Consider the following 91,381-nt stretch of genomic DNA (forward strand, 5'->3'; position numbering starts at 1 on the left):
TAAAGAACCCAGCATATGCTGGGTTTTTTTATACCAGTCCGCAAAGATAATGACCCACTCAGCGAGACTTAACATGTTCGTCATCGCGGCGTGTTACCGCAGGTAGCTTGATTCTCCATCAAGGCTACACAACAAAGAGTACGGACATGTTAAACTCGCCCGCGCCTTCTGAGAGGGCAATTATCTATGGGGGGTGGTATTATCCCGCGATCGAACTTTTGTCTATGTTACAAACAATAAGTTAACTACTACACTACAACTGTGTATGATTGTTCTCTCAACATGCCAATAGAAAAACAATACATAAGGTAGTTTGGCCGCGATATGATCTCCCGCTTTTTCACGCTTGACGAACACGCTTCCTTACTTGAAGGCGCGTATCATTTTCCTTTGGTCGTCCTATCACTTCTAGTTGCAATATTTGCATCGTTCATGGCATTTAATGTTGCAGGTCAAGCGGCTGTGACAACGGATAGCCTACGACGGAACACGCTTTTATGTACAGGAAGTGTGGCGCTTGGAGGTGGTATATGGTCTATGCATTTTTTAGGTATGACTGCCTTTGAATTGTGTACGCCGGTAAGCTATAACCCTCTTTTAACAGGATTTTCAGCGATACCAGGTATTGCCGCCGCGTGGGTAGCGCTTCATCTTTTGACCAAGTCGCGTATCAGTTCGGCAGAGGTGTTACTTGGTGGCGTATTGGTTGGCTCCGGTATCGGCACCATGCATTATAGCGGCATGGCGGCGATGGAAATGGCGCCATTGTTGCGGTATGACCTCACCATGTTTACTGTTTCAATTGTTGTAGCTGTGCTGCTCGCTATGCTGGCCCTCTGGATAAAATTCGGTATTACAAAAGCAACAAAGTCGACTGACTTTCTTGGTAGGCAGGTTCTACTGGCCAGTGTGGTTATGGGCGGAGCGATATCAGGCATGCATTATACTGGCATGGCCGCAGCTCGATTTGTTTTACCGCCAGGTATCGAAACGTCTGCTCAATCATCTGGCATTGCCTTTTTTCTTGCTATCTCGATCGCTGTAGTCACGCTCGTGCTTATTACGATGGTTTTAGGCGTGAGCCTATTGTTCAAGTATCGCGATGTGATGGTAAGGGCCATAGAAAGTGAGCGCATTCAAAGAGCAATCACAGATACTGCAGTTGATGCAATCCTCACGGTCGATGACAAAGGCATAATCAAAACTGCTAATCCCGCTGTAGAAGAAATTTATGGCTACACGCCCGACGAGCTAGTGGGACAGCATGCATCTATCGTTATACCTCATGAAAGGCGATATCTCTATGGCGATGATTTTTTCAGTCAACGGGTTGTGCCTACTGAGCAAATTATAGGGACAGGACGAGAAGTAGCAATATTAAGGAAAAATGGTGAGAAGATACCTGCCCGTGTAGGTGTTGGGTATACCAAGTTAGATGGAAAAGCCGTGTTTGTTTCTTTTGCTTCTGATTTGCGCAAAAGAAAAGAGATGGAAGACGCGCTTCGCGAGAGTGAAGCCAAGTTTAGAAGTTTAATTTCCAATATTCCCGGTGTGGCTTACCGCTGTCTTGTTACGCCAAGCTGGCCGATGGTTTTTATCAGTGATGCAGTAGCAGAAATTACAGGCTATCCACCGGAGGATTTCGTATTACCAAACCCCAAACGTTCGTTTTCAGAGCTTTATCACCCCGATGATGTGGACATGTTTTCAAATATCGATAGCGACGCTGGCGCGTTTTCATTCGAATATCGCATTATTTCAAAGTCTGGCGAAGTGAAATGGGTAACAGAACATGGCGTTCATGTGAAAGACGGTGATGGAAACGTACTATATATGGATGGCTTTATCTCGGATATAACGCATAGGCGCGTTATGGAAAACGAGCTTAAAGCAGCAAAGGAAAAAGCAGAGCTCGCTGCAGCGACGCGCGCAGCATTTCTTGCAAATATGAGCCACGAAATTCGTACCCCTATGAATGCTATTATTGGGTTCAGTGATCTTATGCTGGGTGAGGAATTACTTGATGAGCAAAAATCACATCTGACTACCATAAATCGTTCCGCGCGTTCACTTCTTCACTTACTCAACGACATTCTTGATAGCGCTAAATTAGACAAAGGAAAACTCGACTTGGATTATCGGGATTTTCTTATTCGCGAAGAGCTTGACTTAGTCGTATCAACGTTCTGGCTGGAAGCCAAGCGTAAAAAGGTTGAACTTGTTCTGAACGTGGATGAAGCCGTTGCGAGGGCTTACCGAGGTGTGCCTGAACGTATTCGGCAAGTTCTCAATAACTTAATTGGAAATGCGGTGAAATTTACCCATCAAGGTCAGGTGGTCATCAATGTGAAAAGCGACGAAAAGTTTGTTTGTTTTGATGTCTCAGATACCGGTATTGGCATGACGAGTGAGCAACTCGAAAAGGTGTTTGACCCATTTTCACAAGCCGACGCGTCGATGAGCAGAAAGTACGGTGGCACAGGGTTGGGAACGACCATTTCCAAGCAGTTAGTGGAATTAATGGGGGGAACAATCCACGCAAGCAGTGAGGAAAATAAAGGGTCGACATTCTCTTTTAGGCTTCCGCTGGAAATTGCGGAGCAGGTTGAAAGTGATGTAAACCCCATTGATGAAAAATCATCGTATTTTGACGTTACTTTGAAAGTACTCGTGGTCGATGATGTTTCGCAAAATATTGAGTTGCTCTCGCTGTTGCTTAAGCGCGCAGGCCATTCGGTAGAAACAGCAACAGATGGCGCTCAGGCATTGGAGAAAATGCGAGAACAAGCCTTTGATATTGTATTAATGGATTTGCAAATGCCGAAAATGGATGGTCTAGAGGCAGCAAAACAACGACGAATGTTCGAAAAAGCGCAGGGGTTACCAGCTACCCCAATTATTGCTTTGACGGCTAGCGTACTTGTTCAAGACAAACACGCGGCTCAGCAAGCGGGCATGGAAGGCTTCGCGAATAAGCCTGTTGATTTTACTTCATTGATGCAGGAAATCGCGCGCGTTCTCAATATTGAAAGTCACACGGCGCCTGTCAACAATCTAAGGTCGTCACAACCCGACACAACCTCTGCACTCGTAGTTGAAAAACACGTCATAGACTTAAATAAAGCGATTGAGTTATGGGGTAGTGAAGAGGTTGTGCTTCATGAGGTAGATAAATTTGCTTCTTCTTGCCGTGATCAGATAAACGAGATGATGAATACAGCGATAAGAGACGACTTTAGTTCCCTCGCAGCACTCGCGCATCGACTCAAAGGCGTGTCAGGCAACTTAGCGTTAACAACATTTTCGAACATCACACGCGATATCGAGTCCCAAGCACTGAAGTCATCGGTGGACATCGATAAGATAAACGCATTAAGAGACGCGTTAGATAAAATTGAATTAATGTTAAGTGAGTCTCCACTCTATGCTGAGGATGCTATAAATAAAAGTATCGACAATGCTCTCTTACTTGAACACTTGAAAACACTATTAAACAGTGTTGCACAAAACATGGTGAATGAAGACGAATTGGTTTTTCTGCGCGAGGCCGAGCAGACAATGTATAAAGATGAGATCATTCAGATACGCCTTGATATAGATGATTTTGAGTTTGAATCAGCGCAACAAAGTATTAGTGCGCTTATCGAAAAACTAGAGTAGCCAAGAGATACGGCATGTTAGAAATTGAAATCGCGAAACCAACGCTTTTACTTGTTGATGACGAACCCGTTAATTTACGAGTTTTAAAACGGCTTCTTGAATCTGAATGCCAGTTGATATTTGCAAAAAATGGTGAAGAGGCGATAAAGCTTGCCGAGGCTAGGCAGCCCAATTTGATTCTTCTTGACGTGATGATGCCTGGATTAACAGGGTTCGAAGTATGCCGTCATTTAAAAAAGCAAAGTAAAACCAAGCATATTCCGGTGATTTTTGTTACCGCATTGAATGATGAGCACGATGAAACTGAGGGCTTTGATGCGGGTGCAGTTGATTATATCACTAAGCCAATTTCCCCCGCGATTGTAAAAGCGCGTGTAAAAACTCATCTTAGTCTCGTACAAGCTGATGAATTGCTTAACAGTCGTTTGCAGGTTGTGCAGCGATTAGGCAAAGCTGCTGAATACAAAGACAATGAAACCGGCATGCACGTCATGCGCATGAGCCATTTCGCCAAAGAATTGGCTCTCGCCTACGGGCTAACAGAACAGCAGGCAGAGATATTGCTCCATGCTGCACCAATGCATGACATAGGAAAAATAGGGATTGCCGACAGTATTATGCTAAAGCCTGGAAAGCTCACAGACGAAGAATTTTCTACTATGCAAAAGCATCCAGAGATTGGCGCAGAAATTATTGGTGATTGTGGTGATTCTATTTTACTGAATGTGGCAAAATCCGTATCGTTGACTCACCATGAAAAGTGGGATGGCACTGGCTATCCGAAAGGGTTAGCCGGCGAAGACATTCCTATTGAGGGGCGTATTTGTGCTATCGCCGATGTGTTTGATGCATTAACAAGCAAGCGTCCGTATAAGGATGCATGGAGTATTGAAGATACTGTAGCTTTCCTCAAGGATCAAAAAGGTAAGCATTTTGAGCCTAAGCTAGTTGATTTAATGATCGAGATTTTGCCCAAAATTTTGGACATTAAGGCAACCTTCAAGGATGAAGACTAAGTATTGGCTGTTGCTTAATGTGTCACCTATACGTATAATACTTCCATCGAGTGATGAGAGCGGGCTCCCTCAAGTTAGGAAAGTAACGCTCTTATCCATAGCAAGCTATCACCTAACGGTGGTTTTACCCATAGGTTTGCAACTGCCCGTGTTGGCAGGTATGGGTTCAGAATTTTAATTAAAGCCCCGCTAGTCCGGGGCTTTTTGTTGTATTAAAACCTGGAGTCAGCCTCGCTGAGCCGGGTGATGACAGGTGGGCTTTAGGCCCTTTTTTCGTTTTTGGAGGTTTGCATTGGCAAAACTTGAAGAGAAGCTAACCGAAATGCTAGAGCCGGGTGTAGAAGCGCTTGGTTTTGAGCTGGTTGGTATCGAGTTTGTACGAGCGGGGAAGCATTCGATTCTTCGTGTTTTTATTGATCATGAAAACGGTATTACCGTAGATGATTGTGCAGATGTGAGTCATCAGGTTAGTGCAATATTGGACGTAGAAGATCCAATTAGCACTGAGTACAACTTGGAAGTGTCATCACCGGGTATGGACAGACCGCTTTTCAAAGAAAAGCATTATATAGAGTCTGTGGGTGAAGTGGTTCAAGTTCGTTTGTCAATGCCGATGGGCGACAAACGTAATTTTAAAGGCAAAGTACTTGCGTGCGAAGATGGCATGGTAAGTATTGAAGTGGACGGCCAGCAGTTCCAGTTAGCTGTGGCGAATATCGAAAAAGGTAACGTTGTTCCCACGTTCGATTAACGGAACAGCTCTGCTTTCATCGATGAAAGCAAAAGTGAGGCGAAAATGAATAAAGAAATTTTGTTAGTGGCGGAAGCCGTTTCAAATGAAAAACAAGTGCCTAGAGAGAAAATTTTTGAAGCGCTAGAGTTTGCAATTGCTAGTGCGACGAAAAAGAAAAACGAAGGCGAAATTGAAGTTCGTGTCAGCATTGACAGATCGTCTGGTGATTTTGATACATTCCGTCGCTGGCTGGTTATTCCTGATGATCAAGAACAGGAAAATCCCTTTGCCGAAATTACGATTTCTGCTGCGCAAATTGACGAACCAGAAATACAACTTGGCGACTATGTAGAAGAACAGATTGAATCTATCAAGTTTGACCGTATAACTACACAAACTGCTAAGCAAGTTATTGTACAAAAAGTACGTGAAGCTGAGCGTCAGCAAATGATTGCTGAGTACGAAGATAAAGTGGGTGAGTTAGTTACGGGTACAGTTAAGAAAGTTAACCGTGACAACATCATCATCGACTTGGGTAACAATGCAGAAGGTGTTATCTATCGCGATGACATGCTTCCTCGTGAGACTTTCCGTCCGGGGGATCGTGTACGCGGTCTTCTATACGTTATCCGTCCAGAAGCGCGTGGCGCACAGCTGTTTATTAGCCGTACGCACCCAGACATGCTAGTTGAACTTTTCCGCTTAGAAGTGCCAGAAATTGCGGAAGAAACACTAGAAATTAAATCTGCGGCTCGCGACCCGGGTTCTCGTGCAAAAATTGCTGTGAAGACTAATGACAAACGCTTAGACCCAGTCGGCGCGTGTGTTGGTATGCGCGGCTCACGTGTGCAGGCAGTATCAGGTGAACTTGGCGGTGAGCGTGTTGATATCGTGCTGTGGGATGAAAACCCTGCGCAATTCGTTATCAACGCAATGGCACCTGCTGAAGTTGCGTCTATTGTTGTTGATGAAGACAGCAACACGATGGACGTCGCTGTTGAAGCTGACAACTTAGCACAAGCAATTGGCCGTAGTGGTCAGAATGTACGCCTAGCTAGCCAACTGACTGGCTGGGAACTTAACGTGATGACGGTTGATGATCTCAACAAGAAACACGAAGAAGAAAACGCGAAGGTACTTAATCTATTTACTGCTGGTTTGGACATTGACGAAGAGTTTGCGTCTGTCCTAGTAGATGAAGGCTTTACAACGTTAGAAGAAGTGGCATACGTGCCTGCAAGTGAGCTTCTAGCGGTTGAAGGGTTAGATGAAGAAATGGTTGAAGAGCTGCGCAACAGAGCGCGTGCTTTCTTAACCACGCGTGCACTGGCGAACGAAGAGTCGCTTGACGGTGCAGAACCTACCGAAGCCTTATTAAATCTTGAGGGTATGAGTAAACACGTGGCTTATGTGTTGGCCAGCCGCGGTGTTACTGACCTAGAAGAATTAGCAGAACAAGGTACCGATGATATCAGTGATATCGATGAACTAGACGAAGAAAAAGCCGGAGCATTAATCATGGCGGCTCGTAATATCGTATGGTTCAGTGAAGAAGAGTAAGGTCAACAGGGGGAAAATTACGTAATGGCAGATGTATCTATTGAAAAGCTCGCCAGCGACATTGGTACGACCGTTGACCGATTGGTTGGCCAGTTTAAAGACGCGGGTATCTCTAAGAGTGCCGGCGCTCAGGTAAACGAAGACGAGAAACAAAAACTATTGGATCATTTAAGTAAGCAACACGGCAGCGCGGCTGAACCAACGCGCATGACACTGAAACGTAAGACAACGAGCACACTCAGTGTTGGTAAGTCTAAAGAAGTGAAAGTTGAAGTACGTAAGAAACGCACATACGTTAAGCGTAGCGACATTGAAGAGCAGCAACGCCAAGCTGAAGAAGAGGCGAAGCGCCTTGAAGAAGAAGCACGTCTGAAGCGCGAAGCGGAAGAAAAAGCAGCGGCAGAAGCGAAAAAAGCGGCCGAAGAGAAAGCGCGTAAAGCACAAGAAGCTAAAAAGGCCGCTGAAGAAGAGCGTGCTCGTCGTGCTGAGCAGGCTAAGAAAGACGCTGAGGCACGTAAGAAAGACGAGCCTGAACTAAGTGAAGCTGAAAAGGCTGAAGCGGAAGCAGCGCGTCAAGAAGAAGAACGTTTACGTAAAGCGCAAGAAGAAGAAGCGCAGAAAAAGCTTGAAGAAGACGCTAAGAAAGCGGCTGAAGAAGCGCGTAAGCTTGCTGAAGAAAACGAGCGTCGCTGGAAAGAAGAAGAAGAGCGTCGTAAGAAAGCGGAAGCAGAAGAAGTTCACTTGCACTCTAACCGTTATGCTCAAGAAGCGGAAGACGAAGAAGACATGCAAGTTGAGCGTTCATCGCGTCGTCGTCGTAAGTCGAAGAAAAACGCGGGTGAGCATCTTAAGCAAGGCTTTAATAAGCCTGCAGCACCGGTAGAGCGCGTTGTTAAACTTGGCGCAACCATCACCGTTGGTGAATTGGCAAGTAAGCTTGCGATTAAGTCTAACGAAGTTATCAAGACGATGATGAAGATGGGCGAAATGGCCACTATCAATCAAGTACTAGACCAAGATACTGCGGTTTTAGTGATTGAAGAGATGGGTCATAAATATGAGCTTGTTAACGACAACGCACTAGAAGATGAATTGTTGGCTGAGGGCACTGATGGGGTTAAAACCAGCCGTGCACCAGTAGTAACAATTATGGGTCACGTTGACCACGGTAAAACATCATTACTTGACTACATTCGTCGCGCGAAAGTTGCAGACGGTGAAGCGGGTGGTATTACTCAGCACATCGGTGCATATAAGGTAGAAACAGACAACGGTGAAATTACGTTCCTAGACACACCTGGACACGCGGCGTTTACCGCCATGCGTGCACGTGGTGCTACGGCAACAGACATCGTTATCTTGGTAGTTGCTGCAGATGATGGTGTAATGCCGCAAACGAAAGAGGCGGTACAGCACGCTCGCGCTGCGGGTGTTCCCCTTATCGTTGCAGTAAACAAGATGGATAAAGAAACCGCAGATCCAGATCGCGTGAAAACTGAGCTTTCTCAGCTAGAAGTTATCTCAGAAGAGTGGGGCGGCGAGCATCAGTTCTGTAACGTTTCTGCCAAAACCGGTATGGGCGTTGATGGGCTATTAGAAGCTATCGTTCTTCAAGCGGAACTACTTGATTTGCAAGCGGTTGCTGAAGGCCCTGGTCGCGGTATCGTTATCGAGTCTCGTCTTGATAAAGGTCGTGGTCCTGTCGCATCTGTATTGGTTCAGGAAGGTCAATTACGTCCTGGCGATATCCTTCTGTGTGGTGAAGAGTACGGCCGCGTTCGTGCTATGCGCGACGAAAATGGTCAGGACATAAAGGTCGCAGGCCCTTCTACACCAGTAGAAGTACTTGGTTTGTCAGGTGTACCTGTTGCAGGTGAAGATGCCGCTGTTGTTAAAGATGAGCGTAAAGCGCGTGAAGTCGCAGCGAAGCGTCATCAGAAGAAGCGTGAGCTAAAACTTGCTCGTCAGCAAAAAGCCAAACTTGAGAACATGTTTGCTAACATGGAATCAGGTGATGTTAGCGACCTTAACATCGTGCTTAAAGCCGACGTACAGGGCTCTGTAGAAGCGATCTCTGAATCACTTGTTAAACTTTCTACTTCTGAAGTTAAAGTGAACATTGTAGGTAGCGGTGTTGGTGGTATCACTGAAACTGACGCAACCCTTGCGGCTGCATCAGGCGCTATCGTACTAGGCTTTAACGTGCGTGCCGATGCTACAGCGCGTCGCGTATTGGAAGCTGAAGAAATTGACTTACGTTACTACAGCGTAATCTACAACCTAATTGATGAAGTGAAAGCGGCCATGAGTGGTATGCTTGCACCTGAATTCAGACAGGAAATTATTGGTCTTGCAGAAGTTCGTGACGTGTTCAAGTCACCGAAACTCGGTGCAATTGCGGGCTGTATGGTTACTGAAGGTAACGTTAAGCGTAGTAATCCAATCCGTGTTCTTCGCGACAACGTAGTAATTTACGAAGGTGAGCTAGAATCACTGCGTCGCTTTAAAGACGACGTGCAAGAAGTACGTAACGGTATGGAATGTGGTATCGGCGTTAAGAACTACAACGATGTGAAAGTAGGCGACCAAATCGAGGTCTTCGAAATCGTTGAGGTTAAGCGCGAAATTTAATTGCCTTAGTTAATTCGGCATGTGAAAGACGGGGGCCGAGTGCTCCCGTTTTTGTCTGTGTGTTGTAAACAGACAACTCGCCTGCTCGATACTTAAATAAGGAAAGGAGAATGCAATGGCTCGTGAATTTTCACGTACCGACAGAGTGGCTCAGCAAGTTCATAAAGAAGTGGCGAGCATTCTGCAAAATGAATACAAGCACCGCGTTGGCGACATGCCTTTGATCACGGTTTCTGACGTAGATGTGTCGCGCGACTTAGCGCATGCAAAAATTTTCGTGACTATCTACAACAGCACTGAAGAAGAAGGGAAAGCCCAAATTAAGCAGCTTGTTGAATACAAAAAATTTATTCGCAGCATCTTAGCTAAACGCCTCCGCATGCGTTCAGTACCCGATCTTCATTTTTTTGAAGACAGGTCAATTATTGAAGGTATGCGTATTTCTAATCTTGTGTCACAGACCATCGCTAAAGATGAGTCAAAGCGCGATAAAGACGATTCACAAGAGCAGGAGTAGATGGCAAGACGTCGTAAAGGCCGTGAGATTAACGGCATAGTATTGCTTGATAAACCACTAGGTGGGTCATCCAATCAACTGCTACAGAAAGTGCGCTGGCTATATAAAGCGGCGAAAGCGGGGCATACTGGGGCCCTTGATCCTCTCGCTAGCGGTATGTTGCCATTGTGTCTTGGTGAGGCCACCAAGTTTTCTCAGTTTCTACTCGATGCTGAAAAGACGTACGAGGTAACCGCTCGGTTAGGCGTGCGCACAACCACGTCTGACGCTGATGGTGAAGTGGTTGAAGAAAAATCTGTTGATGTAAGCGAAGAACAAGTACGCGATGCGTGTTTGGCTTTTTTAGGTAAGAGCAAACAAATACCGTCTATGTTTTCTGCACTTAAACACCAAGGTAAGCCACTGTATCACTATGCTCGTCAAGGCATAGAGATTGAGCGTGAACCACGTGATATTGAAGTGTATGAACTGGACGTGCTGCGAATCGAACTCCCATATGTGGATATGCGTATTAAATGCAGTAAAGGCACCTATATTCGTTCAATTGTTGACGACTTGGGTCAAAACCTTGGCTGTGGCGCTTATGTAACTCGTTTACACCGCACTGAAGTGGCCGATTACCCTACAGATAAAATGGTATCGCTGGACAAGCTCATTGACATTCAAGAGTCACTGGAAGAGGGTGACTTTAAAGCGCTTGATGACTTGTTAATTCCTATGGATACCGCTGTAAGTCGTCTGCCGTTTGTGACGATCAGTGATACTGAAAGAAACCGCTTTGACAACGGTCAATCTGTAAAAGGGAGCTGCATCGACGCGCTTCGAGAGGGCACGTCTTACCGTGTCTATCACGGTGCTGATACCAACGGTATCTTCCTCGGTGTTGGGGAAGGGGTACTCGACCCGAAAGACCAAGGTGCGCCTAAAGGCGAGATATTTGTAAACCCTAAGCGAAGGGTAGTGTACTCATAAGCAACGCCAATAGAAATAAAGCCGTTAATGACTTGCTAACTGGACAAACGTCATTATAATACGGCGCTCATTCCGCTTTGCTGAATTAGTGATCGGCGAAGCATTAATATTAGGAGAATGCTATGTCACTAACTAAAGAAGAAACCGCAAAAATTATTGCTGAGTATGGCGTAAAAGAAGGCGACACTGGTTCACCAGAAGTTCAGGTTGCTTTGTTAACTCAGAACATCAACAAGCTTCAAGGTCACTTTGCTGATCACAAGAAAGATCACCACTCACGTCGTGGTCTTCTACGTATGGTTAGCCAACGTCGTAAGCTTCTAGACTACCTTAAAGGCAAGAACGCTGAGCGTTACCTTGACCTTATCAAGCGTCTAGGTCTACGTCGATAAGACTAGGTTTCAGAAAGAAAGCGCCCAATGGGCGCTTTTTTTTGTCTGGTGATTGGTATGAGACCTATTTGGCCACTTTCGAAGAGTCCTTTACTGCGTTGTTAAGTATTTTGAGCTCTCTATCCGTTAAATTACGCCATTGACCAGGTTTTAGTGTGCCCAGTTCCAAGTGCATAATACGGGTACGCTTTAGCTTAGTCACTTCGTATCCGAGGAATTCACACATTCTGCGAATTTGACGATTAAGGCCTTGAGTAAGAATTATGGTGAATTTGTTGTTGCCAATAGGTTTTACAATACAAGGTTTAGTTACCGTTCCTAGTATTGGGACGCCGCGGGACATTCTTTTCACAAAGCGCTCACTTATGGGCTGATTAACCGTAACTTCGTACTCTTTGTCGTGTGCGTTTTCTGCGCGTAAAATCTTATTAACGATATCACCATCGCTTGTCAAAATAATTAACCCCTCAGATGGCTTATCAAGTCTGCCAACAGGGAATATACGGTCTTTGTGACCGATAGCGTCTATGATGTTGCCTTCAACGTGACGCTCGGTAGTGCAAGTGATTCCAATGGGTTTGTTGTAAACAATATAAACGCGATCGGATTTATCTTTAGCGACTTTACCCACAACTTTGCCATCAACCTTAACAATGTCGCTTGGGCCTATTTTCGTACCTAATTCTGGAGGCTGATTGTTTACACTAACGCGATTTTGCTCAATGAGTTTATCCGCTTCCCGACGTGAACAAAGGCCGGTGTCACTGATATATTTGTTTAAACGTTTTAGCGCTTGGTCACTCATTGCGCGGTGTTTCCTGTAGATTTTCAAAAGAGGTCAATACTATCACGCCTTGTCCTCATTCTTAAAAGCGAAAAGGGGCTGTTAGCCCCTTTCGTATAGATATTGATCTTGTGATACGCAATCATCTTCGCAGCACTCAACAGTGTGTCATGCAGAAGGAAGCAAAACTACTCGTTTGTTCCAGTTGAAGGTGCTGACCCACTGCCACCCGATGCGCCGCCACTGGAGACTACCTTGGTTGCTATTTCACGGATTTCATTTTCCAAGCTAGTTATTCTCCCTGACAGCGTGGTGTTGCGTTGTTCAAGCACAGAAAGTTTATCAGAAAGATTCCGTACGCTTTGCTGAGCGCTTTGCTTGTCACTGGCTGCTTGTTCTAACTGTACATTAACAGAAAGCAGTTCGTCCGCTATAGACGCTAATTGATTTTTAACTGCACCAATAGCCGCGGCCTGAGACTTTACATCGTCGGACACTGCGTTAATATTTTTATTTACAGCGGTTTGAACGTTACCAACACGGTCACCTAAGTCAGCAATTTCTTTTTGGTTGCGGCGCCATGCCGAAGCCCAAAGCTTGTCCATCTGCTCCCACAGTTCGTTGGTTTTGTTACTCAGTTCAGTAACCTTAACCTGCAGCGCAACAGTTGACTCGCCAATTTCTTCGCCCGTAGCAGAAAGCTTGTTTTCAAGCTGCATAATGCGTTTTTCAGCTTGATCGGCTACCACTTTTTGTTGTTCCAATAAGGTGTACAAGTAATAGCATCCGCCACACGCCATAAGCGCAATAATTGCGACCAATGTTACCCATATACCATTACCGCCACCGTGGTTTGAAGGTGGTTGAGAGTGGGGCGCTGTAGGCGATGACTTCGTTGGAACCGCCTGCCTTTTAGTTTGATAATCTCGGCGGTCTTCTTCATCAAGCCTAATTGTAGGAAACTCGTCGTTCTTTGAATTGTTTGCCATAGTCAGTTAAATATCTCTTTAAGCAGTGCGTTCGATTTAAGGCATATCCTCTCGCCTTGGTAAAACGAACGTCCTTATATTGTTTGCGCACAACTCCATGTTATCGTTAAATTGATGGAAATTCCATGGCTTATAAAGCGCGTAATGACTCTATAGGCCATGGTGACATGGATTTGCTGACATGCAGTCACTTTAGCTGCGTTTATATCGCGTTTTTAACTTTTGTCGCCTATCCATTCAACGCGGTATAGGTCACGTCTTCTGTCCAAATAATTACGGACAGAGCCTTCATTTTGCAGCTTGGTGAGCTTGTCTAGGTCTAGGTCGACAATAAGCGTCATTTCTGTGTTAGGGGTGGTTTCCGACACAATAGCATCATGAGGGAAGGCAAAATCACTCGGTGAAAATACGGCGGTTTGGCCATATTGAATGTCAACATTGTCTACTTTAGGCAAGTTTCCTACACTACCTGCTATCGCCACATAGCACTCGTTTTCTATGGCTCTAGCCTGCGCACATCGGCGAACCCGCAAATACCCGTTTTTCGTGTCAGTCCAAAATGGTACGAAAAGTATCTGCATTTCTTGATCAGACAAAACCCGCGCGAGTTCTGGAAACTCTACGTCATAGCAGATCAACACGCCAATTTTGCCAAAGTCGGTGTCGAAGGTTTTAAGGCTATTTCCGCCCTTCATGATCCAGTCTTTTTTCTCATGAGGTGTGGGGTGCAGTTTGTACTGGCTTTCTATAGTGCCATCACGCTTACAGATATAACTCACGTTATAGAGTTCTTCATCTTCAACCACGGGCATTGAGCCTGCGATGATTGTGATATTATAAGAAACCGCTAAATGAGAAACTGCGGTTAAAATTTCGTTGGTATACGTCGCTAAGTGCCAAATGGCGTCTATTGATGAGTCCGACGGGCTAAGACCCATTAAAGGCGCATTGAAAAACTCTGGGAATAAAGCCACGTCGCAAGAGTAGTCTGATAGTGCATCCACGAAGTATTCGACTTGTTGTAATAACTCTTCAACGTTATTGAAATATCGCATTTGCCATTGAATACAGCCTATGCGCGCACTGGATTTTCTACTTGCAATGAGCGATGGCGTTCCTGGCTCGTAGTAAATATTGTGCCATTGCAGTAACGTTGCATATCCTTTTGAGGCTTCATCTTCAGGTAAGTAAGCCGTCATCACCTGCTTCACTTCGAAACCATTAGAAAGTTGAAAGGTTAGGATAGGGTCGTAGATATCTTTGAGCTTAACCTGCTCAATGTACTCATAAGGCGACAGTTCATGTGCGTAATTTTTGTAGTTTGGAATACGCCCGCCTGCCATTATCGATTTTAAATTAAGGTTACGGCATAGTTCTTTTCGCGCTTCGTAAAGGCGCCTACCTAGACGCAACCCACGATATTCAGGACAAACAATCACCTCAACGCCGTACAACACGTCGCCGTTAGGATCGTGAGTCGTCAAATAGGCGTCACCCGTAATTTCATCGTAGCTATGTTTATCGCCAAATTGGTCGTAGTCCACAATCACGGAAATCGCAAAAGCCACTACTTTGCCTTTATCTTCAATGCAAATCTGGCCATCAGGGAACGTGGTTACCTGCGCTTTGTAATTTGAATAGGGCCATGCGCCTCCAACGTTAGCGTAAACTTTATCCATCAACGCTTTTACATCGTTGTAATCGTCTAGCCTTAAATTTCTTAGGTCTAAATGGTGTTCTGTTTCTTCTATTTGTGTCTGGTCTTGACTCATGGTTTACTCATTCTGCTTAAAATTTCTTGCACTAGTAGGGTGTCCACTACGCAATGCGATGGTTAACGCACTGGTCTATGTCTTGGAACCTTAATCTATCGTAAGCTTTAAATATTAATAATTTTAATATAGCAAATGAAAAACTAAGCAAGAAGTGTGCGACCTCGACACTCGACATCTTTCGATTAATATTTTTGCCGTTATCGATTAAAAAATTAAAGAGTAAAAACGCGTTTCACAATTGCTATATGGTGGTCCAAAGCGTATAACTTCGCCTCCTTCAAACCAGTCCTGTGCAGCCCGTTGCTCAATAATATGATGGGTATGATTATTTAGGTAATGGCATATAGATGAACAGTGAACAACTTGCTTCGAATCAACCTCTTCGTACTTTCGATGAATCCATTTTTGAAAAGGTCGTTGATGACCTTGTCTCTAAGGGGTTTTCTATTCAGGAAAATGGTTTGCCTGACTTTATCACGGACGCACTGTTAACCCGTCAGCGCTGTATCGCCGATGAAGAATATAAACGCGCAGGTATTGGTCGCGCTTTTAATTATCAAAAGGTGGATACAGTCAGGGGCGATGAAATTTGCTGGATTACAGGTTCAACGCCTGAAGGGGCGCTTTGGCTTGATTGGTGTGCAGCCATGCAGCACTTTATCAACCGTTCACTATTTATGGGGTTATTTTCGTTTGAAAGTCATTTTGCGTGTTACGAACCCGGTAAATTTTACAAACGTCATGTAGATGCGTTCAAAGGTCAAGGCAATCGAGTTCTATCGCTGGTCGCGTATTTAAATGACAACTGGAAGAATGAGGACGGAGGAGAATTGGTACTTTATGCTGATAGCGAAGACCGAAAAGGTACGCGGGTTTTGCCAAAAAAAGGGACCTTTGTTGTCTTTTTGAGTGAAGATTTTCCTCATGAAGTATTACCCGCAACACGAACCCGTCACTCTGTTGCTGGTTGGTTCAGAGTAAATGGCAGCGTAAACGACAACATAGATCCACCTCGCTAAATTGGTGTGAAAGCTAAGGTGTGACTCCTTGAAGCGAGCACAGTATCAAAAGCTTCGGACTTATGTATAATGTTGTCTCGCTATGCGACTCATGTTAGCGCATGTTAAAGACACACGTACGGTTTATTGAACTTGCTGTGCTTACTTGTTCTATTTAAGTGCTACAATGACGTGTCGATATATTTAAAGCACTCGTTATGGGTAATATAGTGTAGTCCGCAATAGAGCTTCCCGAGAATCTATTGTGTCGCTTAGGGAAAAGTCGTTAGAAGTGATCACTTAATGCTGGAAAAAATACCTGCCCCCACACCACGGGAAGAACTGCATGTCCTGGTTATAGATAATCAGGGGCTTGTTCACGATGTTATCGCATCGGCACTACATGAAATTGGAATTAAAAATGTCAGTAGTGCATTCAATGCGTTTCATGCAAAGCGACTTTGTGAATCGCGTCAGTATGATTTTGTCTTATTAGCTTTCAACGTTAGCCACGATAAAGATGGTTTTCATCTTTTTGAAGAGTTAAAGCACCTTAACCACATTAACGACACAACGACAGTTGTGTTTCTCAGCGCGGAAACCTCTCCAGAGCTTGTTAATTGTATTGTTGAGCTTCAGCCAGATGATTTTTGGGTCAAACCCTTACAGCGAAATAAGATTGAAACGCGATTAGAGTATTTGATTCAAATTCGTCTTAAGCTGCATAAAATGCTGTACTGTATGCAGATAGGCGATTACTCCACGGCCATGTATTATGCGGAGAGGCAGTTAAAAGACCCATCGCTTTCTGAATATCACACCAGAATAAAGCGCCTTATTGGTGACTGTCTTTTACAGCTTCGCGATTATACAACTGCAGAAGACTATTTCAGAGGCTTGTTGCAGAATATGGACCACGCATGGGTTCACATAGGTCTTACGCGGTCGCTATTGCGTCAAGACGAATTAGAAGAAGCACAGCTTCTCGTTGATGATTTGCTTCTGCGCCCTGACACACGCTTTTTAACGTTTGATTTACTCGCCCAGTATTTTATAGAGAAAGAACAGTTTGATATTGCTTACGAGCAAATGAAGGAAGCAAGTCGACTTGCGCCCCGAAATATTGAGCGAAACAAGCGACTGTGGGACCTAGCTAGACTCAATCATGACAAGGTGGGGCAACTGTCAGCGGTACAAAATATGGCGAAGTTTGCGAAAAACTCAATTCATGACTCGCCGCAACTTACATTGAACGTCATTCGCTCCACGATAGATTTGGCAACAAGTTTAGGTAATGCAGATACAGAAAAGTATCTTCAAAGAGCAGAGTCAGAGCTTGAGGAACTTAAAAGCCAAAAAGGTGTACAGAATCAGCTAAGTGAACAAATTGACGTGGTCAAAGCGCGGGTTCTTTGCCTGAGAGACGATAAAAAAAGTGCAGAGAAGCTGATGAAAGATCGCTCCGCTTCCACAGATGGTCTGTCTATGGAAGATAGTCTGGACAAAATGAAAGCGTTTCATGAACTCGGTATGCGCGAACACTGTGTAAGAATTTTAGATAAGCTAAGAAAGCAAATTGAAGGCGATACTTTTACTTCGCAAGTGGTGAATGAATACTTAAATCAAGAGTCGATTGAAAGAACTGAAATTCAGTTCACGACAAAGGAGCTTAAGCAAATGGCAGCGGTAAATTACAAAGAAAACCGTTTGCTACCTGCCTATAACAACTTGCGACAAGCGCTGACTTTATCGCCCAAAGATAAACAAATCGCGTTGAGTTTACTGAAAGTGATTACGCAAATTCACGTAGAAGATAACCTTACCGATGAACAAATGAAAATCGCAAAGCGTGCCGCAAAGCTCTTAAATGATAGCGGTTTATCAACGACTCAAGCAGAAAAGCGAGACCAGTATATCAAGATGATTGGTATTGAAGTTGATGACACCAAGGCGTCTGATTTAGTGGGGATGGTAGTGTCTAAAGCATAAGCAGAGATGGCCTATTGGTTGCCCAGAAAGGTCGTTGCCCACATAAAAAAGCTGCCGATTAAGGCAGCTTTTTATCGTAGTATTGCGTTAGACATCACAAATTGCGATGTATTTATCTTTTATGCTTTTTTCGTTTTGATACTATGTTGACGACGGCGAAAGCCTACCATTGCGGCTAGCAATGCAAGAATTCCTCCCATGGCTCCGCCTGAGCTATCACTGCTATCCGCTTCTTCTTCTTCAACAACGTCAGCCTGAAGGTCGAACGTGGCAATGAATGGGTCATGATCAGAACTTCTAAACGGGCCCACGTCGGTGAATGCATAGCCGTCTTCATCGGGGTAAAAGCGCAATGCTTGGTCGTATTGCAACTGGTATGCTTCAACCGAGTTGATATTCCAGTGCGCGCCATCAAGAGCGTCTGCAAGCATGGCATCACTCGCCAGAACGTGATCTAAACTACCCACTTGCTCAGTGCCGTAGAACCAGTAAGAAAAGCCTTCTGCGTCGAATTCTTCAGCCAAGTTGTGATAACCAAACCCAGCTTCAACTTCAACGGATTCCCCTTCATCCATGCCAGTATTCACTGCGGTAGTGATAGTGTATCCACGAGTTTCAGGGGTGTAATTAGTAAGAACTGCTACTGGATCCTCAGCGCTATAGGCGTTCAAGTCACCCAAAATCACCTTACGCTCTGGCAGACTTTCATCACTTAATGCAGTACCTAGTGTAATCGCTGCTGATACGCGAAGTGCGTTACAGCTGCCTTGAATGGTTGTGATTTCAGATGGGGACTCTGCAACGTCTTCAGCGCATTGACCACCTTTAGATTTAAAGTGATTCACAGCGACAAGAAAAGATTTACTGCTTTCAAGGTGCGAAAAAGATTGAAGTAGACTAGGGCGCATACGGGCCAGGCTATCTTCGTCAACTTGCTGCTCTGGCATGGCCACAACTATCGCATCACCTTCTGGCATGACTACAGAAGCTTTATACAACAGGCCTACAGTAATAGCGTCTGTTCCAATTTCACTGCCATCATTGGTAGCGATAAATGCGTATTGTTCGGTTTCAGCGAGTTCGGCATTGATGGCATTAACAAGAGACTGGATGGCACTATCTTCACCAAAACCATCGTTTTCAATTTCCATTAAACCGACAACGTCAGCATTAAGGTTAACAATGGCTTCTACGATACGGCCTTGTTGTAATTCAAACGCCACGTCGTCCTTTGCACCACGGTTTCCATCATAATCGAACGTGACATCGCCATTCTCGTCTACTTCGCCATTAAAATAGTTAAGTACATTGAAGGTGGCAATGGATAGGTTGCCTTCTGCGACGACAGGGTTAGCTTCACGAGAAGACGTTACTTCAATAACCTCGCTTGGATTAATTCTGTATGTACCGAAACTGTAGTTGAGTGGGCCCGATGCCGAAACAGCATCGCCAATACGAATCGCGTTGGCGTAGCTGAAGGTAGGGAAGTAACTCAATGCATCTGGGTACTGTGAGCTGCTGTTATCTTCAATGGTAAGAAGGCTCGTCTCACTCGCTTCTTCAGCAGCTGCGTAAGCCTCCGAGAGTGGAGCCGCCATGTCGCTCGGTTGGCGTTTAATTGTGTCACTCACAACAATTTCGCCGAAGCGCCACAAGTTGTTAGTGCTTGTCACGGTTGCATTACTAATGCTTACTACCATGCCTTCAACGGTTTCAAGGTCAATGTCGTATGGCATAGAGATCGCTACCGCCGTAACTGCGTCTGCAGTTCCACAATCAATTGCTGTAACATCGCTATCCATGGCAAGGGTTGTCATGCCGTAGTTCTCTTCTACTTCACCATAAAGGCGAACTACGCTGCCAGTTGCAACTTCTACGTTACCTTCTACGAAAAGGCCTTCAGAAGTCACATCGAGAGCGTCATAATCTGACGCTTCTTCTTGTATAAAGAAACCGCCCGCGCGAGTGCCTGTCACGATGGCTTCGACAATGACACTGTTGCCTACTTCTGCAGAGGCGCTTTCACTGCCTTGAATAGCACTAATCAGTGTTGCGTCATCGCCACAAACACCCAATTCAACGGCGGGTTCCTCTGGAACGTCTACAACATCACCGCCATCAGTGGTAAAAGTAGCCGCAGGAAAAGGGGTTGCAGCGTCGGTGTTTGTCGTTGAACCGTCAAGTGCATCAACCCCACTGAATGTCCAGTTTGCTGAATCGAAGTTGCCGCCATTGGCTGTTTTGCCAGAATTTCGGTAGGCCCATCCATCGAGATATTCCCAGGCTGTGCCGGTTCCGTCGGTATTAATATCGCCAAATGTGTCTATTACGCTGCCATTTTTAAAAAGCTCTACGGCATCATCGCCGTTAATCGCCATTGACGAGCTGTCATAATCGGGCGCTAAGCCAAAAAATGCAGTAAACCCATCTACTTCTGAAGCGACGTAGATATAGCTTCCTGCAGTAGCAGCGACACCGGCTGGAAAAGTGAATTCTTCACCATCAGTGCCGTCACCATTATTGGCTGAGCCGATACCGTAAATCGACAAGTCAGCAATGTCGTTCACAACGAAAAGTTCAACCGCTTTTGGAACACCGCCACTTAGCGGTCCATCGATAACACCGCTGATAACTAAATCGTTAGCGTTAACCGAGGTAGTAGAAAGTGCAGACAAGATCCCTGCAGATAGTAAAGTTAATGATGCTCTCACGGCATTTTCCCTTTGTAGTTTTCATTATTTTTAAATCACACGGGTATTTACGTTTCGTTTTCGACACGAAGCGCCCCTCTTTGTGATGTGCAATTTTTTATTGCTGTACTACAGTAATAGGGTTCTTGATGGGTAGGAATGACTCAACCTTATTCAAGCTGTTTTTAGGAAAAATATTATAAATCATCGACTTAGGTTTGATGGGTAAGTTTATTTGTGCTTATGTTTCTTATCAAAAGACACCATGACACAATAAATAAAGCTAGATAAACGTTTTTTAAGACCCTATGTGCCGCTTACAAGTTGCAGATTGACTACCAGTGTCTCTACAGATTGTTCACCTTCGTCAACTACCTGTTCTGTTTACAGATTTTAGTTTTCTAAATCAGTCGCAAACCTTTATATAGGTGTTTTTTGTGTAAGGCGTTAAATGCATGTTGTTTTTCAATATGGGCAATATTCCTTGTTAGATACTTACGTCGATACGTCGCCAAACACTCTTCGGTATCCTTTTATTCATCATATATTGAAGCATAGTCTTTAAATCTGTTTTTAAGCCCACACCTAATGAAGCTAGTGTGGTTTGTCAATTATGAACACGCAGCGATTTTTCAATTCAATAATTTGATTAAGCGATTCATTTTTACCAATTAGTTTTTTTTGACAGAGCGCGCTATTCTTGTCACCAGTTTCGAAGAGACGGGGTTTTAACTTCTGTGCTTAAATCACAAAAAGATAAAACTTTGTCCCTACATCAAACGTAAAATTGACATCGCAGGTAATAAACCAGCGACTAATTTAAACCAAATGGAGAATTAAACATGGCATTGATCAATACTGCTATTAAACCTTTTAAAGCAACAGCATTCAAAGATGGCGAGTTTGTTGATGTAAGCAGCGAAGACATCAAAGGTAAATGGGCAGTTTTCGTATTTTATCCAGCTGACTTTACGTTCGTTTGCCCAACAGAGCTTGGTGATATTGCTGACAAATACGAAGAGCTTCAGTCTCGTGGCGTTGAAGTATTCTCAGTTTCTACTGATACACACTTCACTCACAAAGCGTGGCACGATTCTTCAGAAACGATTAACAAGATCAAGTTTGCAATGATTGGTGACCCAACGGGCGAAATCACTCGCAACTTCGATTGTATGCGTGAAACAATGGGCCTAGCTGACCGTGCAACATTTGTTGTTGACCCAGAAGGTATCATTCAAGCGATGGAAATCACTGCTGAAGGTATTGGCCGTGATGCAGACGATTTAGTTCGCAAAGTAAAAGCTGCGCAATACGTTGCCAATAATCCTGGCGAAGTGTGCCCAGCAAAATGGAAAGAAGGCGAAGCGACCCTTGCACCTTCACTAGACCTAGTTGGCAAAATTTAAGCAACGTGCTTGATGCCTAATACGATAGCGCTATTTAACCGTTAAATATTAGGCAATTCGTTAGTAGGGAGTGGGCCTCCACTCCCTGATATTTAATCCCAATTTCCGCTTATAAGTTGACCTTAATAAAAGGTCGGCGGGGATAGGCGTGTCGAAAATAAGGCAGATTAACCGTGTTAACTAAAGAAATTTTACAAGCATTGAAATCATACACTGAATCAATGCAGAAAAACGTAACCTTTGTCGTGCAGACCGGTGAACATAGCAAGCGTGAAGAACTTGTTAAGTTTCTGTCCGACATTGCTTCGGTAAGCGAGAAACTCAGCGTTGAAGAGCGCGAAACAAATGGCGAATTACGCAGTTCTGTCAGCTTTTTACTGGAAGCTGATGGCGAAGACACAGGGATCCGTTTTTCCGGTATTCCAGGCGGCCATGAATTTAACTCTTTGGTGCTTGCTATGCTTCACGCAGCGGGCACGGAACTTAAGCTTGATAATAGCGTTAAGGCGATGGTTAAAGCGGTGAACGAACCACTTAATTTTGAAGTGTTCATTAGCTTAAGCTGCCACAACTGCCCTGAGGTTGTCCAAGCTCTCAACCAATTCGCGCTGATTAACCCTCACATCAAGACCGAAATGATTGATGGTGGGCTTTATCAAAATGTCATTCAAGAGCGCGATATTCAAGGCGTGCCGAGCGTATACCTTAATGGCGAGTTATTTGCGAATGGTAAAGTTGATGCCTCTGTACTTATCAATAAATTGATCGAACGTGATCCTAGCCTGAAGCAAGCTAATAAAGGAGACGCGTTACCCCTTCAAGACGTTACCGTTATTGGCGGTGGGCCTGCTGGTGTTGCTTCGGCAATATACAGTGCTCGAAAAGGGCTAAAAGTCGCGGTAATTGCAGAGACGTTCGGTGGTCAAGTTAAAGACACCATGGGTATTGAAAACTTAATTTCAGTACCTAAAACAACAGGCCCGGAACTTGTTGGTAATTTGATGGAGCACGTACGCGATTACGACATCACGCTCAAAGAACACGTGCGCGTTGACAGTATAGAAAAAGGTAATATTAAGACCATTACGCTTTCATCGGGAGAGCAGATACGTACGCGTAGTATCATTGTAGCGACGGGTGCGCGCTGGAGAGAATTAGGCGTACCAGGAGAAAAAGAAAATATTGGTAATGGCGTAGCCTACTGCCCACACTGTGATGGTCCATTCTTTAAAGGAAAAGACGTAGCGGTTATTGGGGGTGGTAATTCGGGTATTGAAGCGGCACTTGATTTGGCAGGCATTGTGAAGTCGGTAACAGTGTTCGAATTTATGCCAGAATTAAAGGCGGATAAGGTCCTTATCGACCAAGCGAAAAAGCGCGACAATATCACCATTATTAAAAATGCGGCAACGCGCCAAATTATTGCTGAAAACGGTAAAGTGAACGCTATTGAATACCAAGACCGTTCAACCAATGAAGTACATACCCGCGAATTAGCCGGTGTGTTCGTTCAAATCGGTCTAGTGCCTAACAGCCAGTTTATGAAAGATACGGTGGAAATGACACAGTACGGCGAAATCATTGTCGACAGTAAGTGTCACACGTCTGAGCCAGGCATATTTGCCGCGGGTGATGTGACAACCGTGCCTTATAAGCAAATAGTGATATCGATGGGCGAGGGGGCTAAAGCTTCACTTGCTGCATTTGAATACCTGCTTAGCCATGAAGTGACAGAAACACAAAGCGAGAGCGAAGCAGCGTAAGCGAATAGCACGCCTAGTGCATTTTTCCAAAAACCGAACTCATTCAGTGAGTTCGGTTTTTTTATGCGCAGAACGAACATCAAAAATGCGTAATTAATAATGTAAATGATAAGGGTTCTCATTTGATTAAATTTTTGGTAACGTAGACTTAAGTATTAAGTGCCTACCGATTTAGCGGGTTTAGCGCTGTGCTTTTTCTCGCTGAAAATTAATGACAGAAATTACGCATGAACAAAATATTTTTACCATTGTCCTTAACGACGCTCTTAGTTTCTCCCCTTTACGCACAAGAATCAAACGTTGCTGCTGAAGAGCGCGACGACGAAATCACCATAGAAAAAGTTGAAATTGTGGGCAAGCGAAGTCCCTTTGGTGCGACGAAAACTAACACGCCAATTGTTGATCTCGCACGTACGATTTCAATTGAGACTGCCTTAGACTTAAAACAAAAAGGGGTATTAAATTTATCTCAATCTGCCACTTATATGGCAGGTGTAACGGGCGAGTCTTACGGTTACGCCACCCGAGTCGACTCCATATCGTCTAGAGGGTTAAGCATTCCGCGTTATCGAGACTCAATCCAAGAGTTGTTTGGCAGTTACAACTCTACGCGCGCTGAAATCTATACAATGGAACAAGTGGAATTGCTCAAAGGGCCTGCTTCTGTGCTTTACGGGCAAGGTTCTCCGGGCGGCATCATAAATTACGTATCTAAAACACCCACGCTAGGAAAAGGTAGCGAAGTCGTGCTGTCCTACGGTAATTTCGAGCGCGCACAAGTTGGCGTAGATGTAAACGGCAGCCTATCTGATGATGACAAATGGGTAGGGCGCTTTGTTGGTATTTATCGTAACGCTGACTCTCAGGTTGATTACGTGAGTGATGACACGCAAGTCTTGATGCCGTCACTTTCGTTTATGCCTTCAGACAATACGACGCTCACGTTGATTGGATTATTTCAAGATACAGATAGCGACACGGCCGCACAGTTTATTCCCGTAGAAGGCACATTGTTGCCCTTAACTGACGGGACCTACTTACCCGACCAAGATGTTTACGCTGGCGAGCCGGAATTTAATAAATTCGATACCAAGTCTAATCAAGTTACGTTGCTCGGTGAGCACTTCATTAACGATTCAACCTCGGTTTCATTTACCGCGCTGTGGCGAGATGGCGAAGCCGACTACCATCAAGCATGGCCCACCTTTACTGGCGGCACGCGATATCTCAACGCATTCGTAGGGGCACCTGTGGCTCCTACGGATACCTTTGTTCCTAGAACCTTTTATCAGGCAGACAATACGTTTAATCAACACGCTTTTGATGTGCGTGTAAACAAACGGTTTGCAACAGGTTCGTTCGAACATGAGTTGCTGGGAGGTGTGCAATACCAACACGTAAAAACCGACGCCAACTCTGCCTACTATGCAGGTGGCGGGGTATTACAAGGTGACTTTAGATACATTTTGGACTTGGCCAACCCAGTTTACACTGGCGCGCCAGAACAAGCGGTTTTCGATGCGATATACAACGATGCACCTGAACAAACTGTCTCGGATACCGGTTTATATCTATCCGATCAGGTTTCCTTTGACAACTGGCGAATTACATTGGGGTTGCGTCACGATCGCGTTGACAATGACACGGGTTTAGCAGAGCAGGAAGACACACAAACGTCCTATTCAGCTGGCGTTCTGTATCGCTTTGACAATGGCATTTCGCCTTATCTTAGCTACGCTGAATCATTCGAGACCGTAGTGGGATTAGATGATGACAATAACCAGCTCAAACCTGAAGAAGGCCGTCAATATGAGGCTGGAATCAAGTATGAGTTATCTGCAATACCAGGCTTTATCACACTGGCGTATTACGATATAGAAGTGTCAAATCTTCCTAACCCAAATGGTTTACCAGACGAAGCAGCGCAACAGCAGGGCGTTACAAACATCGAAGGTATTGAGCTTGAAGGACGTTTAGATTTTGGCGAGATAACAGCACAGTTTTCGGCCTCGCTTATGGATGCAGACGATCCCAATGGCTTCTCGCTGTCGGCTCAGCCAGATAGCAATGCCTCTGTGTGGGTAAATTACTCTCCGCTTGAGATTGAAGCACTGACTGTTGGGGCAGGCATTCGCTACGTCGGGGAATCAGTTTCTGAAAACGGTGAAATTCGTTATGAAACACCCAGCTACACTTTGGGCGACGTGATGGTGGCATATGATCTGTCAAACAATATCAATTTGCAGCTGAATGTAAGAAATGTGACCGATGAAAAGTATCTCACGTCTTGTTTATTCCGAGGTGACTGTTTTCCCGGTGTACGCAGAACGGTTAACGCATCGCTTACCTATTCGTTTTAAGGAATTATCATGCTTTCAGTTGCAGCGAGTGGGTTAACCCTTGCCACCATTGGGGTGCTCTATAAAAGTTGGCGCGCTCAAGCGTCAATCTATCTCTATTTAGGCCTAACGATAGGGTTAGTGTCAGTCGTGTGCTGGTCTTATTCACAGGGTTGGGAGTTCGGGGTTTTATATGCGCTGTGCATGCCTGCAATTCTTGTGTGGCCATTTATTGCCTTAAATCAAACGCATTTACCACATCCTAAGAACGTACCTCAGCCCAGAGAGCTTGATTTTTCGCGACGTACAGTATTGGCGAATGTAGCAAACTATTTTGTGGTTTTAGTTGGTTTATTGGTTGTAAGCGTATTCTTGACGTTAGGTATTTGTGCATTACTTCCGTTCTCTATTGCTGGGAAATTGGCTACTACAACTGTGCTATTGCCAATATTGTGGGGCCTGATTGTTTACCACTATTTTGCCACTGCCCACAAATTCAAAGTGGTTGGTGCTTACGCAGTCTTGGCAGCGTTCAGCTTGCCAATACTTGTTTTCTTACCCATGTAGGTAAAGATCAATGGATAAAGTTACGAAACAAAATGCATTAAATGCACATACTTGGGTTGGTGTTTTTTTAAGTGTATTGCTGTTCTTAGTTTGCCTTTCAGGAACGGTTGCTGTTTTTCATTTAGAGTTTGAGAGATGGGAGCAGCCACATATTGAAGAGATGGAAAACGTGTCTCCGGACGTTATCGAAAAAGCGATGGACACTTTTCTTGCTGAGAACAAACAAGAATCACATCATCTTTATGTGGTATTCCCTACATCAGATATTCCACGGTTAGTTGTTGAAAATGACCATGCTGCCTATTTCGCTGATAGCGATGGTAATTTAATAGAAAAGGAAAGTGTCTCTTTTACGCAGATGCTCGTGGACCTGCATTTGTATTTAAACTTGCCCCATAGCTGGGGAATGATTTTAGTCAGTGCCTTAGGTGCCATTATTTGTACATTGGTTATCACCGGCATTATTGCCCATAAACGGATTGCGAGAGATGCATTTAAGTTGCGCAGAGGCGGAAATGGGCAGCAAGCACAGATTGATCTGCACAATCGCTTTGGTTTGTGGGCTGCGCCTTTTCACCTAGTCATAGGCATTACAGGCGCGTATTTTGGCATGGCGGGCATTATTTTGGTCGTAGTCGCGTCTCTCAATTATGAGGGTGACCGAGATGCCGTTGTCGATCAGATATTCACACCCGATCCTGTATTGGCACCTCAACAAGGTAAACCGGCTATTGGCAAAGCCTTTGCCCAAATGGAATCGTTAGCACCTGAAAAGTCGCCTATTTTTTTGACGGTACACGAGGTGGGTGAGCCTGAGCAATTTATTGAAATTTACGCCAAAGCGCCAAATAGAATGATTTACGCAGAAGGCTATCGTTTCGATACCGCGGGGAATTATATTGGTGATGCGGGTTATGAAGACGGTGAATGGGGCAAGCAACTGGTTTGGGCTATGTATAGGCTGCACTTTGGTGACTTTTCTGGCTTAACCAGTAAATGGTTCTATTTTGTGTTGGGTGTCATGCTAACAATGCTTTGTGTTTCTGGTATGGAGATTTGGCTGTCTAAAAAGGCGCATCCACCTTTAGCGAGCAGGCTTTGGTATGCCGTGGTGTGGGGCAGTGTAAGTGCGCTGGCTTTAACCGCAGTGGTTGACATGTTTTTTGCGGGTTCGCTCATCGCCGTTTTCTGGTGTTTGATGTTGCTTAATTTGGCTATCACAGTGGCGGTTAAGTCACTCACAAAACCTGTATGGTTGCTCATATCTGGATTAAGTGTACTGGCCCTGTTAGTGACCTATGCTGCTGTGCACCAAGACGCCGCCCTTTCGGTTGCTTCACTACAGCTTAATATTCCCATGGCGGTTTATGTGATTTGGAGCTTTTATCGCGCCTTTTCGCTAATAAAACGCGAAAAAACGTTTGGCTATCAAGATAAGGGCCATGTGAAAACCGCCATTGCTCAGCGCGTTCAGGGAAATAGCGTGAACGCATAATTGCGTAGACGGCTAAGGGGCTATTGTTCGTCCCTTAGCTACGCTTCTTTCTTTTCCATGTGCCGCCATAGCTATAGCCACTGTCTGCTTTTGCCCGTTCTTGGCACTGCTTACACACTATGCGCCAGCTGTCATCTTCACGTGCTCGAACGCGAAATTGCGTGTCAGCCTCAACACCGCAATTGTCACATGGTTTCGGAGGTCTTAGTCTACTTTTCTTACCCACTTTGTAAACGTTCCTCTCTTTCTGTTATTGCCGCTTGCTCGCTAATTTTCCTAACCAGATACACCGTTTTTCTGCCGCAGCTCATTGATGCAAAATCAAATATAAATCTAAATGCGTTTAGCGACAGCCACGGCAGCAGAAGAGCCTTTTTCCACGGCAATCCCCCACAATCTCATGACTAAAGAGGGCGGGTGCGTCATTAATGATAACGCTTCATCCCTATGATGCTGCTCCTCTTCCTGACAGTGTTTAAATCGCGCTATGATGTTGCGTGGTGGAATAGGTAATGCCGACAGTGTTTTACATTGGCTGTCGTAATGCGCGTCAACGAACTGCTCCACGCGATAAATAGTATAGAAAAACCAATTCTGACCAAATAATCGTGGCAAAAATCCGGTAATGAACCCTGCGGCGATCCACAGTGGGAGAATAAAACTACCACGAAAGAGCGGCATTTCATTTTCAAAGATTGCCAGGTGCTGTCGCTCAGTTTTCAGGTGCTCTCGTGTAAAGCGCTTTATATCGTTATTGGTTGTAGTGATATAGAACAAGCTTGAAACAAATTCAGCAACTATTGCACCTCGATAGATCCAAACGGCACCTGTTTCACCCGCATGACTTGCACGTAACTCTTTATCTACCTGCTTAGCATAATTGGCTTCAAGTGATTTTGCATGAAATAGCATGGTGTACTCCAACAGCGTTTTACTAAAAAACGCTGAAACAGAGTATATGGATGCCATCTAACGTATTTGTAATGCTTTATCCTCTGCGTAATTTAAGCTCGATATAGAACACGCGTTATGCGCTGATTAATAGATCTCTATTAACAAACGAAAGCAGAGAAAGTCATGGTTGATTGCTATGGTAATCAAAAATGTTAAAGACGTTTACGTTTGGAGGGCACACATGAAGATGCTTTGGGTTTTACTGTTTTTGTCCGCGGCCTATTTACTGTTTTGGCCGGTACCCATTGACCCTGTAAGCTGGAAAGCGCCCATTAATAATGGATACCAGGGCCCCTTCGCTGAAAACACGGGTTTATCCGACCTTGTCTTAATAGATTTAAAAGGGGAAGAGGGGCCAGAGGATTTCGCGATAAGCAAAGATGGAACCATTGCTACAGCCACACATTCTGGTGCTGTGCTACTGATGAAAAATGGTGGTACAACATTCACGCCATGGATTAATACTCACGGTCGCCCACTTGGCCTTGAGTATGACAATAACGGAAATCTACTCATCGCTGATGCCCATCGAGGGTTATTAATCGCAAACCCTAACGGCGAGTTAAAAGTGCTGATTGACGAAGTAGCGCGCACAGAAATCGTGTACGCCGATGACGTAGATGTGGCTAACAATGGCAAAGTGTACTTTACCGACGCGACCATGAAATTCGCGGCCAGAGAGTACGGCGGAACACTTCAGGCCAGTCTGCTTGAAATTTTAGAGCATAAGGGCAACGGCAGGCTTATTGAGTACGACCCCGCGCTTAAAACCGGTAAAGTGTTATTAGATGGGATGGTGTTTGCTAACGGGGTAGCAATAAGCCATGACCAGCGGTCGGTGCTAGTGAACGAAACGGGAAAGTACCGCGTGTTGCGTTATTGGTTGGAAGGCCCCCGGCAGGGAAAAGTAGATGTGGTCATCGATAATTTACCTGGATTTCCTGACAATATCAGTCAGGCTGTAAATGGCGGCTATTACCTAGGCCTAGCTTCTCCGCGTTCGGCACCGGTTGATGCGCTATCTGAAAGACCTTTTGTTCGCAAAGTGGTACAGCGGCTGCCATCTTTTTTACGCCCACAAGCTACTGCTTATGGACACCTTGTAAAAATAAGTGAAGATGGAGAAGTACTTGAATCGTACCAAGATCCAAGCGGGGCTTACCCTTTTGTAACGGGAGCCTTAGAAACAGAGCGCGGTGTGTTTGTAAGTAGTTTAATAGCGCCTTCCGTAGGTGTTCTTATCTTTGATAAAACTCAGTAGGGTGGTGACATTGCTTGTACTGATATCGCTAGCACTTAAGTCGCTGGCTGGCACGGAGTAACAGAGGAAATGTGGTTAAATTTAGACAATATTTAAACTTTTTTTACGTAATCACACTTATAGATATAGGTAACTATCAACTATGCTAACGTACAGTAAAGTCATAGTGCGTAGAGTAAATTACAGTATAAATGTCGACACATTCTACTTTCAGGGTCAGTCGTGATTGAAGGACACATAAAAAATGATGAAAGCGTATAGGTATTCTTCTGTTGCACTTGCGGTCACGATATTGCTTCTCACAGGGTGTGGAGGTAGTAGTGGTTCATCTGACCCTTCTCCCGTGATAACTACTCCGACGACACCAGCAACATCTGCTCCTGAGTGGGAGGCCGGTGTTTATGAGCCACAATCCCAGTTCATCGCAAAGTGTGAAACACCAAGAAGCGGTATAGACCCTTTTACTGGAGACCCCTATCCAGACACCCAAGGCACGGCAATGGATGAAAAGCTTTGGCTGCGTTCTTGGACTAACGATACCTACCTTTGGTACGACGAAGTAGATGATAACGACCCTGAGAGTTTTTCAGTATTGGCATACTTCGACCAGCTAAAAACCAATGAACTAACGCCAAGCGGCACGCCCAAAGATAATTTCCACTTTTCACAAGATACCGCTGACTATAATGAGCTATCTCAGTCCGGCATATCATCGGGCTTCGGGTTGAGTTGGGAATTCGGCTCAACCACGGTACCAAGAGAGCTTATTGTCCGATTTACAGAGCCTGGCTCACCTGCCGCGTTAGCGAACGTACCTCGCGGCGCAAAAGTCGTAGGCATTAACGGCGTTGATTTTGTTAATGACAACACCCAGCAAGGTGTTGATACCATCAACGACGGCCTTTTTCCCGATGATGCCGGAACCACCACAAACTTTAGGTTCGAACTAATTGACGGTACCACACTGTCCGTTGATATAACCTCAGATGATATCAGTGTAAGGCCCGTGCAAAACGTTAAGGTGCTAGATACCGAAAACGGTAAAGCGGGGTACTTTCAATTCAATTCGTTTATCGTTACCGCGCAAGAGGACTTGATTGACGCGTTCGATAGGTTTGTCGAGGAAAACGTGACAGAGTTATTCATGGATTTGCGGTACAACGGAGGTGGTCGTCTGGCGTTAGCGTCACAGCTTTCCTACATGGTAGCAGGCCCAAATCAAACGAATAATGCCATCTTCGAAACCTTGCGTTTTAACGACAAAAGCCCAACAACTAACCCGGTAACGGGGGAGACGATTCGCCCTACGCCGTTTTACAGTAACGTTATCGACTATAACGCGGGTTTGCTTACCGACACGTTACTGCCGAGCCTGTCGCTGACTCGCGTCTATGTCATTTCAACTGACGCAACGTGTTCGGCAAGTGAAGCGGTGATGAATGCGCTTCGCGGCATTGACGTAGAGGTGGTACAAATTGGCTCTACAACGTGCGGTAAATCCTATGGATTTTATCCTACAGACAACTGCGGTGAGACCTATTTCACTATTCAGTTTCAAGGGGTTAATAATAAAGGGTTTGGCGACTATGCAGATGGTTTTATGCCAACCACCACACCTAATTTTGATTTTGAACTACCAGGGTGTGAGGTTGAAGATGACTTTACAGCAAGCTTGGGCGACGTAAACGAAGGTATGCTGTCTGCCGCATTGGAATATGCAGCAACAGGTTCATGTCCTGTCATGGTGTCGGGTAACGGCACGGCACAGCTGAATGCGCTGCGCAGTAATCAAAATGCGATAACCGGTGAAAAGCTTATACCTATCGACACGCCTGACACGCGCAGGGATAACTTTGTCTTACACAATAAAATTAATCAGCCGATTATTCAGGAAGAAAAATAATGTTCCTGGTAAGCAAAATAGAGGAGCGGTTTACCGCGCTTGTCGCTATTGTTTTCATTTCGGCCTCTCTTTTATCGGTAGCGAGTTGTGCCACTAGCGGTAAGGTTCGGCTGCAAAAGGCGTTAGCAACGTCTATCAACGACAACGAAAAGCAAATTATTGAAGATACAATCAGTGATTGGTTTGGTGGTATACAAATCACTGTTGCTGCTAATGTGTTTAGCGAAGATTCGAGCATGACGATTGAACGGAGAGCAAACCTGGACAGCAGGGGGTTACCTATTGAAGGAAGGCATGATAACCCTTTGTATAGCTTCACGCTGCTTAGTAACGGGGAACAGTGCCTGCTGAGAAACGATCAGACCGATGAGTTAGCCGAGCTTGGGAATGTTAAGTGTTATGTCACGCCAATCCGCACAGGTAATTAGCCTAATGCTGCAGGCAAATAATGGTCTGCGAGGGGTAGATTTTTTGTAAAGAAGCGAAAGGCAATAAACAGTGACTCAAACTATGAAAAAACGCCCGATGTTTTATACATCGAGCGTTTCTTTTTTTAACGCTTGTGCGCATTTATCGCTTGTGAGTATTTGGCTGTTTTTGCGAGCGGTTACGGTTTTTGCCACTGCCATTACTTGCCTTAGGTGAGTTCGCGCCGTTTTTATGTGAGCCACTCGCCCGCTCTTGGGTGTTGCCAGTTGAGTTCGGTCGGTTCTTGCTTCCAGCGTTACCGCCTCTAGCTTTGCTATTCTTACCCTGAAACGAAGGAGGAAGCCCAGTATGTTTGGTCAGCGCGCGCTCACCGCGACGGCCTTTTTGCGCTTTCTGGCGCTTCTCATCTGCCGTTTCTGGCGGCACGAGGTGCTGAGGACCGCGGCCAATTAAGTCTTCGCGACCCATACGCTTGAGGGCCTCGCGAATTTGAGCAAAGTTTTTCGGATCGTGATAACGCAGCATCGCCTTGTGCAGTCTGCGATGAATCTCGCCTTTAGCCGACGGCACATCTTCACTGTCTTTGGTTACCTTACGAAGTGAATTTATCTCGGTGTGGTACATGGTTGTCGCCGTTGCCATTGGCGACGGATAGAAGTTCTGTACCTGGTCGAGCTTAAATTTGTTTTCTTTAAGCCAAATCGCAAGGCTTAACATGTCTTCGTCGGTGGTACCCGGGTGCGACGCAATGAAGTAAGGAATTAGGTACTGCTTTTTACCTGCTTCTTGTGAGTATTTATCAAAAAGCTCTTTGAAGCGGTAGTAACTGCCCATACCTGGTTTCATCATTTTTGAAAGCGGGCCGTCTTCGGTGTGCTCTGGAGCGATCTTTAAGTAGCCGCCCACGTGGTGAAGGGCCAGTTCTTTCACGTATTCTGGGTCTTCTACTGCTAGGTCGTAACGCACGCCTGACGCAATCAAAATCTTTTTAATTCCAGGCAATTCACGAGCACGGCGGTATAAATCAATAGTTGGCTTATGGTCCGTATCCATGTGCGCACAAATGCTAGGGTACACGCAAGAGGGGCGACGACAGGTGGCTTCCGCTTTCGGGCTCTTACAACGCAGGCGATACATGTTTGCCGTCGGGCCGCCTAAGTCTGAAATCACGCCGGTAAAGCCCGGTACGGTATCGCGTATTTGCTCAATTTCTCGAATAATAGAGTCTTCAGAACGGCTTTGGATAATACGCCCTTCGTGTTCGGTAATAGAGCAGAACGTGCAGCCGCCATAGCACCCGCGCATAATATTAATACTAAAGCGGATCATGTCGTAAGCAGGGATTTTGGCGTCGCCATAGACAGGGTGAGGTACACGCTGATAAGGCAAGTCAAATACCGCGTCCATTTCTTCTGTTTCAAGCGGCATGGCCGGTGGATTAATCCAAATGTGCCTGTCGCCGTGGCGCTGCATCAACGCGCGCGCACAACCTGGGTTGGTTTCTTGGTGCAAAATGCGCGACGTATGGGCGTACAACACCTTGTTGTCTTTTACTGTTTCATATGCGGGAAGTTTGACGTACACGTTTTCCCAAGGTTTACGCTTTTCTTTTTCTTTCTGAGCAGGCTGAATAACTATGGGCGCAGCTTCTGGCGCCTCACTGCTTTTGGTGTCTTTATCCTGTGAGTCGCACTCTGGCTCCATTTGATAAGGACTTGGGATGGCGTCAATCTTGCCTGGTCTGTCGAGTGACGTGGAGTCGACGCCTTGCCATTCGGGCAAGGCTTCTTTAACGATAATGGCGGTGCCGCGAATATCGCGCAAGTCAGCAATATCTTCACCTGCCGCTAGGCGATGGGTTACTTCAACAAGAGGACGTTCGGCGTTACCGAAAAAGAGCATATCCGCTTTAGAGTCGAACAATACTGAGCGGCGTACTTTTTCACTCCAATAGTCATAGTGCGCAATACGACGCAAGCTGGCTTCTATGCCACCAATAATAACAGGCACGCCTTTAAATGCTTCACGACAGCGCTGCGAATACACGGTAACCGCACGATCAGGGCGCTTACCACCCACATTACCTGGCGTGTAGGCGTCGTCGTGACGAAGCTTTTTGTCAGACGTGTAGCGGTTAATCATGGAGTCCATGTTGCCGGCGGTTACGCCAAAATACAGGTTGGGTTTACCCAACTTCATGAAATCTTCTTTACTGGTCCAGTCTGGCTGAGAAATAATGCCAACACGAAAGCCATGAGCTTCTAGCACACGGCCAATGACTGCCATACCAAAACTTGGGTGATCCACATATGCATCGCCTGTTACCAAAATAACATCACAGCTGTCCCAGCCAAGGGCATCCATTTCTTCCTTCGACATAGGTAGAAACGGTGCAGTACCCAAACAGTGTGGCCAATATTTAGGGTAAGAAAACAGACCGCGATCGGCCTTAATGGTGGCTTGCATAGTAATCACATCTAGATAAATCAGGGAGTGGCTGAACTTAAATTAGGCAGAAGCTCAGAATTAGACCGTGATTATAGCAGTGTTGGCCAAGCTAAGGTATAGCACTGTCATTAAATTAAAGCGCTTTGTATACTAGGGCGTGTTAGTTAAAAAGCTGAAATACAGCGTATGTTTGTTTATGTACGCTTTAGTCAGTGTGCAAAAAATTAAGAGAATGAATAAAAATATGGCGTATTGGCTATTTAAAACAGAACCTGACGCATTTTCTATAGACGATTTGGCAAACCGCCCAGAACAAACTGAACCGTGGGATGGCGTCAGAAATTACCAAGCGCGTAACTTTTTACGAGACGGCGCGAAAGTGGGAGACAAGGTATTTATTTACCACTCTAGCTGCAAGGTAGTAGGCATTGCAGGTGTTGCCGAAGTGGTAAAAGACGGCTACCCAGACACGACACAGTTTAACACTGAATCGAAATACTACGACCCTAAATCCAGCCCGGAAAACCCCCGTTGGTATCGCGTCGATGTAAAATTTGTTGAGAAGTTTTCCAGCGTACTGCCATTGTCTGTGATTAAAGAAATGGACGGCATTACAGCGCTGCCTTTGGTCAAGAAGGGCGGAAGATTGTCAATTATGCCTGTTGACGAGGTCGAATGGCAGCAGCTTTATGCTGCTGCCAAGCGATAAGCTAAATACGGAAGCGCGCAGACTGTATCAATGTGATACCTCGATAGCGATAAATATGAGGGCTGTGGCTGCGTGCCAACCTTCTAACAGGCAATTTATCTAGCGCATCTGTCAACCAAATCATCGCTACTTGCCGAATGCAAATTTTGTGTCGGCATCGCGTAATAGGAAAAGCGCAAAGCACGCACCCCACATTGGCCATGCGGCAAAGAACAGTAAGTGATTAAAGGCGTCTAGGTATTGTGGGAATGAAGAAAGCGTAGACCCACCGTGAAGAATGAAAATAAGGCCGTAGGTGTATTTTTTCGCAAGCCCTGCTAAGAATGCCAAAACAAGGGCTAGCTGGAATGCGCCCATGACGTAAACGGCTGTTTCAGGGACGCCGCCAATGCCATAGAATTTTTCAAAAATGGCCATACCGTGAGCGGGGTTAACGAACTTATCGAGTGTCCATACAAACATAACGATAAAAATCGTGATGCGAAGAGAAAGTAGAGACCACTGTAATCGATTTTGAATATTGGTGTTGTTTTGCATGTAAGCTCCAAACATATAATAGTGAATGCATACTGGAACGACCGTTCAAGCTAAAAATTTCATTTAATACTGTGTTTTTAAATATTTTTTTGAAAATTAAATGTGCTGAAATTTTTTGTGATGCGTATCGGTCTTGTCGAATAAGAAATATAAATACGGAATTGTTAATGAAAAAAGTAATCGGCCTAGCCGTTAGCACACTTGCACTTGCCATCAGTCAATCGCTCTATGCCCAACAAGTGACGGATATAGAAGTGGTTGAGGTAACAGGAAACCAGCAACGTTTAGATACGCTAAATCCTGGCGATAATACCCTTAAAGGGATTTTCGGTAGCGGTTTAAGCGCAGCAGAAACACCTCGAGCGGTGACCTCACTGTCGGCAGAAGCGATAGAAGCACTTAACATTAACGATTTACATGACATCGTAAAAGCGGCGCCCAATGCCTATGCCTCTAGCGGTTTTGGTACACCTAGTTTGCCCAGTATACGCGGCCAACTAGGCGAACTTTTCCAAGATGGCGTCAGACGTCAAGCGGGCAACAACGGTTTTGGTTTGCCTCTGTCGTTTAACAGCGTTGAGCAAATTGACGTAGTGAAAGGGCCATCTCCCGTGCTATTTGGTAGCACTCAGCGCAACGGTGGCTTTGTTAATCTTCAAACTAAAGTTGCCCCTACTTCCGAAGGAAGGGGTAAAGTCACCCTTCGCGCAGGGCGCTGGGATCAATATTCAGCACAAGTAGATTATGGTACTTCGATAGAAGAGGGTAAAAGCGGCATTCGCATTAGTGCAGAGTATTTAGATCACGGCAGTTTCTATGACTTTGCCCAGCGCGACAGCACAAACGTGTTTGTGGCCTATCGTTATGCGCCCAGCGAAGCACTGACGTGGGACATCAGCGCGGAATATTACGATACAGATTACCCAGATAACGCAGGCATAAACCGTCCAACGCAAGACCTTATCGATAACGGCATTTATATTACCGGTCAAGGCACTCAGCCAAATGGCAGTACAGTACCAGGGGCTGGTGCCATTATTTCTCCTACCGGCGAAGTTGTGATCCCGCGCAGCCGCGTGTTTACCAACCCCGATGATATTAACGGTGCGGAAACTACCGTTATTCGAAGTAATGTCGAATACCAATTGGGCGATAATTTGGCGCTTCGCAATATTACCTATTATCAATACCTTGAGCGTGAAGAAATTGCACAAAATAGCTTTGTTGAGATCATTGACGGCGCAGACACGTTTGAAAATCGCACTGAGCTAGATTACAAGTGGAGCGATAGTCAAACTACGACGGTAGGGCTTGCGCTTCGTTATAACGACGTGCTGGGCTACAGCCAGTTTACCACTGAGGCCGATAATCCGATTGATTTAACCGGACCAATCTCGAACCGCGTTATTCCCCTGACTGATGCGCAAAAAGCCCGTTTGGTTGAGCTGCGTCCCGGCGTTTTTGTATCGCCTGGAGCACAATATGACTTAGATGGCGATGGAAGCGGTGATTTTAACTTATCAGACACTACCGACTCTACGGCGTGGCAAACGGGCTTGGCGCTTCAACAGCGCTCTGTATGGACCGATGAATTTTCCACCATTGCTGGTGTGCGTATTGATTACTATGACGTAGACGCACGTGACCCACTAGCGCCTATTGGTGTTGAAGCGGCTTCAGATTCATACAGCGATACTTTAACCAGCTATCAGTTGAGTGCAGTGTACAAGTTAACGGGTGATGTGAATGTATACGCGGCGTTTTCAGAGAACGACGCGACATCGAACAGCATGGCGGGTGGCACGGTATTGGGCGGTGATAATGAAATTAATCCGCTCAACTTTGCCACTGAAAATACCTTGTACGAAGTGGGCGTAAAATATGCGCCAAGCAGCAGCTGGTACGCCGAGGCCGCTGTGTTTGACCAAACGCGAAGCCTGCGTAACCGCGATGGCAGTAACAGTGGTGTGAAAACACAGGGTTTCGAACTTCAGCTGTTCTATCAAGCAGACGATGTTTGGGTCAATGCCGCCTATAGCTATTTAGATGCACGATTTGATAATTCAGCCGCGTTTCAGGGTACGGCGCAGGTGATTGATGCGTTTGATAATAGTCGCCCAGATATCATTGAAGGTACAGGAGTAGGATCGCCTTCGTTTACCGCATTTCCCGCATCAGACAGTCGCGTACAAGGGATCCCACCGCAAATAGCTTCAGTCAATGCTGGCTGGCAAATTACTGACGACTTGCAAATTGGGGCGAGTGCACTTTATACCAAGTCATTCCCGCTAGACTTCTTACAAACTGTGCATATTCGCGACCAATACACGGTTGACCTAAACGCAGATTACCAAGTGACAGATGACCTACGCCTTCGTTTAGACATCATAAACGTGACTGATGAAGAAAACTGGCAGCCGCTCTTTGAAGGCGGGTATTTTGGCGCGACTCTCGTTATGCCAAACGTACCTCGTCATGCTCAAATTACCATGCAGTACGCGTTTTAAGCGCTAAGGATTTTTATGTTAAAGAAGATAGCGCTATTAGGGGTCATTGCTGCCGCCATATTTAGTTTTTTTTATTTTGAATTAAATAGCTACTTAACCCTTCAAGGAATGAAGGACTCACTTGATACCTTCCAAGCACAGATTGCACAAAACCCTGTGTTGAGTATGGGTGTGTTCTTCGCCATTTATGTCGCAGTTACCGCACTTTCCTTGCCGGGGGCTGCTATTTTAACCTTGGCGGCGGGGGCGTTGTTTGGTCTTTTACAGGGCCTAATTATTGTGTCCTTTGCCTCTAGTATTGGGGCAACGCTGGCGTTTTTAGTTTCGCGCTTCATTTTGCGCGATACCGTACGTAATAAGTTTAAAGAAAAGCTTAAAAAGATTGATGAGGGCGTAGAAAAGCAGGGCGCGTTTTATTTGTTTACGCTTCGCTTAGTGCCCGTATTTCCGTTCTTTTTAATTAACTTGTTGATGGGACTCACCTCGCTTAAAACATGGACATTCTACTGGGTAAGCCAAGTAGGTATGCTTGCAGGTACCGCAGTTTACGTGAACGCCGGTACCCAACTTGCGCAAATAGACAGTTTGTCTGGCATCGTCTCACCTGGGCTTATCTTTTCGTTTATTCTGCTGGGTATCTTTCCTTGGATTGCCAAAGCTATTGTGGCAGTAGTAAACCGCCGTCGCGTTTACAAAGGCTACAATAAACCGAAAACCTTCGATCGCAACTTAGTGGTAATTGGTGCTGGCGCGGGTGGTTTGGTTACCAGCTACATTGCAGCAGCGGTGAAAGCCAAAGTCACGCTGGTAGAAGCGGGTGAAATGGGCGGAGACTGTCTTAACTACGGCTGCGTACCGAGCAAGGCCATCATAAAAACGGCTAAAGTGGCCAACCAAATGCGCAATGCCCACAGCTACGGTATAGAGCCTGTAACCCCTGCCATGTCGTTTAAAAAAGTAATGGCCCGTGTACACGACGTAATTGCCGCTATTGCGCCTAACGATAGCGTGGAGCGTTACACCAGCTTGGGGGTAGATGTGGTAAAAGGCTATGCGAAGATCATCGACCCATGGACAGTAGAAATTAAAAAGAACGATGGCAGCACACAAACGCTAACCACAAAGAACATTGTTGTTGCTACAGGCGCTGCGCCGTTTATTCCTGAATTACCAGGTATTGAGCAGAGCGGTTATGTTACCTCTGACACCTTATGGACCAAGTTTGCTGAGCTTGAAGATGCGCCAAAACGTTTAGTTGTGTTAGGTGGTGGGCCTATTGGTTGTGAACTCGCCCAAGCCTTTTCACGGCTTGGCAGCGAAGTAACGCAAGTGGAGCGGGCCCCGCGTTTAATGGGCCGAGAAGATACAGACGTGGCGGAGTATGCTGAGTCTGTGCTCAGAGAAAGCGGCGTAAAGGTACTGACGTCCCATGATGCCCTTCGCTTTGAGCAACAAGACGGTGAAAAAGTGCTAGTAGTAGCAAAAGAAGGCGTTGAATCTACCATTGCTTATGACGAAGTCATTGTGGCCGTCGGTCGAAAAGCACGTTTACAGGGTTTTGGTCTTGAAGATTTAGGTATTCAATTTGATAGAACGATTGAAACCGACGAATACTTACAAACCCTGATGCCAAACATTTTTGCCGCGGGCGATGTGGTAGGGCCTTATCAATTTACCCATGTGGCCGCGCACCAGGCATGGTACGCGGCTGTTAATGCGCTTTTCGGCACGTTTAAGAAATTCAAAGTTGATTATCGCGTTATTCCGTGGACAACCTTTATCGACCCAGAAGTGGCGCGCGTGGGCATTAACGAACGGGATGCTGCCGAGCAAGACATTGACGTTGAAGTAACCCGTTATGAATTTGCAGAGTTAGATCGTGCTGTTGCGGAAAGTGCTAGAAAAGGATTTATTAAAGTGCTTACACCGCCGGGTAAAGACAAAATACTGGGTGTTACTATCGTTTCAGAACACGCAGGAGACTTAATGGCTGAGTTTGTTATTGCTATGAAGCATGACCTAGGATTAAACAAGATCCTTGGCACTATTCACGCCTACCCAACATGGGCTGAAGGCGCAAAATACGTCGCCGGCAATTGGAAGCGTGCGAATGCGCCTGAAAAACTACTCAGCTATGTAGAAAAGTTTCACACGTGGCGCAGAGGGTAGCAGCCGTGACGCAGAGGGTAGCAACCGTGGCGCAGAGGGTAACAACCGAGGCAAGGAAACAAGCGATGCCAAGACTAGCATCGATGAGAAGATTAGGTCGATTGGCAGCAAGCAGCGTTATGCTGCTTGCCGCGAGCGTGAGTTTTTCGGTCTTGTCTGATGAAGCGGTGCTTAAAGGCGCTACGGGGTTACACGACCCGTTTAGTGCGTTACTCAGCGAGCATGTGAAAACCATTGATGAGGGTGCTAGTACACAGGTTGATTACAGCGGGTTTCAACAAAATAGCGAACGGTTAACTCGGTATCTAAATAGCTTAGCGAAAGTAAAACAAAGTACCTTTGACAGCTGGAGCGAGGCCGAACAACTGGCGTTTCTCATCAACGCTTATAATGCTTACACCATCGATCTTATTCTCACCGAGTATCCTGAGATAGATTCTATTCGCGACTTAGGCGGCTTTTTCTCATCGCCCTGGAAAAAGGAAATTGCGCCACTACTGGGTAAAACTCGTACACTGGATGAAATAGAGCATGAGCTTATTCGCGGGCAAAATAAACAAAACAAAGGATATAACGAGCCTCGTATTCATTTTGCCGTTAACTGTGCCAGCATCGGTTGCCCGGCGCTTCGTGAAGAAGCCTACGTTGGTGCAAAGCTTGATAGTCAACTTGATGCTCAAACAAAGCGCTTTTTAGCTGATACGTCACGCAACAGAATGGACGGTAACATCTTGAAGCTCTCTAGAATATTCGATTGGTACAGAGAAGATTTTGAAAACAACGCAGGGCTTGAAAGCAAAAGTTGGCAAGATCAAAAAAACGTAAACACAGAAAATCTGAGCCAATTTCTATTGTTATATCAAGATGCGTTAAACCTATCGGAACTGCAGGTCTTAGCGCTTGAGCAGGGTAAGGCCGATATAGTGTTTTTAGATTACGACTGGGCGCTAAATGCAACGCAATAGCGTGTTAGTCAATCCAAAAGCGTTTTGTTCAAGCTGCTTTAACAAATCGCGTTCTCTAGTAATGGGCGTAGCGCTGGCCTTGCTTCTTATCGGTTCTCAGGTAATAGCAGCTTCCCATGCTTTTGCGGTGCTGCATGAGGTGCCCAGTGCTTATTTTCCTAGCACTGAATTACACGGGCACTCTGAGCCGCTAACACTTGCGTCAACAGACTCGCATTCGTCATCCGCTAAAGACCTTACACAAGACAAACCGCTGGTGCGATTTCATGCATGGGGCGGAAGCGCTCAAGTAAACGGTTATTTGCAATGGGTAGCCGCGCAGGTAAACCAGCGTTTTAACATCGAACTGCAGCACGTCAAGCTTGCTGACACCAGCGACGCCGTATCGCGAGTGTTGGCAGAGAAAGCAGCGGGCAATCACGATAACGGCAGCGTGGATTTGATATGGATAAATGGCGAAAACTTTGCCGCAATGAAAAAGCACGATTTACTTGCTAGAGGCTGGGTTGATGAACTCCATCATTTTTCGCTAACTCGCCCGGAAAAGAACCCTGCCATGATAACCGATTTTGGTGAAGCTACCCTTGGCATGGAAGCCCCTTGGGGTAAGGCGTCAATGGTGTTCTATTATCGCAGTGCGCACATGAAGGCGCTCGACGCTGTTCCTCCGCAAACCCTACATGAACTTCTGCAGTTCGCTCAAAAAGCGCCCGGACGTTTCACTTATCCAGTACCGAGCGATTATTTAGGTATTAGCTTTATTAAATATGCAGCGATTGCACTTAACGGCGACAAACAGTCTTTATTTTACAAACCGGTTACCGGACAGTCTCTTCAGGCTGTATTACCCGCGCTTTGGGCTTATTTGGACCAGTTGCATCCAAATATGTGGCAGCAAGGGGAGTATATGCTTCGTCAAGCCTCACAACTTCAGCGCTTGGTTGGCACTGGTGAGTTAACCCTCGCGTTTTCATTTACTGCCGCTGAAATTCCATCAGCCGTCAATCGTTTTGACTTACCCGACGACGTGCGCACCTACGTGATGCAAGACGGCAGTCTGGCTAACGTGCATTTCGTGGGGTTGACCTACAATTCAGGCAACAAAGCAGCGGCAAAGACAGTGGTGAACTTTTTGCTTTCGCCAGAAGCGCAAGCCGAGAAGCAAAAGTTGGCAGTGTGGGGGGACGACACGGTACTGGATATGGCAACGCTGACAAAAGCACAAAACGTGTTATTTAAAGATGACACCGTACATAAATCTGCCCTAGACAAATCGCTGTCGACAGTGCTGCTAGCCGAACCCCACGCAAGCTGGACCGATAAACTGCGTGAAGCTTGGTATGAACGGTACGGGGCACGTTACTGATGTTTACTCTCGTTACACTTGTTGCGCGCTGGTGTTTGCTCTTATTACTTTGCATTCCTATATTGGCAGGGTTGTTAGGGGTAATATTTCCTGCGATGGGTTATTTCCCAGCCATTGGCGCAAACGCCTTTTCAATGCAAGTGTTTGCTACGCTATTCGCACTCCCTGACATAGGGCAAATGATGTGGTTGTCGCTTTTTACAGGCTTAGGCTCAACGTTCTTAGCCGTATTGGCAGCATTTTGTATTCTCGCCACGTTTTATCAATCTTCCCTACTGGGGAAAGTCCAAGGTGTGCTTAGTCCGTTTCTAGTATTTCCTCATGCATCGGCCGCCATTGCCTTGTTGTTCGTACTGAGTCCTTCTGGGATATTTGCGGCAATCAGCACGCGCATTAATGGGTATTTTAGCCATGTTTTTACGAGTTCCTTTGTTAATGAAACAGCGCTGCCAGCCTCGAATGAGGGAGCGCTATTGTACGACGATACTGGGTTGAGTGTACTGATCGCGCTTAGTTTGAAAGAGGTGCCGTTTATTATATTAATGACGCTAAGCGTTATGTCTCAGCCGCTGGTGAAAAAGAAACTAACGGGGTACGTAAAAGTGGGGGCGGCGTTGGGCTATTCACCCACTGCAAGTTTTTTCAAACTGGTGCTGCCGACCATTTTCTCACAAATAAAATTGCCGATTTTAGCGGTGTTAGTCTTCGCCACGTCAAATGTGGAAATTCCACTCATTCTTGGGCCGAATAACCCAAGCACCTTGGCTGTTGCTATTATGTATTGGTTTAATCATATTGATTTGTCTATGCGTCTGCTTGCAAGTAGCGCTGCTGTGCTACAAGTGGCAGTATCCGCGGTGGCAATACTGTTATTTTTAGGCATTGAGCGTTTCGTGAAGAACATGGCTAAACACTGCCTTGCAACAGGTAATCGATTTTTTGCAGATACAGCGTTACGCAGCTGTGGGTTTGCCATAATGGCGCTTTACATCATCTTGATTTGCGCGATGGTATATACGGTTGTTATGTACGCCTTTGCGAAACAATGGCATTTTCCGCTGTTGCTGCCTGAGGGCACCACATTGTTGCATTGGAATACCGCGTTGAGCGCACTGGCATCCCCTTTTATTAATACCTTACTGCTTGGCGTTCTCGTTAGTACATCCTCGCTAGTGCTCGTTTTATTTACCCTTGAAAGCGAGCAGCTAAAGCCAGCGCGCGCTTTTATCGCTAATGCTTTTTCATTATCTCTTTTCTTGCCCCTGTTAGTGCCGGGCGTGGCTTTTTTATATGGTTTAGTGTGGTTTCAACAGCTCGCATTTCAAAATGCGGTATGGTTTCACACCTACATCGCGCACATGGTTTATGTGGTGCCTTACGTGTTTTTATCGATGGCCGTAGCGTATAGGAAGTTAGACAATCGATATGCAATGGTGGCGCAGAACTTGGGTAAAACGCCATGGCAGGTGTTTTACCATATTAAGTTGCCTTCGTTGTTTAGCGCTATCATGATAGCGTGGGCGTTAGGATTAGCCATTAGCTTTAGTCAATACTTACCCACTTTACTAGCGTCTGGCGGCACTATTCCTACCGTCACCACAGAGGCGGTAGCGTCGGTTTCTGGAAGCAGTACGCGTCTTACTGCGGTATATGTGATTGTTCAAGCGATGATGCCCCTAATCGGCTTCATGATCGCCTGGTATTTGCCTGTTTTCGCAATGGGACAGGGGAAGAGGCAAATGCATATATCAAATTATTCAAGGGCCACTACAGCTGAGCCAGTGCAGCAAGCGCGAATAAACAAAAGTAAGAATAAGAGTAAAAAAGGGCGTAATTGACAGTGCTTAGTTTAGAAGAAATTGTAATCTATCGCGATAAAGAGCCGCTGCTTCAGTTAAGCGCTGAGGTGGCAAAGGGAGAGGTGTTAACCGTAATGGGCCCAAGTGGCGCAGGTAAATCTACATTACTCCAAGCTATCGCCGGGCAGCTTCAGGCGCCGTTTACTTTAGCAGGGCAAATTAAAATAAATGATGTGGTGATGAATAATATCGATGCGCACCTTCGCAAAGTGGGCATTATGTTCCAGGACGCCTTGCTATTTGAACACATGACGGTGGGAGAAAATATTGCTTTTGCCATGCCAAATAACGCCCATAAAAACAAGCAAATGAAACGTGACGCCATTAACGAGTTGTTAGCGGCGGTGGAACTTGATGGATTAGCCGACCGGGCGGTAACGACTCTTTCTGGTGGACAGCAGGCAAGAATAAGCCTGATTAGAACGCTAGCCTCGCAGCCAGAAGTGGTGTTGCTCGACGAGCCGTTTAGTAAATTAGATGTGGCACTTCGCAGCCAAATACGCACTTGGACGTTTTCACAACTAAAAGCGCGCTGTATACCCGCCGTGTTAGTCACGCACGACAAAGATGATGCACTCGCCGCAGGTGGAGAGGTTATAGAACTTCGTTAGAAGTGTTACGAATATACTGCAGGAAACGTTCATGTTAGATGCCAAAGTTACCCCTTTTATAAAGCCACTGTTAAGGCCATTGATACACGTGCTGGATGATGCGGGCGTGACGCCAAATCAAGTTACGCTTGCCGGGTTTATTGTCGGTATTCTCGCGCTTCCCTTTATTATTCTTAACTGGTGGAATATGGCCCTGGGCTGCATCATACTAAATCGTGTATTTGACGGTATTGATGGTGAGCTGGCGCGTTATCAGAAGAAAAGCAGCAGTGCCGGTGGATATCTAGATATTTGCTTAGATTTTTTGTTCTATGCCTCGGTTCCCTTAGCGTTTGGTATTGCGAATCCGGCAGAATGGGGTATACCTGCAATGGTGTTGCTAGGGACCTTTATTGGCACCGGCAGCAGTTTTTTGGCCTTCGCCATTGCTGCTGAGAAGTTTCAAATAGACAGACCCCAATTTGCTAACAAAAGCTTTTACTATATGCAGGGGTTAACCGAAGGTACTGAAACGATTTTAGTGTTTTTGGCGTTTTGTATTTGGCCGCAATATTTTGCAGCGATTGCCTACGTGTTTGCAGCAGCCTGTGCGGTTACCGTGGTTACTCGCATTACAGGGGGCTTTTTTACGCTTGATAAGGTAGAGCGCCACGCTGCGAACGCTAAGCGCACAGCGCCCAAGTCAGAACATGAATGATGATGAACGTTTCCATAGCGCTCATATCAATCAATGCTATTGAAAGTGATAAAGGTTATAGATATTGGATAATAGCTCGCTCATTCGCGTAAGTGTATTCTTTAGCATTTTTTTGCTTATGGCTGTGCTTGAAGCGCTGATGCCTGCGCGTGAAGCTGTGCTTAACAGAAAAACACGTTGGGTGGGTAACTTGTCCATGGTGGTGTTGGGCGCACTGGTCTCGCGCGTTTTGTTGCCAACCACACTTGTTGGGATATCTGTTTGGGCAGAGCAAAAAGGCATAGGGGTTTTTAACCTGTTATTGGGTTCAATGCCGGCGGATGTTGCCAGCACAGAACAATTGCCAAACGGCGAAACCCTTAGCAATGATTCTTCGCAGCACCTTATTGATGTCGCCCTAGTAACGTTAAGTGTTTTATTGCTTGATATGATTATCTATTGGCAGCACCGACTTTTTCATACCGTGCCGATGTTATGGCGCTTTCATAAAATGCATCACGCCGATAGTCATGTTGACACGACTACAGGCCTTCGCTTCCACCCTGTTGAGATTGCAATGAGCTTGGGGATCAAAGCCGCAGCGGTAGTGATTCTAGGCGTGCCTGCCATTGCAATTATCATCTTTGAAGTGGCGCTTAACGGCTTTTCCCTTTTTAACCATGCCAATGTTCGACTGCCGCAAAAGTGGGACGACAGAGTAGGGCTGGTATTTATCACGCAGCGTTTACATCGTATTCATCATAGCCAGGCTAAAAGCGAGTCAAATTCTAACTACGGGTTTAGCGTATCGTGGTGGGATAGATTATTTAACAGCTTTACGCCTCGTGCAGCCTTCAGCGATGAAACCTTGCCAATTGGGCAAAAGGACGTACCGGCTGTAAAAGAGAACGCGTCTATAAAAGCGTTATTGTTACAGCCCTTTAAATCTCAATAGTGGTTAACCCCCGGTTTTCCTGCTAATAGATGATGCGGCGACATAGGGGGCATAGGCGACATAGTTACTATGTTCTTACTGCGCAACGGGCGCGGCCTAAAGCGCTATACGAAAAAAGCGCTTTTCAAATGAAGCGGTTGCTTGGATTTACATCATCGCCAGTGCCTTAAACACTAAATAGCCGGTGCCCAGCTGAAGCAACATGCCAATAATGAGAAACACACCATCGCGGTTTGTCATGCCAAGTGCGGTTATGCAAAGTGCGAAAGCGGGCAGAGCAACAGCAAAGGGAAGGGCCTCCAATGGGATCATGCAAAGCGCAGCGACAGCACAATACGCCGCAATAATGTTTTTGGCGGGTGTGTCGGATAGAAATGGTATACGGGGTTGCAGTAAGGTTTCGGTTTTCGCTACATAGGGTTTTGCTTTACCTAAAGCGCGTTTTAACTTATCGGAATCCACTTGCCTTTCTTTTAATGACGTAGGTAGCCATGGGCTTTTTCTTCCAATCGCGACTTGTATACAAATGAAAAATAACGTTATTCCACATATCGTTGGTACTCCTGGAATAGCACCGGTAGGAAGCAAGGCGACTAAAGCTGGCACCAACAGTAATGGTCCAAACCCTCTATCTTCGAATCGTTCTACAATTTCGCCAAGAGACGTCTTGCCAGAGTTTTCATCATATATGTCGTCTAACAAATCAACGATTGAATTGCGCATAATAAGTCGTTAAATCCTGTTTAAACATGACCGCATCCTGCTATAAGTACGCCAATTTCTTAAATAAGTTTAATAAATTGCGAGGTGTACTTTTTACTTCTAGCCGTGCTTTGCTACATTTAACAGACGGTATTTTTTGGGGTTGCACTTGAGTAACGAAGATATTTTTGCTGTTTTAAAGCAAATGCCAGCAAGTATTTTGTTTAAACGCATTGGTAGCGAAGAAGTACACGGTAGTAAAGGGTTTGAAAGAACGTTTGGTATACTCAAGGCGACGTGTATTAAAGAAAATTCAATTACTTTTTTCGATAGCCAATCTAAACAAAAAGCTGAAGACAATGAGAGCCCTTTCTCTCGTGCTGAAGCGGGCGAGCCTGTATCGTGCCAGTTTAGGGTGCAAACTGAATGTCGGGCGATGAACTGCCACATTGAGAGTGCTCTCATCAATACCTCGGTAGATGAATGGCTAGTGCTTTACATCACGCCTAATGGAAACGACTTTGTTGATGATAATCAAGAAAACTCCGCCGTGGTTAAGCATATTGCGTTTAATCAATTGCTCACAAACTTTTCATCTAAGCTAATCAATGCAAATGTTAATGAATTAGATAGTATTATCGACCAAGCCCTAGCGGCGTATGGTGAGTTTAGTGATGTAGATAGATGTTATTTGTTCGAGTTTAGTGAAAACATTGAATATATGTCTAATACCCATGAATGGGTCGCAGCTGGCGTCACACCCTATATCGACGACTTGCAGGATATGCCAACTACGTCTTTACCTTTTTTCATCAGTCATATCTCAAACGGACTGTTTAAGATTGATGATGTATCAACAATCCCTGATGTTGGTTCGTCTGAGAGAGAGGTTTTTCAAGAGCAGCGAATATGCTCGATACTTTGCGTACGGATAATGGTAGATGAAACCATGTATGGTTTTATCGGTTGCGATATTATTGGAAGTCCCTACTCATGGAAAGCGTATGACATAGAATACCTGCGCCGTATTGGTGAAATGCTTGGTAATACGCTTCAAAATATTCGCAATCGCAAAGCGCTACAGAAAATGCAGCTGGAACTTCTCAAGGCTAACAAGCAACTTGAGCAGCTAGCAAATATTGATGGCCTTACCGGTATTGCTAACAGACGTCTTTTCGACAGCACATTACAGCGCGATATTAAACGGTGTCAAAAACAGGGGCTAGCGCTAAGCCTTCTTTTAATCGACGTCGATTTTTTCAAACAATATAACGATCACTACGGGCACGTTTCGGGCGATAAGGTACTTAAAAAAATAGCGAAAACCCTCTCAAAGAGTTGCTTAGGTAATGATGATTTAGTTGCTCGTTACGGTGGAGAAGAATTCGCGGTTATCCTGCCTGGAACAGATAGCGACGCTGTTAACGCTATCGCCTCTCGAATATTGCGTAATGTCATGTTTTTAGATATTCCTCATGAATATTCAACGCATAACAACAAGCTTACGGTAAGCATCGGATTAATCAGTCAAACCAATGATAGTCTGAAGGCGGTATACAAACAGCACCGTGCTCAAAGCGCAAGTTGGCTGATTAGCCAAGCTGATGAAGCGCTTTATCGAGCTAAAAATGAAGGCAGGAACTTGATAAAAAGTTAATTGCAAGTTCACTGTCAACATAGTCTTTTCAATATGAGATCCACAGTAAACTTTGTTTTCTCCATTAATGTGCGTCAAATCAATCACATTGTTTATTGTGATTGTTATTAATCACATATTGATGTGTGATTGTTTTTGAATTCAACGTGTGGGCGTGTCATAGTGTCGTATATACTATCGTACAATCCTTGTGAATACCGTACGTCTAACGACAGCGTGTAGCAGAATGACTAAAAATAATGCATTGAAAGTGGAATCAAGCAGTTTTGCTGGTGTGCTTACTGGCGATATTACGGGTTCTCAATCTTACTCTAATGATGACTTCGGTAATATCCTTGCTGCGCTTCAGCAGCATTTGTCGAAATACGCCAAACGATACAGTGGTAATTTCGATATTTACCGAGGGGACGCTTTTCAGCTAGTGATAGGCCAGCCACAATACGCGATGCATATTGCACTTGGACTTCGATTAGCACTTAAGGCACATATACCAAGCGTCGATATAAGAATTAGCGTAGCAGTGGGAGATGCACATTTTCGACCTTCAGAAGTGAAAACTGGCACCGGAGAGGCATTTGTTTTATCAGGGCGGGGGCTTGATATGATTAAGCCTCATTACTTCGCTTTTTACAGCAGTGACGTAAAACTGGAAAATAGAACACAGCTTCTGACGCGTTTTGCTGATGTTCACGTAAGTGGTTTAACGCAAACACAATCACAAACCTTACTTGCTTATCTTGAGGCCTCAGACAAGAGTCATGAAAATGTAGCGGCAGCACTTGATAAAAATAGAAGCAACGTAAGTCGAATTCTTAACGCGAGTAATTACAAGCTGGTGGCTGAATACCTAAGCTATATGGAGCAAGAGCTTGTGTTGATGCAACAAGAAAGCGGGCTGTTAAATACGAAGCAGGTCAACAAGGAAGAATAACGTGCGATGAGTTTGAACATCAAACGTTACCCTAATGGTAGGAGCGCCAAATGATAGATGAAACATCGAAGACGGGTATTGTCCAAGCCTCGCCTGAGTTGATGCAGCCTGAGCTATTAGTGGGGCTTTTACTGGCTCATTTGCTTGCCGACTTTTATTTTCAGCCCTATTCATGGGTACAGCAAAGAAACGAGCGACACGCTTTAGCTTTACCTTTGTATTTACATGCGCTGCTACATGGCGCGCTTGCGCTCATTGTACTTATGCTCATATCTCAGAGCGAGAGTATGACGATGATAGGCTTTAGCGCGATTATTGTAGCAGTTTCCCATTTTAAAATTGATGTAATTAAGTCCTATTGCTCCCAAAACACCCTGTCGTTTTTCGTTGACCAATTAGCACACGTCGTGGTGATTTTAGGTGTGTTTTTATATGTAACGAATCAATGGCACAGTGCGCTACTGCTGCTAAAATTAGTGAGCACAGAGCATTTAGTCGTGCTTTTGGCTTATTTAGCGGTACTCAAACCCAGCTCAATCGTTATTAAGCAACTGTTGGCCCCCTGGAGCGACGAAGTGCTAGCAAACAAAACAACGTCTGCCCATCCCAATGACCCTCCCACAATAAGCACCGAAGCACAGCAAACCTTATCACTGGCAGGTCAGCGTATTGGTTATTTAGAACGGGTTCTCATGTTGACGTTTGTGTTATTAAACCAGTTTTCGGCTATCGGGTTTCTTATTGCCGCTAAATCCATTTTTCGCTTCGGTGACTTAACTAAACACCAAGACAGAAAATTAACGGAATATGTACTGCTTGGCACTTTTACCAGTGTTGCGATTACCTTAACTATCGGTGTGGTGTGCGCTGCGTTACTCGGGCATATGCCTATTAAATAACACCTGTAGTAAAGTTAGTTAGAGGTAAATTGAAACTGGTTATTGAGGAGCGTCGCCACAGGCTTATAGAAAAAGGCTTACTTAAAGAAACTGAATGGCCAGTTTAAAATGATATTTAAACCTGTGAAACCATTACGCTATGGATGTTGGTCTAGGCGGCAAAGAGATCGCAGAGCACTCTAATTGTAGACGCCAAAACGCAGTGATGAATAAATGTGAAAATGTCGAATTTAAAGAGTCTCTTTACACTAAATTAGGTTTGCCAAACTACAGCCATTATTATTGGTCAATCAACTGGGTTCAAACTCAATCCGGTCCAATGGCTATTTACAGAACGTCAACCAAAGTTAAAATCGTGGACATCAACAACCAGCAAGTTCATACCGTGTTTTCACGAACATTAGGGGTGAACGACTTTGTTGTGATTGAAAATGCTGACGGAACAACGGGTATCAGAGCGCGCCTAGGCTTTAGTAAAGAAGAAGTAAAAGATATTGAGTCGTTCATCAAAAACAACACTACAGATATCGAGCCTATGCAAATGCTACAACCTTCATAGGTTTAGCTTAAATCTATTCTGCATAGAAATGGCGCAATACTTCAAGTAATAACAAAAAGAGGCCTGTGACATACAGGCCTCTTTCGTATTCACCGATGAAATTTGGTTTTTTATTTATTAAAAACGATAGTCAGCCACTAGCTTAAAGTGCCTTGGTGCATTTGGTTCAGCCCACACATCAGCTTCATTTCATTCTTTTTTTCCTGAGCGGTTATTGTGTGAGGTGTCAGTGCTTGGTGTAAATTGTGGCAGTGCCTTTAAGCTTTCCTGAGAAAATTCAGGGTCTTTGAACAGGTGGTAATAATAGAATTTCCGAAGCGATTTATGAAAAGCACGCACGTCGTTTTCATAGCTCACCATAGCTTCAACGTCGGTATCAGCAGCGCTAGAGAGTAAACGCTGAGTCAGCAAAGACGGAGAAAATAAAGCTACATAGCTAGCAATGGTGTCTTTTTGAAGCGTGGAAGCCTGGAAGCCCCTCGACAGTTCGCTAGCCGTTTGGTCTCCTACCTGTTGGAACGCGTAATACCACTTCCAGTTAAACGAACTGTCTCGTTCAGGATCAAATTCTGTGTAGTCGGCCCACTGCGGGTGAGTGGCTATAAATGCACGCCATGTGTCTTCAACGGGCTTATCCCACGCGCTATTTACCGCTTCACGTTGGGTGAGCACAATGTCGCCACCCTCAGGTGTTTCAATCACTGAATTGATTACCGTGTGTGCGGTCACGGGCACAATAACAGTGGTAACAAGCCAAACACCTAGCATAACAGAGGCTAGGTGCGTTGCGCTGAAATTTGCAAAACGCTTCGCGGTGCCAATTACAAGAACAATGGCACTCCATATCGCTATGTTGCCTATCACTATTGCGCAAACGGTTAATATAGAAAGTACAGGTGCGCCGTTAGCTAACCCGAAAACGACAAACGGGGTCAGCGTAACTAGGGCCAAAGGCACCAAAGTGACTAATACTCGTGATGTCCATATCGCATGGGCGTTGCGTGCGGTTACATTGAGTAAATCAAAGCGGCGAGCTTCCCGTTCTTTTGCTTTTAAATCGTAAAGCAGCAAGATGATGAATAATGGCAACAATATGCTGGTCACAAAGGCAAAATCGAAACGTCCTAAAAACGCTAGCTCTGGGTTATCTGTATCGCTTTCATAAATTTGCCCTTCTAACGCCAGCATGCGTATACGGTGCTTCCAAGGAAATACATCTCTTTCGCCTACGGCAGCAAAAGCCAGCGGGGAAGGGGGCGCATAAGTTAGGTGAAAAGCATAGTACGCCACCATGCCGAAGTTAGACTGTTGCGTGATAACGGCTTCACGCTCTATTTGATCTTTTTCCAGTAAGCGTTCAATTGTAGCTTGTTGTTCCTGCATTTCCGCATAGCCCGACCACAAAGAAACTACGCTTAAAAGAAAAACGACTAATAACGTAAGTTTTATTTGGCGATGACCAAAAACAAAATTAGCTTCACGTTTAAGATCGGTAAAACGCATCATGGGTTTAACCTCCTAACAGCCGCTTTCAAAAGCAAGGTGGTAATGCATACCCAAACAAACAGTTGTAGAAAATAGATAAGCGCGTTTGAAATGCGCGTGTTTGCTGCTTCTGGTTTGAAATCAAATTCAGAAAGCAATGCCCAGTTGTCTGCATCCACAACAGCTTTTTCAGCGGCTTCCTCGCTTGCGTTGCGGTTCATGTCGAGTTTGTAATCCAGCTTTTCGACATGCACTTTATTCAGCCCTTGAACGAATTCAAGGCGCAGAGCTTCTGCTTCTCGTAAAAAACGATGATGGGTTTCAAGGCTGGTACCCGCTAATATTGTGGAGATAGCGCGAACGGAAACGGTTGGCGATAGCCAGCCAAACTGTCGCGCAATATGTGCTTGTTCTAATTCTTCACCCATTCTGTTTTCGGCAAATTCATTAAGCACTTTTGCCTGTCTGCCTTCTGAGTACTGAGCAACAACACCGCGGAAATTAACGGGAAGGTCGTCTACGGAATCTACATCGTATTTTGCTAGTAAATTTTCTTTTAGCTTTTTAAATGCGGGGTCGTTAACGTCGTGACCGTCACCCAAACTTCTAAGCTTTTCTACTACTTTAAAGTCCGCTTCAAGCTTGCCTATTGAGGGGGCTGCATTCGTTGCGACACTGCTGCCAATGCGAGGAAGTAACACACACGCGGCCATCCAAATAACAATAAGCATGGTGAAGCTAACGCTACTTTTCTCAAATAATGCAGAACACGCGGTTACAACAGCGGCCCATAGCAAAAAGTAAACGGCGTAGCTTAAAGAAAATAACAGTACAACAAGCACGCTTTCGCTTGAAAAAGCCACGTAAAAACAGGCTAGAAGTAGAGGGAGTAAGAACAAACCGCTAGCTGTAATGAGCGCTAAAAGCTTTCCTAACATTAACTGCCAGCGCGTTGTGCCTTGGGACAATAAAAGCGTAAGTGTACCCGCCTCGCGCTCTCGCGACACGCTACCGTATCCAATAAGAATAATAAACAGTGGCGCCAGTACTAACGCAAGGAAGCTAGGGGTTAAGCTACTAAAGCGCGTAAGCCCAGCTGATTGCCGCTGCTCTGCAAACATGGCGCTGTTTTGGCGATGCCCCTCTAAGAAAATAGCGTTACCTGTGTAGGTGTCTACACCCGGTTCGATGACGCTTAATGGAGTAGGGGCACGAAAGACATAGTGACCGTAATGCACCATGCGGTGAGGGTGCTTATCAGGCTGCGCTTTAAAGCGTTCTTCCGCTTCAGTTTGAAAGTGGTCTCTCGCGTGCGCGGCTTCTTCAATGTGAAATGCATTTACGACTAGGGCAGCTAGGGTCAGTATGGCTCCTAGCAACAGTACCGTAGCGGCGACTTTCGTGCGCAGCCAGTAGCGCCACTGATCTGCACAAATGGTTTTTACTACACTAAATATCATGCTTTGCGCCCTGCAAACGCTGCGTGTACCGCTTCAGTGTCAATGGGCGCATCGCCAATACGCTCGAAGGAACCGGTTAGTATACCGTTACTTAAAAGCACAATACGGTGAGCGACTTGGCAGGCACCATACACGTCGTGGGTTACCATAAAAATGGTAGCGCCGTTGGCCGCAAGTTCAGAAACCAACGCATTAAACTCGTCAATGGCGGCAGGGTCTAACCCTGAGGTGGGCTCATCTAAAAACAGCACCGGGGCATTGCGCAACAAAGCAAGCGCTATTGCGGTTTTCTGGCGCATACCTTTCGAGTAGTTTGATAACGCCTTATGCCATGAATCTTCTTGAAGGGCCACTTTGCGAAGTGCCGCAAATATGTCGTCGTCTGATTTTGCTACCCCAGCCACTGAAAGAAAGTAGCGAATGTTTTCCAGGCCAGAAAGGTGACCATAAAGCGTTACAGACTCAGGTAAGTAAGCAACAGACTTTTGAACATCGTTAGGATAAGTAGTGGCGTTGTGCCCCAACACAGTGGCGCTGCCACTGCTTGCTTTCATCAAGCCTAAAAAGGTTTTTAGGGTAGTGGATTTGCCCGCCCCATTTCCGCCTAAAAGCGCAAAGACCTCGCCTTTTCCTACGCTAAAATTAAGATTATCTAACAGTGTGCGGTCATCTACTCGCACCGTAAGCGCATTTGCGCATATTACTGAATTTATTTGCATTGTTTGACACAGACATAGTTACATTTTTAGGTAATGTTATATTATAGCCAGTGTGGTGTGAATACGGTTTGCTTGAAAAACTAGTGGGTTGACCTTCATAAGGCCCTAAAGTAATGGGAAATAACGTAGAGATACAAAAAAGGCCTGCCGATTGGCAAGCCTTTGGAATTGGTGGGCTGGCGTAAGTTGAAACTGATGTGTATATAGCTGTATTTATGAGTTATTTTAAAGTTTGATTTTATTCTGTGTACCCACGTGTGTACCTATCTGTTTTGTCTAAACCAAATTTTCTTAGTTTTTATAATGTGAGCAGTGCCAAAAAGAGATAATTTATAGTTCGGCCCCACAAGAGATGTCATGAGCAGTTGCGTAGAAAATAAACTGATTTGTCTAAAAAGCAGCTGTTGATCTTTAACTCTGAGAAAACTAATTAATGAATAAGCTATTAAAATTAAAGCAATATCTCTCTATAAATGACTCTGCCGATTACTTGACTGCGACGTTAGAAGAGACCGTATCAGTCGCTGACATATACGAACTATCGCTAGAAGGCCATTTGGCGATATCAATCCGCTTAACGAATCAGGCATATGCTAAGAAAGTCGATTTAGCACCAGAGCTTGAACTGACAAGCAGAGAAGAACGATTTGGGGCAGTCCAGGCTAACGAAGTTGATGAGCAGGTCCATATCTTTAACGGTCTTTATGACCTAGCAATGATTGGCGAAGAACGGTTCGAATTAAGAAAGCTCTATCAACGTGAGGTTGAAGGAGATAGCCCTGTACTCTCTGAACTTAGTGGTTTCTATGTAAAGCACGAGGGCTGCATCTATAAACTGTTGGAATCCCTTACAGTAACAAAGTCAGAAGAGTCACAAATATCAAAAGAGGCTAGGCTAGAAAGCTTATTAAAATCGAAAGGCTTAATGAGCCAAAGTCATTTTGATGACCCGCTCACGATATTCGAGAATTTAAGCGTTAGCGAGATAGAGCAAGTTGCAGAATTAGTTAACCCTTTTAATGATAATGAAAACAGCAGCTTCGTCTCGCTTGATAGACATTCGTATCAACTTGTTCTAAAAACTACGGAACTACAGCGCTTTATTTCGCTAATAAATAATCCTTCTTCATCAGGTATAAGTGAAGAAAAGCCGATTCACCCACCAGAAAAAAGAAGTTACTTAAAATTCATAAGCATGTTTTTGAAGCTACATGAATTTGACCTTGCAAAAAAGGGAAATACAACCGCTTTGAGTACAATGTTGGAACAGGCAGGTCTCTCACTATGCAATAACACAGTGCGAAAAATACTGAGTGAAGTTGAAGATATATAGATTTGGCTTTTGGTCAACTCATACCTGTTAAGCAGGTATGAGTTTTTAACTTTGTTTCTCTAAATCAATTAGCTGGTGACGATTTCGCGCACTAGTTACGATAGAATTCACTACTCTTCATGCTACAAGATGGTTTGTACTTAGGCCCTAAATATGTACACTTTCCGTTATAATCATCGTTACAGGAAGCCCATGCTTCTTCATATTGCACGTTACATGGCTTATCACCGCCTGAAAGCCCCCGAATTACAATAAGAATAACAAATAGGAAGAACGCCCCTCCGACGACCATATAGATCTTATCCAGTACCTTCGTCGATGAAGACTTGTGATTTTGCCTGAATCTATTATTTTGTTGGCCTTGTTTCAAGAGGACTTTATTTAGAGAGTCTTTTTGTGCTGGAGAAAGCTCGCTTAGTAGAGCAAACTTCTTAGTTGAGACACCTGTAAACGAAGCGCTCTTGAACACTACTTTACAGTTCCCATTATCCCCATCAACTTCTATTACCTTTCCAACTCCATGTTCTAAGCTCCCAATATGACAAACCTTTGATCCTACTTTGATCATTTACATTCCTTTATAAAACGGGGAGGAGGTCTGAGGATACTGAGTTACGATTAGCGTTCCTCTGTCTGCAAGACAACTCCATTTAGTAACTACGCATACTTTACTAATTAAAATATTATTTAATCAGCCACTATGTTTAGTCGTCGATGACCGAGCTTTATCAAACTTGAATTTTTCAGCAACATATTTTGCTGAATTTTCAATGTATGGAAAAACAGTACTCTCATTAATATTAAGCAAATCCAACTCTTCAAGTATTGAATTCTTGTTTGTAACTGTGATTCTCGAAACGCTTATATCTGGTGTACCTTCTTCAACAAAAACAGCATCCAATCCAAAGAGCAGAAATGCACCAGACTGTGACGAGATTCTATCATTGCTATGTTTACCTTTTACACAAATGATTCTTCTTAAATCTTCTGGCTTTATAGAAGGCTCAAAAAATGGCTTTTCTTCCTTAATAAAATGAAGAAGTCGCTTAATTGCTGGCTGTTCATTGAAACTTTCACTATCGAAATCAATTTGGCCCTTTTCTGTCTGGGGAAGCCGCGCCAGATTAGCAATACAACTTGCAACATCCGAGTCAAAATACTTCACATTTTTTCTGTTCATTGAAAAGACCACAACTTCGCCTTCCTTGTTAATAGAAGACTTGCAAGCGAAATAAAGTGCGATTAGAGGGTTAGAAGTTATGTCTAGCAATCTTGTAGGAAGTGAATAATGCTGCATTCGTACTAGACTATCGAGCGTATAAACATCCGATTGAAAGTCAGCTGAATTTGAAACTAACAACTCTCGGTAAATTAAGTGCTCATTGTCTTTATACAAGTAATTTCCATCTTCATCTCTGCGAAATAGAGATGGTTCGAGTTTGTACTTTATTTTATCAGAGTGGCCTCTATAAAATACCTCGTTGCCGTCTCTCTCTTCAAGAGAAAGTACTTTTCCGATAAACCCTTGTACTGTTGTAATTTTAGGACTTTTCGATTTGTCTGCTGTAGGACGCCCCTGATTGAATTTTTTTAGCGTCGTCTCGTTAACTGTTATTCCAATCTTTTGAAGTCTAGCGAAGAGATTTTCTTCCTTAACTGCCCAGTGAGTTCTGTTCATTTCCCAACTTCGGATATCCAGTAGTGGCGCTATTGGCTTGATTTTTTCAAATGGAATAGGAGGAATATCCTCCCTAAACTCAAACTCTATCAGAATTTTTCTGCCACGCTCTTTGATAGATTGGATAGAACCTATTTTAAAATCAGAATTCTCACGCTCTTTGATAGATTGGATAGAACCTATTTTAAAATCAGAATTCTCACCCTCATAGGCAAAGACAGTTGGGTAGCTTTTTAGTTTATCGATATTGGAGCTAGTTAAATCTTTTAGAGCAAGGGCAATTTTTTCATTTGTGTATTCAAAAATTCGACTCTTGTCGAATTCATAATGTCCTTTATCCCAATCGCCTTCTCCCGCGGTAACTAGCAAGTTATACATTAGCTAAAAAATCCCTTCGTTGACTGTAAAATGTTTTAGTGTGAGGCAGAGGATTCTCGTGCTCTCTCGCTTTTTCATTGTTAAGCATTGTAAGCAATTTAGAATGAAGATAGCTAGTACATAGAAACTGCTTACCAATAACTCAAAAACTCATATGAGCTTTTGCTTGGCTCATATGAGCTTTCTCTTTAGCTTTTCATCGTAACCTCTTGGTCATCCAATAACAAACCAAGAGGACTTACTATGTCTCATAAAATCATGCGGTTACCAGAAGTCATTGAGGTGACTGGTCTATCGCGCAGTACTATCTATCTACGTATGAATAAAGGCAGCTTTCCGCTTTCCATTTCTTTAGGAGAGAGAGCTGTAGGTTGGTTACACACCGATATAGCGCATTGGCTTGATGCTCGTGTTGCTGAATCAAAGGTGTGTAGCTATGACTAGACGATTCACAGCAAACCGTATCAAAAGTAATCGAAACTATACCGTTGCTGATGTCAGCGAAACGTTAGGCGTTCACTTTAAAACAGTGCGCAATTGGATACGAGTTGGCTTACCAGTCATTGACGCCAATCGCCCTCTCTTAATAAATGGGGCAGATTTGAAGGTCTATTTAAAGCAGAAGCGCAAAGCAATAATGTTTGGTTGTGAAAATCATGAAATGTGCTGTTTTCGTTGCAAGCAGCCAATGAAGCCCATTCTCGATTCACTGCTCTTTATAGCCAAGCCAGCAGGAATGGCACACATGACAGGAGCTTGTGAAGAGTGTGGAACTCGAATGAACAAATATGTTTCGTGGCGCGACGTCAATGATATTTGGAAAGATCTGGAGGGTAAATTACCGATAGCAGAAAAACACATAGTCCTAAGAGGACAAAAGCTCTTAAATTGTCCTTTCAGCGAGGTTTCTAGCGATGAAAAATAATAATACAAACAATGCCCGAATTATCTACGAATATACCAAGTTTTTGAAGGAAGCTAAGCGCTTAGATGACTCGACGGTTGATGGTGCTCTTAAATCTATAAATCGCTTTGAAGATTTCACAGGGTATATAGACTTCAGGAAATTTAGGGCGAAGCATGCGATTGCTTTTAAGAAGAATCTTCTTAGCCAAAAGTCTCTAGCAACAGGTGAAAAACTGAGTAAGGCAACGGTGCTTACAGCGACCCGTCACCTAAAAGCGTTTTTCCATTACTTAGCTACTCAAAAAGGATATCGCGCAAAAGTTAACTATAGTGACATCGAATATTTCAATCTATCGGAAAAAGACACTCGAATTGGAAATGCAAAGCGTAAAAGGAGTGTGGCGACAATTGAACAAATCGTTAAAACCCTAGAAGGAATGCCTTGTTCGACTTCAATTGAAATGCGAGACAGAGCTTTAATAGCATTTGTTATTTTGACTGGTGCGCGAGACGGAGCAGTTGCCTCTGCAAAAATTAAGCATGTTGACCTCTCTGACTATAGCTTTTATCAAGATGCTAGAGACGTGAATACTAAATTTAGTAAAACATTTACTACTTACTTTTTCCCAGTAGGAGAGTTGCCACATAAAATACTAGCTGATTGGGTTGATTACTTAGTGACTAAATTAGGATACAAACAGAATTCACCATTGTTTCCAAAAACAAAGCTGGCTCATGACGCTAATCAGCAATTTGAAGCGGTTGGGTTACTTGAAGAGCATTGGAGCAATGCCAATCCGATTCGTAAAATATTTGCGCAAGCATTCGCCCTAGCTGGATTACCATATTTCAACCCACACAGTTTTCGAAATACCTTAGTGCGATTAGGTGAAAAGCTTTGTCAGACACCTGAAGAGTTTAAGGCGTGGAGTCAGAATCTAGGGCATGAAAGTGTACTAACAAGTTTTTATAGCTATGGAGATGTTCCCGACTATAAACAAGCTGAACTGCTTCGGAAGCTTTCTAAGCCAGCAGAAAATGTTTCCCCCGATATGGAGCAACAAATTAAGCTTTTCCTGCAATTCCAGCAAAAAGAAGGAAATCTATAAACCTCCTAAGTAACTCAGTCTTAGCTGGTATCAATAAACATTCGTATGTTGATACCAGCTTTTTTTTATCTTAGTTGGTATCATAAATGTAGGGTGTTTCAAAAGTGATACCGATGTTATATGATGCCCCAATAGATGATACCGAAAAGGAAGTTAATTGAATATGCGTATATTTGCTTATTGTCGAGTTTCTACCACAGAGCAAACGACAGAAAACCAAGTCATAGCTATCCGTCAAAAAGGATATGAAGTCATTGATTCACGGATAGTTAGCGAAACGGTTTCGGGTTCGGTTGAAGCTATTAAGCGAGAAAAATTTAAGATGCTCATCAATCACAAGATGGAAAAGGGCGATATGCTGGTGGTCTTGAAGTTAGACCGTTTAGGTCGTGACAACATTGATGTGCAAAGTACAATTAATTTACTCACTAATAAAGGAATCAAGGTGGTGTGCTTAGATTTGCCAGTAGCTGATCTTTCTAGTGCTGAAGGTAAACTGATGCTTCAAATGTTCTCTGCATTTGCAGAGTTTGAGCGTAATCGAATTAGAGAGAGGACTAGAGAAGGACTTGAGCGAGCTAAAGCAGAGGGAAGGAAGTTGGGTCGACCAGTGGCTAAGAAAACAACGCTTTCTGTTCAGGCGAAAAAAGCTGAGGGGCTGTCTCAGTCTAAAACTGCTGTAGTTTTGGGTTTAGGAATTGCAACTGTTAAAAGACATTGGAATAAGTAAAAGCTTATTGGTTGAAGTATTACTTCAATTCCATAGTCAGCTAAATCGATAGAATTTGGTTGTGGTATGGAACAGCCTTTGTGTTACTGTTATCTCAGAAGGATATGATGTCAAGCTCTAAGAGGATATGGATGAACTCAACAGCACTACAAGAAGAACTGTTAACAAAACTAAGACCTTTAGAGGCTAGTCTTAAGAAAGCAGTTAAAAGTGGTAACCCCGACAAAGCTATCGAATTAGCCACGAACATTCAGCATCTGTTTCCTAAAACTATGCGAGGCCATCATAGACTATTGCGAGCAAAATTGTGGGCATTTGAATCATGCGTTGACGCTAACAGAATTTCATTTGCAAAGAGAGGGTTTATAGGTATCCGTGCCTTATCCGCAAACCAAACACGGCTTTATCTTGAAGCGTCTAGTTTGCTGGCTGTTTGTCACCTTCGTTCTAAAGAAATAGAACAGGCCAAGAAACTAATTTCTGAAGTGATCGGAAAGGTTAATAACATATCTTCGGAGCTTACTAGGCGGCAATTTCAAAAGCGTCTAATAGAACGTATAGAAGAAGAATGTATCCTCACAGAGCTCATAGGTAGTAATGAAATGCTTTTGAACGTAGAAGAGGTTCAGTCTAATGCCGTTTTGCTTATACAAGCAAACTCAGAAAACGAAATTTTAAAGCTTATAGGCTACTCTGTTCCACCTTCCAGTATTAGTTTACTAAATGATGTTAGAACTTATTCTCTCAATCTCCTGCCGCCACCCGATAGAAAACGGTTGCCTGCGCCTGAAAAAGCGGAACAACCCAAGAAAATTGGGCTAGTTACATTTTCTATAATTAAACGAATTGTTTGGAAAACATTTTGTAACCCAGATAGCACTTTGTATTCGCTGTGGAAGAATCGTGTTCCAAAGGTTTTTAATGAGGGATATTTTTCCGCAGCAGTTGTTACGACTCTTGGCGATTTTAAAATTGGAATTCCTTTACTAGCTAGTGGAATTTCTGCATTAATAATGCGGTACTCCGCTGAAGAGTTTTGTACTATCGCTAAGCCAAAAGGTTTAATGATAGATAGAGGCAAAGAGTGATTTGTTTTAAGAAACTAAAATAAATTAAGCGGTCTGTAGAATTAACGTCAATTTTTGTAATAGATGTGAAAATAAAGTGTTTGAAAAAGTTATACTAAAAAGCTCAGATAGCGGCGCTGCTATAACAGCAGGAGAGTTAGCTGAAGCTCTTCTCTACTATCAAAATGTACATCTTGTTTTAGATTATGGCAGCGTCATGGGGCTTATAAGGCAGATTGGTATGCCTAATCTACTGACTACCCTCAATAGGCCTAATGTATCTGCTATATATACAGAGCAAATGCTTACGGTACTCCCCCAAACTATTAATAATAGGCAGTATTTCTCTTTCGAAGCAATTAGGATTTGTGGCAGTGAATTAGTTGGACAACTACATTCAGCTAAGCGACGGTTTACATTTATGTTGGAAGATAAGTGTAATATCCCTAGAAAACGGGCGATGTTGTACCAAGAACGATTTAGGAAGCTTGCACCATTTAAACGGATAACAGACGATAGCTTTATTGAAGGAGGGCTCATTAGAGCCGCGCATGAAGAACTGGCGGATAAAAATCTAGTTAAGGATGCTATTAAAGTTAGCCTTAAGCACTCAGTCGGCTTGCAACATATACCAGAGCATTTTGAGTATAGAGTATTTCTCGAAGAGAATAGGTTTACAGTTGACACAGACTTAGATTTTTCAGCCCTATCTAAAGTCTACAGCTCAAGGTGGGGGGGCAGCCTGTCAGTAGTAAACCCTCTTCTTGATTTTTTTATTTTCAAAAGTGATTTAGCATTTGCAGCACATTATGGAAGTGAAATTTACACTTCACACCGAACATCAGATTTGATTGACCTTAAATGCAAAGGGCTACTACGACGAATAAATTTGGATAAAACAAATATAAATAGTTTTAGTCGAACAGTGACGCAAAATGCACCAAAGCTACGAGACGTGATCAATAGCGGCGAAAGAACATACGATGAATTTTTAGTTCTGCTAGATAAAGCTGAGAAATTCAAAAAATGGATTGGAAATAAGTCACCCGAACAGGAATTGATTTCCGAATACCTGAAGGACATATCCAGTGAACCTACGATTTCGAAACTTCCCAGCAAGCTAATTCGCTATTTCTTCACGACTGCAATCGGGATGATAGAACCTATCACTGGTAATGCGTTGTCATTAACAGATACATTTCTAGTTGAAAAGATGTTGGGAGGTTGGCGACCCAACCGCTTTGTAACAGAAAATTTAAGCCCATTTGTAGATGTTGAGTGAAGTCTAGTCGATTTAGTGAGGCTAAATAATAAGCCTCAATTGAATCAGTGTAATTACGTCAAAATCGCTTGGTACTTATACCGTCAGTATCCCTTGGTAATCACACTACTACACCTCAATACTAGACACCTCAATTTGAGTCAACTACCTTTAACTGCTTAACACTAGTAACTGAAAAACAGCCCGTCGCAGCTTCAAGAATATGCTCACTCCACCAATTCATCATAGGGCGGCGTCGTTCTAAATAGTCAGTTCTGTTATAAGCACTCCGTACTTGGTTATCATCTACGTGCGCAAGTGCTGCTTCAATTAAATCGCGGTCAAAACCTTGTTCATTTAGCGTAGTGCTCGCTAATGAACGCAGGCCGTGGCTAACTAAACGGCCTGCGAAGCCCATCCGTTTGAGGGCCATGTTTGCTGTTTGGCTATTACATGGCTTTTTTGGGTCTCGGTCAGAAGGGAATACAAACTCTCGATGTCCGCTGATTGGTTTCATTACTTCGAGAATAGCCAGCATTTGGTCAGTAAGTGGGATACGCTGATCTCTGCGTTTTTTCATTCGTTCCGACGGGATTGTCCAAACCTTACTTTCCATATCAATCTCTTTCCACATAGCACCAGATGCTTCGCTCGGCCTTGTCATTGTGTGGAGTTGCCATTCAATAAGACAGCGTGTGGTTCGCTTAATACTAGCATTTGCGATAGCTCCCATAAGCTCTGGTAGTTCTGCTGGCTTTAATGCAGCCATATTTTCTTTTTTCGGCTTTTTAAAAGCCGCTTTAATTCCTACCAGTGGGTTAGCTTGAATAAACCCACAGTTTGTAGCGAAGTTCATAATTTCATTTAGGCGCTGTGATAGGCGTTTTACTGTTTCTAAACTTCCTTTAGCCTCAATCGGCTTAAGTAAGTCGATAATTTGAGGGGCAGTAATAGCACTTACCGGAACTTTCGATATTGAAGGGAATATGTGTAACTCTAAAGAACGCCAGATATCAACGGCGTAGTCAGGTGTAATATCGTCCTTTTTAATTTCAAACCATTCTTTAGCCACGTTGCTGAAAGTATGCTGGTGGACAGACTTATATTCTTGCTGCTGACGTTTTCGCTCTTCTTGGGGGTCAATGCCTTGGGCAAGTAACTCGTTTGCTTCAAGCGTCGCTTTACGAGCATTCGCTAGTGATAGGTCAGGATATTTACCTAGACTGAGATTAGCTCTTTTACGGCTGGTAGGCCTGTAGTAATTAAATATCCAATTTTTAGAACCATTTGGCTTAATACGAAGTCGCAGGCCATCACCATCAAACAGGTTATATTCTTTTTCGCTTGGCTTTGCAGATTTGATTTCTTTATCAGATAGCCGTGTAGTAACTTTTGCCATAATGGGTACACCAATTTCATCTAGTTTGCGTAGTGTACCCAATGGTGTACCTAAAGATCAAAGAAGCTAGAGGAAGCTATTGAACGTTAAAATACGCTAAGTTATTGATTTTACGTTGATGAAGGCATAAAAAAAGACGTCATAGGACGTCTTAATTTATTGAATTGGTGGAGCTGGCGGGATTTGAACCCGCGTCCAGAAAATGTCTACCTTTGGTACTACATGCTTAGTTTGTCATTTATTTAACTGCTTGGAACTCCGACAAACAGGATTTCCTTGCAGCTGGCCTGATACTATTTCGCGGTTCACCCTCAGACAAGGTTCCCTCGCTATCCTACTTGGATGACCTTCCGAATCCCCGCTAGCAGGAAAAGACTAGGGTGGAAGGGCCTATGCCGGGTATTAAGCGGCTAGTGCGTATGTTTCGTCGTTTGCGACTATTTAAATGCGGCTTTTTAAGAGGCAAACCGCTCCTCTGCATGCACCTCCGGCTTCCTAGATCCTGTCGAATCCTAATCAGCCCCGAGTGTGATTGCTAATCATAGCACAATTGTTACTTGGTGAAATACATTCTTTTGAAAAATACTATAAATTTTAAGGGTTTGGCTATAAATCAACCAAAGATAACATCTGGTTTTTCAAAAGCTTACTTATTTAGGCCTTGCGTGAATCTACGCTTCGGTAAAAATGCATAACAACCTGTGCTGTTCAGCTTTTAAAGATATGGGGCTGCCTTGGCCAATTTCAAGTGCTAAAGGGTAATGACAAAACAAATAAAAGTAATTTATGAAATTAGACGACCCTTTTCATTTGATTATATTAGCGAACTTTTAAGGAAATAGTGCTGTTGTAATGATGCAATTAAAGGCAAGAACCATTAAAGTACGAGGGCATAATTAAAAGGCTTGTAGTGTAAATGTCTTCAGATTCTATATTGTATTCCCCTTATACCTTGCCCTGTGGCGTGACAGTAAGAAACCGTCTTGTTAAAGCCGCAATGGAAGAAAACATGTCGAGTAAAGGAAACATACCAGGCGAATCGCTTTATTCGCTTTATCGGTATTGGGCCCACGGTCATTTAGGTATGGTGATCACTGGAAATGTTATGGTGGATAAAGGCGCGATGACAGGTCCAGGCGGCGTTGCATTGGAAAAAGACACTGAACTTGCTCCCTTTCAGAAATGGGCAAAAATTATTAAGTCGAACGGGGCGCTCGCAGTGATGCAAATAAACCACCCCGGCCGACAAGTGTTCAAGGCAATGCGGGGTAAGGCGATTGCACCTTCCGCTGTTCCCTTGGATATGGGTAAGCATTCAAAATTGTTTGCGAAGCCTCGTGAGATGACCTGCCAAGATATTCACGATGTATGCAAGCGCTTTGTTCAAACGGCAAAGCAAGCCGAAAAAGCAGGGTTTGACGGCGTTGAAATTCACGCTGCTCACGGTTATCTGCTTACGCAGTTTTTATCTCCGCTTACTAATCAGCGCCAAGACGAGTGGGGTGGTTCGATCATCAATCGTGCGCGCTTGCTTATTAACATAGTTAGCCAAGTTAGGGCAGTCTGTTCTAAAGAATTTATCGTCATGGTGAAACTCAACTCTGCTGACTTTCAGAAAAATGGATTTTCATTTGACGATTCCTGTGAAGTGGTAAACCGACTAGAAGCACTGGGCGTGGACGTTGTTGAATTGTCTGGCGGAAGTTATGAAGCGCCTGCGATGCAGGGGCAAACCCGAGATGATACCACCCTTGCGCGAGAAGCATACTTTTTAGAATTTGCGCAAGCGCTGGTAAGTAAAACGGACATTCCGCTTATGACAACAGGTGGTATTAAGCGGGCTGAAGTAGCTGAAAAAGTTGTGGAGGAGGGGTGTGCGTTAGTGGGTTTAGCCAGTGCGTTAGCTATTACTCCAGACCTTTCAAAAAAATGGCAACAGGAGTGGGCTTATTCGGGCATTATTCCGCATTGTACGTGGAAAGATAAATCACTCGCTAGCCTTGCAAATATGGCGATGGTACGCAGACAACTGAGGCGCTTAGGGAACAATCTCACCACCTTAAGAAACCCATCGCCGCTGTGGAGTCTTATTCTTGATATGCTGCATCGCAAGAAAATGACAAAACGAGACGTTGGCTAATGATTTAGTTCCTCCCTTTTAAACGTCGAGAGACGCCGGTGAAGGTATTTAAATTGTTCAAATACTGATGTGAACGCAGTACAAAGAAGAACACAGCGTTAAACGCTGTGTTTCATCATTCTTTCTTTTTGACGCTGCCAATCTTTGTCTTTGATGGTGTCACGCTTATCGTGGGCGTGCTTACCTTTTGCTAAGTGTATTTCTAATTTCACCCAGCACTTTTTCCAGTACATTGATGTAGCAACGATTGAGTAACCTTGGCGGTCACGAGCACCCATCAGACGGTCTATTTCACGCTTGTTTAGTAATAACTTACGTGCGCGCTCAGGGGCCGCAATAACGTGGGTAGATGCTTGATTCAATGGACTGATGCGGCATCCCACTAAATACGCCTCAGCATTTTGAATAATAACGTAGGCGTCGGTAATATTGACTTTACCGGCACGAATACTTTTGATTTCCCACCCTTGAAGCTCAAGTCCTGCTTCGAACTTATCTTCTAGGAAATAGTCGTGGCGCGCCTTTTTATTCTGCGCGATATTTCCAGTGGAGTTTTTGTTGGCTTTATTCTTTTTCATGCTGGCTATTATACTGATTGTTCAAAGGAATGTCTTTAGTTGTCATAAATTACAATAATTGATTGTCGGCGAAGTGTGATTTCTGAGCGGAGTATGCTTTATCCAATTCACCTTCTTACCTGTCCCGATATCATTACCTTAACACTAAATACTGATATGGGGTCGTTCAGGGTAAAACCGAATACGAGCGCAGCAATTTTTCTGTGATACAATGCCGGCAAAAGTGTTAATAATAGTGGGATCAATGCCAAGTATTCATAGAAGTGCGCTAGTAGCACATAGCGCAGAAGCCATGTATAACTTAGTCAACGATGTAGCTTCCTATCCTGAGTTTTTGCCAGGTTGTGCGGATAGCAAAATTCTCGACACATCAGCCCAAAATATGAAGGCGTCTTTATTGGTCGCCAAAGCGGGCATTAAGCAGTGGTTTACTACTCACAATGTGTTAGTGCCGGGAAAAAGTATTCAAATGCAGCTGGTTGACGGCCCATTTCGTACACTTACTGGCGGTTGGACATTTTCTGCCCTCTCTGAAGAGGCGTGTAAAATTGAACTTAACTTAGAGTTTGAGTTTAGCAACAAGCTTGCGGAAATGGCATTTGGTAAGGTATTCAATAGCTTGGCAAGCAGTATGGTGACTGCCTTTACTGAGCGGGCACGGAGTGTCTACGCATGAGCAATAAACTCATCAACATTGAAGTTGCGTATGCGCTTCCTACTCAGCAAGCAATTGTTGATGTTGCTATTCACGAAAACGCGACGGTTGAAGAGGCGATCAAAGCCTCAAGTATTATGGAGCAATTCCCTGATATTGATTTAAAAACGACCAAAGTCGGGATTTGGAGCAGAGTAGTAAAGCTTAGAGACACACTTACAGACGGTGATCGTATTGAAATTTATCGACCGCTTATTGCTGACCCAAAAGAAATTCGTAAACGGCGTGCAGAGAAAGCAAAGGAAGAAGGCAGGGCTGATAAAATTACTGGCGGTAAGGTGAACCCGCTTAAAGCGAAGTCATAAATAAAGTAATGAATTAGCGAACGCTTATAAAAATGGCCTTTTTAAAAAAGGCCATTTTTGAATAATAAGCATATTAGTTTTTATCTGAGATGCTGCCCAATTCTAAAAACGGAGATGCATCAATGTCCTCAGCGTCCATCATAGTTGCAATTCGTTGAACGGTTGCCACCATCTGGCTTTGTTCCCACTCTTTAAGCAGCGAGAAACGCTCAACAAAATGTTCCTGAAGAGGGCGAGGTGCGTCGACAACTGCCTCTTTACCCCTTTCTGTAAGATAAACGCCAACTTTGCGTTTATCTTGCGTACTTCTGATACGTGTCGCTAGGTCTCGCGATTCCAGTCTGTCTAAAATATTAGTGATGGTGGCGGGGCTCAAATTAATGTTCTCCGCTATTTCACGCACCATGATGCCAGGGCGCTCTTCAATGTTCTGCATAACCAGTAGCTGTGGGCCGGTTAGGCCCACGTGCTTGCTTAGCTGCTTACTGCGCAAGTCTACAGCACGAATAATCCGCCGTAGTGCTACTAATAATTCTTCTTCTTTTCGCATTATACTTCCAATTTACAAGTAACCTTCAGGTTACTTAAGCAAATGAATAAAATGTTGGTGCTTGTGATAGTGGTCAATCACATCATTGATGACCGAAATCTTTGACCAGCCCATAATATCATAGTTTTGACCACCTTCAGACAGGTGCACTTCAGCGCGATAGTACGTGGCCTTTTTATTTTCGTCTAGTTCTGATGTATCGCTCGGGCCAAATTCCGGTTGTTCTGTTGGAACCAGATATACCGCATACACAAATTCAGGGTCATTACCCATGTCAACGGTTAAGATTAATGCCTCCTCGTTGTCCTCAATACGTGTGTCGAATTGTTGCGCTTTAAATTCGTCACCAACCTCAGAAAGAGCAGGTTTAACCACTTTATTGACATAACGGCGAACGGCGCCTTCATCAGGAAAAGACACAATGTTTTCTAACCGTTCTTTCCAATTTTTATCTGAATCACTGTGCTGAGGCGTACCTGCCATGACTTGCAAGCTCTCGCGTTTATAGGCCTCTACTCTTAACGCTTTCAGTAATCCAAATATCGAAATAAGCAAGACAATCGCAAACGGTAGTGCCGCGGCTATGGTCATCGTTTGTAGGGCGCCCAATCCTCCTGCGTACAGTAACACTGAGCTCACCACGCCAACACCCACAGCCCAATAAACTCGCTGCCATAGGGGCGTATTGTTTTCGCCGTGAGAACACAACATGTCGACCACCATAGCGCCAGAGTCACACGAGGTCACAAAGAAGACAATTACCATTAATACCGCTATAAAGCTGAGTACCGACGAAAATGGGAATTGTTCTAAGAATACAAAGAGCGCAACTGACGTATCTTCATTAACCATTTGCGCAAGTACATCCTTGCCTTGAACGAGTACTTGGTCTATCGCCGCATTACCAAACACGGTCATCCAAAACAGCGTGAATGCAGAAGGAATAAGCAATACACCCATAACGAACTCGCGAATGGTACGCCCATAGGATATACGCGCGATGAAAAGCCCGACGAATGGCGCCCACGCTAACCACCAACCCCAGTAGAAAATGGTCCAGCCGCCAATCCAATCTGTTTTTTCATACGCGAACAAATTGAAGGTGTTGCGAACTAAATCAGATAAGTAAGCGCCCGTGTTTTGCATGAAAGCTTGAAGTAGAAATACTGTAGGGCCTAACACTAGAACGATAAGCAGCAGGGCAATCGCAAGTATCATGTTAGTTTCTGAAAGGCGGCGAATCCCTTTTTCTAAACCAGTGGTTACTGAGATGACAGCCAAGCCCACCACGCCAGCCATGATAGCTATTTGCACACCGGTATTTGACGGTAGTCCAAACAAATAATTGAAACCCGCGTTAACCTGCGATGCACCAAATCCCAACGAGGTAGAGACACCGAACACCGTTGACGTTACCGCAAAAATGTCAACAACGTGACCAGGCCAGCCATAAATACGATCGCCTATCAGAGGATAAAGTGCAGAGCGTAGAGTAAGCGGTAAGTTCTGACGATAGGCGAAATACCCCAATATCAGCGCTACCACAGCATAGATGGCCCACGCGTGAATTCCCCAATGGAAAAACGTGGTTTTCATCGCTTCGCGCACAGCGTCAATACTTTCTGCCTGTGCGGTAGGAGGGGCCAAAAAATGCATTAATGGTTCTGCTACACCAAAAAACATCAAACCAATGCCCATGCCTGCTGCAAACAACATACTGAGCCACGTGCCGAAACTAAATTCTGGTGTGGCGTGATCTGGACCCAGTTTAATTTCTCCGTAGCGCGACATGCCTAAGAAGACCACAAACACAACAATGACAGCGACAGTAAACACGTAAAACCAACTTCCGTTGGTGACAATAACGCTTTGTAACTGCTGGAAGAGAGCATCAGCCGTTTTGGGTGTGCCGGCAGCAAAGATTAACAAACAGAGGATCAACGCTGACGACGTTAAAAACACCGGTTTGTTGAGGGGAGACTTTTTTTCGTTCTCAATCACGCAGTAAATTCCTTTCACCTTTAATTCAACTTAGGTTATTACGCAGAAATATACAGCATGGAGCACTTTTTATAAACATCAAATGAAATAATTAGTTCTGTATGTAATAAATTTTGAAGTTGTGATTGATTGCCAATTCAATGGGGTTTTGTAGTCTGAATAATATACTTTATATTAATCTTTCATGTTTTTTTGATTAAAATATAATCGTTAGAGTAGTAATTATAATTCTATTGTGTATTTTAATAAATGACCAAATTGGTATGTGTTTTAACTAAACACAGTTTAGAAAACAAAAAACGAATGAAGGAAATACACACAAATGCGAAAAACTCAGCTTAGCTGTGCCATTGTCGCTGCACTGGCTACCACTCCCTTAGCCGCGCAAGAATCGAAAGCGCCCGCTAAACTTGAAACAATTGAAGTTACCGCCACTAAACGCACGGAATCAATTCAAGACGTTCCTGTCGCGGTGACCGCGCTGAACGGTAAAGCGCTAGAAAATCTTGGAATAGACAACTTCCAAGATTATGTCGAATTTTTGCCAAATGTGGTTTTCCAAGGAACAGGCCCGGGACAGAATGAAATTTACATTCGCGGTGCAGCAACAACCCAATCTAATATCATGTTGTCGTCGGTACAGGCGCTACAGCCATCAGTAGCCTTCTACCTTGATGAAATGCCAGTCTCTATGGCTGGACGTAATTTAGATGTCTACGCCACTGATGTTCAACGTGTGGAGGTGCTTCCTGGACCGCAGGGCACGCTATTTGGTGCTAGTTCTCAAGCGGGAACGATTCGTTTAATTACCAATAAACCGGAACACACGAGTTTCGCCGCAGGTTTCGATACAAACATCGGTTTTACTAAAGACGGTGAAATGAGTAACTCGGTGCAAGCGTATTTTAATATGCCCCTTACCGACGATTTAGCTGTACGTGTCGCCGCATACAACGATAAACAAGGCGGTTGGATAGACAATGTCATGAATGTACCTGGAGAAGGGGGTTACATTGGCAGCGCTGTGGTTATTGATCGCATTTCAGGCGGGCCTTTGGCTGATCCGGTGGGTATGGATGCAAACAGAATCACAAACCCCAATATTAATTCCAACTCTGAAGCCGCTGTCGTTTCTCCACAAAATGACGCGCTCGTAGAAGAAGACTTTAACGATGCGACTTACACAGGTGCACGTTTTGGTTTGTCTTACCACTTTAATGACAACTGGGATTTGCTTGTACAGCACACTCAGCAGACATTGGACACAGAGGGGGTATTTGCATACGACCCAACACTTGATGGTGAGACTTCTGCGCTACGTTTCCAACAAGAAGAAAATAGAGACGAATTTGGCTTAACCACATGGACACTTGAAGGGCGTTTAGAGAAGCTGAACGTGGTTTATACTGGGGGCTATTTAGACCGTGAAATCGATACGTTAGCAGACTACACAGGGTATACAAACGGTGGTTTATTCTCTGCTTATTACGTGTGTAACCATTACGATACGCCCGATAATACCGCTGACGAGCGCTGTCTAGATCCAACGAAATATTACAAAGAAGACACGTCTTCTACCCGTAATACGCATGAAATTCGTTTCAATACAACCATGGATACGCCATGGCGCGTGACTGCGGGGTTGTTCTATGATGAGCAAGAGGTGTCTACCGTAGGTCAGTTCAAGATCGCCAACACCGAAATGAGCACATTTGGATTCGATAATCTTCAACGCACATTAGTGGGTAATGAAGGTATCAACAGTGATGGTGGTCCTTTCCCTTCGGAAGTGAGCTTTATCAACGACATCACGCACACAATTGAGCAGATTGCTGTATTTGGTCAGCTAGAATACGACATTACTGACACCCTAACCGCAAGCATTGGCGCGCGTTGGTATGAAATTGACGATATCTACGTGGGGTCAACGTCAACCGTTGATGTGACGCGACGTATTCGTGCATTTGGTACGCAAAATCCTGATGAGCTTGCGGCGGTAGGCTTGGACCCCGATGCAGTAGCAGCAGCCATTCAAAGCGGGCAATTAGAAGTAAGCCTACTTGATGACAACGGCGTACTTACAGTAGACGACACAATCTTCAAGTACTCGTTAGACTGGAAAGTAAACGAAGACATTTTACTGTTCGCCAACTACTCAGAAGGTTTCCGACCACCTGTTACTAACCGTGTGGGGGGAGGCCTGGCTACCAATCAGTCTGGTAAGTTTGAAAACTTCCGAATTCCTGTTTATTCAACAACAGATACGCTAGATAACTACGAATTGGGTCTTAAGGGTGACTTCTTTGACGGTCAATTCCGCGTGAACGCAACAGCCTATTATTCTGAAATTGAAGATTTGCAAACGTCGCGCTTCGACCCTACTAATATCTCGTTCTTAGTCTTTACCGACAATGTGGGTGATGCTGAGATAAAAGGTATTGACGCTGACATGACGTGGCTTGCCACAGACGACCTTGTCATTAATGCTGCGTTTAGTGTACTTGATACCGAGCTTACTAGCGTGAATTCAGAACTTGAAGGCATTGCGGCAGGAGTGGGTTCAGAACTTCCATACTCAGCGAAGTTCTCTGGAAACATCAATGCGCGCTATTTCTTTGAGCTTGAAGGTAGTAAACGTGGATACGTCAACGGGTCGGTGAGCTATACCGGTGACCGCTTGGCGGGAATGGTGATGGACGCGTACGTTATGGAAGATGCAACGTCGCTTATTTATGGCACGGGATCAGGTCTTAAAATTGAACAAGAAGCTGACGTGTTCGAAGGCGTGACTTACGCTGATGCGAATGGTGAAACATTCCGTGGCGGTCGTTATGTACAAGAGTCTTACATTTTGACCAATCTTGCGGTCGGTGTGACAAATGACGTATGGAAAGCCGAGCTATACATTGATAACGTATTTGACGAGCGTGCAATTTTAAATATTGATACGCAACAATTTACGCCGAAAGTGGTTACCAATCGACCGCGTACTATTGGTCTTCGTTTCTCATACGATTACTATTAAGGCTAGTGAGTCGAGCTAATCTCACGATTTTTGATTAGCAAATAACGTTCATGGGGCATTGCGCTTTACTTGAGTTTATCATTTGAAAGCGCGTGAGCCTCAATTTTGAAACGGCTAACTCATTGAGTTCGCCGTTTTTTATTCTACGCTGATTTTAAAACAGGCGTTTTTAATGACACTGGAAGAACAAAAAGAAATACAGCAGTTGAAGCAATGGCTTATGCAGTCGCAGCATCAAGCCGTTATCTCTGGCTGCAATGACATACTGCGACGCACAAGAGAAGACATGAGGGTGAGTCAACACATCCTCAAAGAGGTGCTTTACTTAAAAGCGGTGGCATATCGCCTGTTGGCAGATGTGAATAGCGCCATCGAAACGTTAAACGAACTTATCTCCTACTTTCCTGATTATGCTCGCGCCTTTCAAGAATTGGGCTATTGTTACTTGGCTTCTGACCGGAAGAGGGCGGCGCACAGTTTTTACCAAGCTACACGCTTTAATCCAGCTTTGTTAACGGCATGGCTTCAGCTTGAAAAAATGTATAAGGCTGATAATCAATCTCAAGCGTTAGCGCTATGTCAGCAGCAAATTGCATTTCTTACCTCTCTGCCCAGAGCATTGTTAGGCGCTACAGATCTGATGCACGAAGGGCAGTTACATAAAGCTGAACAAGTATGTCGACAATTTCTGGCCAGTAATGAGCATCATCCAGAAGCCATGATGTTGCTCGCGGAAATCGGTATTCAATTAAAAGTATATAGCGATGCTGAATTTTTATTAGAAAGCTGTGTAACCTTATACCCAGATAACGACAGAGCTGCCGCCGCTTACCAGAATTTATTATCTAAGTTGGGTAAATTTCCTGATGCGGTTTCCGTTGCAAAAAAGCGTCTGCAATATGCACCAGAGAGTTTTACCGTAAAAGTGGGCTTGGCCCATGCACTGGTTGGTGTGGGTGAATTAGAACAGGCTATTGATATCTATCGAGAGCTTCTAAGTGAAAACGAAGATAGGCCTGCAGTCTGGGTCGCGTTAGGCCATGCATTAAAAGCGAAGGGGGATACAAGGGAGGCAGTAAATGCGTACGAACGCGCCATTGTATTTGCAGACGACTTTGGCGATGCCTACTGGAGCCTAGCCAACACAAAAACCTATCGGTTTAGTGATGAGCTACTTGCGAAAATGATCTTGCTGGTCGACGCTGAAGCGACAAAACTGGATGATGAAATTCATATTTGTTTTGCGTTAGGAAAGGGGTTTGAAGATAGTGCAGATCCCACCCGCGCATTTGCTTACTACGAGCGAGGTAATAGGCGTAAAAAGCGTACCCTGCAATTCGACATTGCTAAAACTGAAAAAGCGTTGCAGGCGCAACAACAGGCTTTTACAAAGGGATGCTTCAACAAAACACAGGGCTGCCAGGCGGCCGATCCTATTTTTATCGTTGGTTTGCCACGTGCAGGCTCCACACTGTTAGAACAAATTTTAGCATCGCACTCTCAAGTTGACGGCACGATGGAACTGCACGACATACTAGGAATTGCGTCCTCACTTAGTCATCAGGCTACGCCTTATCCATTAAATGTTTCAGCGTTGAGTAACGAAACCTTATCAAAGCTGGGCGAACAATATTTAAGACAAACCCGGGCATATCGACAAGGCGCGCCTTTTTTCATTGATAAAATGCCGAATAACTTCATTCATATTGGGCTGATTAAAAAGATATTGCCTAACGCTAAAATTATCGACGCACGAAGAAACCCTATGGACTGCTGTTTTAGTGGCTTTAAACAACTCTTCGGCGAAGGCCAGGAATTTAGCTATTCGCTTAATGATATTGGTCGATACTACAATGCCTATGAAAAGTTAATGGACCACTGGCATTCAGTCTTACCTGGCGAGATTTTAACGGTTCAGCACGAAGAGGTTCTTGACGATTTAGAAGCGCAGGTTAAGCGCATTCTGGCGTTCTGTGGATTAACCTTTGAAGAGGCGTGTTTAGCGTTTCATAAAACCAAACGCGTCATCAAGACACCTAGTTCAGAACAGGTTCGTCAGCCTATTTATAAAACGGGGATGGGGCAGTGGAAACCGTTTGAATCTTATTTGGATGAACTTAAGGACGTACTGCCGGCGAGGTCGTAGTAAAACATGCCCGTTTTAACCAAGTAGCGCCGTTAATCCCCTGAAGCGTTCAATCTAGATAGTGCTTTATCGAGTAATAACGCCTGTTTACTACTCGATAAGGCACAGTGACGTCCCCAGAAATTTTATACTTTTTAGTATTTACGACGTTTAAGCCCAGTTTCGGCTAGAATCTTTGCTGAAATTTCCTCGATTGAATACTTAGTGCTATTCAAAAACGGAATTTTTTCCTTTCTATACAGATTCTCAACTTCACGAAGCTCCATTCTACATTGTGGTAATGAGGCATATTTACTGTTTGCTCGTCGCTCAGACCGTATTTGGTGCAGTCTATCGGCCGCAATCGTTAGACCAAATAGCTTATGCTTAAATCGGCGCAGAGCAGGGGGAAGCTTCAGCATGTCGCCCATGTCTTCCTCTGTAAAAGGATAGTTTGCTGCCTTTATTCCGTATTGAAGGGCTAAATAAAGGCTTGTTGGGGTTTTTCCCGAGCGAGACACGCCGGTAAGTATAATATCGGCTTCGTCGTAGTCTTTTAGGTTAGAACCATCGTCATTGGCCAATGCGTAGTTTACGGCCTCTATTCTGATGTCATAGGTGGTTTCGTGGATACTGTGCGTTCGATGTTTTTCTGGTTTTGAGGGAACACCCAATACTTTTTCTAGTGGGGCCACAAATTGGTCAAGGAAATTATAATTTATGCCTACTGATTTGGAGATAATTTTGCGCACATCTACATTCACAATTGTATAAAAAACGAGCGGCCTTTCTCCGGTGTCTTGAAAACTTTCAGAAATTTGCTGCAAAACTTTATGTGCCTGTTCCTCAGTTTCAACAAATGGGATGGTGTTGTGATTGAAAGAAACAGGGAATAGTGAAAGCAGGGCGTGGCCAAAGACCTCTGCAGTGATGGCGGTGCCATCTGATATATAAAAAGCTGTACGCACAACAATTCCTTAACATTGGTGTAATTTAATTACAAAAGTAATAAAGGGTTTACATTCCGAATTCCCCCATTCTAAGATGATTTCGTCGAAAAGCTACACGGTTCTTGTGAATGACCGCAAATATCAATAGGTTTGCTGTCAAACGTAATGGACAGCTTTACTGATGGTTTTCACCACATATCGACTTAAATTTGAAGTGTTTCAGGTAATAAAAAGCACAAACCTGGAACGTACCTCATACCCTACACATTAAAAAAGCTGGAGGCTTGGGCTGTGCAAGAATACGTACTTTGGTATCAAGAACTGGGCATGCATGATGTAGGTCGCGTAGGCGGCAAAAATGCATCATTAGGCGAGATGATTTCAAACCTGGCTAACGCCGGAGTGCAGGTGCCGGGCGGTTTTGCAACTACCGCCGAAGCATTCAACGAATTTCTAGAGCAAAGTGGTTTAGAAGCGAGAATTCACGAAGTTTTAGATTCGCTGGACGTAGACGATGTTAATGCACTCTCTGAAGCCGGTAAAAACATTCGTCAGTGGATCATCGACACGCCGTTCCAAGGCAAGTTAGAAGAAGAAATCAAAACGGCATTTGTGACGCTTCAGGGCGACGCAGGTGAAGAGGCGTCATTTGCAGTACGCTCATCAGCAACCGCAGAAGATATGCCAGACGCGTCATTTGCAGGACAACAAGAAACGTTTCTTAACGTTAAAGGTTATGACGCCGTACTTGTAGCAATTAAGCACGTATTCGCATCACTATTTAACGACCGTGCCATTTCTTACCGCGTGCATCAGGGCTACGACCATAAAGGTGTGGCGCTCTCAGCGGGTATTCAGCGCATGGTTCGCAGCGACATCGCCTCTTCGGGTGTTATGTTTACCATTGATACAGAGTCTGGTTTTGAAGATGTGGTATTTATTACCAGTTCATTTGGTTTAGGTGAAATGGTGGTGCAGGGCGCAGTTAACCCTGATGAATTCTACGTTCACAAGCCAACTCTCGATAAAGGCCTGCCTGCTATTGTTCGTCGTAACCTTGGTAGCAAGCTAACCAAAATGGTGTATTCAGATGATGAAGCACACGGTAAACAAGTATCCATTGTAGATATTGATGCTGCCGACAGCAAAACGTTCTCATTGACTGACGACGAAGTGATGGAGTTGGCTAAGCAGGCGCAAATCATTGAAAATCACTACAAGCGTCCTATGGACATTGAGTGGGCAAAAGATGGCGCAGACGGCAAACTTTACATCGTTCAGGCTCGTCCTGAAACGGTTCGCAGCCGTGAAGACTCACAAAGCATTGAGCGTTTTCAGCTTAAAGGTCAAAGCAACATCGTATGTGAAGGCCGTGCAATTGGTCACAAAATCGGTGCTGGTGTTGCAAAAGTCTTAGACTCTATCGAAGAGATGGACAAAATCCAAGCAGGTGATGTGCTGGTAACTGACATGACAGACCCTGACTGGGAGCCCATCATGAAGAAGGCGTCTGCTATTGTTACTAATCGCGGCGGCCGTACCTGTCACGCGGCAATCATTGCACGTGAGTTAGGTATTCCAGCTGTTGTTGGCTGTGGTAACGCGACTGACAGCATTAAAACTGGCGATAAGATCACTGTTTCGTGTGCTGAAGGTGACACAGGCTTTATCTACGGTGACGAACTTGAGTTTGACGTTGTGACTTCGCGTATCGATGCCATGCCCGACCTACCGCTAAAAGTGATGATGAACGTAGGTAACCCTGACCGTGCATTCGATTTTGCTCGCTTGCCAAATGCCGGTGTTGGTCTTGCTCGCCTCGAGTTTATTATTAACCGTATGATTGGTGTACACCCTAAAGCATTGCTTAATTTCGACAGCCAGCCTGAAGAGTTGAAAGAAGAAATTAACGACATGATCGCCGGTTACGAGTCACCGACTGAATACTATATCGAGAAATTGGTAGAGGGTATTTCAACCATTGGTGCAGCGTTCTCGCCAGAGAAAGTCATTGTTCGTATGTCAGATTTCAAATCAAACGAGTACTTTAACTTGGTTGGTGGTTATCAATACGAGCCAGATGAAGAGAACCCGATGCTGGGCTTCCGCGGTGCAAGCCGTTATATTTCTGAAGATTTCCGCGATTGTTTTGCGTTAGAGTGTGAAGCGATTAAGCGTGTTCGTAACAAAATGGGCTTAACCAATGTTGAGATCATGATCCCGTTTGTTCGTACGTTAGAAGAAGGTCAAAAAGTCATAGAGCTTCTTGAAGAACAAGGCCTTAAAAAAGGAGAAAATGGCCTTCGCGTTATCATGATGTGTGAGCTACCTTCAAACGCCTTGCTGGCAGATAAGTTCCTGGATATCTTCGATGGTTTCTCGATTGGCTCAAACGATTTAACGCAGTTAACCCTTGGTCTAGACCGCGACAGTGGATTGATCGCGCACTTGTTCGACGAGCGTGACGAAGCGGTGAAAGCACTCCTCTCCATGGCGATTCGAGCTGCGAAGAAACGCGGTAAATACGTGGGCATTTGTGGTCAGGGTCCGTCAGACCACGAAGATTTCGCAGCCTGGTTAGTAGAAGAGGGTATCGATTCAGTATCACTTAACCCTGATACCGTGGTTGAAACTTGGCTTTACCTTGCGGAAAAGCACGGTTAACCGTTTTTTAACGGTATCGCCACGCTAGAAAGATGTTTGAAAGAGACCTTAGGGTCTCTTTTTTTGTGTCGATTTTGCCTAGGCAGAAGTAGTGCCTGAGGACTGGGTTTCAGTGGCTGTTATATTTTTCAAATAAACGTTGGTTATTTAGCAAAAGTATGCACTTTTGCGCTTTTACAGCATGACTTTTTGTAATTAAAAATGTAATATTACAAAGTGAATTACATATTGGTTAATAGCTTACTTACTCATTAGGTTGAACTCTCATGGCACATAACGACAGCACACTTTCAGTAAATAAATCCGAAGAAAATACTATGCAGTCACGCTCTGTGGTAGAGCAGTTGGCGGAAGCGCAGAAAGAAATCAATGATCTTAAAATGAAGTTGATGTGGATGGAACGCAACTACGAGTAAGTATTCCCCGGTCATTTAAGACACGCATTTACTCGGCATTCTTGAAAGTTAATTTTTTATTGTGAAAGTTTACAAAATAACTTTCAGTTTGGGCTTCATAAAGTCAGTAGCAATAAGAGGCAATAAGAGGCAATAAGAGGCAATAAGAGGCAATAAGAGTAAACGCTCAGATACAGGTTGAATAAAAAGAGGTCATTTTGACCTCTTTTTTTTCCCGCCATTATTAAGACGCAACCGAGAACAGCGTATATCTATAAAAAAGGGTTAACACAATGCGTGTTAACCCTTTCTGGTATGGTTACTTCGATTTAAGTAGCGTTAGTACTCATTGAACAATTCAGCGACTAAGCCGAAACTAGCGAGTGCATTACGCCTTTAGTTGGTTACCAATAGGGAGCTGACGAATTCGTTTACCACATGCAGCGAAGATGGCGTTACATAGCGCTGGTGCATATACAGGTGTTGCAGGTTCACCCACACCCGCTGGCGGAGCATCGCTTTCAATCACCTCAACCTCTACTTCAAGTGGTGAGTCGCTCATGCGTGGTACGCGGTAATTGTGGAAATTACTTTGCTGTACGCGGCCTTTATCAAAGGTAATACCGTCGCTGATAGCGGTAGTAATACCGTACACCGAACCACCTTGGGTTTGGTTTTTAACCGTATCAGTATTAACTACAGTACCTGCATCAATGGCTACCCATGATTTAATCACGTTAAGGTCGCCAGCGTCAGATACCTCAACTTCCACTACAGTTGCGACGTAAGTTAAGAAGCTTCTGTGTGCAGCAATGCCCAGGCCACGGCCCTTCGGCATTTCTCTTCCCCAGTTAGCCATGTCAGATACTTTCTCGATAACATTACGCAGGCGCCCGGTATCCAGAGGATATACCGATTTGTCACCCCAATAGTTGTTGTATTCGGCCTTTTGCTCGGTCACATCTAAAATTCTGTCAGGACCAATGACTTCTAATAGATAGTCTTTTGGATCTTTGCCTGCTTTGTGTGCTGCTTCATTGATGAACGACTGTACAGCAAACGCATGAAAGATATTTGATACCGAACGCATCCAACCAATTCGGGCTTTTGCAGGCGCTTCACCGCGCTCCAGCTTCATGTTTGGCGTAAGAATTGGGTTGTCAGTAAAGCCCAAATCTAACTCGAAGCTAAATGGCGCATTTGCACCTTCTTGAAAGGTTGAGGCAATGGGCGAAAACGCCGTTCTGTGAAGGTAAGCGTCAATTTTACCGTTTTCATCAAGTGCAGCTTCAATATGCTGTGCAGACACCGCGTGATAGAAACCGTGTTGGATATCATCTTCACGAGTCCATTGAACGCGAATTGGTTTGCCTGTTTTCATTGAGAGGTACGCCGCTTCAGCAGAAAAGTCTGGCTTGGACTTACGCCCAAATGCGCCGCCCAACATGGTCACGTGAACATTAATTTTTTCTTTGTCCATGCCAACCATTGCACCTACGGTTTCCATGTCAGCTTGCGGGTTCTGTGTTGCCGCCCAGACGTCGACACGATCGTTGTAGTACATCGCCGTAGCGCATGGTGGCTCCATAGGTGCCTGTGCAAGATGTGGCATGTAATAGTCAGCAATAAGCTTGTCGCTGGCTTTTTCTAAAACGCTCAACGCATCGCCTTTTTCTCTCACTAGCGCTTGTGGGGTATTTACTGTACTGAGTAACTGATCTTTAAAATTCTCTGAGTTATAGTCGCTGTTAGCGCCATCATCCCAAGTCACTTCAAGCGCTTTTCTGCCCTGCCATGCAGCCCACGTATTTTGGGCAACGATAGCTATGCCACCTTTCGGCTGAAACTGAGGCGCTCCTTTGGGTGCTGGCATTTCGATAACGTCGACAACGCCATTCACGGCTTTGGCCTTTTCTGCATTAAAGCTTTTCACTTTGCCGCCTACGACAGGTGGGCGTTCTATGATAGCAACTAGCGCTTTTGGCTCGCGCACGTCAGCAGCAAAGGTTGCTTTACCCGTAACGATATCTTGAAGGTCGATATGCGCCATACCCGTATTGATATACCGCCACTCTTTTCTGTCTTTTAGCTTAAGCTGATCCGCTTCTGGCGGCGTGATGGTGAGAGCATCATTGATTAGGTCTTTATAAGCAAAGGTTTTACCCGAGGTATGCGTCACCATATGCTGCTCGGCAACACAAGTACTTGGCTCAACGCCCCAACGCTTTGCGGCAGCATGCTGCATCATGTAGCGAACGCTTGCGCCCATTTCACGTAGGCGCTGCATATTGAAGCGTATACTGCGCGAGCCATCTGTGTTTTGGTCGCCGTATTTTGGGTCGCCTTTAGCCTGAATAACAATGACCTTGTCCCATGCTGCTTCCATTTCGTCAGCAACAATTTGTGCAATAGCGGTACGGATCTGCTGACCCATTTCACTGCGGTGACAGGTTATTTCAACCATGCCGTCGGGGCGAAGCGCGATAAATAAATTTGCTTGCTTGGCATTGTCGGCAGGCTTAGCCAAAACGCCTGCCATAGCACGAGGTGCGCTGCCCATGAAATAGGTACCAAGCACTAACGCGCCCGCTGCTGCTGTCGATTTTAAAAAGCTGCGACGATTCATATCGAAATAGGTATTTCCGCTCATGCTTCTTCTCCCGCTTGAGTTGGGTCAAAGTAGCTAACGCCTGCATTTCCGCTCATCGATTTTGATGCTGACTTAATGGCTTTGTGAATACGAGGGTAGGTACCGCAACGGCAGATGTTGCCAGACATGTTCTGTACAATTTCTTCATCGCTTGGTGTTGGGTTAGTGGACAAAAGGCTAGCAGCCTGCATAATTTGCCCACATTGGCAGAAACCACACTGTGGGACTTTATGCTCTACCCACGCTTTTTGAACAGGGTGGTCACCATTTTCGCTTAGTCCTTCAATCGTAGTAACTTTTCTGCCTTGTACGGCGGATACCGGCAATACGCATGAACGTTGTGCCATGCCGTCAATATGTACAGTACAGGCGCCACATTGGGCCATACCGCAGCCAAACTTAGGTCCTGTGAGATTTAATTCGTCACGAAGGTACCACAACACGGGTGTAGATGGGTCACCGGAAAATTCGTGTTTGTTACCATTAACGGTAAACGTGATCATGGTCTTGTCTCCATAGGTAAGCGAAAGATATGACGTCAACCAGATTATTCAAATATGGCCTACCCAAACTGCGCAGTGCGGAATCTACGCACTATGCAACATCATATCCATACGGTTACATTGCCTGATAATACGAACTATCTAAGATGCTGAACATACAAAGATATACGCCTCTATTTTTATTGTTTAAGGCTTCGCAATTTATACTTTAGATTACGTTAACATGCATTGCATCGTCGCGCATTTACATACGTTTAATGGCTAGCCTGTTGCGATAAAAAATGAGGTTAACCGCCGTTGACACGGCGAAAGATACATGAGGGCGCTGCTTAAATGCCGCAAGCAATGCTTATGGCCTTGAATGCTAACGAAGCTTTCTCAAAAGTAAAAAGCGGTCTACCTTTCGAGCACCTGACGTCATGGTTCGCTGGCTGTACTTGAGCCAACCGCGTGCTCTTGGCCAGTCGTAGCTCAACAGCACTAAACCAGCAACAACGAAAAGGATGGAACCTGGCAGTAACGTCAAAATAATTCCGCCAAGAAACAAGATGGCTCCAAGAGTAAGTCTTAATATACGCATGAGTTTTTCTCGGCATAATAAATAAACATGCTATCAGTATCGCTTGGGTTACTTTATTTGCCAATGGTTAAAATGTAACTATTTGTGCTCAGTCTAATAATGATTCGCGCAGTAAAAAAAGAAGAGGCTTACCAGTCAATCTAATGTAGCTGCGTAACGTCCGGCAGCGGAAATCGTTCTGCCGGGCACTTTAGTCTTTGACGAGGTACTCCCGCATCCATAAACACCTGTCCGTCAGGTTCAAACCCTATTGACTGATGATATGACACGCTCTCTAAGTTGCAAATCACTTTGATGAAGGGGACGTTTGCTTGCTTTGCTGTTTTGATTAGCGCTTCAAAAAGTGCGCGATATACGGGGAGTGTTCGGTGACAGCGCTTAACCGCTATTCGGCCTAGTTCGCCTTTTTTAGTTAAGCGCCCGGTAGCTATTGGTTCGTTTTCATCGTTCACAATAAGCACATGGCGCGCAGTGCGGTCGTGTTCGTCGAACTCGCTCGCTTGGGGTACGCGCCACTCTAAAACAAATACATGTTCCCTAAGTGCTTTTAGTCGATGTTTATCCTTTTCCCAATCGACGTTTTGTATTGTAAACGCCATATTTTCCTGTTAATTCTCTAACCATTCCCAATATCCGTTATTTATAAGTGTAGTTAAGGTATCTAAAAATGTAAAAGAAGGGGCATCTTGACAGCACATCGCATTTAAAACGCTACCTGATGCTAACACTTCAAACCATTCTTGATCGCTCTTAGCAAACCTAAACTCACTGCCATTGACGTAGAGTGCTCGTGGTAGGCCTCGTTTACCGTCACAAATCAAAGCGCGTACGCCGGGGGCTGGAATAAAACTGATGCCCGCAGCAAACTCATTTGAAACTTGCTCTAGTGTTACAGAATTATCTAGCGGATATTCAGGTATACCTTGCTCACTCATTGCTTCTAAAAGCGCCAAGGTAAAATCTTCACCGTTGATAGCGTCGATAAGTTGCTGTTTAAGTGCTGCAACATCACTTGGGTTTACCGTGGCTCGACTTCTTTGAATGGTACGCCCTGCATCAGTAAAACGATAATTATGCGCACCTTTGTCTAGCATCATCGCTAAGCTTTCCGCTAACTGAAGGTTGTCTGGCGCGCGGTAGCCTACCGAGTAGGTTAAGCTGTCTTCAATGGTCGCGCCGTCATGGGGCCAACCGGGTGGGACGTAAACCACATCGCCAGCTTCGACAACCACGTCGATTACGGGCTCAAACCCTTCGATCTGTCTTAGCTTGGGGTGCGGAAATACTTCCTTGTAGTCTGCAGGTTTGCCCACTCGCCAACGTCTTTTGCCTTTTCCTTGGACCAAAAATACATCGTATTGATCAATGTGAGCCCCGACACCCGCTCCGTTTGTGGCATAGCTCACCATTAAGTCGTCTAGCCGCCAGTTAGGAATAAAAGAAAAGGGTTCCAAAATAGGAGTGACATCTTGCACATACTTGTCTACCCCTTGGACTAGTAAAGTCCACTTTCCCTGACAGGCGGTAACAAAATCAGCGATAGGGCCTTGCTCGACATGCCACTTACCTTGCACATTACTAATTATGCGAGCATCGACTTCCGGCTCTTGCGCAAGCCCCGCTAGATCGTTTTCATCGATTGGGTCAGAAAAGTCTTCAAAGAGTTGCTTAATTACAACGGGTTTTTGCTGCCAGTAGTCTCTCAGGAAAATGTCAGCATCAAACCCTTGACCTGTTTGTGCATCAATAAAGTACGTATTGTCATTTTTGCGCATAGCATCTCTTTTCTCAGCCAACGTATTGGTTTGGTCTTTATTCATTTGTCGGCATTATCAAATATTAAAAGGAGTATTGTACCAATTCGCATAGATAATTGCCCACTCAGAAGGGCGAGTTTAAAATGTCCGTACTCTTTGTTGTGTCACCTTGATGTAGAACCACTATACCTGCGGTAACACGCCACGAATACGTACATTTTAACTCTCGCTGAATGGGTAATTATCTATGCGGATTGGTATCAATACCGCGCATTCAGAAAACTCAAGTGAAAAAAGTCTGCCAACGGATAGGTAAAGAGAGGTTCTTAGGCTGCAGTTTGCCGAGTCAAATAACTCCTCTTACAGCATTCGTTGTTTTGGGAAAATGAATTTCAGCCCCTAGCCAATAAAGGCGCGAATAACGGCTACTTTAGTTTTTAGCTGAATGGATTGGAAAGTGATACCGCAGTCATGCCCGTCATGCTGACTCTTACTGTACACATCTTCGATCGTAGTTGCGTTTTTTGTCTCGAGACCTTTGTTATTAAACAGGTTGAACGAGTCTTCACAAATCGCAATTGTATTTGGCGCGGTATACTGCTCTAGCATTGCAGCTCTATTTACTGTATTGCCCCAAATATCAAAACCCGTATTAGGGCGAGCGGGATAACCAGAAATTACAGTGCCTGTGGCAACACCTACGCGAAGAAAGCAAGACGATGAAACCAGCATCGCGTTGCAACTCACGATATTGCGCAACATCACAGAAAACTTAATAGCTCTAACAACAAGGCTGCGAATTGAGAACAGGTCTTCGTTTTTGGGAAGGCAAACAGCTATATATTGATCACCATTTGTTTTAAGAGGCGTAACCCCCAAAGAGTGGGCAACACTATCAAATTTACCGAAAAGCGTTTGTACAACATTGGTGCACGTAATGTCACCATACTTTTTTGATAGCGGTTGGAACCCAGTCAAATCGGAAAATATAACAACAGCTTCTTGCATACGCTGATGCGCGATCAACGAGCCGCTAGCTGATGTCAGTAAGCCCATAGGTAATTGTGTACTCTGCATTGGTGCGACGCTTTCATCTCTATCGCATGACCCCAGTCTGACTTTTTCCGTGTTGTGTAATTCCATCTACATGCTCCAAACCATTTGTGAGACCGAAAACCGAGTGCACTAGCGCTCAACCTGTGTGCTGATAGCACGTCTTTATACTTTACATTTGCGCATAAAAAAACGCGGTGTTAACGACCGCGTTTTTGAGTCTAGTGCAAAGCGTAGTGGCTTATAACTGATCTACCAGCCTGATTGCATCGCCAATATACGTTGCTGGCGATAACGCTTTGAGTTCTTCTTTCGCAGCGTTTGGCATGTCTAAGTTATCGATAAATTCAGCAATAACTTCGGCATTCACTTTCTTACCGCGGGTCAACTCTTTAAGTTTTTCGTAAGGCTTTTCGATGCCGTAACGACGCATGACCGTTTGGATTGGCTCAGCAAGCAGCTCCCAGTTGTTATCTAGTTCGTTAAGAAGGCTTTTTTCGTTCACCTCTAACTTGCTGATCCCTTTTAGCGTTGCTTGATAAGCAATGACAGCGTAACCCACGCCCACGCCTAAGTTACGAAGTACCGTCGAGTCAGTAAGGTCACGTTGCCAGCGAGAAATAGGAAGCTTAGCTGCTAAATGGCCAAAAATAGCGTTTGCCAGGCCTAGGTTGCCTTCTGAGTTTTCAAAGTCGATAGGGTTAACTTTGTGCGGCATTGTTGATGAACCAATTTCACCCGCTACGGTTTTTTGTTTAAAGTGACCAAGTGCAATATAACCCCAAACATCACGATCGAAATCAATGAGGATGGTGTTAAAGCGGGCAATCGCGTCAAACATTTCAGCAATGTAGTCGTGGGGCTCGATTTGTGTTGTGAACGGGTTCCAAGTAAGACCGAGTGAGGTAACAAATTCTTCTGAAACCTTGTGCCAATCTACATCTTTGTAAGCTGACAAATGCGCATTGTAGTTACCTACAGCACCGTTAATCTTACCGAGTAGTTCTACGCCGGCTATCTGACTACGCTGACGTTTTAAACGTACGGCCACGTTAGCCATTTCTTTACCCATGGTAGTGGGGGAGGCAGGCTGACCGTGTGTACGTGCCATCATAGGCACGTTTTGATAACGCTTAGCAAGTTCAATCAATGCCTCGATAAGCTTATCGCAATAAGGAAGGATAACCGTTTCGCGAGCTTCGCGGAGCATTAGACCGTGAGAAAGGTTATTAATATCTTCAGACGTACAAGCAAAGTGGATAAACTCATTTACCGCAGACAGTTCACTGTTGTCGGACACTTTCTCTTTCAAGAAATACTCGACCGCTTTTACATCATGGTTTGTAGTACGCTCAATTTCTTTGATGCGCATGGCATCTTCAACGCTAAATTCAGCGACTATCTTGTCAAGCAGTGCGTTTGACTTGTCTGTAAAGGCAGGAACTTCTTCAATTTGTGGGTTAGCAGAAAGCATTTGTAACCAACGTACTTCTACTTCTACACGGTATTTTAATAAGCCGTACTCACTGAAAATACTGCGTAATTCTACGCTTTTGCCAGCATATCGACCGTCGACAGGGGAAATTGCAGTTAACTGACTCAGTTCCACCTTAAGCTCCTCACTAGTTTATTAATCGTAGTGCCTTAACAGCACTGTTAAGAATGTGTTTGCGTTTAAATAAAATGTTTCTTCGCTTGCCGCCCATCTGACGCCACATTACCGCAGCCCTAACGCCTGCAAGTAAAAGTGCGCGTACTTTATGTTGGGTAGCAGGTTGGCTCAAATAATCTGGGTTGCCCGCTACCTGGATACGCGGTGCAAGTGGGCTAATAATATCGCTGTAGATACTTGCTAAAGAGGCAACGATTTGTGGATTTTGAAAATCGACGTGAGCAAGCTGGCGTTGGACGTGTGAAATGCGCTCGCCAAGTTCTTGCATGGCTTTCGGCTTTCTAGCGAGCTTTCGTTCTAATCCAAGAATGCTGGCAATATAACGGGTAAGTTCTGTATCTTTAGTCGCTTGCTTATCAGACAGCTGCGCTGCGAGTGCCGTGTAACCTGTTTTTAAATTACCAAGTTGACCGAATACATGTTGAGGGGTCTCTGGGTCAGTGACCAGGATACTTGATAAACTGGCCTCTACAGCCTCGCTGTCTGCTGAACCTCGCCGTGCAAGCTGCTGAACCAGAGCAGCTGCTTGGCATACTCCAGCAAGGGCCAGGTTGTTTTCGATGTCTGTATCTAACATTAGCGAATATAACTCTCAATAATACCGCCACCAAGGCATACTTCATCAATGTAGAATACTGCTGACTGACCTGGCGTAACCGCTTTTTGTGGTTCGTCGAACATGACTTCAATGGTGTCGCTATCTGTTGGCGTGATAGTGCAAGGAATATCGGCCTGACGGTAACGGGTTTTTACCACGGCGCGCATGGGCTCGGTGATGGTTTTCCTGTCCACCCAGTGAAGTTGCTTAGCGATAAGGCCCTTTGAATACAGGCGAGGGTGGTCTGCGCCTTGGCCCACGATAAGCACATTGCGAGCAACATCTTTATCTACTACATACCAAGGTTCGTCACCGTATTTCGCCATACCACCAATGTGTAGGCCTTTACGCTGGCCCAACGTGTGATACATCAAGCCTTCATGTTGGCCAATTTCTTCGCCCTCTGCGGTTTCGATAACACCGGGTTGCGCTGGAAGATAACGAGCTAGGAAGTCTTTGAATTTGCGTTCACCAATAAAACAGATCCCCGTAGAATCTTTTTTATCATGAGTGATAAGGCCCTGTTCTTCGGCAATTTTGCGAACTAAAGGCTTCTCAATGTCGCCAACAGGAAAGAGGGTCTTAGCTACGTGCTCTTCTCCTAACGTGTAAAGAAAATAGCTTTGGTCTTTGTTGTTATCTAGACCGCGCAGCATTTGCCATTTACCGTCGACTTCTCGGCGGCGAACGTAGTGACCGGTGGCAATATAGTCTGCGCCAAGATCCTCTGCTGCAAATTCAAGAAACGCTTTGAACTTTATTTCTTTATTGCACATGATGTCTGGGTTAGGCGTTCGGCCTGCTTTGTATTCTTCTAGGAAATACTCAAACACGTTATCCCAGTATTCGGCAGCAAAGTTAATGGTGTGCAGTTCAATGCCAAGTTTGTCGGCCACGGCTTGTGCATCTTTTAAATCTTCTGCCGCAGCGCAGTATTCATCGTTATCGTCTTCTTCCCAATTTTTCATGAAAAGCCCTTCAACCTGATAACCTTGTTGTTGAAGCAGATAGGCCGAAACAGACGAGTCGACACCGCCGGACATCCCGACGATTACTTTTTTGCTGGCGTTAGATTCAATATCACTCACTACAGTTTGCACACTCATTTTAGTTAATAAAAAAGAAGCCGGTATTGCCATAAATCGACAGTATCGAAGTAATAATAAAAACTACTTGTTTGTCTATGACACAGTGCGTAACGTCCAATGCGTACATCTGTTAA

Annotated in this window: 73 protein-coding genes and 1 other RNA gene; 45 read left to right on the forward strand and 29 right to left on the reverse strand. The window is 44.5% G+C overall.

The genetic code is table 11. From position 1 onward, the window contains the following. Window positions 1-324 precede the first annotated feature (324 nt). From GVO63_RS14935 to rpsO, 8 genes are all read left to right on the forward strand, one after another. Complete coding sequence (locus GVO63_RS14935) at window positions 325-3,660, forward strand: MHYT domain-containing protein (protein WP_159580936.1); 3,336 nt, start codon at window positions 325-327, stop codon at window positions 3,658-3,660. Between the two features lie 14 nt (window positions 3,661-3,674). Continuing rightward, complete coding sequence (locus GVO63_RS14940) at window positions 3,675-4,676, forward strand: two-component system response regulator (protein WP_159492741.1); 1,002 nt, start codon at window positions 3,675-3,677, stop codon at window positions 4,674-4,676. 292 nt (window positions 4,677-4,968) lie between these two features. Continuing rightward, on the forward strand, window positions 4,969-5,427 hold the full coding sequence (gene rimP / locus GVO63_RS14945) for a ribosome maturation factor RimP (RefSeq protein WP_159580938.1): 459 nt from the start codon (window positions 4,969-4,971) through the stop codon (window positions 5,425-5,427). Window positions 5,428-5,472: 45 nt separating this feature from the next. Continuing rightward, a complete protein-coding gene (nusA, locus tag GVO63_RS14950; protein WP_159492740.1) occupies window positions 5,473-6,969 on the forward strand; it encodes a transcription termination factor NusA in 1,497 nt (498 codons plus the stop codon). A 24-nt stretch (window positions 6,970-6,993) separates the two neighbouring features. After that, window positions 6,994-9,600 carry a translation initiation factor IF-2 gene (gene infB / locus GVO63_RS14955; RefSeq protein WP_159580940.1) on the forward strand — a complete coding sequence of 869 codons (2,607 nt, stop codon included), beginning with the start codon at window positions 6,994-6,996 and terminating at the stop codon, window positions 9,598-9,600. 115 nt (window positions 9,601-9,715) lie between these two features. Further along, the gene (gene rbfA, locus GVO63_RS14960; RefSeq protein WP_159492738.1) at window positions 9,716-10,117 is read left to right on the forward strand and encodes a 30S ribosome-binding factor RbfA; all 402 of its coding nucleotides are present in this window, start codon (window positions 9,716-9,718) and stop codon (window positions 10,115-10,117) included. Further along, complete coding sequence (truB, locus tag GVO63_RS14965) at window positions 10,118-11,089, forward strand: tRNA pseudouridine(55) synthase TruB (protein WP_159492737.1); 972 nt, start codon at window positions 10,118-10,120, stop codon at window positions 11,087-11,089. 122 nt (window positions 11,090-11,211) lie between these two features. Continuing rightward, on the forward strand, window positions 11,212-11,481 hold the full coding sequence (rpsO, locus tag GVO63_RS14970; protein ID WP_159580942.1) for a 30S ribosomal protein S15: 270 nt from the start codon (window positions 11,212-11,214) through the stop codon (window positions 11,479-11,481). A 64-nt stretch (window positions 11,482-11,545) separates the two neighbouring features. Here rpsO and GVO63_RS14975 read toward each other — a convergent pair whose 3' ends face one another. The 3 genes from GVO63_RS14975 to GVO63_RS14985 all read right to left on the reverse strand — a co-directional run bounded on the left by GVO63_RS14975 (window position 11,546) and on the right by GVO63_RS14985 (window position 15,026). Next, window positions 11,546-12,286, reverse strand: a complete 741-nt coding sequence (locus GVO63_RS14975) for a pseudouridine synthase (protein WP_159580944.1) — start codon at window positions 12,284-12,286, stop codon at window positions 11,546-11,548. A 167-nt stretch (window positions 12,287-12,453) separates the two neighbouring features. Then, the gene (locus GVO63_RS14980; RefSeq protein WP_159492734.1) at window positions 12,454-13,254 is read right to left on the reverse strand and encodes a hypothetical protein; all 801 of its coding nucleotides are present in this window, start codon (window positions 13,252-13,254) and stop codon (window positions 12,454-12,456) included. Between the two features lie 215 nt (window positions 13,255-13,469). Continuing rightward, the gene (locus GVO63_RS14985; RefSeq protein WP_159492733.1) at window positions 13,470-15,026 is read right to left on the reverse strand and encodes a bifunctional GNAT family N-acetyltransferase/carbon-nitrogen hydrolase family protein; all 1,557 of its coding nucleotides are present in this window, start codon (window positions 15,024-15,026) and stop codon (window positions 13,470-13,472) included. Window positions 15,027-15,376: 350 nt separating this feature from the next. Between GVO63_RS14985 and GVO63_RS14990 the strand changes: the two genes are divergently transcribed. Continuing rightward, on the forward strand, window positions 15,377-16,048 hold the full coding sequence (locus GVO63_RS14990) for a 2OG-Fe(II) oxygenase (protein ID WP_159580946.1): 672 nt from the start codon (window positions 15,377-15,379) through the stop codon (window positions 16,046-16,048). 282 nt (window positions 16,049-16,330) lie between these two features. Continuing rightward, window positions 16,331-18,016, forward strand: coding sequence for a response regulator (locus tag GVO63_RS14995; RefSeq protein ID WP_159492731.1), 1,686 nt, complete (start codon window positions 16,331-16,333; stop codon window positions 18,014-18,016). Window positions 18,017-18,135: 119 nt separating this feature from the next. Here GVO63_RS14995 and GVO63_RS15000 read toward each other — a convergent pair whose 3' ends face one another. Further along, the gene (locus tag GVO63_RS15000; RefSeq protein WP_159580948.1) at window positions 18,136-20,727 is read right to left on the reverse strand and encodes an ExeM/NucH family extracellular endonuclease; all 2,592 of its coding nucleotides are present in this window, start codon (window positions 20,725-20,727) and stop codon (window positions 18,136-18,138) included. An 821-nt stretch (window positions 20,728-21,548) separates the two neighbouring features. Here GVO63_RS15000 and ahpC point away from each other — a divergent pair. The 5 genes from ahpC (at window position 21,549) to GVO63_RS15025 (ending at window position 28,276) form a co-directional block, all read left to right on the forward strand. Continuing rightward, the gene (gene ahpC, locus GVO63_RS15005) at window positions 21,549-22,112 is read left to right on the forward strand and encodes an alkyl hydroperoxide reductase subunit C (RefSeq protein ID WP_159492729.1); all 564 of its coding nucleotides are present in this window, start codon (window positions 21,549-21,551) and stop codon (window positions 22,110-22,112) included. A 173-nt stretch (window positions 22,113-22,285) separates the two neighbouring features. After that, window positions 22,286-23,875 (forward strand): alkyl hydroperoxide reductase subunit F, encoded by a 1,590-nt coding sequence (ahpF, locus tag GVO63_RS15010; protein WP_159492728.1) that lies wholly within the window; start codon window positions 22,286-22,288, stop codon window positions 23,873-23,875. Window positions 23,876-24,102: 227 nt separating this feature from the next. Further along, entirely contained in the window at window positions 24,103-26,235 is a 2,133-nt protein-coding gene (locus GVO63_RS15015; protein WP_159580950.1) for a TonB-dependent siderophore receptor, read from the forward strand. Window positions 26,236-26,244: 9 nt separating this feature from the next. Then, window positions 26,245-26,781, forward strand: a complete 537-nt coding sequence (locus GVO63_RS15020) for a hypothetical protein (protein WP_159580952.1) — start codon at window positions 26,245-26,247, stop codon at window positions 26,779-26,781. A gap of 10 nt (window positions 26,782-26,791) precedes the next feature. Then, on the forward strand, window positions 26,792-28,276 hold the full coding sequence (locus tag GVO63_RS15025; protein WP_201284589.1) for a PepSY domain-containing protein: 1,485 nt from the start codon (window positions 26,792-26,794) through the stop codon (window positions 28,274-28,276). Between the two features lie 34 nt (window positions 28,277-28,310). Here the strand turns inward: GVO63_RS15025 and GVO63_RS15030 are convergent, their stop codons facing one another. Next, window positions 28,311-28,502: a hypothetical protein gene (locus GVO63_RS15030; RefSeq protein ID WP_159580954.1), complete on the reverse strand. Its 192-nt coding sequence runs from the start codon at window positions 28,500-28,502 to the stop codon at window positions 28,311-28,313. A 107-nt stretch (window positions 28,503-28,609) separates the two neighbouring features. Further along, complete coding sequence (locus GVO63_RS15035) at window positions 28,610-29,188, reverse strand: demethoxyubiquinone hydroxylase family protein (protein WP_159492748.1); 579 nt, start codon at window positions 29,186-29,188, stop codon at window positions 28,610-28,612. Between the two features lie 223 nt (window positions 29,189-29,411). Here GVO63_RS15035 and GVO63_RS15040 point away from each other — a divergent pair, with 223 nt between their 5' ends. The 3 genes from GVO63_RS15040 to GVO63_RS15050 all read left to right on the forward strand — a co-directional run bounded on the left by GVO63_RS15040 (window position 29,412) and on the right by GVO63_RS15050 (window position 32,822). After that, window positions 29,412-30,491: an SMP-30/gluconolactonase/LRE family protein gene (locus GVO63_RS15040; protein WP_159580956.1), complete on the forward strand. Its 1,080-nt coding sequence runs from the start codon at window positions 29,412-29,414 to the stop codon at window positions 30,489-30,491. A gap of 244 nt (window positions 30,492-30,735) precedes the next feature. Beyond that, window positions 30,736-32,394: a S41 family peptidase gene (locus GVO63_RS15045; protein ID WP_236552170.1), complete on the forward strand. Its 1,659-nt coding sequence runs from the start codon at window positions 30,736-30,738 to the stop codon at window positions 32,392-32,394. Then, on the forward strand, window positions 32,394-32,822 hold the full coding sequence (locus GVO63_RS15050; protein WP_159580958.1) for a hypothetical protein: 429 nt from the start codon (window positions 32,394-32,396) through the stop codon (window positions 32,820-32,822). The genes GVO63_RS15045 and GVO63_RS15050 overlap by 1 nt, the downstream gene beginning before the upstream one ends. 142 nt (window positions 32,823-32,964) lie before the next feature. On the opposite strand, the gene GVO63_RS15055 is transcribed toward GVO63_RS15050, so the two are convergent. Beyond that, complete coding sequence (locus GVO63_RS15055; protein WP_159580960.1) at window positions 32,965-35,289, reverse strand: YgiQ family radical SAM protein; 2,325 nt, start codon at window positions 35,287-35,289, stop codon at window positions 32,965-32,967. Between the two features lie 226 nt (window positions 35,290-35,515). On the opposite strand from GVO63_RS15055, the gene GVO63_RS15060 reads away from it, so the two are divergent. Further along, window positions 35,516-35,980, forward strand: a complete 465-nt coding sequence (locus GVO63_RS15060) for an EVE domain-containing protein (protein WP_159580962.1) — start codon at window positions 35,516-35,518, stop codon at window positions 35,978-35,980. A 126-nt stretch (window positions 35,981-36,106) separates the two neighbouring features. On the opposite strand, the gene GVO63_RS15065 is transcribed toward GVO63_RS15060, so the two are convergent. After that, window positions 36,107-36,517 (reverse strand): hypothetical protein, encoded by a 411-nt coding sequence (locus tag GVO63_RS15065; protein ID WP_159492721.1) that lies wholly within the window; start codon window positions 36,515-36,517, stop codon window positions 36,107-36,109. Between the two features lie 167 nt (window positions 36,518-36,684). Between GVO63_RS15065 and GVO63_RS15070 the strand changes: the two genes are divergently transcribed. The 8 genes from GVO63_RS15070 to GVO63_RS15105 all read left to right on the forward strand — a co-directional run bounded on the left by GVO63_RS15070 (window position 36,685) and on the right by GVO63_RS15105 (window position 47,625). Beyond that, the gene (locus GVO63_RS15070) at window positions 36,685-39,024 is read left to right on the forward strand and encodes a TonB-dependent siderophore receptor (protein ID WP_159580964.1); all 2,340 of its coding nucleotides are present in this window, start codon (window positions 36,685-36,687) and stop codon (window positions 39,022-39,024) included. Between the two features lie 15 nt (window positions 39,025-39,039). Continuing rightward, on the forward strand, window positions 39,040-41,193 hold the full coding sequence (locus GVO63_RS15075) for an FAD-dependent oxidoreductase (protein WP_159580966.1): 2,154 nt from the start codon (window positions 39,040-39,042) through the stop codon (window positions 41,191-41,193). Between the two features lie 65 nt (window positions 41,194-41,258). Beyond that, window positions 41,259-42,158: a DUF547 domain-containing protein gene (locus GVO63_RS15080; RefSeq protein WP_236552171.1), complete on the forward strand. Its 900-nt coding sequence runs from the start codon at window positions 41,259-41,261 to the stop codon at window positions 42,156-42,158. Beyond that, on the forward strand, window positions 42,145-43,524 hold the full coding sequence (locus tag GVO63_RS15085) for an ABC transporter substrate-binding protein (RefSeq protein WP_159580968.1): 1,380 nt from the start codon (window positions 42,145-42,147) through the stop codon (window positions 43,522-43,524). The genes GVO63_RS15080 and GVO63_RS15085 overlap by 14 nt, the downstream gene beginning before the upstream one ends. Continuing rightward, a complete protein-coding gene (locus GVO63_RS15090; protein ID WP_159580970.1) occupies window positions 43,524-45,362 on the forward strand; it encodes an ABC transporter permease in 1,839 nt (612 codons plus the stop codon). Before GVO63_RS15085 ends, GVO63_RS15090 begins: the two co-directional genes overlap by 1 nt. A 2-nt stretch (window positions 45,363-45,364) precedes the next feature. Continuing rightward, entirely contained in the window at window positions 45,365-45,994 is a 630-nt protein-coding gene (locus GVO63_RS15095) for an ATP-binding cassette domain-containing protein (RefSeq protein WP_159581029.1), read from the forward strand. Window positions 45,995-46,025: 31 nt separating this feature from the next. Continuing rightward, on the forward strand, window positions 46,026-46,691 hold the full coding sequence (locus GVO63_RS15100; RefSeq protein ID WP_159580972.1) for a CDP-alcohol phosphatidyltransferase family protein: 666 nt from the start codon (window positions 46,026-46,028) through the stop codon (window positions 46,689-46,691). Between the two features lie 64 nt (window positions 46,692-46,755). After that, on the forward strand, window positions 46,756-47,625 hold the full coding sequence (locus GVO63_RS15105; protein ID WP_159492715.1) for a sterol desaturase family protein: 870 nt from the start codon (window positions 46,756-46,758) through the stop codon (window positions 47,623-47,625). A 147-nt stretch (window positions 47,626-47,772) separates the two neighbouring features. On the opposite strand, the gene GVO63_RS15110 is transcribed toward GVO63_RS15105, so the two are convergent. Beyond that, window positions 47,773-48,348 carry an exopolysaccharide biosynthesis protein gene (locus tag GVO63_RS15110; protein WP_159492714.1) on the reverse strand — a complete coding sequence of 192 codons (576 nt, stop codon included), beginning with the start codon at window positions 48,346-48,348 and terminating at the stop codon, window positions 47,773-47,775. A gap of 148 nt (window positions 48,349-48,496) precedes the next feature. On the opposite strand from GVO63_RS15110, the gene GVO63_RS15115 reads away from it, so the two are divergent. The 4 genes from GVO63_RS15115 (at window position 48,497) to GVO63_RS15130 (ending at window position 52,373) form a co-directional block, all read left to right on the forward strand. Next, window positions 48,497-49,984: a diguanylate cyclase gene (locus GVO63_RS15115; protein WP_159580974.1), complete on the forward strand. Its 1,488-nt coding sequence runs from the start codon at window positions 48,497-48,499 to the stop codon at window positions 49,982-49,984. Between the two features lie 226 nt (window positions 49,985-50,210). Next, on the forward strand, window positions 50,211-50,915 hold the full coding sequence (locus GVO63_RS15120; RefSeq protein ID WP_159580976.1) for a hypothetical protein: 705 nt from the start codon (window positions 50,211-50,213) through the stop codon (window positions 50,913-50,915). A gap of 50 nt (window positions 50,916-50,965) precedes the next feature. Next, window positions 50,966-51,814: a DUF3307 domain-containing protein gene (locus GVO63_RS15125; RefSeq protein WP_236552172.1), complete on the forward strand. Its 849-nt coding sequence runs from the start codon at window positions 50,966-50,968 to the stop codon at window positions 51,812-51,814. A gap of 139 nt (window positions 51,815-51,953) precedes the next feature. Next, window positions 51,954-52,373, forward strand: coding sequence for a hypothetical protein (locus GVO63_RS15130; RefSeq protein ID WP_236552173.1), 420 nt, complete (start codon window positions 51,954-51,956; stop codon window positions 52,371-52,373). Between the two features lie 189 nt (window positions 52,374-52,562). Here the strand turns inward: GVO63_RS15130 and GVO63_RS15135 are convergent, their stop codons facing one another. Genes GVO63_RS15135 through GVO63_RS15145 form a run of 3 tightly spaced genes read right to left on the reverse strand, consistent with a single transcriptional unit; the run spans window position 52,563 to window position 56,037 of the window. Then, the gene (locus tag GVO63_RS15135; RefSeq protein WP_159580978.1) at window positions 52,563-53,879 is read right to left on the reverse strand and encodes a DUF3526 domain-containing protein; all 1,317 of its coding nucleotides are present in this window, start codon (window positions 53,877-53,879) and stop codon (window positions 52,563-52,565) included. Continuing rightward, window positions 53,876-55,318, reverse strand: a complete 1,443-nt coding sequence (locus GVO63_RS15140) for a DUF3526 domain-containing protein (RefSeq protein ID WP_159580980.1) — start codon at window positions 55,316-55,318, stop codon at window positions 53,876-53,878. The genes GVO63_RS15135 and GVO63_RS15140 overlap by 4 nt, the downstream gene beginning before the upstream one ends. After that, window positions 55,315-56,037, reverse strand: coding sequence for an ABC transporter ATP-binding protein (locus GVO63_RS15145; protein WP_159580982.1), 723 nt, complete (start codon window positions 56,035-56,037; stop codon window positions 55,315-55,317). Before GVO63_RS15145 ends, GVO63_RS15140 begins: the two co-directional genes overlap by 4 nt. A gap of 433 nt (window positions 56,038-56,470) precedes the next feature. On the opposite strand from GVO63_RS15145, the gene GVO63_RS15150 reads away from it, so the two are divergent. Next, complete coding sequence (locus tag GVO63_RS15150; protein ID WP_159580984.1) at window positions 56,471-57,370, forward strand: hypothetical protein; 900 nt, start codon at window positions 56,471-56,473, stop codon at window positions 57,368-57,370. Window positions 57,371-57,461: 91 nt separating this feature from the next. On the opposite strand, the gene GVO63_RS15155 is transcribed toward GVO63_RS15150, so the two are convergent. After that, window positions 57,462-57,938: a hypothetical protein gene (locus GVO63_RS15155; protein ID WP_159580986.1), complete on the reverse strand. Its 477-nt coding sequence runs from the start codon at window positions 57,936-57,938 to the stop codon at window positions 57,462-57,464. A gap of 123 nt (window positions 57,939-58,061) precedes the next feature. After that, on the reverse strand, window positions 58,062-59,426 hold the full coding sequence (locus tag GVO63_RS15160) for an FRG domain-containing protein (RefSeq protein WP_159580988.1): 1,365 nt from the start codon (window positions 59,424-59,426) through the stop codon (window positions 58,062-58,064). A 243-nt stretch (window positions 59,427-59,669) separates the two neighbouring features. Here GVO63_RS15160 and GVO63_RS15165 point away from each other — a divergent pair, with 243 nt between their 5' ends. From GVO63_RS15165 to GVO63_RS15190, 6 genes are all read left to right on the forward strand, one after another. Beyond that, the gene (locus tag GVO63_RS15165) at window positions 59,670-59,870 is read left to right on the forward strand and encodes an AlpA family transcriptional regulator (RefSeq protein WP_063457004.1); all 201 of its coding nucleotides are present in this window, start codon (window positions 59,670-59,672) and stop codon (window positions 59,868-59,870) included. After that, complete coding sequence (locus GVO63_RS15170) at window positions 59,863-60,351, forward strand: helix-turn-helix domain-containing protein (RefSeq protein WP_159580990.1); 489 nt, start codon at window positions 59,863-59,865, stop codon at window positions 60,349-60,351. Before GVO63_RS15165 ends, GVO63_RS15170 begins: the two co-directional genes overlap by 8 nt. After that, window positions 60,341-61,441 (forward strand): site-specific integrase, encoded by a 1,101-nt coding sequence (locus GVO63_RS15175; protein WP_159580992.1) that lies wholly within the window; start codon window positions 60,341-60,343, stop codon window positions 61,439-61,441. Before GVO63_RS15170 ends, GVO63_RS15175 begins: the two co-directional genes overlap by 11 nt. Before the next feature lie 163 nt (window positions 61,442-61,604). Then, window positions 61,605-62,171: a recombinase family protein gene (locus GVO63_RS15180; protein WP_159580994.1), complete on the forward strand. Its 567-nt coding sequence runs from the start codon at window positions 61,605-61,607 to the stop codon at window positions 62,169-62,171. A gap of 131 nt (window positions 62,172-62,302) precedes the next feature. Beyond that, entirely contained in the window at window positions 62,303-63,259 is a 957-nt protein-coding gene (locus tag GVO63_RS15185) for a hypothetical protein (protein WP_159580996.1), read from the forward strand. A 76-nt stretch (window positions 63,260-63,335) separates the two neighbouring features. Then, on the forward strand, window positions 63,336-64,520 hold the full coding sequence (locus GVO63_RS15190; RefSeq protein WP_159580998.1) for a hypothetical protein: 1,185 nt from the start codon (window positions 63,336-63,338) through the stop codon (window positions 64,518-64,520). A 130-nt stretch (window positions 64,521-64,650) separates the two neighbouring features. Here the strand turns inward: GVO63_RS15190 and GVO63_RS15195 are convergent, their stop codons facing one another. Both GVO63_RS15195 and ssrA read right to left on the reverse strand, forming a co-directional pair. Continuing rightward, window positions 64,651-65,898: an integrase domain-containing protein gene (locus GVO63_RS15195; RefSeq protein ID WP_159581035.1), complete on the reverse strand. Its 1,248-nt coding sequence runs from the start codon at window positions 65,896-65,898 to the stop codon at window positions 64,651-64,653. A gap of 165 nt (window positions 65,899-66,063) precedes the next feature. Then, window positions 66,064-66,422, reverse strand: a transfer-messenger RNA (tmRNA) gene (gene ssrA / locus GVO63_RS15200). Between the two features lie 392 nt (window positions 66,423-66,814). Between ssrA and GVO63_RS15205 the strand changes: the two genes are divergently transcribed. Beyond that, entirely contained in the window at window positions 66,815-68,038 is a 1,224-nt protein-coding gene (locus tag GVO63_RS15205; protein ID WP_159581000.1) for an NADH:flavin oxidoreductase/NADH oxidase family protein, read from the forward strand. 98 nt (window positions 68,039-68,136) lie between these two features. On the opposite strand, the gene smpB is transcribed toward GVO63_RS15205, so the two are convergent. Then, the gene (gene smpB / locus GVO63_RS15210) at window positions 68,137-68,616 is read right to left on the reverse strand and encodes an SsrA-binding protein SmpB (RefSeq protein WP_159495340.1); all 480 of its coding nucleotides are present in this window, start codon (window positions 68,614-68,616) and stop codon (window positions 68,137-68,139) included. A gap of 244 nt (window positions 68,617-68,860) precedes the next feature. Between smpB and GVO63_RS15215 the strand changes: the two genes are divergently transcribed. Continuing rightward, a complete protein-coding gene (locus tag GVO63_RS15215; protein ID WP_159581002.1) occupies window positions 68,861-69,292 on the forward strand; it encodes a type II toxin-antitoxin system RatA family toxin in 432 nt (143 codons plus the stop codon). Next, on the forward strand, window positions 69,289-69,636 hold the full coding sequence (locus GVO63_RS15220) for an RnfH family protein (protein WP_159581004.1): 348 nt from the start codon (window positions 69,289-69,291) through the stop codon (window positions 69,634-69,636). Before GVO63_RS15215 ends, GVO63_RS15220 begins: the two co-directional genes overlap by 4 nt. A 73-nt stretch (window positions 69,637-69,709) precedes the next feature. On the opposite strand, the gene GVO63_RS15225 is transcribed toward GVO63_RS15220, so the two are convergent. Together GVO63_RS15225 and GVO63_RS15230 are read right to left on the reverse strand one after the other, a co-directional pair. Beyond that, window positions 69,710-70,186 carry a MarR family winged helix-turn-helix transcriptional regulator gene (locus GVO63_RS15225; RefSeq protein ID WP_159495343.1) on the reverse strand — a complete coding sequence of 159 codons (477 nt, stop codon included), beginning with the start codon at window positions 70,184-70,186 and terminating at the stop codon, window positions 69,710-69,712. A 30-nt stretch (window positions 70,187-70,216) separates the two neighbouring features. Beyond that, entirely contained in the window at window positions 70,217-72,187 is a 1,971-nt protein-coding gene (locus GVO63_RS15230) for a choline BCCT transporter BetT (RefSeq protein ID WP_159581006.1), read from the reverse strand. A gap of 322 nt (window positions 72,188-72,509) precedes the next feature. Between GVO63_RS15230 and GVO63_RS15235 the strand changes: the two genes are divergently transcribed. Both GVO63_RS15235 and GVO63_RS15240 read left to right on the forward strand, forming a co-directional pair. Further along, window positions 72,510-75,212, forward strand: a complete 2,703-nt coding sequence (locus tag GVO63_RS15235) for a TonB-dependent receptor (protein ID WP_159495345.1) — start codon at window positions 72,510-72,512, stop codon at window positions 75,210-75,212. A gap of 172 nt (window positions 75,213-75,384) precedes the next feature. Continuing rightward, window positions 75,385-77,358: a tetratricopeptide repeat-containing sulfotransferase family protein gene (locus GVO63_RS15240; RefSeq protein ID WP_159581008.1), complete on the forward strand. Its 1,974-nt coding sequence runs from the start codon at window positions 75,385-75,387 to the stop codon at window positions 77,356-77,358. 134 nt (window positions 77,359-77,492) lie between these two features. Here the strand turns inward: GVO63_RS15240 and GVO63_RS15245 are convergent, their stop codons facing one another. Continuing rightward, window positions 77,493-78,305, reverse strand: coding sequence for a pyruvate, water dikinase regulatory protein (locus GVO63_RS15245; protein WP_105931135.1), 813 nt, complete (start codon window positions 78,303-78,305; stop codon window positions 77,493-77,495). Window positions 78,306-78,578: 273 nt separating this feature from the next. Between GVO63_RS15245 and ppsA the strand changes: the two genes are divergently transcribed. Next, window positions 78,579-80,951 carry a phosphoenolpyruvate synthase gene (ppsA, locus tag GVO63_RS15250; RefSeq protein WP_159495347.1) on the forward strand — a complete coding sequence of 791 codons (2,373 nt, stop codon included), beginning with the start codon at window positions 78,579-78,581 and terminating at the stop codon, window positions 80,949-80,951. Between the two features lie 266 nt (window positions 80,952-81,217). Next, on the forward strand, window positions 81,218-81,367 hold the full coding sequence (locus GVO63_RS15255) for a hypothetical protein (protein WP_159495348.1): 150 nt from the start codon (window positions 81,218-81,220) through the stop codon (window positions 81,365-81,367). A gap of 367 nt (window positions 81,368-81,734) precedes the next feature. Here GVO63_RS15255 and GVO63_RS15260 read toward each other — a convergent pair whose 3' ends face one another. The 9 genes from GVO63_RS15260 to mnmA all read right to left on the reverse strand — a co-directional run bounded on the left by GVO63_RS15260 (window position 81,735) and on the right by mnmA (window position 91,265). Next, on the reverse strand, window positions 81,735-83,996 hold the full coding sequence (locus GVO63_RS15260; RefSeq protein WP_159581010.1) for a molybdopterin cofactor-binding domain-containing protein: 2,262 nt from the start codon (window positions 83,994-83,996) through the stop codon (window positions 81,735-81,737). Further along, the gene (locus GVO63_RS15265) at window positions 83,993-84,499 is read right to left on the reverse strand and encodes a (2Fe-2S)-binding protein (protein ID WP_159581012.1); all 507 of its coding nucleotides are present in this window, start codon (window positions 84,497-84,499) and stop codon (window positions 83,993-83,995) included. Before GVO63_RS15265 ends, GVO63_RS15260 begins: the two co-directional genes overlap by 4 nt. Before the next feature lie 364 nt (window positions 84,500-84,863). After that, a complete protein-coding gene (locus GVO63_RS15270) occupies window positions 84,864-85,079 on the reverse strand; it encodes a PGPGW domain-containing protein (protein ID WP_159495351.1) in 216 nt (71 codons plus the stop codon). A gap of 140 nt (window positions 85,080-85,219) precedes the next feature. Further along, a complete protein-coding gene (locus GVO63_RS15275; RefSeq protein ID WP_159495352.1) occupies window positions 85,220-85,678 on the reverse strand; it encodes a GNAT family N-acetyltransferase in 459 nt (152 codons plus the stop codon). 9 nt (window positions 85,679-85,687) lie between these two features. Further along, window positions 85,688-86,899: a cupin domain-containing protein gene (locus tag GVO63_RS15280; RefSeq protein WP_236552174.1), complete on the reverse strand. Its 1,212-nt coding sequence runs from the start codon at window positions 86,897-86,899 to the stop codon at window positions 85,688-85,690. A gap of 336 nt (window positions 86,900-87,235) precedes the next feature. Then, window positions 87,236-87,979, reverse strand: a complete 744-nt coding sequence (locus GVO63_RS15285) for an adenylate/guanylate cyclase domain-containing protein (protein ID WP_159581014.1) — start codon at window positions 87,977-87,979, stop codon at window positions 87,236-87,238. A gap of 151 nt (window positions 87,980-88,130) precedes the next feature. Then, window positions 88,131-89,498, reverse strand: coding sequence for an adenylosuccinate lyase (gene purB, locus GVO63_RS15290; protein ID WP_159581016.1), 1,368 nt, complete (start codon window positions 89,496-89,498; stop codon window positions 88,131-88,133). A gap of 13 nt (window positions 89,499-89,511) precedes the next feature. Beyond that, window positions 89,512-90,138 carry a high frequency lysogenization protein HflD gene (gene hflD, locus GVO63_RS15295; protein ID WP_159581018.1) on the reverse strand — a complete coding sequence of 209 codons (627 nt, stop codon included), beginning with the start codon at window positions 90,136-90,138 and terminating at the stop codon, window positions 89,512-89,514. Beyond that, window positions 90,138-91,265 carry a tRNA 2-thiouridine(34) synthase MnmA gene (mnmA, locus tag GVO63_RS15300; RefSeq protein ID WP_159581020.1) on the reverse strand — a complete coding sequence of 376 codons (1,128 nt, stop codon included), beginning with the start codon at window positions 91,263-91,265 and terminating at the stop codon, window positions 90,138-90,140. The genes hflD and mnmA overlap by 1 nt, the downstream gene beginning before the upstream one ends. Window positions 91,266-91,381: the final 116 nt, after the last annotated feature.

It is taken from the genome of Alteromonas sp. KUL106 (genome assembly GCF_009811415.1).
Lineage (GTDB): Bacteria > Pseudomonadota > Gammaproteobacteria > Enterobacterales > Alteromonadaceae > Alteromonas.

What these genes read in the sequence shown, in the direction of transcription:
- hflD (WP_159581018.1), bottom strand. Translation starts at nt 90,138, where the DNA reads ATGTTAGATACAGACATCGAAAACAACCTGGCCCTTGCTGGAGTATGC.
- GVO63_RS14995 (WP_159492731.1), top strand. Translation starts at nt 16,331, where the DNA reads ATGCTGGAAAAAATACCTGCCCCCACACCACGGGAAGAACTGCATGTC.
- GVO63_RS15225 (WP_159495343.1), bottom strand. Translation starts at nt 70,186, where the DNA reads ATGCGAAAAGAAGAAGAATTATTAGTAGCACTACGGCGGATTATTCGT.
- GVO63_RS15265 (WP_159581012.1), bottom strand. Translation starts at nt 84,499, where the DNA reads ATGATCACGTTTACCGTTAATGGTAACAAACACGAATTTTCCGGTGAC.
- GVO63_RS15130 (WP_236552173.1), top strand. Translation starts at nt 51,954, where the DNA reads ATGGATGTTGGTCTAGGCGGCAAAGAGATCGCAGAGCACTCTAATTGT.
- GVO63_RS14990 (WP_159580946.1), top strand. Translation starts at nt 15,377, where the DNA reads ATGAACAGTGAACAACTTGCTTCGAATCAACCTCTTCGTACTTTCGAT.
- GVO63_RS15090 (WP_159580970.1), top strand. Translation starts at nt 43,524, where the DNA reads ATGTTTACTCTCGTTACACTTGTTGCGCGCTGGTGTTTGCTCTTATTA.
- GVO63_RS15270 (WP_159495351.1), bottom strand. Translation starts at nt 85,079, where the DNA reads ATGCGTATATTAAGACTTACTCTTGGAGCCATCTTGTTTCTTGGCGGA.
- GVO63_RS15040 (WP_159580956.1), top strand. Translation starts at nt 29,412, where the DNA reads ATGAAGATGCTTTGGGTTTTACTGTTTTTGTCCGCGGCCTATTTACTG.
- GVO63_RS15275 (WP_159495352.1), bottom strand. Translation starts at nt 85,678, where the DNA reads ATGGCGTTTACAATACAAAACGTCGATTGGGAAAAGGATAAACATCGA.
- GVO63_RS15080 (WP_236552171.1), top strand. Translation starts at nt 41,259, where the DNA reads ATGCCAAGACTAGCATCGATGAGAAGATTAGGTCGATTGGCAGCAAGC.
- nusA (WP_159492740.1), top strand. Translation starts at nt 5,473, where the DNA reads ATGAATAAAGAAATTTTGTTAGTGGCGGAAGCCGTTTCAAATGAAAAA.
- infB (WP_159580940.1), top strand. Translation starts at nt 6,994, where the DNA reads ATGGCAGATGTATCTATTGAAAAGCTCGCCAGCGACATTGGTACGACC.
- GVO63_RS15070 (WP_159580964.1), top strand. Translation starts at nt 36,685, where the DNA reads ATGAAAAAAGTAATCGGCCTAGCCGTTAGCACACTTGCACTTGCCATC.
- GVO63_RS15285 (WP_159581014.1), bottom strand. Translation starts at nt 87,979, where the DNA reads ATGGAATTACACAACACGGAAAAAGTCAGACTGGGGTCATGCGATAGA.
- GVO63_RS15155 (WP_159580986.1), bottom strand. Translation starts at nt 57,938, where the DNA reads ATGATCAAAGTAGGATCAAAGGTTTGTCATATTGGGAGCTTAGAACAT.
- GVO63_RS15255 (WP_159495348.1), top strand. Translation starts at nt 81,218, where the DNA reads ATGGCACATAACGACAGCACACTTTCAGTAAATAAATCCGAAGAAAAT.
- GVO63_RS15205 (WP_159581000.1), top strand. Translation starts at nt 66,815, where the DNA reads ATGTCTTCAGATTCTATATTGTATTCCCCTTATACCTTGCCCTGTGGC.
- GVO63_RS15025 (WP_201284589.1), top strand. Translation starts at nt 26,792, where the DNA reads ATGGATAAAGTTACGAAACAAAATGCATTAAATGCACATACTTGGGTT.
- GVO63_RS15185 (WP_159580996.1), top strand. Translation starts at nt 62,303, where the DNA reads ATGAACTCAACAGCACTACAAGAAGAACTGTTAACAAAACTAAGACCT.
- GVO63_RS15060 (WP_159580962.1), top strand. Translation starts at nt 35,516, where the DNA reads ATGGCGTATTGGCTATTTAAAACAGAACCTGACGCATTTTCTATAGAC.
- GVO63_RS15085 (WP_159580968.1), top strand. Translation starts at nt 42,145, where the DNA reads ATGCAACGCAATAGCGTGTTAGTCAATCCAAAAGCGTTTTGTTCAAGC.
- GVO63_RS15065 (WP_159492721.1), bottom strand. Translation starts at nt 36,517, where the DNA reads ATGCAAAACAACACCAATATTCAAAATCGATTACAGTGGTCTCTACTT.
- GVO63_RS15175 (WP_159580992.1), top strand. Translation starts at nt 60,341, where the DNA reads ATGAAAAATAATAATACAAACAATGCCCGAATTATCTACGAATATACC.
- GVO63_RS15140 (WP_159580980.1), bottom strand. Translation starts at nt 55,318, where the DNA reads ATGATATTTAGTGTAGTAAAAACCATTTGTGCAGATCAGTGGCGCTAC.
- GVO63_RS15215 (WP_159581002.1), top strand. Translation starts at nt 68,861, where the DNA reads ATGCCAAGTATTCATAGAAGTGCGCTAGTAGCACATAGCGCAGAAGCC.
- GVO63_RS15165 (WP_063457004.1), top strand. Translation starts at nt 59,670, where the DNA reads ATGTCTCATAAAATCATGCGGTTACCAGAAGTCATTGAGGTGACTGGT.
- GVO63_RS15110 (WP_159492714.1), bottom strand. Translation starts at nt 48,348, where the DNA reads ATGCGCAATTCAATCGTTGATTTGTTAGACGACATATATGATGAAAAC.
- GVO63_RS14940 (WP_159492741.1), top strand. Translation starts at nt 3,675, where the DNA reads ATGTTAGAAATTGAAATCGCGAAACCAACGCTTTTACTTGTTGATGAC.
- GVO63_RS14980 (WP_159492734.1), bottom strand. Translation starts at nt 13,254, where the DNA reads ATGGCAAACAATTCAAAGAACGACGAGTTTCCTACAATTAGGCTTGAT.
- GVO63_RS15170 (WP_159580990.1), top strand. Translation starts at nt 59,863, where the DNA reads ATGACTAGACGATTCACAGCAAACCGTATCAAAAGTAATCGAAACTAT.
- GVO63_RS15120 (WP_159580976.1), top strand. Translation starts at nt 50,211, where the DNA reads ATGACTAAAAATAATGCATTGAAAGTGGAATCAAGCAGTTTTGCTGGT.
- ahpC (WP_159492729.1), top strand. Translation starts at nt 21,549, where the DNA reads ATGGCATTGATCAATACTGCTATTAAACCTTTTAAAGCAACAGCATTC.
- GVO63_RS15160 (WP_159580988.1), bottom strand. Translation starts at nt 59,426, where the DNA reads ATGTATAACTTGCTAGTTACCGCGGGAGAAGGCGATTGGGATAAAGGA.
- GVO63_RS15035 (WP_159492748.1), bottom strand. Translation starts at nt 29,188, where the DNA reads ATGCTATTTCATGCAAAATCACTTGAAGCCAATTATGCTAAGCAGGTA.
- truB (WP_159492737.1), top strand. Translation starts at nt 10,118, where the DNA reads ATGGCAAGACGTCGTAAAGGCCGTGAGATTAACGGCATAGTATTGCTT.
- GVO63_RS15015 (WP_159580950.1), top strand. Translation starts at nt 24,103, where the DNA reads ATGAACAAAATATTTTTACCATTGTCCTTAACGACGCTCTTAGTTTCT.
- GVO63_RS15020 (WP_159580952.1), top strand. Translation starts at nt 26,245, where the DNA reads ATGCTTTCAGTTGCAGCGAGTGGGTTAACCCTTGCCACCATTGGGGTG.
- GVO63_RS15150 (WP_159580984.1), top strand. Translation starts at nt 56,471, where the DNA reads ATGAATAAGCTATTAAAATTAAAGCAATATCTCTCTATAAATGACTCT.
- GVO63_RS15045 (WP_236552170.1), top strand. Translation starts at nt 30,736, where the DNA reads ATGATGAAAGCGTATAGGTATTCTTCTGTTGCACTTGCGGTCACGATA.
- rbfA (WP_159492738.1), top strand. Translation starts at nt 9,716, where the DNA reads ATGGCTCGTGAATTTTCACGTACCGACAGAGTGGCTCAGCAAGTTCAT.
- GVO63_RS15280 (WP_236552174.1), bottom strand. Translation starts at nt 86,899, where the DNA reads ATGAATAAAGACCAAACCAATACGTTGGCTGAGAAAAGAGATGCTATG.
- GVO63_RS15195 (WP_159581035.1), bottom strand. Translation starts at nt 65,898, where the DNA reads ATGGCAAAAGTTACTACACGGCTATCTGATAAAGAAATCAAATCTGCA.
- smpB (WP_159495340.1), bottom strand. Translation starts at nt 68,616, where the DNA reads ATGAAAAAGAATAAAGCCAACAAAAACTCCACTGGAAATATCGCGCAG.
- GVO63_RS14985 (WP_159492733.1), bottom strand. Translation starts at nt 15,026, where the DNA reads ATGAGTCAAGACCAGACACAAATAGAAGAAACAGAACACCATTTAGAC.
- GVO63_RS15220 (WP_159581004.1), top strand. Translation starts at nt 69,289, where the DNA reads ATGAGCAATAAACTCATCAACATTGAAGTTGCGTATGCGCTTCCTACT.
- GVO63_RS15145 (WP_159580982.1), bottom strand. Translation starts at nt 56,037, where the DNA reads ATGCAAATAAATTCAGTAATATGCGCAAATGCGCTTACGGTGCGAGTA.
- mnmA (WP_159581020.1), bottom strand. Translation starts at nt 91,265, where the DNA reads ATGAGTGTGCAAACTGTAGTGAGTGATATTGAATCTAACGCCAGCAAA.
- GVO63_RS15075 (WP_159580966.1), top strand. Translation starts at nt 39,040, where the DNA reads ATGTTAAAGAAGATAGCGCTATTAGGGGTCATTGCTGCCGCCATATTT.
- GVO63_RS15100 (WP_159580972.1), top strand. Translation starts at nt 46,026, where the DNA reads ATGTTAGATGCCAAAGTTACCCCTTTTATAAAGCCACTGTTAAGGCCA.
- GVO63_RS15125 (WP_236552172.1), top strand. Translation starts at nt 50,966, where the DNA reads ATGATAGATGAAACATCGAAGACGGGTATTGTCCAAGCCTCGCCTGAG.
- GVO63_RS15050 (WP_159580958.1), top strand. Translation starts at nt 32,394, where the DNA reads ATGTTCCTGGTAAGCAAAATAGAGGAGCGGTTTACCGCGCTTGTCGCT.
- GVO63_RS15180 (WP_159580994.1), top strand. Translation starts at nt 61,605, where the DNA reads ATGCGTATATTTGCTTATTGTCGAGTTTCTACCACAGAGCAAACGACA.
- GVO63_RS15055 (WP_159580960.1), bottom strand. Translation starts at nt 35,289, where the DNA reads ATGCAAGCCACCATTAAGGCCGATCGCGGTCTGTTTTCTTACCCTAAA.
- GVO63_RS15235 (WP_159495345.1), top strand. Translation starts at nt 72,510, where the DNA reads ATGCGAAAAACTCAGCTTAGCTGTGCCATTGTCGCTGCACTGGCTACC.
- GVO63_RS15260 (WP_159581010.1), bottom strand. Translation starts at nt 83,996, where the DNA reads ATGAGCGGAAATACCTATTTCGATATGAATCGTCGCAGCTTTTTAAAA.
- rpsO (WP_159580942.1), top strand. Translation starts at nt 11,212, where the DNA reads ATGTCACTAACTAAAGAAGAAACCGCAAAAATTATTGCTGAGTATGGC.
- GVO63_RS15135 (WP_159580978.1), bottom strand. Translation starts at nt 53,879, where the DNA reads ATGATGCGTTTTACCGATCTTAAACGTGAAGCTAATTTTGTTTTTGGT.
- GVO63_RS15240 (WP_159581008.1), top strand. Translation starts at nt 75,385, where the DNA reads ATGACACTGGAAGAACAAAAAGAAATACAGCAGTTGAAGCAATGGCTT.
- GVO63_RS14975 (WP_159580944.1), bottom strand. Translation starts at nt 12,286, where the DNA reads ATGAGTGACCAAGCGCTAAAACGTTTAAACAAATATATCAGTGACACC.
- GVO63_RS14935 (WP_159580936.1), top strand. Translation starts at nt 325, where the DNA reads ATGATCTCCCGCTTTTTCACGCTTGACGAACACGCTTCCTTACTTGAA.